Annotated in this window: 95 protein-coding genes, 1 tRNA gene and 2 pseudogenes (1 of these 98 cut by a window edge); 60 read left to right on the forward strand and 38 right to left on the reverse strand. The window is 61.8% G+C overall.

Features of this window, described 5'->3' with window-relative positions:
• The 3 genes and pseudogenes from HMPREF2807_RS07255 to HMPREF2807_RS07265 all read right to left on the reverse strand — a co-directional run.
• Positions 1-716, reverse strand: a pseudogene (locus HMPREF2807_RS07255) (transposase); the annotation flags it as partial.
• Positions 717-1,471: 755 nt separating this feature from the next.
• Positions 1,472-5,215 carry a multifunctional oxoglutarate decarboxylase/oxoglutarate dehydrogenase thiamine pyrophosphate-binding subunit/dihydrolipoyllysine-residue succinyltransferase subunit gene (locus HMPREF2807_RS07260; protein WP_070511486.1) on the reverse strand — a complete coding sequence of 1,248 codons (3,744 nt, stop codon included), beginning with the start codon at positions 5,213-5,215 and terminating at the stop codon, positions 1,472-1,474.
• A gap of 154 nt (positions 5,216-5,369) precedes the next feature.
• Positions 5,370-6,137: a hypothetical protein gene (locus HMPREF2807_RS07265; RefSeq protein WP_070511487.1), complete on the reverse strand. Its 768-nt coding sequence runs from the start codon at positions 6,135-6,137 to the stop codon at positions 5,370-5,372.
• A gap of 115 nt (positions 6,138-6,252) precedes the next feature.
• Between HMPREF2807_RS07265 and HMPREF2807_RS07270 the strand changes: the two genes are divergently transcribed.
• From HMPREF2807_RS07270 to HMPREF2807_RS07280, 3 genes are all read left to right on the forward strand, one after another.
• Entirely contained in the window at positions 6,253-7,992 is a 1,740-nt protein-coding gene (locus tag HMPREF2807_RS07270) for a carboxylesterase/lipase family protein (RefSeq protein ID WP_070511490.1), read from the forward strand.
• A 76-nt stretch (positions 7,993-8,068) separates the two neighbouring features.
• Complete coding sequence (locus tag HMPREF2807_RS07275; protein WP_070511492.1) at positions 8,069-8,926, forward strand: DNA primase; 858 nt, start codon at positions 8,069-8,071, stop codon at positions 8,924-8,926.
• Between the two features lie 88 nt (positions 8,927-9,014).
• Positions 9,015-9,866: an ECF transporter S component gene (locus tag HMPREF2807_RS07280; protein WP_070511494.1), complete on the forward strand. Its 852-nt coding sequence runs from the start codon at positions 9,015-9,017 to the stop codon at positions 9,864-9,866.
• 50 nt (positions 9,867-9,916) lie between these two features.
• Here HMPREF2807_RS07280 and HMPREF2807_RS14170 read toward each other — a convergent pair whose 3' ends face one another.
• Complete coding sequence (locus tag HMPREF2807_RS14170; protein ID WP_232751642.1) at positions 9,917-10,444, reverse strand: hypothetical protein; 528 nt, start codon at positions 10,442-10,444, stop codon at positions 9,917-9,919.
• A gap of 106 nt (positions 10,445-10,550) precedes the next feature.
• Between HMPREF2807_RS14170 and HMPREF2807_RS07290 the strand changes: the two genes are divergently transcribed.
• On the forward strand, positions 10,551-11,786 hold the full coding sequence (locus HMPREF2807_RS07290; RefSeq protein ID WP_070511498.1) for an MFS transporter: 1,236 nt from the start codon (positions 10,551-10,553) through the stop codon (positions 11,784-11,786).
• A gap of 296 nt (positions 11,787-12,082) precedes the next feature.
• On the opposite strand, the gene HMPREF2807_RS07295 is transcribed toward HMPREF2807_RS07290, so the two are convergent.
• From HMPREF2807_RS07295 to HMPREF2807_RS07310, 4 genes are read right to left on the reverse strand one after another with little or no spacing between them, the layout of a single operon-like run.
• Positions 12,083-15,199: a DUF3427 domain-containing protein gene (locus HMPREF2807_RS07295; protein ID WP_070511500.1), complete on the reverse strand. Its 3,117-nt coding sequence runs from the start codon at positions 15,197-15,199 to the stop codon at positions 12,083-12,085.
• Entirely contained in the window at positions 15,196-15,588 is a 393-nt protein-coding gene (locus HMPREF2807_RS07300) for a (deoxy)nucleoside triphosphate pyrophosphohydrolase (RefSeq protein ID WP_049155150.1), read from the reverse strand. Before HMPREF2807_RS07300 ends, HMPREF2807_RS07295 begins: the two co-directional genes overlap by 4 nt.
• Positions 15,589-15,621: 33 nt before the next feature.
• A complete protein-coding gene (gene hutG / locus HMPREF2807_RS07305; RefSeq protein WP_070511502.1) occupies positions 15,622-16,590 on the reverse strand; it encodes a formimidoylglutamase in 969 nt (322 codons plus the stop codon).
• A 2-nt stretch (positions 16,591-16,592) separates the two neighbouring features.
• Entirely contained in the window at positions 16,593-18,008 is a 1,416-nt protein-coding gene (locus HMPREF2807_RS07310; RefSeq protein ID WP_070511503.1) for an amino acid permease, read from the reverse strand.
• Between the two features lie 365 nt (positions 18,009-18,373).
• Here HMPREF2807_RS07310 and HMPREF2807_RS07315 point away from each other — a divergent pair, with 365 nt between their 5' ends.
• The 8 genes from HMPREF2807_RS07315 to HMPREF2807_RS07350 all read left to right on the forward strand — a co-directional run bounded on the left by HMPREF2807_RS07315 (position 18,374) and on the right by HMPREF2807_RS07350 (position 30,252).
• Positions 18,374-19,720, forward strand: coding sequence for a YjiH family protein (locus HMPREF2807_RS07315; protein WP_070511505.1), 1,347 nt, complete (start codon positions 18,374-18,376; stop codon positions 19,718-19,720).
• A 37-nt stretch (positions 19,721-19,757) separates the two neighbouring features.
• Positions 19,758-20,486, forward strand: coding sequence for an IclR family transcriptional regulator (locus HMPREF2807_RS07320; RefSeq protein WP_049155142.1), 729 nt, complete (start codon positions 19,758-19,760; stop codon positions 20,484-20,486).
• Positions 20,487-20,670: 184 nt separating this feature from the next.
• Positions 20,671-22,224 carry a histidine ammonia-lyase gene (gene hutH / locus HMPREF2807_RS07325; protein ID WP_070511507.1) on the forward strand — a complete coding sequence of 518 codons (1,554 nt, stop codon included), beginning with the start codon at positions 20,671-20,673 and terminating at the stop codon, positions 22,222-22,224.
• Between the two features lie 250 nt (positions 22,225-22,474).
• The gene (locus HMPREF2807_RS07330) at positions 22,475-23,374 is read left to right on the forward strand and encodes a DUF559 domain-containing protein (RefSeq protein WP_070511510.1); all 900 of its coding nucleotides are present in this window, start codon (positions 22,475-22,477) and stop codon (positions 23,372-23,374) included.
• Positions 23,375-23,692: 318 nt separating this feature from the next.
• Positions 23,693-25,369 carry a urocanate hydratase gene (locus HMPREF2807_RS07335; RefSeq protein WP_070511512.1) on the forward strand — a complete coding sequence of 559 codons (1,677 nt, stop codon included), beginning with the start codon at positions 23,693-23,695 and terminating at the stop codon, positions 25,367-25,369.
• 21 nt (positions 25,370-25,390) lie between these two features.
• The gene (gene hutI / locus HMPREF2807_RS07340) at positions 25,391-26,569 is read left to right on the forward strand and encodes an imidazolonepropionase (protein WP_046648897.1); all 1,179 of its coding nucleotides are present in this window, start codon (positions 25,391-25,393) and stop codon (positions 26,567-26,569) included.
• A 58-nt stretch (positions 26,570-26,627) separates the two neighbouring features.
• Positions 26,628-28,178: an ATP-binding protein gene (locus HMPREF2807_RS07345; protein WP_070511514.1), complete on the forward strand. Its 1,551-nt coding sequence runs from the start codon at positions 26,628-26,630 to the stop codon at positions 28,176-28,178.
• Positions 28,179-28,254: 76 nt separating this feature from the next.
• The gene (locus HMPREF2807_RS07350) at positions 28,255-30,252 is read left to right on the forward strand and encodes a DEAD/DEAH box helicase (protein ID WP_070511516.1); all 1,998 of its coding nucleotides are present in this window, start codon (positions 28,255-28,257) and stop codon (positions 30,250-30,252) included.
• 104 nt (positions 30,253-30,356) lie between these two features.
• On the opposite strand, the gene HMPREF2807_RS07355 is transcribed toward HMPREF2807_RS07350, so the two are convergent.
• Both HMPREF2807_RS07355 and HMPREF2807_RS07360 read right to left on the reverse strand, forming a co-directional pair.
• The gene (locus tag HMPREF2807_RS07355; RefSeq protein WP_070511518.1) at positions 30,357-30,800 is read right to left on the reverse strand and encodes a DUF2269 domain-containing protein; all 444 of its coding nucleotides are present in this window, start codon (positions 30,798-30,800) and stop codon (positions 30,357-30,359) included.
• A gap of 47 nt (positions 30,801-30,847) precedes the next feature.
• Positions 30,848-31,390 (reverse strand): HNH endonuclease family protein, encoded by a 543-nt coding sequence (locus HMPREF2807_RS07360; protein WP_070511520.1) that lies wholly within the window; start codon positions 31,388-31,390, stop codon positions 30,848-30,850.
• 194 nt (positions 31,391-31,584) lie between these two features.
• Between HMPREF2807_RS07360 and HMPREF2807_RS07365 the strand changes: the two genes are divergently transcribed.
• Entirely contained in the window at positions 31,585-32,925 is a 1,341-nt protein-coding gene (locus tag HMPREF2807_RS07365; protein ID WP_070511522.1) for a lipase family protein, read from the forward strand.
• Positions 32,926-33,035: 110 nt separating this feature from the next.
• On the opposite strand, the gene putP is transcribed toward HMPREF2807_RS07365, so the two are convergent.
• Complete coding sequence (putP, locus tag HMPREF2807_RS07370; RefSeq protein ID WP_070511524.1) at positions 33,036-34,598, reverse strand: sodium/proline symporter PutP; 1,563 nt, start codon at positions 34,596-34,598, stop codon at positions 33,036-33,038.
• Positions 34,599-34,841: 243 nt separating this feature from the next.
• On the opposite strand from putP, the gene HMPREF2807_RS07375 reads away from it, so the two are divergent.
• The 8 genes from HMPREF2807_RS07375 (at position 34,842) to HMPREF2807_RS07410 (ending at position 44,494) form a co-directional block, all read left to right on the forward strand.
• Positions 34,842-37,913 carry a DEAD/DEAH box helicase gene (locus HMPREF2807_RS07375; RefSeq protein WP_070511526.1) on the forward strand — a complete coding sequence of 1,024 codons (3,072 nt, stop codon included), beginning with the start codon at positions 34,842-34,844 and terminating at the stop codon, positions 37,911-37,913.
• Entirely contained in the window at positions 37,914-38,747 is an 834-nt protein-coding gene (locus HMPREF2807_RS07380) for an SWIM zinc finger family protein (RefSeq protein WP_049155122.1), read from the forward strand.
• A 64-nt stretch (positions 38,748-38,811) separates the two neighbouring features.
• Positions 38,812-39,936 carry a metallophosphoesterase family protein gene (locus tag HMPREF2807_RS07385; RefSeq protein ID WP_070511528.1) on the forward strand — a complete coding sequence of 375 codons (1,125 nt, stop codon included), beginning with the start codon at positions 38,812-38,814 and terminating at the stop codon, positions 39,934-39,936.
• Between the two features lie 3 nt (positions 39,937-39,939).
• Positions 39,940-42,525, forward strand: coding sequence for an AAA family ATPase (locus tag HMPREF2807_RS07390; RefSeq protein WP_070511530.1), 2,586 nt, complete (start codon positions 39,940-39,942; stop codon positions 42,523-42,525).
• A 24-nt stretch (positions 42,526-42,549) separates the two neighbouring features.
• Positions 42,550-43,059 (forward strand): MarR family winged helix-turn-helix transcriptional regulator, encoded by a 510-nt coding sequence (locus HMPREF2807_RS07395; protein WP_046648908.1) that lies wholly within the window; start codon positions 42,550-42,552, stop codon positions 43,057-43,059.
• A gap of 64 nt (positions 43,060-43,123) precedes the next feature.
• Positions 43,124-43,417 (forward strand): molecular chaperone GrpE, encoded by a 294-nt coding sequence (locus HMPREF2807_RS07400; protein ID WP_070511532.1) that lies wholly within the window; start codon positions 43,124-43,126, stop codon positions 43,415-43,417.
• A gap of 179 nt (positions 43,418-43,596) precedes the next feature.
• Positions 43,597-43,806 (forward strand): hypothetical protein, encoded by a 210-nt coding sequence (locus tag HMPREF2807_RS07405; protein ID WP_049155112.1) that lies wholly within the window; start codon positions 43,597-43,599, stop codon positions 43,804-43,806.
• A 247-nt stretch (positions 43,807-44,053) separates the two neighbouring features.
• Complete coding sequence (locus tag HMPREF2807_RS07410; RefSeq protein ID WP_070511533.1) at positions 44,054-44,494, forward strand: hypothetical protein; 441 nt, start codon at positions 44,054-44,056, stop codon at positions 44,492-44,494.
• Positions 44,495-44,701: 207 nt separating this feature from the next.
• Here HMPREF2807_RS07410 and HMPREF2807_RS07415 read toward each other — a convergent pair.
• The 6 genes from HMPREF2807_RS07415 to HMPREF2807_RS07440 form a co-directional block, all read right to left on the reverse strand.
• Positions 44,702-44,775, reverse strand: a tRNA-Arg gene (locus HMPREF2807_RS07415).
• Between the two features lie 138 nt (positions 44,776-44,913).
• On the reverse strand, positions 44,914-46,509 hold the full coding sequence (locus HMPREF2807_RS07420; protein ID WP_070511535.1) for an alpha/beta fold hydrolase: 1,596 nt from the start codon (positions 46,507-46,509) through the stop codon (positions 44,914-44,916).
• Between the two features lie 104 nt (positions 46,510-46,613).
• Complete coding sequence (locus HMPREF2807_RS07425) at positions 46,614-47,243, reverse strand: LutC/YkgG family protein (protein ID WP_070443739.1); 630 nt, start codon at positions 47,241-47,243, stop codon at positions 46,614-46,616.
• Positions 47,240-48,745, reverse strand: coding sequence for a LutB/LldF family L-lactate oxidation iron-sulfur protein (locus HMPREF2807_RS07430; RefSeq protein WP_070511539.1), 1,506 nt, complete (start codon positions 48,743-48,745; stop codon positions 47,240-47,242). Before HMPREF2807_RS07430 ends, HMPREF2807_RS07425 begins: the two co-directional genes overlap by 4 nt.
• Complete coding sequence (locus HMPREF2807_RS07435; RefSeq protein WP_010187137.1) at positions 48,745-49,530, reverse strand: (Fe-S)-binding protein; 786 nt, start codon at positions 49,528-49,530, stop codon at positions 48,745-48,747. The genes HMPREF2807_RS07430 and HMPREF2807_RS07435 overlap by 1 nt, the downstream gene beginning before the upstream one ends.
• 324 nt (positions 49,531-49,854) lie before the next feature.
• Positions 49,855-51,507: an L-lactate permease gene (locus tag HMPREF2807_RS07440; protein ID WP_049155101.1), complete on the reverse strand. Its 1,653-nt coding sequence runs from the start codon at positions 51,505-51,507 to the stop codon at positions 49,855-49,857.
• Between the two features lie 236 nt (positions 51,508-51,743).
• Between HMPREF2807_RS07440 and argS the strand changes: the two genes are divergently transcribed.
• The 4 genes from argS to thrB all read left to right on the forward strand — a co-directional run bounded on the left by argS (position 51,744) and on the right by thrB (position 57,173).
• A complete protein-coding gene (argS, locus tag HMPREF2807_RS07445) occupies positions 51,744-53,405 on the forward strand; it encodes an arginine--tRNA ligase (protein WP_070511541.1) in 1,662 nt (553 codons plus the stop codon).
• Positions 53,406-53,417: 12 nt separating this feature from the next.
• Complete coding sequence (gene lysA / locus HMPREF2807_RS07450; RefSeq protein ID WP_070511543.1) at positions 53,418-54,755, forward strand: diaminopimelate decarboxylase; 1,338 nt, start codon at positions 53,418-53,420, stop codon at positions 54,753-54,755.
• A gap of 151 nt (positions 54,756-54,906) precedes the next feature.
• The gene (locus tag HMPREF2807_RS07455) at positions 54,907-56,232 is read left to right on the forward strand and encodes a homoserine dehydrogenase (protein ID WP_070511546.1); all 1,326 of its coding nucleotides are present in this window, start codon (positions 54,907-54,909) and stop codon (positions 56,230-56,232) included.
• Between the two features lie 17 nt (positions 56,233-56,249).
• On the forward strand, positions 56,250-57,173 hold the full coding sequence (gene thrB / locus HMPREF2807_RS07460) for a homoserine kinase (RefSeq protein ID WP_070511549.1): 924 nt from the start codon (positions 56,250-56,252) through the stop codon (positions 57,171-57,173).
• 1 nt (position 57,174) lies between these two features.
• Here the strand turns inward: thrB and HMPREF2807_RS07465 are convergent, their stop codons facing one another.
• The 4 genes from HMPREF2807_RS07465 to HMPREF2807_RS07480 form a co-directional block, all read right to left on the reverse strand.
• On the reverse strand, positions 57,175-57,876 hold the full coding sequence (locus HMPREF2807_RS07465) for a helix-turn-helix transcriptional regulator (protein WP_070511551.1): 702 nt from the start codon (positions 57,874-57,876) through the stop codon (positions 57,175-57,177).
• 117 nt (positions 57,877-57,993) lie between these two features.
• Positions 57,994-59,739: an ATP-binding cassette domain-containing protein gene (locus tag HMPREF2807_RS07470; RefSeq protein WP_232751643.1), complete on the reverse strand. Its 1,746-nt coding sequence runs from the start codon at positions 59,737-59,739 to the stop codon at positions 57,994-57,996.
• A 9-nt stretch (positions 59,740-59,748) separates the two neighbouring features.
• On the reverse strand, positions 59,749-60,471 hold the full coding sequence (gene modA / locus HMPREF2807_RS07475; protein ID WP_070511553.1) for a molybdate ABC transporter substrate-binding protein: 723 nt from the start codon (positions 60,469-60,471) through the stop codon (positions 59,749-59,751).
• Positions 60,472-60,492: 21 nt separating this feature from the next.
• Positions 60,493-60,753 carry a DUF2249 domain-containing protein gene (locus HMPREF2807_RS07480; protein ID WP_070511556.1) on the reverse strand — a complete coding sequence of 87 codons (261 nt, stop codon included), beginning with the start codon at positions 60,751-60,753 and terminating at the stop codon, positions 60,493-60,495.
• A 93-nt stretch (positions 60,754-60,846) separates the two neighbouring features.
• Here HMPREF2807_RS07480 and HMPREF2807_RS07485 point away from each other — a divergent pair, with 93 nt between their 5' ends.
• Both HMPREF2807_RS07485 and HMPREF2807_RS07490 read left to right on the forward strand, forming a co-directional pair.
• A complete protein-coding gene (locus HMPREF2807_RS07485; RefSeq protein WP_070511559.1) occupies positions 60,847-62,046 on the forward strand; it encodes a beta-carotene 15,15'-monooxygenase in 1,200 nt (399 codons plus the stop codon).
• Positions 62,027-63,406, forward strand: coding sequence for a multicopper oxidase domain-containing protein (locus tag HMPREF2807_RS07490; protein WP_070511560.1), 1,380 nt, complete (start codon positions 62,027-62,029; stop codon positions 63,404-63,406). The genes HMPREF2807_RS07485 and HMPREF2807_RS07490 overlap by 20 nt, the downstream gene beginning before the upstream one ends.
• Here HMPREF2807_RS07490 and HMPREF2807_RS07495 read toward each other — a convergent pair.
• From HMPREF2807_RS07495 to HMPREF2807_RS07515, 5 genes are all read right to left on the reverse strand, one after another.
• Positions 63,393-63,959, reverse strand: a complete 567-nt coding sequence (locus HMPREF2807_RS07495; RefSeq protein ID WP_049155084.1) for a molybdenum cofactor guanylyltransferase — start codon at positions 63,957-63,959, stop codon at positions 63,393-63,395. The genes HMPREF2807_RS07490 and HMPREF2807_RS07495 overlap by 14 nt on opposite strands.
• A gap of 6 nt (positions 63,960-63,965) precedes the next feature.
• The gene (gene moaC / locus HMPREF2807_RS07500; RefSeq protein ID WP_049155083.1) at positions 63,966-64,451 is read right to left on the reverse strand and encodes a cyclic pyranopterin monophosphate synthase MoaC; all 486 of its coding nucleotides are present in this window, start codon (positions 64,449-64,451) and stop codon (positions 63,966-63,968) included.
• 126 nt (positions 64,452-64,577) lie between these two features.
• Entirely contained in the window at positions 64,578-65,795 is a 1,218-nt protein-coding gene (locus HMPREF2807_RS07505; RefSeq protein WP_070511563.1) for a molybdopterin molybdotransferase MoeA, read from the reverse strand.
• Positions 65,796-65,805: 10 nt separating this feature from the next.
• Positions 65,806-66,945: a GTP 3',8-cyclase MoaA gene (gene moaA, locus HMPREF2807_RS07510; protein WP_070511565.1), complete on the reverse strand. Its 1,140-nt coding sequence runs from the start codon at positions 66,943-66,945 to the stop codon at positions 65,806-65,808.
• 49 nt (positions 66,946-66,994) lie between these two features.
• Positions 66,995-68,749, reverse strand: coding sequence for a long-chain fatty-acid--CoA ligase (locus HMPREF2807_RS07515; RefSeq protein ID WP_070511567.1), 1,755 nt, complete (start codon positions 68,747-68,749; stop codon positions 66,995-66,997).
• 466 nt (positions 68,750-69,215) lie between these two features.
• Between HMPREF2807_RS07515 and rho the strand changes: the two genes are divergently transcribed.
• From rho to HMPREF2807_RS07615, 21 genes and pseudogenes are all read left to right on the forward strand, one after another.
• The gene (gene rho / locus HMPREF2807_RS07520; RefSeq protein WP_070511570.1) at positions 69,216-71,159 is read left to right on the forward strand and encodes a transcription termination factor Rho; all 1,944 of its coding nucleotides are present in this window, start codon (positions 69,216-69,218) and stop codon (positions 71,157-71,159) included.
• Positions 71,159-72,235: a peptide chain release factor 1 gene (prfA, locus tag HMPREF2807_RS07525; protein ID WP_049155076.1), complete on the forward strand. Its 1,077-nt coding sequence runs from the start codon at positions 71,159-71,161 to the stop codon at positions 72,233-72,235. The genes rho and prfA overlap by 1 nt, the downstream gene beginning before the upstream one ends.
• Before the next feature lie 22 nt (positions 72,236-72,257).
• Entirely contained in the window at positions 72,258-73,154 is an 897-nt protein-coding gene (gene prmC / locus HMPREF2807_RS07530) for a peptide chain release factor N(5)-glutamine methyltransferase (protein ID WP_070511573.1), read from the forward strand.
• 54 nt (positions 73,155-73,208) lie between these two features.
• A complete protein-coding gene (locus tag HMPREF2807_RS07535) occupies positions 73,209-73,886 on the forward strand; it encodes an L-threonylcarbamoyladenylate synthase (RefSeq protein ID WP_070511575.1) in 678 nt (225 codons plus the stop codon).
• 10 nt (positions 73,887-73,896) lie between these two features.
• Positions 73,897-75,072, forward strand: a complete 1,176-nt coding sequence (locus tag HMPREF2807_RS07540) for an MraY family glycosyltransferase (protein ID WP_049155071.1) — start codon at positions 73,897-73,899, stop codon at positions 75,070-75,072.
• Between the two features lie 16 nt (positions 75,073-75,088).
• Positions 75,089-75,523 carry a Cg1360 family ATP-synthase-associated protein gene (locus tag HMPREF2807_RS07545; RefSeq protein ID WP_049155069.1) on the forward strand — a complete coding sequence of 145 codons (435 nt, stop codon included), beginning with the start codon at positions 75,089-75,091 and terminating at the stop codon, positions 75,521-75,523.
• 446 nt (positions 75,524-75,969) lie between these two features.
• Positions 75,970-76,782, forward strand: coding sequence for a F0F1 ATP synthase subunit A (gene atpB, locus HMPREF2807_RS07550; RefSeq protein ID WP_049155068.1), 813 nt, complete (start codon positions 75,970-75,972; stop codon positions 76,780-76,782).
• Between the two features lie 98 nt (positions 76,783-76,880).
• A complete protein-coding gene (locus HMPREF2807_RS07555; protein WP_010187073.1) occupies positions 76,881-77,123 on the forward strand; it encodes an ATP synthase F0 subunit C in 243 nt (80 codons plus the stop codon).
• 45 nt (positions 77,124-77,168) lie between these two features.
• A complete protein-coding gene (locus HMPREF2807_RS07560; protein WP_010187072.1) occupies positions 77,169-77,741 on the forward strand; it encodes a F0F1 ATP synthase subunit B in 573 nt (190 codons plus the stop codon).
• A gap of 6 nt (positions 77,742-77,747) precedes the next feature.
• On the forward strand, positions 77,748-78,563 hold the full coding sequence (locus tag HMPREF2807_RS07565; protein ID WP_010187070.1) for a F0F1 ATP synthase subunit delta: 816 nt from the start codon (positions 77,748-77,750) through the stop codon (positions 78,561-78,563).
• Between the two features lie 60 nt (positions 78,564-78,623).
• Positions 78,624-80,264: a F0F1 ATP synthase subunit alpha gene (atpA, locus tag HMPREF2807_RS07570; RefSeq protein ID WP_010187069.1), complete on the forward strand. Its 1,641-nt coding sequence runs from the start codon at positions 78,624-78,626 to the stop codon at positions 80,262-80,264.
• A gap of 56 nt (positions 80,265-80,320) precedes the next feature.
• Entirely contained in the window at positions 80,321-81,304 is a 984-nt protein-coding gene (locus HMPREF2807_RS07575; RefSeq protein WP_070511577.1) for a F0F1 ATP synthase subunit gamma, read from the forward strand.
• Positions 81,305-81,307: 3 nt separating this feature from the next.
• Positions 81,308-82,756, forward strand: a complete 1,449-nt coding sequence (atpD, locus tag HMPREF2807_RS07580; protein ID WP_010187062.1) for a F0F1 ATP synthase subunit beta — start codon at positions 81,308-81,310, stop codon at positions 82,754-82,756.
• A gap of 10 nt (positions 82,757-82,766) precedes the next feature.
• Positions 82,767-83,135, forward strand: a complete 369-nt coding sequence (locus HMPREF2807_RS07585; RefSeq protein ID WP_049155064.1) for a F0F1 ATP synthase subunit epsilon — start codon at positions 82,767-82,769, stop codon at positions 83,133-83,135.
• A 174-nt stretch (positions 83,136-83,309) separates the two neighbouring features.
• Entirely contained in the window at positions 83,310-83,795 is a 486-nt protein-coding gene (locus tag HMPREF2807_RS07590) for a DUF2550 domain-containing protein (protein WP_070511579.1), read from the forward strand.
• 23 nt (positions 83,796-83,818) lie between these two features.
• Positions 83,819-84,511, forward strand: a complete 693-nt coding sequence (gene nucS, locus HMPREF2807_RS07595) for an endonuclease NucS (RefSeq protein ID WP_049155061.1) — start codon at positions 83,819-83,821, stop codon at positions 84,509-84,511.
• Complete coding sequence (locus HMPREF2807_RS14175) at positions 84,511-84,795, forward strand: hypothetical protein (RefSeq protein ID WP_083306701.1); 285 nt, start codon at positions 84,511-84,513, stop codon at positions 84,793-84,795. The genes nucS and HMPREF2807_RS14175 overlap by 1 nt, the downstream gene beginning before the upstream one ends.
• Before the next feature lie 10 nt (positions 84,796-84,805).
• Complete coding sequence (locus HMPREF2807_RS07600; protein WP_049155059.1) at positions 84,806-85,114, forward strand: thiamine-binding protein; 309 nt, start codon at positions 84,806-84,808, stop codon at positions 85,112-85,114.
• Positions 85,111-86,055, forward strand: coding sequence for a tetratricopeptide repeat protein (locus HMPREF2807_RS07605; RefSeq protein ID WP_070511581.1), 945 nt, complete (start codon positions 85,111-85,113; stop codon positions 86,053-86,055). The genes HMPREF2807_RS07600 and HMPREF2807_RS07605 overlap by 4 nt, the downstream gene beginning before the upstream one ends.
• A 203-nt stretch (positions 86,056-86,258) precedes the next feature.
• Positions 86,259-87,836, forward strand: a complete 1,578-nt coding sequence (locus tag HMPREF2807_RS07610) for a peptide ABC transporter substrate-binding protein (protein ID WP_070511583.1) — start codon at positions 86,259-86,261, stop codon at positions 87,834-87,836.
• 47 nt (positions 87,837-87,883) lie between these two features.
• A pseudogene (locus tag HMPREF2807_RS07615) lies at positions 87,884-88,283 on the forward strand (low molecular weight phosphatase family protein).
• Between the two features lie 91 nt (positions 88,284-88,374).
• Here the strand turns inward: HMPREF2807_RS07615 and glgB are convergent.
• Together glgB and HMPREF2807_RS07625 are read right to left on the reverse strand one after the other, a co-directional pair.
• Complete coding sequence (glgB, locus tag HMPREF2807_RS07620; protein ID WP_070511585.1) at positions 88,375-90,495, reverse strand: 1,4-alpha-glucan branching protein GlgB; 2,121 nt, start codon at positions 90,493-90,495, stop codon at positions 88,375-88,377.
• Between the two features lie 107 nt (positions 90,496-90,602).
• Positions 90,603-92,609 (reverse strand): maltotransferase domain-containing protein, encoded by a 2,007-nt coding sequence (locus tag HMPREF2807_RS07625; protein ID WP_070511933.1) that lies wholly within the window; start codon positions 92,607-92,609, stop codon positions 90,603-90,605.
• Positions 92,610-92,666: 57 nt separating this feature from the next.
• On the opposite strand from HMPREF2807_RS07625, the gene HMPREF2807_RS07630 reads away from it, so the two are divergent.
• From HMPREF2807_RS07630 to HMPREF2807_RS07660, 8 genes are all read left to right on the forward strand, one after another.
• A complete protein-coding gene (locus HMPREF2807_RS07630; protein ID WP_046648947.1) occupies positions 92,667-93,515 on the forward strand; it encodes an ABC transporter ATP-binding protein in 849 nt (282 codons plus the stop codon).
• A gap of 96 nt (positions 93,516-93,611) precedes the next feature.
• Entirely contained in the window at positions 93,612-94,439 is an 828-nt protein-coding gene (locus tag HMPREF2807_RS07635; protein ID WP_070511587.1) for an NUDIX hydrolase, read from the forward strand.
• Positions 94,440-94,480: 41 nt separating this feature from the next.
• Positions 94,481-95,632: a THUMP-like domain-containing protein gene (locus HMPREF2807_RS07640; protein WP_070511589.1), complete on the forward strand. Its 1,152-nt coding sequence runs from the start codon at positions 94,481-94,483 to the stop codon at positions 95,630-95,632.
• 34 nt (positions 95,633-95,666) lie between these two features.
• Positions 95,667-96,467 (forward strand): electron transfer flavoprotein subunit beta/FixA family protein, encoded by an 801-nt coding sequence (locus HMPREF2807_RS07645; protein ID WP_070511592.1) that lies wholly within the window; start codon positions 95,667-95,669, stop codon positions 96,465-96,467.
• 12 nt (positions 96,468-96,479) lie between these two features.
• Positions 96,480-97,439: an electron transfer flavoprotein subunit alpha/FixB family protein gene (locus HMPREF2807_RS07650; protein WP_070511595.1), complete on the forward strand. Its 960-nt coding sequence runs from the start codon at positions 96,480-96,482 to the stop codon at positions 97,437-97,439.
• Entirely contained in the window at positions 97,439-98,575 is a 1,137-nt protein-coding gene (locus HMPREF2807_RS07655) for a cysteine desulfurase family protein (protein WP_070511597.1), read from the forward strand. The genes HMPREF2807_RS07650 and HMPREF2807_RS07655 overlap by 1 nt, the downstream gene beginning before the upstream one ends.
• A 112-nt stretch (positions 98,576-98,687) precedes the next feature.
• A complete protein-coding gene (locus HMPREF2807_RS14365; RefSeq protein ID WP_369816143.1) occupies positions 98,688-100,403 on the forward strand; it encodes a restriction endonuclease in 1,716 nt (571 codons plus the stop codon).
• Positions 100,375-103,647, forward strand: coding sequence for a type ISP restriction/modification enzyme (locus HMPREF2807_RS07660; RefSeq protein ID WP_369816144.1), 3,273 nt, complete (start codon positions 100,375-100,377; stop codon positions 103,645-103,647). Before HMPREF2807_RS14365 ends, HMPREF2807_RS07660 begins: the two co-directional genes overlap by 29 nt.
• A 162-nt stretch (positions 103,648-103,809) precedes the next feature.
• Here the strand turns inward: HMPREF2807_RS07660 and HMPREF2807_RS07665 are convergent, their stop codons facing one another.
• Together HMPREF2807_RS07665 and HMPREF2807_RS07670 are read right to left on the reverse strand one after the other, a co-directional pair.
• Positions 103,810-104,235 (reverse strand): hypothetical protein, encoded by a 426-nt coding sequence (locus HMPREF2807_RS07665; protein ID WP_046649324.1) that lies wholly within the window; start codon positions 104,233-104,235, stop codon positions 103,810-103,812.
• An 81-nt stretch (positions 104,236-104,316) separates the two neighbouring features.
• A complete protein-coding gene (locus tag HMPREF2807_RS07670; protein WP_070511599.1) occupies positions 104,317-104,778 on the reverse strand; it encodes a hypothetical protein in 462 nt (153 codons plus the stop codon).
• A gap of 185 nt (positions 104,779-104,963) precedes the next feature.
• Here HMPREF2807_RS07670 and HMPREF2807_RS07675 point away from each other — a divergent pair, with 185 nt between their 5' ends.
• Positions 104,964-106,118 carry a glycoside hydrolase family 25 protein gene (locus HMPREF2807_RS07675; RefSeq protein WP_046649326.1) on the forward strand — a complete coding sequence of 385 codons (1,155 nt, stop codon included), beginning with the start codon at positions 104,964-104,966 and terminating at the stop codon, positions 106,116-106,118.
• On the opposite strand, the gene HMPREF2807_RS07680 is transcribed toward HMPREF2807_RS07675, so the two are convergent.
• Positions 106,115-106,957, reverse strand: coding sequence for a spermidine synthase (locus tag HMPREF2807_RS07680; RefSeq protein ID WP_070511601.1), 843 nt, complete (start codon positions 106,955-106,957; stop codon positions 106,115-106,117). The genes HMPREF2807_RS07675 and HMPREF2807_RS07680 overlap by 4 nt on opposite strands.
• Before the next feature lie 104 nt (positions 106,958-107,061).
• Between HMPREF2807_RS07680 and mnmA the strand changes: the two genes are divergently transcribed.
• Positions 107,062-108,147 carry a tRNA 2-thiouridine(34) synthase MnmA gene (mnmA, locus tag HMPREF2807_RS07685; protein WP_070511603.1) on the forward strand — a complete coding sequence of 362 codons (1,086 nt, stop codon included), beginning with the start codon at positions 107,062-107,064 and terminating at the stop codon, positions 108,145-108,147.
• Between the two features lie 2 nt (positions 108,148-108,149).
• Here mnmA and HMPREF2807_RS07690 read toward each other — a convergent pair whose 3' ends face one another.
• Positions 108,150-108,518, reverse strand: coding sequence for a PH domain-containing protein (locus HMPREF2807_RS07690; RefSeq protein ID WP_046649328.1), 369 nt, complete (start codon positions 108,516-108,518; stop codon positions 108,150-108,152).
• A 108-nt stretch (positions 108,519-108,626) separates the two neighbouring features.
• On the opposite strand from HMPREF2807_RS07690, the gene HMPREF2807_RS07695 reads away from it, so the two are divergent.
• Both HMPREF2807_RS07695 and HMPREF2807_RS07700 read left to right on the forward strand, forming a co-directional pair.
• Entirely contained in the window at positions 108,627-109,535 is a 909-nt protein-coding gene (locus HMPREF2807_RS07695) for a uroporphyrinogen decarboxylase/cobalamine-independent methonine synthase family protein (RefSeq protein WP_070511606.1), read from the forward strand.
• 129 nt (positions 109,536-109,664) lie between these two features.
• Positions 109,665-110,621, forward strand: a complete 957-nt coding sequence (locus HMPREF2807_RS07700; protein WP_046649330.1) for a DUF1963 domain-containing protein — start codon at positions 109,665-109,667, stop codon at positions 110,619-110,621.
• A 22-nt stretch (positions 110,622-110,643) separates the two neighbouring features.
• Here the strand turns inward: HMPREF2807_RS07700 and HMPREF2807_RS07705 are convergent, their stop codons facing one another.
• From HMPREF2807_RS07705 to HMPREF2807_RS07730, 6 genes are all read right to left on the reverse strand, one after another.
• Entirely contained in the window at positions 110,644-111,774 is a 1,131-nt protein-coding gene (locus HMPREF2807_RS07705) for an ATP-binding protein (protein WP_046649331.1), read from the reverse strand.
• Between the two features lie 82 nt (positions 111,775-111,856).
• Entirely contained in the window at positions 111,857-112,120 is a 264-nt protein-coding gene (locus HMPREF2807_RS07710) for a hypothetical protein (RefSeq protein WP_049157232.1), read from the reverse strand.
• Between the two features lie 21 nt (positions 112,121-112,141).
• Positions 112,142-112,405 carry a hypothetical protein gene (locus tag HMPREF2807_RS07715; protein WP_049157231.1) on the reverse strand — a complete coding sequence of 88 codons (264 nt, stop codon included), beginning with the start codon at positions 112,403-112,405 and terminating at the stop codon, positions 112,142-112,144.
• A gap of 9 nt (positions 112,406-112,414) precedes the next feature.
• Entirely contained in the window at positions 112,415-113,413 is a 999-nt protein-coding gene (locus HMPREF2807_RS07720; protein ID WP_070511609.1) for a serine hydrolase domain-containing protein, read from the reverse strand.
• Positions 113,413-113,925, reverse strand: coding sequence for an ArsR/SmtB family transcription factor (locus HMPREF2807_RS07725; protein WP_070511611.1), 513 nt, complete (start codon positions 113,923-113,925; stop codon positions 113,413-113,415). Before HMPREF2807_RS07725 ends, HMPREF2807_RS07720 begins: the two co-directional genes overlap by 1 nt.
• Positions 113,926-113,988: 63 nt before the next feature.
• Positions 113,989-114,499 carry the 3' portion of a 3'-5' exonuclease gene (locus HMPREF2807_RS07730; RefSeq protein WP_049157228.1) on the reverse strand. 161 nt of this gene lie beyond the right edge of the window, so 511 of the gene's 672 nt are visible here — the last part of the coding sequence; its start codon lies off the right edge, out of view — the gene reads right to left on this strand; the stop codon is at positions 113,989-113,991.

Consider the following 114,499-nt stretch of genomic DNA (forward strand, 5'->3'; position numbering starts at 1 on the left):
ATCGGCAGCATCGTGTGGGTTTCTGCCGAGTTTCCGGCAAACGCTCCAACATGTAGTGGAAAACCAGTGGCATCAGTAAGCAGCCCGACAAGGATTTGCGGCTCTATACGGCGCTCTTTGGAAAATCCGGGTTTGCGAAGCTCATCAGGAGTATCGGTTTCGAAGTACAAGGTGGTCACGTCGTACAAGATGAATGTGCCTGGACCGATACCTGCATGATGCGCCAGCACTTGGGTTAATCCTTCGCCGAAGGCATCTGTAGCAAAGCCAGGTAGTCGGCGTTTAATCGTGGCGTAGCTTGCGCTTGTCACCCCAACTTCAGCCAGGGTTTCAATCGAATCAAACTTCGAACCAGGATTAATCAACCGAGCGCGCACCAGATCCCGAAACACCTGATCATCACCAGTTGCTACAGCAAGACCTAACTCGTTGAAACACGCATCAATACAGTCCAACAAGTAACCAGCTCGCTGTGCTGTCACCGGCACCGGGTCATCAGCGGTTCCCCTGCTTGCTGAAGGCTCTACTCCAAGATCAAGGGTGAGTTGATCTGCATCAATAAGACGCCGGGCCTGGGCTTTAAGCTGCTCAACTTGATCAGGTGAGTGTCCTGATCCGACCTGTTGAAGCTTTTTCGACCCTCGATGCTCAGACCACACCACCTGAACTGCCGTCGCCCCGGAAGCGGTCTTGACAGTGCGAATGTATGGACTCACAAAATCAGACTCCCGGCTACCCCCGCCGATACCCGCTTAGTGCCGAAAAAATAACCGCCACAACACCAAACCTCCAGGCCACAATGTCAAGGGTGACCTTCATCACCTAACCGTGAGCCAAGTCAGGACACGGTTTACTAAGCCGTGAATGAAACGCCCGAGCATAAGCTCGGGCGTTTCTCTTTTGCCTAGTTCATTGCGGTGGTTCGATTTCGTTGTTGAGAGCCAATGCGGTGTATTAGGGCAGAGCCCAGACTGTGCGGCAGGGAAACGGCGGATACCGTCTTGATTGACCCGGTGACGTCGTTCGCTCACCTCAGAAACGGCTTAACTAGCGGCGCGCGTCGTTACGTGCGACAGTATTCGCGACCTTTGTTGCTTCACCTGTGGCATCCCGTCCCGGTATTCGTCGTCAAAGAAGCCACCAATGACGTCGCCTGTCATGCAAGCCTTCCTTCGCGCTCACTGGGGTGCGTCGGGAGGCTGATTGGGGTTCCACGGTGAGCGCGAAGGGGAGGAGCGTGGTCATGGTCGCGGGGGACTGGTTGGTCGATATGACACTGGAGAGTGCAACACTGCACTTACGCGCGAGGTCGTTGTGGAGCCCCTGCGGCGGTCCGGCTGGCTTGGAGCCGTAGGGCTCTCTTTCTAGCGAAATAAAAAGCCCCGGCCACCACGCTCGTAGTGAGTTCGTGGTGGCCGGGGCCTTGCTAGCGTCGCTGTGCTGTGTGCCAGCGCCTGGGGCTTAAGCGCCTTTAGACGTCGAAGGCTTCCTCCAGCAGGTTCTTCTGCTCAATCTGGTGAACCTTCGCGTTACCGGTAGCAGTCGAGGACTGCGAGCGGCGGGAGACGCGGACCATCTCCGGCATATCCGGGATGAGGTCGCGCAGGTGCTCGTTGTAGAACGGCCACGGGCCCTGGTTGGCCGGCTCGTCCTGCACGAAGCGAATCTGCGTTGCGTTCGGGTAGGCCTCGAAAGCCTCACGCAGGCGGTTGAACGGAATCGGGTGGAGCATCTCCACGCGCACGATGGCGATGTCGTCGCGGCCATCGGCTTCCTTCTTCTTGGCCAGCTCCCAGTAGAGCTTGCCGGAGACCAGCATGATGGTCTTGACCTTGTCGGTATCGCCGACCTTCTTGCCGTTGATGTCAACGTAGTTCGGATCGTTGATGACGGACTGGAACTTCTTGACCTCAGTGAAGTCCTCCACGGAGGAGGTCGCGGCCTTGTTACGCAGCATGGACTTCGGGGTGAAGACCACCAGCGGGCGCTTCATCTCACCGAGTGCCTGGCGGCGCAGCAGGTGGAAGTGGTTAGCCGGGGTAGACGGCTGGGCCACGGTCATGGAGCCCTCAGCACATAGCTGCAGGAAGCGCTCAATGCGGGCGGAGGAGTGGTCCGGGCCCTGGCCTTCGTAGCCGTGCGGCAGCAGCAGGATCAGGCTGGAGAGCTGGCCCCACTTGGCCTCACCGGAGGAGACGTACTCATCGATGATGGTCTGCGCACCGTTGGCGAAGTCACCGAACTGTGCCTCCCAAGCCACGACAGCATCCGGGTTACCCACGGTGTAGCCGTACTCGTAGCCCATGCCAGCGAACTCGGTCAGCGCGGAGTTGTAGACCATGAACTTGCCGCCATTGCCCTTGGACTCAGCCAGGCGGGCAACCGGGTTGTACTCGTTGCCCGTGCGCGGGTCGAAGGCCACAGCGTGGCGCTGGGTGAAGGTACCGCGGCGGGAATCCTCACCGGCCAGACGCACGACCTTGCCGGCGTTAGCCAGGGAACCGAAGGCGATGAGCTCGCCCCAGCCCCAGTCGATGCCGCCCTCGCGAGCAGACTTCTGGCGGTCCTTAGCCACCTTGGCCACACGCTTGTGGTACTCGAAGCCCTCCGGAGGGGTGCCGTAGGCGTCACCAATCTCGGCGATCTCCTCGGCAGTGATGGAGGTGTCCAGACCACGGGTCAGCTCCTGGGAGGAGGTGATACCGGTCTGTTCCTTCGGGCCAGCCTCTTCAGCCTTCTTGTGGTCGGCGAAGACGGACTCCATCTGATCGTGGAAGTCGCGCGCAGCTGCCTCTGCCTCTTCATCGGAGAGGTCACCACGGCCGATGAGCTCCTCGGTGTAGCGCTCACGAACGGACTTGTGGTCATCGATGATGTCGTACAGCAGCGGCTGGGTCATGGACGGGTCATCGGCCTCGTTGTGGCCGCGCAGGCGGTAGCACACGAGGTCAATGAAAACGTCCTTGCCAAAGCGACGGCGGTACTCGGTAGCGAGCTTGCCCACCCAGACAACAGCCTCCGGGTTGTCGCCGTTGACGTGGAAGACCGGGCAGTCGAAGCCCTTAGCCAGGTCGGTGGCGTAGTGCGTGGAGCGGCCGGAGTCCGGGGTGGTGGTGAAGCCCACCTGGTTGTTGACCACAACGTGGACGGTGCCGCCGGTGGTGTAGCCGCGCAGCTGTGAAAGGTTGATGGTCTCCTGGACCACGCCCAGGCCGGTGAAGGAAGCATCGCCGTGGAGCATGATCGGCACCACGGTGTGTGCACCGGCACCCTTGTCCAGGATGTCCTGCTTGGCGCGTGCGATACCTTCCATGACCGGGTCAACAGCCTCGAGGTGAGACGGGTTAGCGGCCAAGGTGACCTTGATTTCGCCGTCACCGAACATCTGCAGGTGCTCGCCCTCAGCGCCCAGGTGGTACTTCACGTCACCGGAGCCGCCCATCTGGCCGCCCTTGTAGTTGCCATCGAACTCGCCGAAGATATCCGCCAACGGCTTGCCCACGATGTTGAAGAGCACGTTGAGGCGGCCGCGGTGCGGCATGCCGATGACAACTTCGTCGAGGTCCTGGCCAGCGGCGGTGTCCACGATGGAATCCAGGAGGGCAATGAGGGACTCAGCACCCTCCAGGGAGAAGCGCTTCTGTCCCACGTACTTGGTCTGCAGGAAGTTCTCGAATGCCTCAGCGGCGTTGACCTTCTGCAGGATGTACTTCTGCTCGGAGTTGGTCGGCTTCGGCATACCGGCCTCAATCTGCTCCTGCAGCCAGCCGCGCTCATCGCGGTCCAGGATGTGGGCGTACTCGGAGCCAACCTTGAGGGTGTAGGCGGCGCGCAAGCGGCTGACCACCTCACGCAGCGTCATGGTCTCCTTGCCGCCGAAACCGCCGACGTTGAAGGTGCGGTCCAGGTCCCAGATGGTCAGGCCGTGGGTAGCCAGGTCCAAGTCGCGGTGATCCGGCCAGGGCAGGCCCGGTTGCTTCCAACCCAGCGGGTTGATGTCCGCGAGCAGGTGGCCACGGGAGCGGTAGGCCTCGATGTACTGCATGACGCGCGTGTTCTTGTCGACGCCCGTGTTGGGGACGTCGGCAGCCCAGCGGAAGGGCTGGTAGGGAACGCCCATCGATTCGAAGAGCTCATCCCAGAAGGCATCATCCAGAATCAGCTGGCCCACGGTGCGCAGGAACTCACCGGACTCCGCGCCCTGAATGACACGGTGGTCGTAGGTGGAGGTCAGGGTAACCAGGCGGCCGACGCCGAGGTCTGCCAAGCGGTCGGCGGAGGTACCGGCGAACTCGGCCGGGTAATCCATGGAACCCACACCGATGATGGAGCCGGAGCCCTTGGTCAGGCGGGCGATGGAGTGGCGGGTGCCGATGCCGCCCGGGTTGGTCAGGTTGATGGTGACTCCGGAGAAGTCGTCCATCGTCAGCTTGTTCTTGCGGGAGCGGTCAACGATGTCCTGGTAGGCATCGATGAACTCGGAGAAGGTCTTGTTCTCCGCTTCCTTGATGGCGGCCACGACGAGGGCGCGGGAGCCATCCTTCTGCGGAAGGTCGATGGCTAGGCCCAGGTTGACGTGCTCCGGCTGGACGACGGTGGGCTTGCCGTCCTGGTTTTCGTAGCGCACGTTCATGTCCGGGTGGATCTGCACGGCCTTGACCAGCGCGTAGCCTAGGATGTGGGTGAAGGAGATCTTGCCGCCGCGGGTGCGCTTGAGGTGATCGTTGATCATCGCGCGGTTTTCCCACATGAGCTTGACCGGGATGTCGCGCACGGTGGTAGCGGTGGGAATTTCCAAGGACTCATCCATGTTCTTGGCGATTGCCTTGAACATGCCCTTGAGCACGCGGGAGCCCGGCTCCGGTGCCTCCTTGATGCGGTCCAGCGGGGACTCGGACTTCTTCTCCGTCTTTTTCGCGTCCTTCTTGGATGCGGCGGAAGCCTTGGAATCGCTCGGTGCCTTAGCGCCTGGAACAGCGGAAGACTTCTCCTCAGCCTGGGTCTTCTTCGGCGCGGCCTGTGCCGCGTCCTTTTTCTTGGTGGGGGTGCTGGATTGAGCGTTCGCAGCCTTGGACTGTGCGGCCGACTTCGGTGCTCCGTTGGCCTCAAAATACTCGCGCCACTCCTTGTCTACGGAGTTCGGGTCCTTGGAGTACTGCTGAAACTGTTCGTCAATCAGCCACGCATTCGGGCCATAGATGCTCGAGTTGCTCACGGCAGATGCTCGCCTCTTTCTGTGCTTCTAAGTTTGTCTTTATTCGACTCTAGTAGGCCAATCCACGGGTGCGAAAGGCACCCCGAAAAGTGTCTCCCCTTATGATACGGACCTTGTAAGTTTGCTCACTAACCTGAGCGGGTTTCGCCCCTTTTTATTCCCCCTGCAGGGGGGAGAGTTGGGTGCCCGCATGGTTGATTACTTGGCGGCCCAATTTACGGTTGGCGGTTGTTCCCAGCACCGCGCCTACACCCATCGGCAGCAGTTTGGACACCCACGCCCACTTGAGCTTCTTGGTGGCCTGCTTCATAAACAGCTTGGTCAGGCGTCCGTTGAGGCCGCTGAGGGTGGGGCCGGAAAAGCGCGAGAGGGTAGCAGCGGAGGTGACGCCGGACAGCGAGGTTGCATCACCCACGAAGGTATCGACCAACGCGCTGCCTTGGGAACCGGTGAGCACCACCAAGACCAGCGCGCGGCGGCGCTCCTTATCCCGGATGTTGTCACCGCGCAGGTGCGCGGAGGCCAGGATGTACCAGGCAGCGGCCTCGAGGAACACCAAGGATTCCGCACCAATTGTGGCCGCGCCGGTGACCAGGCCGATGCCGGGGATAGCCGCGGATGCGCCGGCAGCGGCACCCGTGCCGGTGATGATGTTCATGAAGTGCTTGTCAATGAGCTCCTGGAGCTCCGCCGGTCTGGCGTCGGGGTTGCGCTTCTTTAGGCCCTCGACGTAGTTGATGATGACGGAGGACTGGACAGAAACGATTTTATCGATGGCCCCCAGGAATCCCTTCGTAATGCGGTTAGCCTCATCCACCTCCAAGGTTCCGACAGCCTTTGCGGAGCCGGCCTGATCGACCGATGCTTCCTGGCGACTAATGTCCTTGCCCTTTTTCTCCTTGCTAAAGACTTTGTCCAACATTGTCTCACCTAACTTTTTAACTAAATCTGATTGTGAATCTGAACTGTATGTTTACCACCGTATCGAAAACGTTTTATTCAGCGCGCCAGCAGGTTAGCGCATTAGGGTAAGAGGCATGAGCGAGTTTGAGCCTTCCCCCTCGCGTGAGGTCGGCGCAGCAGCGGCGCGCTTGCTTGCCGAATCCCTGCATGCCCGTGCCCGCGCCGCGCAGGAGGCGGCACGCACCGCGCTTGCCGACGACCTCACGGTACTCACCACAGGAGGTTGGGTGCGCGGTTGCATTGAGGAAGATTTGCGCCCGGACCGCCCGATTTCTGCGCCGGTGCGCTCGTGGCGTGGCATCCCTTTCGGCGCTGATACGTCTGGGGCCAACCGTTTCATGGAGCCGCGGCCTGCCCCGGCGTGGGAAGGGATCCGGGATTGTCGCGAGTTCGGGCACGTGGCCCCGCAACCGGTCTATTCCTGGACGGATCGCATCGAAGGCGCGGAAGATTGCTTGACCCTCGATATTGTCCGCCCACACCGCAGCGTCCCCTCGGACACTTTGGCGAGTTCTGGGGCTCCGGCGACTTCTATGGCAGGGGAGAAGCTGCCCGTCGTGGTGTATCTGCACGGCGGCAGTTTTATCGTCGGCTCCTCCCACATGCTGATGTTGCGCGGCTTCGAGTTCGCAGCCCAGATGGACGTGGTCTATGTTTCGGTGAATTTCCGCTTAGGCGCCTTGGGCTACCTTGATGTCCGCAGCTTGGGCGGAGAGGCCTGTGCCAACCCGGCTGTGGCGGATCAGGTCTTAGCGTTGGAGTGGGTGCGCGAGAATATCGCTGCCTTCGGTGGGGACCCAGACAACGTCACGCTCATGGGCGAATCCGCCGGCGGCGCAGCGGTCCTGACACTCATGGCGGTGCCGCGTGCAGAAGGGCTCTTCCACCGCGCGATTGCGCAGTCGCCGCCGATAGGCATGATTCATTCGCGTGCGCAGTCGGTGTTTTGGGCCCGCGAGCTGGTTCACAAGATGGCTTTGCCGCGCGATACCACAGCGGATGATCTCCGCCGCGAAGATTTCGCGGACTTGGTGCGCTCCGGACAGTCCATGATGTGGCGCGCGGGCGAGTTGCTGTACCTGAATTCCTGCTACGCGCCGACTGTCGACGGTGACCTCATCCCGCAACATCCCATCGAAGCCTTTGAGGACGGCAACCAACACCCAGTGCCGCTGCTGGTGGGAACCAACTCCGGTGAGGCCAGCTTTGGAAAGTTCCTCTTCCAACGCCAGAGTGCCCGGGAGCGCGCGGCCCTGCGGCTGCTAGCCTCTTTCGATCCGGAGAGCGCGCCGGATGTCATCGCGGCATACGGCGGTGCGGTCTCACGCCGCGACTTTGGGGACCTGCTGACCGACGCCCTCTTCTGGGCCCCCACCGTCCGCGTGGCCTCCGAACACGCACGGCGCTATCCGACGTGGATGTACCGTTTCGACTTCGCGCCGGCAGCACTGCGCTGGTTGGGGTTGGGGGCGATGCACTCGATGGAGCTCTCCAATATTTTTGGCGACCCAGGAGCGTCGCGCGTCTCCTTCCTGAACACCATCGCCAAGCCTTCGGAAATGGAGAACGTAACCGGGGCCATGCAGACGCAATGGGGCGAATTCATCCGGGGCGGGGCTCCGAGAGAGGACTGGCCGCAGTACACAGCCCCAGAGCGCTCGACCATGGTTTTCGATGTGGAGCCGCGCGTGGAGGAGGCGCCGATGGAGGGGCGTCGCCAAGCATGGGAGGCCTACGACATGTTGGAGTGGGGCACTGGGCGCCCGGAGATTCTGAAGGAACTGGGATTCCTGCTCAATGAGGAGAGCTATTGATGGGGATCGCAGGTAAGATGTGTGGGGCCTTGGCAGCAGCCCGGGTGAGACTCCCACATGGACGGATGTTAATCACATGAGCTTTTTTGAAGATATCGCCTCTGCGCTGGACGGGGAGGGCATTGAGTCCCGCGTCAACGACGATGTGATGTTCGTGCCCATCACCTCCGATTTGGAAATCCAGTTTGTGGAAATTGACCCCATCCTGCCGGCGGCCAACGTCTACATTGCCGCGGCCGATGTGGATGAAGATGATGAAGACTTCGAGGCCGTTTTAGTGTCCGTGGCGTTCTCCGTCGAGGATGCAGTTGAGGCCGTGTCGCGTCACATTGCCACCGACCAAGTGGTGACGGTGCTGCGTGACCTGCTGGAGGGCACCGATGAACGCATTGCTGAGCTGGAGTTTCTTCAGGATGAGTTCAATCCGAACCTCGTCGTGGCGGAGGTAGCCAACGACTCGGAGCTGCGCGTGCTGGTGGAGACCATCGACGGCGTCCCGAGCGCGGTCGTGCGTTTCCTCTCCTTCGACTTTGATGAGGAAGAGCTCGACGAGCTGGAAGACGAAGCGATCAGCAAGCTTTGGGAGGCCGAGGCCTCCGAGGACATGAGCGAGGAAGCGCGCGTCGCCCTGTTCGGCTCCGCGGAAGACGAAGACGGCGGGCTAGCCCCCATCATCGAGGTTCCCGCCGAGGCCCTCGAGCTGGGAACCTACACTGACTTCGACCGCCTCTTTGACGTCCTGAGCCTCGTCTCCGATCAAGCCCTGGATTGGGAAGCTCAACTGGTGAGCATCGATGACTCCGACTTCGACGAGCCGGAGGTCTATGACATCTTCGGCGCCGACGATGAGGATGAGGACGACGTTCTCTTCGACGACGATGATGACGAGGACGAGGACTACGACGACGAAGTCGAAGACGTCGAAGAAGAATAACGAGTCAGACTAATCAGACGATACCGAGCTTCTACGGTAGGGTAAGCGGGTATTATTTCTCGACTTCGAAGAGGAGCAGCCGCAGCCAATGCCGGATAACAAGGCATCGCACAGCCAGCGTCTGTGTGTTGGATCCGCTCTAGCATGCTTGTGCCTGGCTTGGGCTCTGACGCTGGCCCCGAGCTACGGCCACACAGGCTTTGTCTTCGATTCCGCCTTATCAACCGGTGCATGGTGCCTGAGTTTGCTGGGAGCACTGCTGTTCATCGCTGCGCAATGGCGATCCTTGGGAAACCACGCGCTTGTCAACCCGCTGCTGGCGGTGGCGGCGAACCTACTGTTGTCGTCGCTGATTTTCAACGTCAACATCCCCTTGTACCTCGACATGATGGGCACGGCGTTTATCGCAATCGTCTACGGCCCCGTCTTAGGAATCGGCACGTCAGTTTTAAGTGCGTGCCTGGCCAGCATCAACAACCCGCTGCTCTTGGTCTATCTGCCGACCGCGGTGGTGGTGGCTTACCTGTTTGGTTGGCTAGCGCGCCGCGGAGTGTTCAAGCGGATGGTGGCCATGATGCTCGCCGGAACCGGGGTAGGCGTGGTTGCCGGGCTACTATCCGCTATGTCGACCTTGCTCCTTCCAACTGAGTACGAGCAGCAAGGGCCCCTCCAACTTCTGGCATTGCTGGAGCTGATCCTGCGCGACGAGCGCCTGGCAGTCCTAGTGCAAACCTTGAGCTCCGACATCATTGATAAGACTTTTACGGTGCTCGTGGTTTGCTTTTCCATTCGCTTGGCGCCGCGGGCGATCCGCCGCCTCTATGATTTCCCGGAGACACGCCCGGCTCTCGGCCGCGTGCTAACAGAGGATCGGTTCTCGCTTTCGCTTGAAGAAGAGCCACCCCGCAACTTTTTCGAGCGCATGCAGCGCTACTTCTAGCAGGCGTACAACGCTCGAGACTGAGCCTCATGCACTGCGGAGGGAGCGCATTACGCAGCCTGGCTGAAGCCTTCGAAGAGCGAGAGTGGTGAATGCACCGGGGTATAAGCGCTATCCACCAGCCACACAAACGTGGCCGCGCTGCTGCTGGAAATCTCATGCACTGCGGAGACGAGCTCCTCTGGGACTAAGGCCCGCACCCATGCTTCCGCCAACGAAGGGGAAACCGGGCGGCCGGTGGGGTCGGTGATGCGCACCGTAATGAGATAAGACGGCACGCGCCTTTCGCCGTAGCCCAGTACGCGAGCCTTGGCGCGCTCACCCACGCGGTGGCGCGAGACAGTAAAGGTCAGCGGTAGTGATTCGCCGCCCTGTATGTCCACTGGTGGCAACACCTTGGATGGTGGCCGCCATTGCGGAGTGGGTCGCGCAAGCGAGCGTGGGTGACGGATGATGCTCTCGATGGAGCGAAGAGTTTCATGGTGGTGGTAGAGGATCTCAGTGGTGAGTTCGCTCGTACTCACGTCGGCCGGGAAAGGGGACTGAACGGACTGGTGAATGCTGCTGTAGTTCTTCATGGCCCACACACTAGGGGTAGGCACGGACATCACCGCACACAGATCCGAACAGTTGTTCGAGCAGGCGTTCGGTCATTTGACGTGATGAGCTACAGTGAGTGGCGATATGAAAAATACTGCAGCACCGCAGGTTAAAATCCCGCGGGAAATCTGGGTCATGGTCACCGCCGGGTTCATCATCGCCTTAGGCTATGGTCTCATCGCGCCGCTGCTGCCGCAGTTCATCGTCAGCTTTGACGTCTCGATGGCCGCGGCCGGTCTGGTTGTCTCCGTCTTTTCTGCCAGCCGTCTCATCTTCGCCCCGGCTGCGGGCTTTCTCATCGACCGCGTAGGTACGCGCAGGGTGTACGTGACGGGATTGCTTACCGTGGCAGTTACCACCGGCCTCGTGGGCGTGGCGCAGGAGTACTGGCAGATCCTCGCCTTGCGCACTATCGCCGGTATTGGTTCGACGATGTTCACCGTCGCGGCGATGGGGCTCATCGTGCGCCTCGCCCCACCCAGCATCCGCGGGCGCTGTTCGGCCACCTATGCCACGTCCTTCCTCCTCGGTAACGTCATCGGCCCTCTCGTTGGCGCGAGCCTCTCCTTCCTGGGCTTCCGCTGGCCCTTCTTTATCTACGGTGTTGGTGTGGCGATTGCGGCGCTCGTCGTGTGGAGCCTCATGCCGCCTGTGTCCAAGGCTGATGAGAGCCGACGCAGCCTCCCGCCAATGCGCTTGGAGGAGGCCTGGGCGGACACTGCTTATCGTGCAGTGCTGACGTCAAACTTCGCCCAAGGCTGGATCAACATGGGCGTGCGCGTAGCCGTCCTACCGCTGTTTGCCGCTGCGATTTTTGCCAACGGCGCATCCGCGTCGGGTATCGCATTGGCGGTCTTTGCTGCGGGCAACGCCATCGTCCTGCAATTCTCCGGCTCCTGGTCCGACCGCGTGGGGCGTCGTCCACTCATCGTGGCGGGCCTCGTGGGGTCTGCCTTGTTCGTTGGAACACTGGGCTTGGCGACGAACATCGTTTCCCTGCTCATCCTCTCCGCCCTGTCCGGCGCGGCTTCGGGCCTTATCGCCCCTTCGCAGCAGGCGGCTGTGGCAGACATCGTTGGTTCCCAGCGCTCGGGTGGCCAGGTGCTGTCGACATTCCAGATGGCAGGCGATTTCGGGCAAATCCTGGGCCCCATCGTCATCGGTCTCCTGGCGGATAGGTACGGGTTTGAGACAGCCTTTGGTTTCTGCGCGATTGTCGCCGTGGCAGGTGTTGTGGCGTGGATGTTTGGTCGCGACACCCTAGGGGAGAGGAAAGGTATCCTGCGGGGTCTGCGCCGCCGCTACCGCCCACGGCGTTAATAGGCGTGGCTCTATCTAGCGAGTACGGCGCACTTTCTTGCTGCACGCAGCCCAACGAGGCGTCGTGCCAGTCTTGAAGCTGCGCTCCCGAAAACGCGTAAAGCCATAGATGGAAGTTCCAGAACCGTTATCAGGGCGGCTCCACCCCTTCCGGCTACGCTCGCTCGCGGCTCCCATGACTGTCCTCCACACTTCTGCACAAAGGCATCAGAGACTAATCTTTTCTTAATCTGCTAAGCAAATATTAATTTATGGTGATAACGACGTCAACTTCACAGCTTGACTTTAAGTGAGGCTTAAGCCACAGTGCGTCCGGCTGCGTACAACTGCTTGGGCATGTCGCGACGAAGACTCCATTCAAACTGGATGGGTTTCTCGCCTCTGTGCGTGACGTAATCGACATTGCCCAAGAAGGTATATGCCGACGCAGTGTCTACCTTGTTCCGCTTAGTAAAACGCGTAGCGATGATGATGTTGCCGTTGAGTTCGTGGTGGTGGATGTAACGTCGGGCCATTGCGGACTTGAGGGATGTGGTGGATTGGGACTCCCAATGCAAACGATCTGGTGCTAGCGGATAGTCGCGGTAGTTCGTCGAGGCACTGACGTTTTCGTCCTTCTGGAATGTGACGAGGAAGAGATCAGTGTTGGAAGCATCGAAGCGGCGTACGCCCTCACGTGGCAAATTCGCGAGCTTACGCAACGGGCCATCGTCCAACGCCCCGACCAGTTCGGCAAGGCTGTAGTCCGCGTGAGTTTCTAAGACGCTATTCGTTGATTTCTCCGGGATGACGCGGGACCGGTCGAGTGTGAGCCGCATGACCTGAGTAACCTCAGCGACGAAGGAAGGACAGGCCCGGATGATACGCAGGGCCTCATCAAGCGATTCCGGCACCGTCGTATTTGAATTTGCCCACAGAGCCAATACGAGCATGGTGGCGTACCGAGTTTGCTCGGGAGTCATGTCTTTCTCGTTGGGCCCGTCCGGAGAAATGAGAAGTTTGTAGGCCGCTACGCGGTTCGGATCATTGATGTGCAGTAGCACGCGGATTCGGCTGAGAAGAAACTCTTCGTGTTCATTCGCGGGGGCGGAGGGCAGCAGCTTTTCATCACGCAGCAGCGTGGTCCACGTAATGCCCTTGCGGCGGTAGATATCTTCCACCGGAACCCCCGAGCTATTAATGAAACTAGCGAGATCGGTCGTGCCGTAGTCAGTAACGAGTGCTCGGATCTTTTTGATCGAGTTACGGGCCAAGCGCTTGATGTTCTTCAAGACGCGCTCGGTAGTCACGCGGTCCAAAGTGATGTTGGAGCCTGGTGGAGCAGTGGGGAAGCCCTGCTCCACCTCCTTGGCCAGGTTCTTTCCGCGCGCGGCGGTCAAGACCTTGAAGCGCTCTTCGAAATCGAATTCTTCGTGCTGGACACCTAAGAAATCAAAGACGGTGCAGGCGTTCTTTCCTTCGTTGAGGCGCAGACCTCGGCCAAGCTGTTGGACGAAAAGCACTGGGCTCTGCGTCGGGCGCAGAAGCAGCAGCGTGTTGACCTCGGGGATGTCCACGCCCTCGTTGAAAATATCGACCGCGAAGATGATGCTGATGGTGCCTTCGCGAAGCTGCTCAATGGCGCGTCGACGCTCATCGACACTGAGCTTGCTGCTTACCGCTTTGGCAGGGATGCCGAAAAGGTTGAATTGCTCGGCCATGTATTCGGCGTGAGCGATGGAGACGCAGAAGCCAAGGGCCTTCATGTCGGAGAGGTCGAAGATACGGCGGTTGAGCTCATTGATGATGAACCTGGTGCGCTTTTCACCGGCCTTGATATAGAACTCGCTGAGCTCCGCAGTCTGGTAGTCCTTCTTCCCACGGTTCCAAGTCAGACTCGTCAGGTCCGTGTCATCGTCCACCCCGTAGTAGTGCAAGGGGGCAAGGAGCTGTAGGCGCAACGCATCCCAGAGGCGAAGTTCATGTGCCACGCGGTAGTCGAAATACTTCTGCACGTTCTCGCCGTCACCGCGCTCCGGTGTGGCCGTTAGCCCCAAGAGCTCGCGCGGTTGCAGGTAGTCGAGCACTGCCCGGTAGGTCGAAGCCTCGGCGTGGTGGAACTCATCGATGACGACGACTTCAAAGTGATCCGGCGCAATCTGGGCTAGGCGCTTCCCATGCAGGGACTGGATGCTGGCGAAGACATGGTCCCACTCGGCTGGCTGCTCACCGCTGACGAGGAGCTCACCAAAACCAGAAGTGCGAAGAACCTCGCGGTAGGTTCGCTGGGCCTGGGTAAGAATCTCGCGCCGGTGAGCAATGAACAGTAACCGTGGCCTACGCCCCTGCTTCTCGCATAAGCGGCGGTAGTCCAGTGCTGCCACAACAGTCTTGCCTGTGCCGGTAGCGGCAATGAGGAGGTTGCGGTGGCGATCGTGAACTTCGCGCTCGGACTCTAGGGCTTCAAGCATCTCCTCCTGGTAGGGGTAGGGCTCAACGCGAAGGCCTGACAGCTCGAGCTTCTCGCCGGGCTTTGATTCGAGGAATTTGGCGCTGCCGAGCGCGTTTACGAGGCGGTCGTAGTCTTCCTCGGGGTCGAAGGCTTTGAAGTGAGTGTCGTACCAGTAGCTATCGAAGGTCTTGATGAACTTTTCGATGATCTCCGGAGTGGAGGAGCGTGAGCCGCGGACGTTCCATTCCCAGCCGTCGACAAGCGCCGAGCGCGAAAGATTTGAGCTACCGATGAACGCGGTATCGAAGCCAGACTGGCGGCGGAAGAGCCAGGCCTTGGCATGCAGGCGAGTGGTCTTGTGCTCATAGCAAATCCGGACCTCAGCGCCATAGTCCTCCACGAGACGACGCACGGCGGCGGCTTCGGTCGCTCCGCAATACGTCGAAGTGATGACGCGCAGCGGGATCTGATGATCCCTGAGGTACTCTAGTTGATCGCTGATGACCGCAATACCCGAACTCTTGATGAAAGCGCACAGCAAATCGACGGAGTCCGCAGTGCGGATCTCGCGGGCGATCTCGACCGACATATTGGTGTCGTCCACGCTGTTGGTGAACAAAGCACTGGCGTTGAGTGAGACCTCGGGAAGCTCTGGAGCCTCTGCGAGCTCTGAGCTGTAGATGGCATAGAGCAGCTGTTCCGCAGAAATATACTCATCTTCTCCGAGGGGTTGTGCGAGTCCATTAATGAGGGCCACGCGCTCCTCGGGCTTATTTAGCTCTGTGAGCTTTTGCTCGAGGACCTTGGCAAAATGCTGGGACACTGCCGCGGCGAACCGAGGGTTCACGTCTTTCATGGTTTCATGGGCGATGCCCGTTGCGGCCGTGGGACGAGCCTGCTTAGTTTCCTCGATCCGCTCCTGGATACGAGCGGTGACCGGGGTTTCATAGATGCCGAAAGGCAGGAGAGAATCGGAACTCATAGGCGCGAAGAAAGCAGCTTGACGGCGGGGATGTCTGCGGGAGCCCAGTCGAGTTCCTGCGCTTCGGAAGGGGACACCCAGCGAGAGGCATCGTGATCACTGAGAGCCAGGTCGCCGGACTCGATGGTGCACAGGAATGTAGTGAGCTCGATGGTGGCGAAGTCGTACTCATAGACGGTCGTGGTGACCTTGTCACCCACGGTTGCCGTCACGGATAGCTCTTCCTTAATTTCACGCGCGAGAGCCTGCTCGGGTGTTTCACCGAGTTCAATCTTGCCGCCCGGAAATTCCCACTGGCCGGCTAGGGATTTTCCCGGGGCTTTGCGGCAGGCCAGGAATCGATTGCCCTTAGCGAAGACGGCTCCGACAACGCGAATCGGTGAACTCATGGGGACCAGTATGCCGGCTGGCCCCGGTCTTATCTAGGAATTCGTGTCCGCGGCAGCAGAAAAGTGCGCCGTCACAATGTCATCAATCAACCGCGCAGCCAGCTTGGCGGTGTGGGCGTCGGTGTCGAAGGTGGGGTTGAGCTCGACGACGTCGACAAGCGCGAGGCGTCCCGTGGCGGCGATGGCGAGTGCTAGTTCGCGGATGATGTTCACAGGCACGCCGAGGCCGGCGGGGGCGGAGACGCCAGGGGCCTGGTCGGCAGGCAGGACATCCAGGTCGATGGAAAGGTGAATGGGCTTCGTGCCGGAGCAGATGCGCGCGACGGTGTCGCGCACCTGGGTGCGGTCCATGTTGAGCAGTTCCTCGTCGAGGACGACGGTGACGCCGAGGGCGGAGGCTTCGTCGAAAAGCACCGGCGTGTTGTTGGGGCGGGAGATTCCCAGGACGGAATAGTCGAAGTCCTCGCGGCCGACCAGCTCAGAAATCTGTTTGAACGGGGTGCCGGAGGTGGGCATGTTGGCGGTGCGGAGATCGAAGTGCGCGTCCAGGTTGATGATCTGCAGCGGGCCTAGGGCGCGGAAGGCGCCGCTGTGAGAGCCGAAGGCAGTCTCGTGGCCGCCGCCGAGGATGATGGGCAGATGCCCGGCGCGTGAGAGTGTCTCCACCGCATCGGAGAGACGCTCGTGGGCGGCCTCCAAGTCGGTGCCTTGGGTGGTGATCGTGCCGGCGTCGTACAGCGGGTGCGTATGGTGCAGCGCCAGGGAACCCAAGGCGTCGCGCAGGGCAGCTGGGCCCGCAGCCGCGCCGGGGCGGCCATGGTTGCGCTCAACGCCCTCGTCGGAGGCGAAGCCCAGGAGTGCAACGCCGGGTTCTGCCTGGGGCTTGGCGACGTCTAGCGGGCGAACCACGCTGTGCCACCGCGCGTGCTTAGGGCCCGGGCCGTCGGAGCGGCCGGACCACTCGGGGGCAGGGGAGTAGGCGGGGGCATCAACGGTGTTCATGGTTATCCTTTCGCGTCTGTTTCTTGTTCGGCTGTATTTTGCAGGGCTGCTTCCTGTGGGGTGCTCGCGGCGGCGCTGCGGCGGCCGGTGAGGTAGAAGATGGCGGTCATCAGGAGGATGAAGATAACGCCCGTGGCAAGTGCCGGGCGGTATTGCTCCTGCCACACCATGATGCCAAAAGTGAAGATGATGAAGGCGATGGAGAAGTATTGGCCCCAGGGCCAGTAGGGGACGGTGTATTCCAGGCTGGCGCGTTCTTCGGTGGGCATTTGGCGGCGGGAGGCCACGTGGGCGAGCAGAATCATCAGCCACACGTAGATGGTGGCAAAGGTGGCCAGGGAGGCGATGACCTCAAAGACGTTATCCGGGATGAGCGCGTTGAGTCCGGTGCCGATGATCATGACGATGAGCAGGATGATCATGGTCATGACCGGCACACCGCGGGTCTTTTTGGCCATGACCTTCGGAGCGAGGTTCTGGCGGGCCAGGCCGGTGAGAACGTTGCCGGCACCGAAGAGATCGGCGTTGATGGCAGAGACCGCCGCGGTGATGACGACGACGTTGAGGGCGGCCGCAGCCCAGGTGACGCCGAGGGTGGAGAAGATTTGGACGAAGGGGCTTTCCTCACCGGTGATGCTGCGCCAGGGGTTGATCATCAGGATGACCAGGATGGCCAGGACGTAGAACAGCAGGATGCGCACCGGGATGGTGTTGATGGCCTTCGGTACGGACTTGGCGGGATCTTCTGCCTCCGCACTGGCGACGCCGACGATCTCCGTGCCGCCGAAGGCGAAGAGAACGAGGATGAAGGAGGCGACCATTCCGGAAATACCGTTGGGGAAGAAACCGCCATCGTTGACCAGGTTGGCCGGGCCGGTGGTCTCCGCGGTGGAGAGGCCGAAGATGAGCACGGCCACGCCGCCGAGGATCATCGCGATGACCGCACCAACCTTGACGATGGTGAAGGCGAATTCCAGCTCGCCGAAGGCCTTGACGGTGGCGAGGTTGGCGCCGCCGACGAGAAGCAGTGTGGCGGCTACCCACACCCATTTGGGTGAGCCGGGGAACCAGAATTGCATGTAGACGCCGATGGCGGTGAGGTCGGCGAGAGCCACGATGACCATCTCGAAGGCGAACATCCAGCCGGTGATATAGCCGGCCCAGGGGCCTAGGAAGGTGCGGGCGTACTCGGCGAAGGAGCCGGTGACGGGGTGATGCACGGACATCTCACCGAGTGCGCGCAGGAGGAAGTAAACCACGGCGCCGCCGAGGAGGTAGACCAAGAGGACCGAGGGGCCGGCGGCTTGGATGGCGCCGGCGGAGCCGTAGAACAGGCCGGTGCCGATGGCCGAGCCCAAGGCGATGAAGTGCAGGTGACGGTGTTTCAAGCCGGGGCGCTTGGTGGTGGTTTCTGCCACGGGGATGCGTCCTCCTCTGTGCCCCTGTTGTGGCGCTAGCTAGTCCTAGCGCTGCGGATGAGGGGAGTGGTTGGTGCGAGTGATTCCGGGAGCTACTTTCCTCTAGTTAGTGTGTCCGGTCAATTCCGCTACGGGGCAGAGGTCGATCTGGCCTATGACCCTGCACTCATTCGCTACTCGGGGGTGACCTATGTGACATTTGTTCGGGGTGGCGTTAGTATATGGAAGACCTGCGTGTGGCTGTCGCGTGGGCATGGCTTAAAGCAATCGCCTTGTAGTGGCGTGTGTTTGCTTGGCACGTTCAAGAAGTGAGCGTGTTGTGGCCGTGCTAATGACGTGTCGTTTCCACCACCGTGAGGTAGAACATGAAATCTGAAGACGCAATCGTTGACGCCTTCTACGAGAGCGACGACGATGTCCCCTCCAAGAAGGGCATCTGGCGCCTCTTTGTCTACAGCGCTATTGGCGCTTTCGTATTCTTCTTTCCCATCAGCTACGACGGAAAGAAATCTATCCCGCTCGACCACATGGTCACCATCATCCGCACCTATGCCGATGTCCTAGTGCCTTGGTTCATCTTGGCGTTAGCGCTCTATGGCACAGTGCGCAGCATCGTGAATAAAAACTGGAAAGAAGGCCCGCTCCAGGCGGTCTTTACTGCGCTCAACGTGGTGGGCCTGGTGGTCTCCTTCCTGATGGTCATCGGAAAGCTTCCCGGAGTGCTGGGCAACGAGGACATCGTGCCCTTCCTGTGGAACTCGATTGCCACGCCAGTCGGGCTCATCGTGCCTATCGGTGGCGCGTTCCTGGCCTTGCTCATCAGCTACGGCCTTCTGGAATTCGTCGGCGTATTCATGCAGCCCATCATGCGTCCGCTGTGGCGCACGCCGGGGCGCTCCGCCATTGACGCGGTGGCCTCCTTCGTGGGCTCCTACTCTTTGGGAATCCTCATTACTGACCGCGTGTACCAGCGCGGCGGCTACACCGCGCGTGAGGCTTCCATCATCGCGACGGGCTTCTCGACGGTCTCCGCTGCCTTCATGGTGATCGTCGCCAAGCAGCTCGACCTGATGGATATGTGGGGCATCTACTTCGCGGTATCCCTCGTGGTGACCTTCCTGGTTACGGCGATTACCGTGTGGATTCCGCCGCTGAGCAGGATTCCCGACGACTACGTAGACGGCGTGCAACCGGACCCGGAAAAGCCAGTGAAGGGCAATTTCTTTAAGGCCGCGTGGCGTGAGGCGCTGCTGGCGCTGGACCGCGCGCCGTCTTTGGGCGCTGCCATTTGGGAGAACCTGCGCGATGGCGTGCGCATGGCGTCGGCGATTGTGCCCTCCATCATGTCTGTGGGCCTGATTGGCCTGCTGCTGGCTAACTTCACGCCGCTCTTCGATTGGCTGGGCTACCTGTTCTACCCGTTCGCGTGGATTGTCCAGCTGCCGGAGCCGGAGCTGGCGGGCAAGGCCGCGGCCATGGGCATTGCGGAGATGTTCCTGCCGGCGACTGCGGTGGCTGGTTCTGAAAGCATGGTGCTCAAGTTCGTCATCGGCGTGGTGGCGATTTCCGCCATCATCTTCTTCTCCGCGCTGGTGCCGTGCATTCTGGCTACTAAGATTCCGATCAAACTCTGGCAGATCGTGGTCATCTGGTTCGAGCGCGTGGTGCTGACCATCATTATTGCGACGCCGATTGCCTTCCTGGTGACTTAGCTGGGACTTGTACGAGGGCTCACTAGAATGTGGGCCCATGAGTACCTCCCGAGTCCCGGCGGCGCGCAATGCGCTGGAGATCCTCCGGCTGCTGTCCACTATCGACGTGCCGATTTCCGCCGCGCGCATCCGCAGTGAGCTGAACCTGCCGCGCTCCACGACTTACCACCTGCTCAAGGAGATGGTGGACGCGGGCTTCGTTGTGCACCTGCCGGAGAACCAAACCTATGGGTTGGGGCTCGTTGCCTATTCGATGGCTGCTGCCTACGCCACGCAGCAGCCCCTCGTGCGGGTAACCCAGGGGCACCTCGAGCGGATTGCCAGCAGTGTCGGGGGTTCGGGGCACCTGTCGCGTTTGGCGGGCTCGGAGATTCTCTACCTCAACGAGATTCGCGCGCCGGGGGCGCTGTCCTTGGTGACGGAGAGGGGAGTGCGGCTGCAGGCGCAGCGCACGGCCTCCGGGCGGGCGATGCTGGCCCTGCTCCCGGAAGCGGAGTGGCGTGCAGCATTCGTCCCCGGTTCTTTAGGTTTTGGGGAGTACAAGGAAATCTTGCGCCAGGTGCGCGAGCGCGGCTGGGCCGAAGAGGTTGAGGTGGTGGCGCGCGGGCAGGCGTCGGTAGGCGTGGCGGTGGTTGACCACGTGGGCAGGCCCGCGGCGGCGCTGGCGGTGACCTTCCCGGTGGGGACTGCCGACGCCGCCGACGTCGCCCAGCAACTGCACGCGGCAGCGCAGCAGGTGGCGGAGAGAATGTACGGGCGCCGCTAACTGGTCGTGCGCGGGGTATTGGCGCGCCGGGCAGCCTGTTGTACTATGAGCGCAACGCGTAAGGCTGTCGCGCGTATCACTATTTTTCTATTCTTGTGAAAGCAAGTACGTGTTTTCGCGTGCCTTCTTCCCTTCCACGCGGGTGGTGGGGCGGGGTACCGCAGCGACGTCAAAGGAGCCTTACATGTCTAATTCTTATCCCTCCACCGTGACCGTGGGTATCGGTGCGCTGAGCATCGAGGAGGTCGTGGCCGTTGCGCGCTATGGCGCGAAGGTGGAGATTTCTGAGGATGCCCTGGCGGAAATCGCCTCCACACGTGAGCGTGTCGAGGAGCTGGCCCAGGATCCGACTCCGGTTTATGGCATTTCCACCGGCTTCGGTGCCCTAGCGCGCCGCCACATTCCGGAGGAGATGCGCGCGCAGCTGCAGCTTTCGCTCGTGCGCTCGCATGCAGCAGGCACGGGCCCGGAGGTTGAGCAAGAGGTCATTCGCGCGCTCATGCTGCTGCGCCTGTCCACCCTGTGCACTGGGCGTACTGGCGTGCGTCCGGTGGTGGCGGAAACCTATGCTGCGGTCCTCAACGCCAACATCCACCCGGTGGTCCGCGAATACGGTTCCTTGGGTTGCTCCGGTGACCTTGCACCGCTTGCGCACTGCGCACTGGCACTGCTCGGTGAAGGCGAGGTGCGCGTTGATGGCGGCGAGGTCACCCCGGCCGCGGAAGCCCTATCCGCTGCGGGTATCGAGCCGCTCAAGCTGCGGGAAAAGGAAGGCCTAGCACTGATTAACGGCACCGATGGCATGCTGGGCCAGCTCTGCCTGGCCATTACAGACTTGCGTGAGCTGGCCAAGACCGCCGATATCGCCACCGCGATGACGGTGGAGGGCCTGCTGGGTACCTTGGTGGTCTTTGCCGATGACCTGCAGCAGCTGCGCCCGCACCCAGGCCAGGCAGATGCTGCGGCCAATATCCTGCAGGTCGCAGAGGGCTCGGAGATTCTCGCGGCCGCTCTCGAGGAATTTAAGAAGAAGCAGGTGCAGGACGCCTACTCGGTGCGCTGTGCGCCGCAGGTGGCTGGCGGTTTCCGCGATACCGTGGCGCACACAGCAACGGTTGCGGAGCGCGAGCTGGCCGCGGCCGTCGACAACCCGGTGGTGGCCAAGGACGGGCGCGTGGTCTCCAACGGCAACTTCCACGGCGCGCCGGTGGCCTATGCGCTGGACTTCCTGGCCATCGTCGTGGCTGACCTGGCCTCCATCTCTGAGCGCCGCACCGATCGCTTCCTCGATGTTGCTCGCAGCCGCGGCCTCAACGCCTTCCTGGCCGATGACCCGGGTGTGGACTCCGGCCACATGATCGCGCAGTATGCGCAGGCGGGCATCGTCTCTGAGCTCAAGCGCTTGGCCAACCCGTCTTCGGCGGATTCCATTCCGTCGTCGGCCATGCAGGAAGACCATGTGTCCATGGGCTGGTCGGGTGCTCGCAAGCTCCGCAAGGCTGTCGACGGTCTGCAGCGCGTCCTCGCCATCGAAATCCTTACCGCCGCCCGCGCCATCGATATGCGCGAGGGCCAGCCGGCCAAGGGTACCGGCGCGGTCATCGATGCCCTGCGCCAGACCGTCCAAGGCCCGGGCACCGACCGCTACCTCTCTCCGGAGATCGAGGAGACCGTGCGCCTGGTCAAGGAGGGTGCGCTGGTGGCTGCGGTAGAGGGGGCCGTCGGCACGCTGCGCTAAACACCTCCCGCCCCATGGCATGTGCCATGGGGCCTTCTCTTGCCGTCTTATTTCCAAAAATGCAGACCTGGAAGTGCAGACCTGCTGGTCGTCGCAAAGCACTGCCTTGCGCTGGACGACGCCCACCTGCATGAATGCACTTCCAGGTCTGCACTTTTAGGCTGGGCACCGGATTACAGGTAGTGCGGCGGAGGTGAAGAACGGAAGCCTATCTGTGGCGAGGCACACAAAGCTGGGTTATGAGTAGTGCATGAACAATGAACAACTCTTTAGCTTTTTAGACCAGCACCTTATCGACCTTCGGAAGCTGCCCAATGATGATCCCCGGTGGAAGAAGGTGCATGCCGGCAAGGTGGCCAAACTGGCGTGGTGCTTCGTGCTGCCGATGGTGCATTGGCACGAACTCAAGCCGTGGCAGAAGGAGACCGCGAAGGCGTACGTGCTCGGGTTGACCTTGCCCAAGGCGACATTAGTGGGAAAGTCCGCCGCCCTTATTCATGGAATTCCGCTGGTTGTGCCGCCGACCGAATGGGAGGCGACGTTGCCTTCGAACTCGGTACCTCCACGATCTAAAGCCACTGTCCGTTATCGCCGCATGGATTTGCGCGGTAAAGAGACGGTGGTTCACGGGATTCGCGTGTCAACCCTGGAGCGCACGGCCATTGATATTGCGCGGTTCTATGGATTTGAGGAGGGGCTCGTTGCCGTCGATGCCGTGCGGGCGCGCAATGTAGGTCAGTTCGGGATTAACGAAACGCTCGGCGCTATGGGGAGAGTTAAGGGTGTTGCCGCCGCGCGGCGGGCGGTTGCTGAAAGCGTCAATTGCGCGGAGTCACCGTGGGAATCCTATGCCCGTGCCTTGATTCTTGCGGCGGACTACCCGGAGCTGCGCTGGGTCAAGGCGCAGTATGTGATTGAGAACTATCGAGCGGATCTGGTCATTAATGGGTGGCTCGTGATTGAGATTGACGGAAACGTCAAGTACCGCTTCGAGGCCGAAGAGGTAATTCGCGCGGAGCATCGGCGCCAGCAAGCCATCCTCAACAAGGGCTACATCGTCTTGAGGTTTAGCCCAGAACAGTTGAGTTCGCGGCCTGACTATTTCCAGGAGACGGTGGGCAAACACCTGGCACGCGGCCCGCGCTTGTAAAAGTGCAGACCTGGAAGTGCAGACCTGCTGGTCGTCGCAAAGCACTGCCTTGGCGCTGGACGACGCCCACCTGCGTGAATGCACTTCCAGGTCTGCACTTTTGGGTTGGGCTCTGGATTGCAGGCAGCGCGGCGCTGAATTGCCTGTCAGACGACAGTCTCGCATCTGAGACAGGCAGGCCAAAAGAGCCCTAGAAGTTGGTGCTGCGTCACAGTAGCTTCTGATGTGTGACGCTGACCAAGCCCCACAAGGGACAGCCCCGGGAAACCGGCCTTGGGGGTTTGGAAGGGCGTCGAAAAGCACGAGCGAAAGGAAGTCATGTCTGAACCCCGCGAAGTACGCGCCCCGCGCGGAACCGAACTGAACGCCAAGTCTTGGCAGACCGAAGCCCCGCTGCGCATGCTCATGAACAACCTCGACCCCGAGGTTGCTGAGCGCCCCGAGGACCTCGTAGTCTACGGCGGCACCGGCCGTGCAGCCCGCAGCTGGGAGGCCTTCGACGCCATCGTGGAGTCGCTGAAGGACCTCGAATCCGACGAGACCCTGCTGGTGCAGTCCGGCAAGCCGGTCGGCGTTTGGAAGACCAACGAGTGGGCACCGCGCGTGCTCATTGCCAACTCCAACTTGGTCGGCGACTGGGCTAACTGGGAGCACTTCCGCAAGCTCGAGGACGAGGGCCTGATGATGTACGGCCAGATGACGGCCGGTTCCTGGATTTACATCGCTACCCAGGGCATCCTGCAGGGTACTTTTGAGACCTTCGCGGCCGTGGCCAAGAAGCGCTTCAACGGCACGCTCGCCGGCACCTTCACCCTGACCGGTGGCTGCGGCGGTATGGGCGGCGCGCAGCCGCTGTCCGTGACCTTGAACGGCGGCGCCTGCCTCATCGTCGATGTTGACGAGACCCGCCTGAAGCGCCGCCAGTCCAAGCGCTACCTCGATGAGGTCGTCACCGACCTGGATGAGGCACTCAAGCTGGTGCTCGACGCCAAGGAGAACAAGAAGCCGCTGTCCGTCGGCCTGGTGGGCAACGCCGCCGAGGTCTTCCCGGAGGTGCTGCGCCGCCAGCGCGCGGGCGAGTTCACCGTGGATATCGTTACGGACCAGACCTCCGCGCACGACCCGCTGAGCTACCTGCCCACCGAAATCACCGTCGAGGATTGGTACAACGAGGCCAAGGCAGATCCGACCACCTTCACCAAGAAGGCCCGCGAGGCCATGGCCGCCCAGGTCCAGGCCATGGTGGAATTCCAGGACGAGGGCGCCGAGGTCTTCGACTACGGCAACTCCATCCGCGACGAGGCCCGCAAGGCCGGCTACCAGCGCGCCTTCGAGTTCCCGGGCTTCGTTCCGGCCTACATCCGCCCGCTCTTCTGTGAGGGTCTCGGCCCCTTCCGCTGGGCAGCGCTCTCCGGCGATCCGGAGGACATCAAGGTCACCGACCAAGCACTTAAGGAGCTCTTCCCGGACAACGAGCACCTGCACAACTGGCTCGATGCCGCCGAGGAGTACGTGGAGTTCGAGGGCCTGCCGGCACGTATTTGCTGGCTGGGCTACAACGAGCGCCACAAGGCTGGCCTGCTCTTCAATGACCTGGTCAAGGAAGGCAAGATCAAGGCTCCGATCGTCATCGGCCGCGACCACCTCGATTCCGGTTCCGTGGCCTCCCCGTACCGCGAGACCGAGGCCATGCTCGACGGCACCGACGCCGTGGCTGACTGGCCGCTGCTCAACGCAATGACCGCTGTCTCCTCCGGTGCCACCTGGGTATCCATCCACCACGGCGGCGGCGTGGGCATGGGTCGCTCCATCCACGCGGGCCAGGTCACCGTCGCCGATGGCACCGAGCTGGCCGCCGCCAAGCTGCGCGCGGTGCTGACCAACGACCCGGGCATGGGTGTTATCCGCCACGTGGATTCCGGTTACACTCGCGCCAAGGAAGTCGCCGACGAGCGCGGTGTGCGTATCCCGATGGAATTCAAGGCCCGCGACTAGACAAGAGAGGAAAAGAAGATCATGTCCACCCTGTTTACTGGAATCTCAGAGCTGCGCACGGTGTCGGAGGCAGGCACGCTTGCCGACGCCGCACTCATCGCCAACACCGACGGCACCATCGCCTGGATCGGCCCAGCCTCCGAGGCCCCGGCCGCGGACGAGAAGGTCGACCTGGGCGGGCGCGCAGTTCTGCCGGGCTGGGTGGATTCCCATACCCACATGATCTTCGATGGCGACCGCTCCGCCGAGTTTGAGGCCCGCATGGCGGGCGAGTCCTACCAGGCCGGCGGCATCGCCGTGACGATGGACGCGACCCGCTCGGCGGGGGAGGAGCGCCTGGAAAAACTCCTGGTGGAACGCATCGCCGCTGCCCGCCGGGGTGGAACGACCACCTTGGAGACGAAGACCGGTTACGGTCTCAATACCGAATCCGAGGTGGAGGCCGCTCGCGTGGCGGCCCGCCACGTCGATGACGTGACCTTCCTCGGCGCGCACCTCGTGCCGCCGGGAGCAGAGGCCGAAACCTACCTCGACGAGGTTGTGGGCCCGATGCTCGACGGCGTGGCGGAGCACGTGCAGTGGATTGACGTCTTCTGCGAGCGTGGTGCCTTCGACGAGAAGCAATCGCGCCGCGTGCTCGAGGCTGGCAAGGCCCGCGGATTGGGTGTGCGCGTGCACGGCAACCAGCTTGGCGAGGGGCCCGGCGTAGCACTCGCGGTGGAGTTGGGCGCGGCCTCCGTGGACCACGTCAACTACCTCAGCGATGCGGACGTCGAAGCGCTGGCCTCCTCCGATACGGTGGCCACCCTGCTGCCGGCGTGCGACCTGTCCACGCGGGAACCGCTGGCACCGGGCCGCAAGCTTATTGATGCCGGCGCGACCGTCGCCATCGCCTCCAACCTCAACCCGGGAACCTCGTACACCTCCGCAATGAACTTCTGCATCACGACGGCCGTGCTCCAGCAGCACCTCACCCTCGATGAGGCCATTGCTGCTGGCACTCTGGGCGGTGCCACCGCGCTGCGCCGCCAGGATGTCGGTGAGGGCAAAGACGCGAAGGGCCGCCCGGCTAAGGGCTCGCTGGTGGTCGGTGCAGCCGCGGACCTGCATGTCCTCGATGCTCCGAGCGCTATCCACCTTGCTTACCGCCCGGGCATGCCGATGACGTTCAAGACCTTCGTCGGCGGCCGCGAGGTCTAGAAAGCAAAGTCTCGCACTCTAGAGTGTAAAACTTTGCAGTCTGAGGTATTCTGCAGGCATGATGTGGACAGTAGAGCAGCTCGAGGACTACCTCGAGCACTGTCGCCTCTTGCAGTCGGATACGACGACCGTGGAGGTGAAATCGGGACGCGGCGGAATGCCGCAGTCCCTGGGGGCTACTCTGTGTGCCTTCGCCAACATGCCGCGTGGCGGCACCGTCATCATTGGAGTGGCGGAGCCCGGCTTTGCGGTGCACGGCGTGGACGATCCTGGCGCTATCGAAAGCGCCCTGGCGGATCAGGCACGCACCCTCGTGGAACCCGCGCCTTACATTGAGACCCAGACCCTCCAAATCGAAGGGCGTGCTGTGGTGCTCGGCCACATCGAAGGCGTGCTGCCGCACCAGCGGCCGGCGCTCTATCGGGGGCGGCCCTACCTGCGCATGGCGGACGGTGACTATGTCATGAGCTCCAATGACCTCCGCATGATCGAGGTGGATAAACTACACGCGCGCGAGGCCATTGCCTATGACTCAGAACCCGTTCCTGGGTCAAGCCTAGAAGTTTGTGATGATTCGGCGCTCAAGGAAGCAGTGGCGGAGCTGCGCAACGCCACCCCTCGTTTGCGGGGTGCGAGCGATGCCGAGTTACTGGAGCTATTCCGCGTGGTCGATTCCCGAGGACAACTGAGTGTGGCCGGTTTGTACGCTCTGGGGCGCTTTCCGCAGGGATTCTTTCCCGACCTGCATATTTCTGCGGCCGTGCAATACCCGGCGGGGGAGGAAGGACCACGCACCCGGAACCTGGAAGAGTTTTATGGGCCCGTCCCGGATCTGGTGGATGCGGCCGTGGCGTGGGTGCGCCGGAATATCGATACCGACTTGGTCTATGGCACGGATGGACATCTGCGCGAGGTTCCCGAGCTTCCCCTCGAGGCGGTCCGCGAGGTCATAGCTAATGCCGTGGTCCACCGAGACCTCGGGCCGGAAAGCTTAGGTGCCGGGAAGTTCGTCACCATTCGGCTGACTCGCCAGGCACTGATCGTGACTAGCCCGGGTGGGCTACGCGGCATCTCCGTGGAAGAACTCAAGGGAAGGGTACTGTCACCCGTCGCTGTAAACCCGCGCCTGTATGCACTGAGCACGAAATTGCGTCTAGAGGATGGCGAGCGCGTCATCGAGGGCCAGGGCGGAGGCATGAAGGTCGTCTTTTCGTCCCTTCGCAAAGCCGGCTTGCGCCCGCCGACCCTCATCGACACTGGTGTTCGCTTCACCGTGATCCTCTGGAGAGCGGGGCGAGGCGATGACGAGCACGCCCCCGCGACTCGCAGCGCCTCTGCTTCCTTTCAGCCCGCGCTTGCCCCAGCACAGACAGCGAAGGAAGGCAGTGTGGTGGAAGACGGGCTCGTCGCCAAGCTCGGCGGAAACCCGGCACTTGTGCTTGCTGCACTACGCCGGAACGGCGAGCTCTCGCTCGTGGACATCGTGAACAGCACGCAGCTCACCCGCGGCCAGGTGCGTTACGCGTTGGGCAAGCTCATCGAGTCCGGGCACGTCACGATGCGCGGCAAACACGGTGACCGCGCCACGCGTTACGCTGCGAAGGAGTAGCCCGAGGCGGAAAAGGTCGGGTAATTCAGCGGTGAAATAGCTAATTGGGTGCCGGTGCCGTACTCTGGTCTGAGCAATGAGCATTACCGATAACGCCACCGGCGGCGTAAACGAGCCGGAAGAATTCAATAAGTCGGAATCTCAGGAAAACTCGCAAGGTGGCGAAGCTCTGGACGCTTCGCAGGTATCCAACCAGGACACCGGGGCTGCGAATAACCCTGAGGACACCGGCGCTGAAGAAACTTCAGCCAACGACAACTCCCAGGGTTTTGCACACCTCGGCCTTCCCGATGACGTTCAGGAAGCCGTGTCCAAGGTGGGCTTTACCAAGCCATCCCCAATTCAGGAAGAAACCATCCCGATCCTCATGGAGGGCCGCGACGTCGTCGGTCTGGCCCAGACGGGTACGGGTAAGACCGCGGCCTTCGCGCTGCCGGTTCTCTCCCAGATCGATACCGAGGCCCGCTACCCGCAGGCTCTGGTCCTCGCGCCCACGCGCGAGCTGGCCCTCCAGGTAGCGGACTCCTTCCAGTCCTTCGCCGACCACTTGGGTCGCATCGAAGTTCTGCCCATCTACGGCGGCCAGGCTTATGGCATCCAGCTCTCCGGGCTGCGCCGTGGCGCCCAGATCATTGTGGGCACCCCGGGCCGCGTCATCGACCACCTGGAGAAGGGCTCCCTGGATATCTCGCAGCTGCGCTTCCTCGTCCTCGATGAGGCGGACGAGATGCTCAACATGGGCTTCCAGGAAGACGTCGAGCGCATTCTTGAGGACACCCCGGAAGACAAGCAGGTCGCACTCTTCTCGGCCACCATGCCGAACTCGATTCGCCGCCTGTCTAAGCAGTACCTCAACGACCCTGCCGAGATCACGGTGAAGTCGGAGCGCCGTACGAATGACAACATCACGCAGCGCTTCCTGCTGACCCCGCACCGCCACAAGATGGATGCCTTCACCCGCATCCTCGAGGTCATTGACTACGACGCCATCATCGTCTTCTGCCGCACCAAGCACGCGACCGAAGACGTGGCCGATAGCCTCAAGGAGGCCGGCTACAACGCTGCCGCCATCAATGGCGATATTGCCCAGCAGCAGCGTGAGCGCACCGTCGATCAGCTTAAGGATGGCCGCCTCGACATTTTGGTGGCTACCGACGTGGCGGCCCGCGGTCTCGACGTGGACCGCATTACCCACGTGGTCAACTACGACATCCCGAATGACACCGAGTCCTACGTGCACCGCATTGGCCGTACCGGCCGTGCTGGCCGCACTGGTGAGGCCATCCTGTTTGTCACCCCGCGTGAGCGTCGCATGCTGCGCTCCATCGAGCGCGTGACCAACGCCCGCTTGGAGGAGATGGATCTTCCGACCGCGGATGAGGTCAACGCTAAGCGTAAGGAGAAGTTCTTCGCTTCCATCGGCGCTTCGCAGGAGGACAAGCAGTTCGAATTCTTCCGCGACATGGTGCGCGAGTACTCCGCAGCGGAGAATGTGGCGATGGATGATATCGCCGCGGCCTTGGCCGTGCAGCTGCAGGGCGGGACGGACTTCCTGCTCAAGGAGCGCCCGGTGACTAAGAAGGACCGTCGCGAGCGCGATCGCTTCGAGCGCGACGGCCGCGGGCGTGACCGTGATCGTGGTCGTGACCGCGGTGGCCGCGACCGTGACCGCGGCCCGCGCCGCCCGGATGGGGACTTTGAGACGTACCGGCTGGACGTCGGCAAGCGCCAGAACGTGCGCCCGGGTGCGATCGTGGGTGCGCTGGCCAACGAAGGTGGCCTGACTTCCAAGGACTTCGGACGTATCACCATCGCGGTGGGGCACACCTTGGTGGACCTGCCGAAGAACCTAGACCCGGCAGTGCTGGACCGTCTGAAGGACACCCGCATTTCCGGACAGCTCATCAAGATTCAGAAGGATACCGGCCGCCCGCCGCGCCGGAACTACGATGACGACCGTGGCCGCGGCGGCTACGGTGGACGCGGACGCGGTGAACGCGGCGGATACCGCGACCGTGACCGCGGTGGACGTGGCCGCGACCGTGGTGGGCGCCGCGGGGGCTGGCGCGACTAGGCTCCGCTAGGCGCCGCAGCGGCCCTAACGCTGCACGAGAAAACCTCCCAAACTCTCACTGAGAGCTTGGGAGGTTTTATCTGTTGAGGCCTAAACCGAAGAGTTTAGACGTACATCAGGATGGCGCAGACAACCCACAGCAGGTTGAAGATACCGGAGAACATCGCTAGCTGCTTCTTCAGCTTGGCCACATCGGCGCTGCCCGGGCTAGCAATCGCGGCCATGGCCTGGTTCTGCTTCGGGATAACCACGACGAGCAGAATGACCCAGGCGATGACGGAGAGCAGAAGGGCAATGTGGAACTGGACCTGAGATTTGTAGGCAGCCAGGTCAGTAAGGAAAACAGCCAGGCCGATGACCGGAACGATGGCGGAAATGTAGCCATAGGTCGAGGTGATCTTGTTGAGGATGCCGGCGGCACCAGCGGCCGAAGCATCACCGGAAGCGGCCTTTTCCACCTGGCCGGGGAAGGCGGAGGTGGAGATACACACGGTACCGACCAACAAGATGGCAGCGAAGGCGTGAAGGAAGATGAGCAAGCTTGTCATGGGGAGTGCGCTTTACCTTTCTATACGGGGCTTATCCCAGCGAAAGTCTAACGGTGCTGGGATATGAAATCGAATCGACACTGGTGGCGCATGACTGCATAGTCGCGGGCAGGCAGTGGGAGTTGGTATTTGCGCGCCACTGCGGCAAGGCGCAGCGAATAGTCGCAGCGGTCGGCGGGCGGGAGCCAGTCCGCCGGCAGGGAATCGGACTTGGCTTGGTTCAAGTTGCGGGCAGTGGCAACAAGGTTGAGCGGATCGTTGGCGAAGGCCATCTTCTTTTCCCGCGGCCACGTTGATGCGCCGAGATCCCAGGCTGCTGAGAGCGGAAAGACGTGGTCGACTTCGACGCGCTCCGGCGCGGGTGCGCGGGCATAAGGATCGTAGAGGGTGCCGTCGATGGTCTGCGCTGCTTTGACGTTATCGCGGGTGCCCGGCGCCCAGCCGCCGAAGTCATCGCGGTTGTAGCCAGGGGCCTCCACGCGCGCAGGCACGGTAGCCACACCCAGGTCCGGGCCGGGAAGGAGATGGTAGCCGCCGTAGGCCACCGTGGCTATGGAGAGGAAGCCGATATAGGCCGCGCGCAGGTTCATGCAGTTTTAGACTGTGCGCAGCGTGGAGGGGTTCCTGAAGGGCTCGGAGGGGAGCCGCCAAGCACGCAATGAGGTGGGGTGCGATGTCAACAAAACTTGACAAAATAAGAATAGTTTTAATAATTAGCTTGGTAATAGATTAAGAATGTCAAAATTACTGATCCCGCTATCACTGCTAAAGGAAAGGAAACGCAGTGAAATCTTCGCTCTCCATTCTTGCTGCGGCATGTCTCGTTGTTGCAGCAAGCCCTCTTGCCTTTGCGCAGGACGTCGCGCCGGAACTGCCGGAATCTGCACTCGCTGAGGAAGCCCTCAAAGACCCCATAGCAATGGAGAGCCCCGACGAATCCGGTGACATTAAGGATGCCGCCGAAGGGTTAAAGAATTACTCCACAGCACCAGCACCTGGTAGTAACAGCCCGGTCGGTGATGAATACTCGGCCTTCTACCACGATGCTGTAGATCTGGAGTCATCCACCCCCGGCCAGCTTTTCCGTTCCGCGCCTGTTCGCAACCCGGCGAATACCCTCGGAATTACAAATATCGGCCCCTACAAGGCCCAGCGCATCCTGTATTCCTCTACCAACCGCACGGGAGAGAAAACGGCAGTCAGCGGCATTGTTATTGAGCCCAAAGCAGCATGGACGAAGCCGGGACCACGCCCGGTTGTAGCATTCGCCCCTGGTACCCAAGGTGTGGCAGACCGCTGTGCGCCGTCGCGCAAGATTGCTGAAGGCGTGGGGGATTATGAGCAGTTCTTCTTCGAGCAATACTTGAAGAAGGGATATGCGGTGGTGGTGACAGACTATGAAGGTCTTGGTACCCCAGGAATGCACACTTACATGGACCGAATCTCCCAGGGGCATGCAGTCTTGGATAGTGCGCGTGCGGCACAGCAGCTGAACGGCTGGGATATTAGTGGTGACAACCCCGTGTTCATTAACGGCTATTCGCAGGGAGGTGGGGCAGCGGCATCAGCAGCGGAACTCTATGATGACTACGCGCCTGAGCTTAACGTCAAGCTAGCAACGATTGGTGCTGCACCCGCGGATCTGACGTTGCTGCCGCCGGCTCTCGACGGCACGCTGTATTTCCTTTTTGAGTCCTATGCGTTGTTGGGCTTGAGTAACTCCTATGGCGAAGACCTGTACGCTCATCTCAATGAGAAGGGGGCTGCAATTCTCAAGCGCGCCACCAACACCTGCACCCTGGGGCTGGCTGGCTTTTCAGGAACCACCATTGAACAGATCAGCAATGAGGGCAACAGCGTTGACGAATTCATTGCTACTGCGCCCTTTGACCGAATTCTGGCGGACCAGCACATTGGTTACGATGCGCCGTCGATTCCGGTGGTGGTTACGCACGGCCGCGGCGATGATGTGATTCCTTTCTCCACCGCTGAGCAGCTGGTTGAGCAGTGGACTTCGCGTGGTGCAAACGTGACCTTCATACCGAATGATGCCCGCTCCCACGTGGCTGGTACCGTCCCGCATATTAAGGAATCCGTCAAGGCTATTGAGGCAGCGCTGTCTTAAAAGGAAGGTGTCTCGGGCACCTCAGTTCACAAGACAAACCCCTCGCCGGAGCTTAGTGATGAACTAGCTCGACGAGGGGTTTAAAAGTAGGAGGGGGGAGGGGCCGAAGGCTACTTCTGAACCTTCTCCGCGGCCTCCTCGAAGTCCAAGTCATCGTTTTCTTCAACGAGCTTGGCCAAGCGGGTAGCCTCCTCGAATTCCTGGATGACCTTCTCATCCGGAGCCTTGGTTGCAAGGGAAACACCGACGGATACGAGCAGAGCGGAGATGAAGCCCGGAACCAGCTCGTAGAGGGTATCGCCTAGCGGGCTCATGCCCCAGCCAATGGCCACGATCGCACCGGTGAGCATGCCGGCGATGGCACCGGTGGAGTTGAGGCGCTTCCAGTACAGCGACAGCAGCACCAGCGGGCCGAAGGCGGAGCCAAAGCCGGCCCAGGCGAAGCCGACCAGACCCAGAATCGAATCCGACGGGTTGATTGCCAGCACAGCGGCGACGATGGCGATGGCCACGACGGCAGTACGGGACAGGTTGATCAGGACGTTCTGGCTTGGCTTCTTCTTAGCGAAGATGAGGTAGAGGTCCTCAATCAGGGAGGTGGAGACAACCAGCATCTGGGAGGACATCGTGGACATGATGGCTGCCAGAACGGCGGTCAGAACCAGACCAGCAAAGAGCGGGTGGAACATGACCTGAGCCATGTCTAGGAAGATGGTCTCGTAGTTCTCCTGGTCGGTGATGGAGTGGTTGGTCTCAGTGAAGAAGACCGTGCCGGAGAGCGCGACGAAGATGGCTCCGATCAGGGAGATGCCCATCCAGCTCACACCGTAGAAGCGGCCTGCGCGGGCGTCGGAAGGCTTGCGCAGCGCCATGAAGCGCACGATGATGTGCGGCTGGCCAAAGTAGCCCAGGCCCCAGGCCAGGTTGCCGATGATGACGGCAGCGGATACACCGGAGAACAGGGAGAAGTAATTGGGGTTCTCAATCACGCCACCGGTGGCGTAGGGGTTCTCAGCGGCGAAGCTGAAGATATCGCCCGGGTTGTCCAAGGAGAAGAGCACCATGATCGGCACGATGATGAGGGAGGCGAACATGAGCAGGCCCTGGACGGTATCGGTGTAGGACACCGCGAGGAAGCCGCCGACGAAGGTGTAGAAGACCGTCACGGCAGCCACGACGAGCATGCCGACCATGTAGTCGCCGCCGAAGCTGGACTCGAAGTAACGGCCGCCGGCCACCATGCCGGAGGAGACGTAGAAGGTGAAGAAGAAGATAATGATGGCCGCCGCGATAATGCGCAGCAGGCGCGACTTATCGTGCAGACGGTTTTCAAAGAAGGAGGGCACGGTAATGGAGTTGCCGGCAATTTCGGAGTAGGAGCGCAGACGCGGCGCGACCCACTTCCAGTTGGCCCAAGCACCGATGAGGAGGCCGATGGCCATCCACAGCTCGGACATACCGGTCAGGAACAAAGCGCCCGGCAGGCCCATGAGCAGCCAGCCGGACATATCGGAGGCGCCGGCGGATAGGGCGGCTACGAACGGGTGAAGGCCGCGGCCGGCGAGAACGTAGTCGTCGTACTCATCCGTCTGCTTGTAGCTCCAGAAGCCGATGGCGGCCATGGCAAGCAGGTAGATGATCATCGCAACGACATACCAAGTGGAGTCTTGCACTGATCTCTCCTTGAGATTGAGATTTATAAATAGGACCTACTCACGCTAACGAGGCGATTCCTCTGACCCAACTGAGAATTGGCTGCGTGACCAGTATTTGGTTACCTTGGTCACAGCTTATTGTACGGTCTTACTGGTGTTACGTCGTTATGTAACGAGACTATAACGATTGTCTATTTAGGCAGGATTCGGGAACTTTCTGCGACCCCGTCCCCCAAAAGGTGTGCTGCTAAACTGGCCCCTATGGCTTCTTACCTGCTGCATGGCCTCTGGCTGCCCGTCTCCGGCCTGAGTCTATGGATCGAACAGGTCGAAGGGCACAAGATCATCATGCCCTCAGCAGTGCCAGAGGGAACCTTCCCGGATGCGGTCGATAACATCCTGAGTAAGAAGACCTTCCGCAACCGAGCACGAGTGTCCCTGCGCACTCCAAAGGGCAAAGATGTCTCCCTCATGGTGCCCATGGCCATGTTCGCCCCGGATGAAGCGGTGGAGACCTTGGCCAAGCTGGAATACCTCGACACCGATAGCCAAGCGGCCACCCCGGAGCAGCGCGCGACCATCGCGCCAGATCTCCTGTGGCTCATCCGCGCCTACCGCGGCCTCTACCGTTTCGTCCGGGCCGGCCGCGTGACCATCCGCCTGTCCTACCAAGCCGGCGAGTGGTACCCGATGTGGCAACTGGCTTCGGGCTTGGGGGAGCGCAGCTGGCTGGCAGAGATGCTGGCCTCCGCGCCCGGCATCCTCTCCATTAATAACCGGGCTCTCTCTGATGATTTGGCGGATGAGCTCACACACTGGATTGCCTATACTCAGCTGCGCCCGCAGATCGATGCCCCACGCGCCGCGCCGTGGCATGACTTCGCCCAGGCGCTGTTGAGAACTTCGCCTGTGAAGAAGGGGCGCGCGCAGTTGCTGCGCGGTCTCAACGAGTGGAAAGACTCCATTACCTCTGTAGATCTTCAACTGGTCTTCCTCGTGGAGGAGCCGCCAAATGATAATGTCTCCGTCGAGGATGCAGCGTGGCCCATTCGCCTGCTGGTGCGCTCCGGCACGGATTCGCCGCTGCCGGTGCGGCAGGAGCAGTTGGATCGGGGGAGCGTCGAGAAGCTGCGCGAAGCCCGCCGCCATGCCTTCGACGTGGCACCGCGGCTGAAGTACAACTCCGCCCCGGCGAGCCGGAATGCGGGTGACTGGGACGTCTACCTGACCACGGAGCAGCTCGTGGATTTTGTCACCCACGACGCCGCCGCCCTGCGTAAAGCCGGCTTTACCGTGCTGCTGCCCAAGTCCTGGTCCCACATGGAGACCAAGGCCAAGCTGGAAACCACGGAGGTGCGCGATCCAGCCGATGCCGCCACCAAGGCACACATCGGCATGGAGAAGTTGTTCAGCTATGACTGGAAGCTCTCGGTGGGGGACACGCAGCTTACCGACGCCGAAATGCACGAGCTCATCTCCTCCAAGTCTGGTCTCATTCGCCTGCGCGGCGAGTGGGTCATGGCGGATACCCAGGCCTTGAACAAGATCTCGCAGTACATGCGCGAGTTGGCGGATACAGCCCGCAAGCGCGCCCTGAAGGAGCTGGAGCAACTCGCCGCGACTGCGGAGATGGCCCGTCAGCTGGAACAACCCGGCTGGGAAGAGCTCGTGGCCGAGGTGGAGCGCCGTCGCAAGGAATTCAATGAGGGCGAGCAGGAAGAAGCGGTCACGCTGGCGGATCTGCGCGAGATGGCCTTGAAGTCGATGGCGGAGGACCCCGTTGCCTTCACTGGCTCCGAGTGGCACACGTCGCTGCTCGGCGGGCTGGATAGTACCGCGCCCGACCGCGTGGAGATCCCCGATACGGTCCATGCCGAGCTGCGCGAGTACCAGCGCCGGGGTGTGGACTGGCTGTATTGGATGTCCCGCAACAACATCGGCGCGGTGCTGGCGGATGACATGGGTTTGGGCAAGACCCTGCAGCTGCTTTCCCTGCTGGCGGTAGAAAAGAACGCCCATGAGTCAGCTGAGGAAGCGGAGGCGTGGAAGCCCACCCTAGTGGTTGCCCCGACCTCCGTGGTGGGCAACTGGGCTAGGGAAGCCAAGCGCTTCGTGCCGGACTTTAAGGTCATGGTGCAACATGGCACCGGGCGCCTAAAGGGCGAGGAGCTGGTCACGGCGGCGCAGAACGCCGATATCGTCATCACCTCCTATGGCACGGTCAGCCGTGACTTCCTGACCTTGAGCAAGGTGGAGTGGGACCGCGTGGTCCTCGATGAGGCCCAAGCGATCAAGAACGCCTCCACGCGCTCCTCCAAGGCCGTGCGCGCCATCCCCTCGCGGCACCGCGTGGCGCTGACCGGCACGCCGATTGAGAACCGGCTGTCGGAAATGCGCTCCATCCTGGACTACTGCAACCCCGGGATCCTGGGCTCAGCTTCCTTCTTCCGCAACCACTTTGCCAAGGCCATCGAGCGCGAAGGAAGCGATGTCATGGCGGAGCGCCTGCGCCTGCTCACCGGCCCGTTCATCTTGCGCCGCCTCAAAACGGATCCGAATATCATCGATGACCTGCCGGAGAAGTCCGAGCAGATTATCACCGTGCGCATGACCGATGAGCAGGCAGCCCTCTATAAGGCTCTGGTCAATGACGTGGAGCAGGCCTTGGCAAAGAAGAAGGAGGGGATCTCGCGCCGCGGCCTCATCTTGGCATCGCTGACCCGCATCAAGCAGATTTGCAACCACCCAGCGCACTTCTTGGCCGATGGCAGCGCTGTCACCATTAAGGGCAAGCACCGCTCCGGCAAGGTGGAAGAACTCATGCGGATCATCGACCAGGCCATCGAATCCTCGGAGCGCGTGCTGGTCTTTACCCAGTACAAGGCCTTCGGTGACGTCCTCCAGCCCTACCTGTCTGAGCAGCTGGGCTGCGAGATTCCCTTCCTCCACGGCGGTGTGAGCAAGAACCGGCGCGACCAGATGGTTGAAGAATTCCAGGCCGATGATGGCGCACCCGTCATGCTGCTCTCGCTCAAGGCAGGCGGTACCGGGCTGAACCTCACGGCGGCGTCGATTGTCGTGCACATGGACCGCTGGTGGAATCCGGCGGTGGAGAATCAGGCCACGGACCGTGCCTTCCGCATTGGCCAGCAGCGCAACGTGCAGGTGTACAAGATGATTACCGCCGGTACCTTGGAGGAATCCATCCAAGACATCCTCGACGGCAAGACGCAGCTGGCCGGGGCCGTCGTGGGCGAAGGCGAGGGCTGGCTCACCGAACTGAGCCCCGAGCAGCTGGCGGATCTCATGAGCTACAGGGAACAGGAGAAGTAAATGGCACCGAAGAGTCCTGAGGACAACAACGTCATCTACGCCAACTTCGGCACCCGCAAGCGCGTGAGCACGCCGGAGGAGGTCAACCGCGTCGACCGCGTGCGCACCATGCAGCCGGCGGCCACGCGCCTGCTCAACTTTGTCAACCAGCAAACGGATTCCGGCCGCATTCGCCGCGGGCGCCAATACGCCACGGAGGGCCACGTCGTGGGCCTCGATGTGCGCAATGGCGCGGTGCACGGAAAGGTCGCGGGCTCCCAGAACGAGCCTTTCGCGGTGCTCATCCAGGTGCCCTACCGCAACAACGAGGACATCGGGCGGCTGTCGGAGATGTTCGCGCGCACGCCCAACTCCGTGGCGAAGGCCCGGGAAGGCATGCTTGCCGACGCCTCCCTCGACATCCTCATCGCCGAGTACCCCGACGACCTCCGCTTTTCCTGTACCTGCCCCGACCCAGAGTACGTGTGCAAGCACGTCGTGGCGGTGGCAGACCGCCTCGCGGCCCGGATGGATGCCGATCCTTCCGTGATTTTTGCCCTGCGCGGACTCGACTTCGCGCGGCTCGAGCAAGCGGTCATGGAGCAGGCCAAGGCGGCCTCGGAGGACTCGTTTTCCGCTTCTGCGGCCGCTGAAATCTCGGCCGAGGAACGCAATGCTTTGTTCTGGGAGGGGCGCGAGCTGCCGCCGTTGCCGGAGCCCAAGACCGCTCCTGCGGTGGATGATTCCGACCCGGAACTGTTGCGCAAGGCCATGCGCTCCGTCAGCCATACGAACATAGATTTGCTTCGGGCGGTCTCCGATGTCGAGGACCTTTACTATCATCTGACGCACTAGACATTGCCACCTTAAGGGGAGGGGCTCACACGCCCAGCCCTGGACCACGTTGTAGGGAGTTTGCATGGCCGCGGTCACGTTCATCCACACCTCCGATTTTCAGCTGGGCATGACCCGCTGGTTTTTAAGTCCCGCGGCGCAATCGCGTTTTGATGATGACCGCGAGGCGGCGGTGTTGCGCCTGGGGGAGCTGGCCACCAAGACGGGTGCCGAATTCATCGTTGTGGCCGGTGACGTGTTTGAACACAACTCCTTGAGCAAGTCCACGCTGCTGCGGGCGAAGGATATGTTCAAGCGCCTGCCGGTTCCGGTCTACCTGCTGCCCGGCAACCATGACCCTCTTGTGGCGGATTCCATCTTCTTCAACTCCTTTGCGGATAACGTGCACGTGATTGCTGATTCGGAGCCGATTGCGGTGCGCCCGGGCGTGGAGATCGTCGGTGCTCCTTACCTGTCCAAGCGGGCCAACTATGACCTCGTGCGCCGCGCGCTGGAGCCGCTGCCGCCTGCCGAGGAGGGTGCGGTTCGCATCGCGGTGGGCCACGGCCAGGTGGAATCCCGCGCGGGCGAAGGCGAGGACTCGGATGCGGATACGATCGACCTCGCCTTCGTGGAGGAGTGTCTGGATAAGGGGGTTATCGATTACTTGGCGCTGGGGGATACGCACTCCACTGAATCCTTGGGCCGTTCCGGCAAAGTGTGGTTCTCGGGCAGCCCAGAGACCACCGCTTTCGACGATAGGGAGCGCGATTCGGGCAACGCCTTGGTGGTGACCGTTGAGGGGGATCGGGTGGACGTCGTCAAGCACCGCGTTGGCCGTTGGGACTTCCGGGCGATTGATGCGGACATCGACTCCATGGAGGATGTCGAGGGCTTCCTGGAACAGCTGGACGCGGTGCCGGAGAAGATTCGCACCGCAGTCAAGTACAGCCTGCGCGGCACCGTGGGTTTGAGCGCGCAGGCCCGTCTGGAGCAAGGCCTGGCGGAGATGGAGGAGGTTTTTGCCTCCCTCAAGCCGCGCGAGAGAACCATGGACCTGCATCTGGCGCCCTCGGAAGAAGAGCTCAGCGAACTGAGCTTGAGTGGTTATGCCGCCAATGCGCTAGCGGAGCTGCTCAAGGACTTGGACAACCCCACCGCCCGCGACGCTGCCAACCTGCTGTTCCGCCTCAGCGCGAAGGGAGCCTAAACCATGATGCAGCTGCATTCTGTTGAACTGAACAACGTCCGGGGCGTGGAGCACCTGGAGGTCAAGGACCTGCCGGAGACCGGGGTGGTGGTCATCGGTGGGCCGAACGAGGCCGGAAAGTCCACGCTGGTGGAGGCCATCGATTTCGTACTCACGGAAAAGCACACGGCTAATTCCAAGCCGGTGAGGGCGCTGCAGCCTGCCGGCCGCGATGTGGGGCCTGAGGTCACGCTGGAGGCGACCGTGGGGCCTTACCGCTTCCGCATTCGCAAGCGGTGGGTGAAGAAACGCACGTCGGAGCTGCACGTTTTCTCCCCGCGCCCGGGCCAGTGGACCGGAGCCGAGGCGGATGGGGAGCTGGATCGAATCCTCAGTGAGCACGTGGACCGCGCGCTTCTCGACGCCCTCTTCGTCCGCCAGGACGACAACCACCAAGGCATCGCCGCGGTGGGCATTCCTTCCCTGACCGCGGCGCTGGAGGAGCAGACCGGAGCGAGTGCCGCGGCGGAAGACTCCGAGCTGCTCACGCGCATCGAGGCGGAGTACAAGGAGTACTTCACCGCGAAGACAGACAAGCCGGCAGGAGACTATAAGGCTGCCATTGCCGCGTTGGCAGATGCTGAGGAGAAGCACGCTGCCGCCGAGGCAGCGCTGCGCGAGCTCGACGGTGTGGTGGAGCGCTATGAGGCTGCCGAGCTGAAGAAGAAGGAGGCTGAAGCCGCTCTGCCGGCGGCCGCGGAAGAATGCGAGCGCCGTGACGGTGAGCTGGTCGCCGCACGGGCTGCCCAGGAGAAGGTCACCGCGCAGGAGGCTGCAGTGACTCGGGCGGCGGAGGCCGTGACGCGCGCGGAGGGGGAAGCGGAGCGCCGTAAAGCTGTGGTTGCTGAGCATGCCGCAGCCGTAGAGTTAGCAGAGCGCGCCGCTGCCGCGGTTGTGGAAGCCCGGGAGCGGGCCGAGGAAGAAGCCGCCGCCCGCACGAAACTAGAAGAAGAGCGCGCCGAGGTCCACAAGCGCTACGAGGCCGTGCGCGAGGAACGCCAGCGCGCCCGCCGCGCGCAGCAGCGTGCTGAACGTGAGGCCCTGGGCACCCGACTCGAAACACTGAACAAGCTGGAAGAGACTTTGGCGGCCCGCCGCCGTGAGCTGGCGGCGACTCCCGACGTACCGAACCTTCAGGCCTTGGAGGACGCGGCTCGCGAGGTTACTGTCCAAGAGCGCCTGCGGGCGGCCGCGGCGTCCAAGCTCTACTTTTCCGGCAAGGGCTCCTTTGTCGTCGATGGCGAGGAACGTGCGCTGGAGAACGGTCAAGAACTGGCAGTCGAACTGCGCGAGGGCACCACGCTGAAGGTCGGTGACATCACCGCCCGCTACGCAGCCGGTGCGGGCGATAGCGGTGAGGAAGGCGTGGAGAAGGCCCGCGTGGAGCTCGTACGCCTGCTGGAGGATGCCGGGTGCGAGGATGTCGAGGCTGCCCGTGCCACCCACGAAAAACAAGCGGAGCTGGCCTCCGCCGCGGATACTGCTGCCCGCGAGCTTCATGCTGTGCTGGGCGGGGAGGACCTCGGTGAGCTGCGTGCGCGCTTTGAGGCGGGCGCGGCCGATGCTGAGGACGCCGAGGAGGCCGGCGGGACTACTGAGGACGACGCAAAGCCGCGGGAGCTCGACGTAGTGGAGCGTGAGGAAGAAGAGCTGCGCAGGAAGCTGGATGAGCTCGACCGCGCCCTAGCGCCCTACCGCGAGAACAAGGCCGGCGCGGCACTGGAGGTGGCCATGGTCCGTGCTGAGGACGCCACCGCGCAGCGCGATGCCAAGGCCGCGGTAGTGGAGTCGGCGCGTGCCCAGCTTGCTGATGAAGGCGTGACCGCCGCTATCGAAGCAGCACGGACCGCGTACGCTACTGAGAAGAAAGCGCTGGAGGAGATGTCCGCCGTTGATGTCGACACCGCGGAGCAGTTGGCGCGGGGAGCGCACACGCACGTTGATTCCCTGAAGGCAGCGGTCAATGCGGCGGTGGGGGATATGCGTGAGTTCCGCGGGCTTATCGATATGCACTCGGGCGCGGCCGAAAACGAGGAGAAGGCCGCTGCCGAACTCGACGTTGCTCGTGAGCGCCACGCTGCCATCCAGCGCCGCGCGGAGGCCGCGCGCTACCTGCGTTCGCTCATGCTGCGCCATCGCGACGCCGCCCGTCAGCGGTATGCCGCGCCTTTCGTCACTGCGCTCAACGGCCTGGCCCGCACCGTGTTCGGAGGTGACGTGGACTTTGAGCTCTCCGAGGAGCTCAAGGTCCAGGCGCGCAGCCGCAACGGCGAAACCGTGACCTTCGACGCGCTCTCCGGCGGCGCGAAGGAGCAGTTGAGCATCCTGACGCGCTTTGCCATCGCCCAGCTGGTGTCCAGTGAACCGGTACCCGTCGTTATCGATGACGCGCTGGGCTCCACCGACTCGCAGCGTCTCCAGCTTATGGCGGCACTGTTTACTAAGGCAGGGAAGACAACACAGGTCATCGTGCTCACCTGTATGCCGCAGCGCTATTCCTGGGTACCCGGTCGCATAGACCTTGACATGGTGAGGCTTAGGAATGCTTAAGAGCCGGAGTGTAGGGTAAGTGCCATGACAGCGGATATTCGATGGCTCACCGGCAGCGAGCAAGAGCTGTGGCGCCAACTCCTGGCCAGCATTCGCAAGATTAATCGCGGCATGGAGGAAACTCTCTTGGCCTGCAGTGATATCTCGGCGGCCGAGTATTCGGTGCTTGTTTCGCTTTCGGAGGCACCCGAGCACACCCTGCGCCTGCGCGAGCTGTGCACAGAATTGGAGTGGGACCGCTCGCGCGCTTCCCACCAGATCACCCGCATGGAAAAGCGTGGGCTCGTACGCAAAGAAAAGTGCGCAGGCGATGCCCGCGGCGTGGAGGTCGTCATGACGCGGGCCGGCCGAGAGCGCCTTGAGGCGGCGGTGCCGGAGCATGTTGAGTCCGTGCGCCGCATGGTCTTTGACCATCTGGATCCCGCCGATGTTCCGGCGCTTCTGCGCTTTTGTGAAGGCGTGCTCTCGGAGAAAAACCTTCCGGGCTATGACGGCTTCGTGCCGGACGAGCGCCTGGGCACTCGTGACCACTAGCTGCGCCCACCGGGGTAGAGTAGGCCCCGTCCGTTTACGCACCAGGAGGTGACCTGTCCACATCATGATGGGACAAGAACTGTTCGAGCACCCAGAGCGCCAATACACCACGTACGGCATCACGCCGCTGAAGGAACTCAGCGTTCAGGTAGGCCCCGTCGAGGACTTGGAAGAGCTCAGCGAGGAGCAAACCGCCGCACTTGAGCACGCCCTCGAACAGCACCCGGACGGGGCTCTGACCTTCGATGATGCCTCCCAGTTGTGGATTATCGGCGCGGAGGATGACATCGAGCGCATGTTTCAGGATCGTGAGGACTTCGTCGAAGCGCTCAACAACAATGAGGACCCTGGGGTCTAGCCCACAGTCGGTGTCATACTAAAGGCGGATAGCGGCCGAAATATCTGCGTTTAACTACGGTCAGCTCTGCATAAACTGCTAAGATACTCTGTGTTAATGGGCGAGCATCCCACACGCCACCACGAGACGGTTTCCGCGAAAACTTCTCAGGCACAGGGAGCTAAGTGAAAGGACTAAACATGATCGTCGAGCGCGATTTGGCTCAGGAGCAGCGCGAAGCAGCTGCCCGTGACAAGGCTGATGGCTGGGTTTCCGTCTTCGTTGAGTGGATTCCCTCCATGCTTCTTTCCGTGGTGATGCTGGGAGCTTTGATGTTCGGCATGTACTACGTCGAGCACGGCACCCTGGACATCACCCAGCCGATCGTCAACCAGCACATCACCCAGTAGCCTGGTTCGCCCCCTCGCTGCCGCCCAGCGGGGAGTAGCTTGACTTGAAGCCCCAGCAGTATTTCCTGCTGGGGCTTCACTCTTTCCCCCTTAACCCTCCTTACCCGCGTCTCGACGCTTCAGCCCTTGTCCTTCGCGCTCACGCATTCCTTGCCCTCGCCCTTCGCGCTCACCGTCGATCTCAATCAGCCGCCGTCCGCGGCTTCGGTGAGCGCGAAGGGAGTATTTATCCGATAGCCTGAACTCCATGGACTCTCGCATCTACGTTCGCTATCTCAACGGACCGCTCTTGTGGTCCGGAATCGTCGTTGGCCTTGCCGTCGTGGCCGCAGTGGTACCCGCAATGATCGATTCCACGTGGGCAGCCATCCTTTTTGGCGCCTTGGTCATCGCTACAACCGTGGCCTGCATCATGATGCGGGTGAAGATCGTCGTGAATGACGATGACGTTGTGGTTTCCATCCTGGGTATCTTCACGAAGAGAATTGCACTCAGCGATATCACTGGTGCCCGCGTCGGGCCTGAGACTGGGCTCAAGGAAGGCGCGGGCCCGCGTGTTGTCGACGGCGCTCCGGCCTACATCGTCTCTGGGCCGACCGTGCGCATCGAGCAGGGCAGTAGCTCTCTTATCGCCTCTGCGAAGAATCCTGAGGAAGTGGTCGCGGATATTGAGGCGCGCTTGCGCTAGTTCCATATCCCCAGACCTCGATCCCGAAACCTCCAAGTGAGTGGCTTGGTGCCGCTGAGCGCTGGGCGACGCCCACCTGCAGGTTGTGGGTTTCAGGTCTGGGGGAATGCAGAATGGCAGAGTGCGAAAGGCTTTCCCGCACTCGTGGCATTATTGAAAATACGGGCCGGGGCGCAGCCTGAGTGGAGAGATTTAGGCATGAAAAAGTGCCCCTGACAGGGATCGAACCTGCGACCTTCGGTACCGGAAACCGATGCTCTAATCCGCTGAGCTACAAGGGCATTGCTGGCGAAATGCCAACGATGCGATTCTAGCCTATAAAGACTGAAGCGCAGTAATTGGCCTCACGCCGATGGGGGTGTGGTGGGAGGAGCGAGCGGTTAGGATCGCCGCTCGCTCGTCTCCCGCAGCCTGTGCGACTAAGCGGGCTGCTCCTGTGCCTGGGGCTGGTCAAAGAAGCCCGGCGCATCCGCGGTGTGGACCTCACCGGTGCGCAGGTAATCAACCACGATCTGGTCGACGGCCTTGTTGCCCATCGCGAAGTGGCCGTGACCCGGGCCGTGGACGGTCACCACGCGGGACTGCATCGGATCCGAGAGACCGCGGTAGAAAGCGTACGGGGTCTGCGGGTCACCGGTGGCCTGCAGCTGCAGCGGCTTGGTCTGCAGGTTCTGGCCGGAGACGGCAATCGGGGTGTTGACCGGTGCGCGGCCACCGCAACCCGCGCCGGAGGCGTACATCGAGTTGAACAGAGTGAAGGGGTCAATCGTGACGAAGTTCGACCAGAGGAACGCCGGAATGAGGGTGGGATCCGTCGGCGCGGTGTTCTCATTGCACATGATGATGTTCTGCATGCTCACGGCATTGAGAACGTCCTGCTGAGCCTGCTGCGGATCCTGCTGAGGCTGCTGTGCTGCCTGCTCCTCAAAGTTAATTGGCTCGATGCCGCCGATGTGCTTGGCCAGCGTGTCCCAGGCCTCCGGGCGGGGGAGCAGCTCACGGGTTGCGGACAGCGTCGGCGAGGAGGCTTGGACAGCTTGCGGGTTGCGTACCTTGCCGGCGAGGTGCTCCGCCTGCACGCGCAGCTCACCGGTAGCAGTCATGATATTGGCACCTGGCTGGCCGGCGAACTCCAGCCCCGGCGGGAGGTCACCAATCTGGGCGTTTGGTGGAAGCACAGTCGGGCGCACGCCTGCCTCGGCGGCAACAATCTGGGACCAGCGCTCGTAGGCCTTCAGCGGGGTCTTTCCGGCGTGGTAGGTGGCGTCATTCTTGGCCACGTACGCAAAGAAGTCATGTAGCGCATTCTCGTAGCCTGCCTGCTGGGAAGCGAAGATCTGGTTCCATGCCATGTTCGGGTTCATGCCAGAGTCGAGCACGACCTTGTCGGTGTGCTGTGGGTAGAGCGTGGCGTAGGTGGAGCCCAGGAAGGTGCCGTAGGAGAGACCGGCGATGTTGATTTTCTCCTCGCCGAGTGCCTGGCGGACAACCTCCCAGTCCTTGGCGGTGTTTTCCGTCGTCAGGGAGTCGGTGTAGCCAGGGGTGTTCTTCTCGCAGTCATTGCGGGTAATCGCGCCGATCTGCGTCATCTCCGCAAGGGGATTGGCGCCCAGCTCACTGGCCGTGCAGTTCACCTCTCCCGACTCGCGCAGGCCACGCGGCTGCACACCGATGATGTCGTAGCTCTGTTTGACTTCCTCCGGCCACGCGGCGAAGCTCACCCAGCTATACGCGTCACCGCCCGGGCCACCCGGGTTGGTAAACAGGGTGCCCTGTCGGTTTCCGGTGGCCTTGAGGCGGATGAGGCCGACGTCGATGGTGCCTTTCTCCGGGGCATCGTGATAGGTCGGAACGGTCACGTGCCCGCATTCAGCGCGCTCTTCGGTGACCCCTTCCGGGCACGGGCCCCAGTTGATGGTGGGTTGATCGGCGTGAGCAACAGCGGGCGCGGCAACCAGGCCGGCAGCAACAGCTACGGGCCCCAGCACCGAGCCTAAAACGCGAGAAAGACGCATAGAATAAGGCTCCTCAAATCGTTAATAAGTACGTGCCTTATCCTATGCGCCGGGGGTGATGTGAGCCGAGTGTTCGGAAGGGGCGGGTGCCCCCGAACGTCACACTACTTAACAATCACCACAATAAGATCGCGCGGGCCGTGGACACCCTCCACGCGGGAGAGCTCGATATCCGAGGTAGCGGAAGGGCCAGAGATCCACGTTGCCGGGCGCTCCGGGTTCATACGGGAAACCATCTCCGGGACACCGTAGACGATCTGGTCCTTGCGCACGATACACACGTGACGGTCCGGCACCAGGGTCAGCGCGCGACGGCCACAGGTCTCATTGGACTCAAGCACAATGGTGCCGGTCTGCGCGGAGGTGACGTGGGATTCGGTCACCACGGCATCGACAGCGTCGAGCTCGCGCGGGTCCTTGGCGTTGTCGTCTGGGGTGGTGGTGCCTTCGAAGCCGTCGAGAAGCCCAGCGTCCATGCCGGGTGCGTAGACGACGTTCGAGCAACCGCGCTCTTTAAGGATGTCCACGAGGGTGGAGTTCAACCCAGACTCATCGGTGACGTGCACATCAGCCTTGTAGTCTTCGAGGCGGTCCACCAGCATCTCACGCAGCTCATCCTCGTTGAGCGTGCCTTCCTTCTGGTACTCGCGCGGAATGTCTACGTGGTCCGGCAGGCCGGCCTGCTTCTGGGCGGCGGAAATGCGGTTGAGGATTTCCTCTTTGGCGGTGGTCACTTGATGCCCTCCTTCTTGGCTTGGGCGAGGAGTTCTTGAGCTTCGTCAGTGTCGAACCATTGGCGGAAGGACTTCTTCGGCGGAACGGCGGTGTCGCGTACGTCGGACCACCCAGACATGAACAGCGGCAGCTTGTCGATGACTCCGTTGAAACCGCCGAGGACACGGCCGAGCGCCACCATGTGGGTGATCTGGTTCCAGATCTTCGGGTTCTTCCACACCAGCTCAACTACCTGGAAGAGTTTCTCTTCGACCGGCGGGGTGGCGTGGGTGACCTTCTGGTAGCGGTTTTCCAGAATGACCTGGGAGAGCGGGATGCGCACCGGGCATACCTCGTCGCAACGGCCGCACAGGGAGCAGGCATAGGGCAAGCTTGCCGACGGATCGTTGTGGTCCTTCATGCCAGTCAGCTGCGGCGTCAGGGAGATACCAATCGGGCCCGGGTAAACGGAGCCATAAGCGTGGCCGCCGGCGCGCTCGTAGACCGGGCAGACGTTCAGGCAGGCAGAACAGCGGATGCACTTGAGTGCCTCGTGGCCCTTGGGGGAGGACAGAGCAGCGGTGCGGCCGTTATCCAGCAGCACGATGTGGAAGTTCTGCGGGCCGTCACCTTCGGTCACACCAGACCACATGGAGGTGTACGGGTTCATGCGCTCTGCAGTGGAGGAGCGCGGCAGCAGCTGCAGGAAGACCTCGAGGTCCTGGAAGGTCGGGACAAGCTTCTCAATACCCATCACGGTAATGAGGGTCTCCGGCAGGGTCAGGCACATGCGGCCATTGCCCTCGGACTCCACGATGTTGATGGTGCCGGTTTCTGCCACACCGAAGTTAGCGCCGGAGATGGCGACCTTGGCCTTCATGAACTGCTCGCGCAGGAACTGGCGGGATGCCTCAGCCAGTTCCGCCGGCTCGGCCTTGAGGGAGTCATCGGTATTCGGCATCTTGTTGACAAAGATGTCGCGAATCTCCGCGCGGTTGCGGTGGATAGCCGGGACCAGAATGTGGGAAGGCTTGTCCTCACCCAGCTGGACGATGAGCTCCGCCAGGTCAGTTTCCTGGGCGTGGATGCCGGCCTCTTCCAGGTGCTCGTTGAGCGCGATTTCCTGGGTGGCCATGGACTTGATCTTGACCACCTCGGTCTCACCGGTCTCGCGGATAAGACCCTCGATGATCTCGTTGGCTTCCTTGGCGTCGCGTGCCCAGTGGACGATGCCTCCGCGCTTGGTCACCTGCTCTTCGAATTGGAGCAGCAGTTCGCCCATGCGCACGGCGACGTCATCCTTGAGTGCCGAGCCGGCGTCGCGAAGCTGCTCCCAGTCCGGTGTTTCATCCACGGCGTGCTGGCGCTTGTCACGAATCGTGGTGGTGGCGTGGTGCAGGTTGCGGCGCTGGGTGGCGTTGTTGAGGCCCACGTGAGCCAGCGGCACGAAGGCCTTCGAGCCGCGCAGGTTGCCGTAGCCTTCAGGAGCGCGCGGAGGAGTGGTGTCGAGGAAGGAAGTCATTAGAGCATCTTCTCCTTGGAGTAGGCCGCAGAGGTAGGAGTCCACGGGTGTTCCTTGGTGGAGGCGAGGATTTCCGCCAAGTGGATAGCGCGAACACCGGAGCGCTGGCGGGCCAGGGCACCACCGATGTTCATCAGGCAGGAGGAGTCACCGCCGGTGACGTATTCGGCCTCGGTTTCGCGGATGTGGCGGGTTTTGTCACCCACCATCGCGGCAGAAACCTCGGCGTTCTTGAGCGCGAAGGTGCCGCCGAAGCCACAGCACTCTTCAGCATTAGGCAGCGGGGCGAGGTCGATTCCTTCGACCTCCTTAAGAAGCTGGTAGGGGCGGTCACCCAGTTTGAGGAAACGTAGGCCGTGGCAGGAGGGGTGGTAGGTCACGCGGTGAGGGAAGAAGGCGCCGACGTTGGTGACACCGGCGACGTCGACAAGAAACTCCGGCAAGTCCAGGGTCTTGCCGGCTGCCTTCTTGGCGCCGTCCACATCAGCGGAGGTGCCGAAGCGGTCCGCGATCATCTCGTGCTGCTCGCGCACGGCGCCCACGCAGGAGCCGGAGGCAGAAACCACGTAATCAATGGAGGGATCCGCGAAGGCGTCCGCATAGGTGCGGATCATGCCCAAGGTCTGCTCCTGGTAGCCGGTGTTGATGTGCATCTGGCCGCAACAAGTCTGTTCCTCGGGGAAGACGACGTCGTAGCCCAGGCGGGAGAGGATCAGGGCCGTGGCCTTGTGGGCATCGGGGAAAAGTGAGTCACCGATGCAGGTGGAAAACAATGCTATTCGCATTTGTGAGCGCTCCTTAATCTGCCTCCATGTGGCTTGTCCCGTGCTGTGCACAGCGGAGTTGTGCTCGGATGCGCGCTACCAGGACAGCCGCACTGGGCATTTTTCGAGTGTGTACCTTTGAGCCTACCGCCCAAAACTCACATTATCGACACGGGATTACCCCTCCTACCTGGCTTTTTATCGCAACACTAATGTTGTGAAATTCCTAACGTGCGGTGATGGTCGCAGCGGTCGCGGCCGATATGAGGCAACCCCCAGACTGGGCGATGAAGACGCCCGAATCTGGGGGTAGTTAGTGGTGTAGAACTTTATGGCTAAACCCTTTTAGGGGACCAAGAAGCCCAGCACGTTGGTCATGAGGAAGACGATGACGCACACGACGGCGAGGAAGGCGACGGAGTAGCCCACGACCGCCTTGAAGATGCGGGATTCCTCGCCCTCCATCTGCACGGCGGTGGCGGCGATGGCCAGTGACTGCGGGGAGATCATCTTGCCCACAACGCCACCGGAGGTATTGGCGGCCAGCATGAGGTCCGGATTGACGCCGATGCGCTCGGCGGCGGTGACCTGCAGGTTGGCAAAGAGTGCGTTGGCGGAGGTATCCGAGCCGGTGACGGCGGTGCCGATCCAGCCCAGGACGGGGGAGAAGAGCGCGAAGATGCCGCCGACAGAAGCCACGAACTGGCCGATGGAGATGGTTTGGCCGGAGTAGTTCATGGTGTAGGCCAGTGCGAGGACCAGGATGATGGTCAGCGCGGAGAACTTCATGCGGGAGACAACCTCGCCGAACTTGGTCAGCGGCGCGGAGGCGTCCAGCTTGTAGCGGCCGTTCTCGTTGAAGGTCATGTAGATAAGGGCCACGATGATGCCGGAAATCAGCAGTAGGGTTCCCGGGTTGCCCAGCACGTTGAACGTGAAGGCGGTGTCCATGGCGTGGCCTTCGGCGTCGAAGACGGTGCCGTCGAGAAGCGGCCAGGCAACGTTGACCTGGAGGAAGCCGAAGATGGCCGGCCATGCGGTGGCGATGGCGAAGACAGCGGTGACCACGGCATAGGGCAGCAGGGCCATCCAAATGCGGCTGCCGTTGAGATCCGTGACCTCCTCCTGGGCGGGCAGCTCCATGCGCTCGCGCAGGCTGTCGACACCCTTGGGCTTCCACACACGCAGGAAGATGAAGCCCGCGCCGAGGGAGACAATGCAGGCCACGACGTTGGTGAGCTGGTAGGCGAAGAAGGTAGCCGCGGCCCACTGGGCAATGGCGAAGGAGATGCCGATGACGGCCGCGGCGGGGCCGGCCTCCTTAACACCGCGCATGCCGTCAAGGATAAAGAGGATGAAGAAAGGCACGACGGCGGCAATGAGCAGGACCTGGAGGGAAATCAACGCGGCGATGTCAGCGGTCTGCTCGGCGGTGCGCCCGCCGACCGAGCCCGCGGTGGTGACTGGGATGCCCACCGCGCCGAAGGCCACGGGCGCGGTGTTGGCAATGAGCACCGTGGTGGCCGCCTTGAGCGGCTTAACACCCAAGGCCAGGATCATGGTGGCCGTAATTGCTACCGGAGCGCCGAAGCCGGCGAGCGCCTCCAAGAGGCCACCGAAGCAGAAAGCGATGAGGATGGCCTGGATGCGAATATCGCCATCGCCCAAGAGATCAAAGGTCTTGCGCAGGTCATTGAAGCGGCCAGAGGCCACGGTGACCTCGTAGAACCAGATGGCGGTGATGATCACCCAGACGATGGGGAAGAGGCCGAAGAGTCCACCGCGCACCGCGGAGGACAAAGCCATGCCGGTTGGCATGCCCATGCCAAAAATGGCGATGAGAACCGCCACTACGAGCGCGACCGCACCCGAGGTGTGAGCGCGGGCCTTGAGCCCTAGGAGCATGATAAAGAACGCGATGAGCGGCAGCGTCGACACCAGCGCGGTGAGCCCGACGTTGCCAGCAATGGCGTCGGTGGTGATATTGAAGGTTGACATAAAGCTCAATTCCAGTTGGCTCCCGTCGGCGTCCCCGTGGAGGTCCCCAAGATGCGGCACCGCATGTTTCGGCCGAGCGAGAGGGCGAAAGGTTGGATCGATTCAGATAACGCCTTTTAGGGTAGAACTTGGTGCTTCGCTGTGCCGCATTGTTCACCTGATGGGGGTGGGTGACCTTGCTAACCTCTGCGACCTGATAGCGCCTCCCAGCGGCGGAGACGATAGACTTTGGCCCTATGAATCCTGAAGATCTTTCCGTCCTGATCAAGAACACTGCCGCTGCCGTGCTCACCGAGCATGAACTGGACGCCTCCGTCCTGCCGGAGACCGTCACCGTGGAGCGCCCGCGCAACCCGGAGCACGGCGATTACGCCACCAACCTGGCACTCCAGGTAGCCAAGAAGGCTGGTGCCCAGCCCCGCGAGCTGGCGCAGTGGTTGGCGGATGCCCTCGCCGGCAACGACGCCATTGATGAGGCCTCCATCGCAGGCCCGGGATTCCTTAACATTCGCCTCGCTGCCGCAGCGCAGGGCGCCATCGTGGCCCAGGTGCTCAATGCCGGCGCAGACTTCGGCAGCAACACCACCTACCAGGGCAAGAAGATTAACCTGGAGTTCGTCTCCGCGAACCCGACTGGCCCGATCCACCTGGGCGGAACCCGCTGGGCTGCCGTGGGCGATTCGCTGGGCCGCGTGCTCGAAGCCTCCGGCGCGGAGGTGACCCGCGAGTACTACTTCAACGATCACGGCGGACAGATCGACCGCTTCGCTCGCTCCCTCGTGGCTGCCGCCAAGGGCGAGCCGACCCCGGAGGACGGTTACGGCGGCGATTACATCAAGGAGATCGCTCAGGGTGTGCTGGAGCAGAACCCGGGCGCCCTCGACGGCAGTGATGCCGAGGTCCAGGAAGCCTTCCGCTCCGCGGGCGTGGAGATGATGTTCGCCCAGATTAAGGAGTCCCTCCACGAGTTCGGCGTGGACTACGATGTCTACTTCCACGAGAACTCCCTCTTCGAGTCCGGTGCCGTGGAGAAGTCCATCCAAAAGCTCAAGGACAACGGCAAGCTCTACGAAGCTGAGGGCGCATGGTGGCTGAAGTCCACCGAGTACGGCGATGACAAGGACCGCGTGGTCATCAAGTCCGACGGCAACGCCGCCTACATCGCCGGCGATATCGCCTACGTGGCTGATAAGTTTGACCGCGGCCACGACCTGGCCATCTACATGCTGGGCGCAGACCATCACGGCTACATCGCTCGCTTGCGCGCTTCCGCCCAGGCTTTGGGCTATGACCCGGAGGCCGTCGAGGTCCTCATCGGCCAGATGGTCAACCTGGTCCGCGATGGCCAGGCGGTCAAGATGTCCAAGCGTGCCGGCACCGTCATCACTCTTGATGACCTCGTCGAGGCCATCGGCGTCGACGGCGCGCGCTACTCCCTGGTGCGCTCCTCCGTGGATTCCAGCCTGGACATTGACCTGGGCCTGTGGGCTTCCCAGTCGGCGGATAACCCGGTCTACTACGTGCAATACGGCCACGCCCGCATCTGCTCCATCCTGCGCAAGGCAGAAGAGCTGGGCTTCGATACTGCCGCGCTTGCCGACGCCCCCCTCGACCTCCTCACCCACGATAAGGAAGGCGACCTCATTCGCACCCTGGGCGAGTTCCCGGAGGTTGTGGCCACCGCCGCCACGCTGCGCGAACCGCACCGCATCGCGCGCTATGCCGAGGAGCTTGCCGCCGTGTTCCACCGCTTCTATGACCAGTGCCAGGTGTTGCCGAAGGCTGGTGAAGAGACCGAGTCGATTCACTCCGCACGCCTCGCCCTGGCCAGCGCCACCCGCCAGGTCATGGCCAATGCCTTGACCATGGTCGGGGTCAGCGCACCGGAGAAGATGTAAGACAAGGTATCGATGACTGATTTCAATTCTCTTCCGGCCCACGTGTGGCCGCGCAACGCTGCTCGTGATTCCGATGGTGTGGTCTCTATCGGCGGCGTTTCCCTGACCGACCTTGCCGAAGAATACGGCACCCCGCTCTATGTCTTTGATGAGCAGGATTTCCGCTCGCGCTGCCGGGACATGGCCCAGGCCTTCGGCGGTCCTGACCACGTGCACTATGCCTCCAAGGCTTTCATCACCAAGCGCATCGTGCGCTGGGTAGATGAGGAGGGCCTGTGCCTTGACGTGGCCTCCCTCAACGAGGCCAAGCTGGCGCTCGCTGCGGACTTCCCACCGGAGCGCATGACCGCGCATGGCAATAACAAGGAAGACGAGTACCTCGAGCTGTGCGTTAACGAGCGGATTGGCCATGTGGTGCTGGATAACGCGGAGGAGCTCTCGCGCCTCAACAGCATTGCTGCGGCCGCCGGCCGCGTGCAGCCGGTGATGATTCGCGTGAAGCCTGGCGTGGATGCCCACACGCACGAATTCATCGCCACGGCTCACGAGGACCAAAAGTTCGGCATCTCCCTGTCCACCGGCGCTGCCTTCGAGGTGGCTCGCACGGTGCTGGAATCCGCGAACCTTAAGCTCGTGGGATTGCACTGCCACGTGGGCTCCTCGGTGTTTAATGCCGATGGTTTCAAGCTGGCAGCCGAGCGCGTGCTGAGCCTGTACAAGCGCATTCACTCCGAGCTCGGCGTTGCCCTCGAGGAGTTGGACTTGGGCGGCGGCTTCGGCATTCCCTACATGGAATACGAGGAAGCCCTCGACGTCGCCACGCTGGCCAAGGACCTGCTCGACGCCGTGGAGCGCACCGCTACTGAGCTCGGCATCAAGCCGCCTTTCGTGTTGGTGGAGCCCGGCCGCTCGCTGGTGGGGGCCTCCGCGGTCACCGTCTACCGCGTGGGCACGGTCAAGGATGTGGAGACCGGCAAGGCGGATCTGCCGATGCGCCGCTACCTCTCCGTGGACGGTGGCATGTCCGATAACATCCGGCCGGCGCTCTATGGCTCGGAGTACGACGTGCGCGTGGTCAACCGCCGCACCCAGGGCGAGCCCGTAGATTCGCGCATCGTGGGCTTCCACTGCGAGTCCGGTGACATTCTGGTCAACGAGCGCCGTTTCCCCTCGGATATCACTACCGGTGATCTCCTCGCTTTCGCCACCACCGGCGCCTACCAGTACATGATGGCCTCGCGCTATAACGGCGCTTTGCGCCCGGCGGTAGTTTCCGTGCGTGACGGCAAAGCCTCGCTCATGCTGCGCCGGGAAACGGTGGAGGACTTGTTGGCGTTGGACGTCGACTAGCGCGGCGTTGCCACAGCTCACCGCATTTTATTCACAAAGATATGGCCGGTCGCGCGTTGTGCCGGCCACTTCGCGTAGAAATAGACAGCTCGTTCTGTATAGTGATGGGCTAGCACGTAACAATCATTCGCAATTTCAACAAGGGGACACCATGACGATGACGAACCGTAGCAAGAAACCCGAAGGCGAACCCGTAGGAATCGCGCTGCTTGGATTTGGCACCGTGGGCGCCGAGGTTTTCCGCCTCGTGCAGGAAAACGCTAACGCTTTTGCGCACCGCATTGGCGGCCCCGTGGAGATCCGCGGCGTCGCCGTGCACAACAAGAACAAGCTGCGCCCGGGCGTGCCGGCGGAGCTACTGACCGACGACGCCAAGGCACTTGTCCTGCGCGATGATATCGACCTCGTCGTCGAGGTCATCGGCGGCATTGATTTCCCACGCGAGCTCGTTCTCGCAGCCCTCAATGCCGGCAAGTCCGTGGTCACCGCCAACAAGGCACTTGTTGCCGCACACGCGGATGAGCTCGCTGAGGCCGCCGACCGCGCCGACGTTGACCTGTACTTCGAGGCCGCCGTGGCCGCTGCCATCCCGGTGGTGGGCATGCTGCGCCGCTCCCTGGCCGGTGACAAGATCCAGCGCATCTCCGGAATCGTCAACGGCACCACCAACTTCATCCTGGACGCGATGGAGTCCACCGGTGCCTCCTATGAGGATGCGCTGGCTGAGGCTACCCGCCTGGGCTATGCCGAGGCCGATCCCACCGCTGACGTGGAGGGCCACGACGCTGCCTCCAAGGCTGCCATCCTGGCGTCCTTGGGCTTCTATACCCGCCTGACCTTCGACGATGTCTACTGCGAGGGTATTTCCAAGATCACCGCCGATGACATCACGGCTGCCAACCAGGCTGGCTACTCCATCAAGCTGCTGGCCATCTGTGAGCGCCTCGTCGATGAGGAGACCGGTGCTGAATCCGTCAACGCCCGCGTGCACCCGACCTTGGTTCCGAAGGAGCACCCGCTGGCTTCGGTCAGCCAGTCCTACAACGCCATCTTCGTTGAGGCAGAGGCCGCTGGCTCTCTGATGTTCTACGGCAACGGCGCCGGCGGTAACCCGACGGCATCTGCTGTGTTGGGTGATGTCATCGGTGCGGCACGCAACATTGTCCACGGCGGCCGTGCGCCAGGGGAGAACACCTACGCCAACCTACCTATTGCGGAGTTCGGAGAAGTGGAAACTCGTTATCACGTCGACATGGAAGTTGAAGACCGCACCGGCGTGCTTTCCGCCATCTCCGGTGTCTTTGCCCGCCACGGGGTCTCCCTGCGCACGGTGCGCCAGGAAGACGGCGATGCCACTGCTCGCCTCATCGTGGTCACCCACGCTGCGAAGGAAGCGGTGCTCGAGGATATCGTCGCGGCCCTCGGCGAGCTCGATGAGGTCAAGGCCGTCCACTCCGTCATCCGCCTGGGCGTCTAAGGGGCTTAAGTACAACAATGAGTATCGATATCGAAGTAGGCACCAAGGTCACCGTCCAGGTTCCGGCCTCCTCGGCCAACCTGGGCCCGGGCTATGACACCCTCGGCATCGCGCTGAGCCTCTACGACACCGTGGAGGTAGAGGTCACCCGCTCCGGCTTGGAGGTAGAGATCTTCGGCGAGGGCGCCGATGAGCTGCCTCGCGACGGCTCCCACTTGGTGGTCAAGGCCATCCGTTCCGCGCTCAAGGCTGCTGACGTCGAAGTCTCCGGCCTGCGCGTGGTGTGCACGAATAACATTCCGCAGTCCCGCGGTTTGGGTTCCTCGGCCTCGGCCGCGGTAGCCGGTGTGGCCGCGGGCAATGGCCTGGCTGGCTTCCCGCTCTCCGAGGAGCAGGTCGTTCAGCTGTCTTCAGCCTTCGAAGGCCACCCGGATAACGCCGCGGCCTCCGTGTTAGGAAACGCCGTGGTCTCGTGGACCACCGTGCCTGTCGACGGCCGCTCGCTTCCGGAGTACCGCGCCGCCACTTTGGACGTGCACCCGACTATCAAGGCCACGGCCTTGGTCCCGGACTTCCATGCATCAACCCAGGCGGTGCGCCGCGTGCTGCCTTCCCACGTGACGCACGCCGATGCCGCCTTCAACGTCTCCCGCACTGCGGTGAACGTGGCGGCGCTGACCGCTTACCCGGACCTGCTGTGGGAGGGCACCCGCGACCGCCTGCACCAGCCCTATCGCGCTGATGTCCTGCCGGTCACCGCGGAGTGGGTGAACCGCTTGCGCAACCGCGGCTACGCCGCCTACCTGTCGGGCGCGGGCCCCACCGTCATGGTCCTGCACACCGAGCCCATCGAAGAAGCGATCCTCGACGATGCCCGCGAGCAGAACCTGCGCGTACTGGAGCTGGAGGTCGCCGGGCCGGTCTCCGTCGAGCGCGGTTAGGCTAGCTAGCTTCATTTTCCACGTTGATTCGGCACACGCCGTTTCCGGACTTTGGGATCAGTTTCAGGCTTAACCTCCCACCGGAATCGGCGGCCGCCTGCTCCAAGTAGCCATCGTGGATGGCACAGACAAAGGGGGAGGGCTCCACACCGGCGCTGACAAATGGGCAGGCGTGCAGCTCCACATCGGTGCGGCCCTCCTGGTCGAATTGCTCGGCTGAGGTTACTGGGTCAAAGCCCATTTCGCGCATCATCCGATGAAGCGAACCGAGCGCCTCAGCACCATGGCTGCTGGCAGCGGTCTTCGCCCACTCGCGGCCAAGCTCCCGCGCCTGCTCTGAGGCATAATCATTGAGCTGCTCCTTAGCCGCCAGGGCTTTAATCAACACACTGATCAGCGTGACGTACTCCTCCGCGACCGAACGGTTGTCCGGCACCCGCACTTGGAAGATCAGGGAGGGGCGCCCGCGCCCCTGCGCTGGGGCGGTGACTACTCGCACCGCGCCAGCGTTGACGAGTTCATCCAGATGCCCGCGCGCGGTGTTAACGTGCATGCCCATTTTCTTAGCAACTTCTGCGGCCCGTGCTCCTTGCGGGAACTTCTGCAAAACCGAGAGGACTTCGCGCTGCTTGGGGGAGAGCTTCATCGTGTCGGGAAAGAGCTCGGTCGATGAGCGAGGACTTTGTGTAGAAAATGTGGACATGGACTGTAGCTCCTTGATTAACGCTACGAGGATCCTACATCCAGACCGCTGTTTTTCTACTATTGCGGTCAGTACATATACCGAGATCTCCCTCACGACATGGGTAAATACACTGGATTAAGTACGGGTGTAGACCGTGAGGGCGCTGGCGTCGAGGGCCACGGGCACCACCTGGCCGGGAGCGTTTCTACGCGCTGGCTGGCCCACCGTGACCCGTTGGCCGTCAATATCAACGAGGGTAGTGCTTCCCAAATCAGCCACAATGGTGGCACTCAAACTGGTGGCGCCCTGCGCGCCAATGGGGTCGAAGCACAGCGCGGTTTGAGGGAAGGCCGCCCAGTGTTCGCCGTTGCGGTCTGGAGCAAACGTGTCTCCTCTGAAGGAACCGCGCAGTACATTAACGCCCGCTAGTTCTGCCATGAAGCGGGTGGTAGGTTGCTCCAGTAGTCGGTCTGCAGGGCCCTGGGAGACAATGTCGCCAGCTTCCATTACAGCGATATCGTCTGCCAGAGTTTCGAGGTCCACACGGCTGTGGGTGACAATGACCGTGGTGCGATCAGCGGCTGAGATACGCAGAAGGTGGCGCCACCGGGCGGCGGATTCGACGTCCATAGCGGCAAAGGGCTCGTCCACAATCAATACCTCTGGACGAGCGGCAAGCGCGCGCAGGAGGGCGACCTGCGCGGCTTGCCCGCCGGAAAGCTCGGAGACATGCCCGAGCTTCTGCAATCCGGCTGCGCTCAGAAGCTCCTGGGTGCGTCGTGCGTCCTTGGTCACCATGGTCAACGCTTGAGCCACGGTGGCAGTGGGTGGTAGCCCGGGGTCTTGGGAGAGCATGACCACGCGCTCGGCGTTAGTCTGGGCTCCTTGCAAGCGCCCGCTAATAAAGCGCATCAGCGTGGTCTTGCCGGCGCCGTTGGGGCCAACCACCGCGGTTACGCGCCCGCCACGGAAAGTTGTGGTGGTGTTGTCGACCGTTACGGAAAGCTCGTGGGGTGGCGCCAGCGGGGCAGTCGCCGCGCGGAGTGCATCTGGGTCCATCGGTTTCAAAGCGCGTACAGCCTGCTCGCGGCGGCGCCGCAGTAGCAGAGGCATTCCGGCTGCGGTGAGGGTGAGGATGGCTATCCCGATTAACACGGCCGACAGAGCATAGGCATTGTCCGCGCTGACCTCACGCTCAAGATAGATACCGCTCGGCATGGTTCGGGTAGAACCGGGCAGGGAACCGGCGAAGGTGATCGTCGTTCCGAATTCGCCCAGTGAGCGTGCGAAAGCGAGCGCTCCGCCCGTGAACACGGCAGGAAGGATAGTCGGGAGGATGATGCGCCAAAGGATGGTCCCTGCGCTCAGGCCGATGCCCCGCGCGCTAGCCACGACCTCAGGATCGAGCTGCCGCAGTGCGGAGTCCACCGCCACAACTACGAAGGGGAGGGTGACAAATAGATGAGCGGCCACGACGCCGGGGAAGGCAAAAGATATGTGCAGCCCTGCTTGCTCCAATGCTGGGCCAAGCAGACCGCGGCGCCCGAGCAGCGCGGTAAGGGCCAAGCCGCCAACCACGGGAGGCATGGCCAAAGGGAGGTAGACCACCAGCCGCACAAGGTGAGACACGCGGCGTAGCTGCTGGAGCCACAGAGCCAGACAGGTGCCCAGCAACGTGGACAACAAGGTAGACAACGCCGCCGCGGAAAGGCTGACGCGGAGAAGGTCATGGGTCGCCGGAGCGCTCAGCGTGTCGGCGAGCTTCGGCCAGGGCACTCGTACCCCGAGGGCGAGCACCGGGGCAAGGATGTAGACCGCAGCGAGCACGCCGGCGGCGATGACCGGCCGCGTTGTCCGCGGGCGCTGTTCGCGCAATATCACTCGTGACACTTAGTCCACCGGGGTAAATCCGAATTTTTCCCAGGTGCTATCAAAATCCGACTCGAGGAGGTTGAGGACTTCTTGGGCTTCTTCGTGGCGGGGTGAATCAGACACCACCGCGCCCATGATCTCGTTACGGAAGTCTTCCGCGTGGTCGAGCGGGATGGCTTCGACATCTTCGCTAGCGGCGGCGTCGGTGGAATAGACCCATCCGGCGTCCGCCTCGCCGGAGGCGACCTTACCTAGGACGTCAGCTACCTGTCCCTCCAGGGAGGAGGCGTGCAGGTCCCAGTTGTTGGCCTCCATGATGCGCGTGGAAATGGCACCGCACGGCACGTTTGGGTCGCAGAGGACCAAGCGAGCGGAGGAATCCAGGTCTGCCGCGGAGCGCAGACCTAAAGGATTGCCCTTCGGCACGACCATGACCATGACGTTGCTCGCGAGGGCCACGGGGGTGTCCACGTTTCCCTGAGCGGTTGCATCATCCATGGTCTCGCGAGAGGCAGTAAGCAGCAGATCTGCGGGAGCGCCTTCATTGATCTGCTGGACTAGGGCGGAAGAACCACCGTTGTTGAACGCCAGCGGGGTTTCGGACGCACTGGAGAGGTCGTCATTGAGCACTCGCGTGGATGACGCGGCGAAGACCTGCAGCGGTTTATCGGAGCTGGAGGTGCAGCCAGCGACAGCCAGTGCGGCAGCGAGGACGGGGACGGCAATTTTGACAAGGCGCATGCTAGGTACCTTACGGGAGTGCTAGGCGGTGCGCGTGAATTTAATATGGACTTCCTTTGGTTCCTTCTTGAGGTATTCACGGTCGAAGGATTCTTCGCGCTGGTCCACCTCTGTGAGCAACGGAAGCGGGTCGTGCGGAGCAATGAGAATCATGGATTCGCCCACGTTGAGGGTGCCCAGCGCTCCATGGATGGCGCCGTGGCGCACCGCGTGGGGAATTTCGGAGGCGTTGAGGGTGGGAATGTCGTGGCCCTTGGAGGCATCAACAAGCGGCAAGTTCATTGATGGATTCCTTTCGAGTTCTAGCAGAGTGGGCGTTGCTGCCCGGGCCATCAATTTACTACGATTATATCCGTGCAAATAAAAGTGTCAGATATGTCTCTGCGTGATGTCTCGCTGGCTTCGCGCCGGCGCTGGCACACCATTGCTTTCAGCCTCGTCGCGTTCTGGATTGTGGCAGGCGTGGGGATCACCGTGGCGAATATCTGGGGCGCGCCCGTCGTATGGTGGGACCTCATTCATCCTTTCACCCTCGGGGCGCTGACCACCGCCATCCTCGTATTCAGCACCCACTTCACGGAGGCGCTGACCCGCACTCCGGCCGCCGGTTTCCGCGGGGTGGGCGCGCGGGTAGGGCTGGTCCAGGTGGGGCTGGTTCTTCTACTCGTTGATCGCGCAGGCTACGACTGGGGCGTGCTCTCGGATAGTGGCTCCGCTCTCGTCATCGCTGCCGTTGCGTGGCACCTGTGGGCGCTGTGGGGCAAGCTCCGGGGGTCATTGTCTGGTTCCTTCGCCGTCACCGTGCCCTTTTATCTGGCTGCGGCCTGCTTCATGATCTTCTCAGTAGTCCTGGTGATTCTGGCTGCGCACGGGGTAGGGAATTACTCGCTGCTGGTGGCCGCGCACTCACGCGGGATGGTGTGGGGCTTCGGCCTGCTTACCATCCTGGGCACGGTCATCACGCTTGTGCCGACGTTTACCCGGACCCCCATTTCCTCGGTGGCCCGGGCGCGGTGCAGCCGGGCTTTGGCAGTGCATTGCGTGGGCCTAGCGGCGGCCATGCTTGCCGACGCCTCCGGGCTCACCCGCGCCGCCGGTATGGCGCAGCTGCTCACCGTGCTTGCTGCCGTGCTCATCATCCAGCCCGTGCTTGCCAGCGCTCTTGGCGGCGAAAAGACGACGGCAAGCGTGTCCGCGATGGCAGGCCTGGTGTGGATGGTGGCGCTCTGCGCCGGTGATGCCGCCGCTACCGTCGCAGGGGCCTACCCGCGTGCGGTTACCTTGCTGCTCATGCCGGCATTTCTCGGTGCCGGCCTACTGCAGCTCGTGACCGGGGTGCTCCACCACATGCTGCCCATCCTGGCCGGGGCGGCACGTCCCGCACGTGGGCACCTCGCAGGGTTCCTGCGCGTGGCACTCATCAATCTCGGCGGCGTGCTCAGCCTTCTTGGCATTGCTGGCGTGTCCTTCGCCGGGCTTATCATGATGGGGCTAGGCCTCATCGCCAATATTGTGGCCCTGGTGTGGGCCGTCTCGTCACCTCAAGGAGAAGTTCATGTCAAGCGTGCCCGTTAAACAGGAGCATTCTGAGAAGCAATGGGCATCCTGGCTCATTATCATCGTGGCGCTTCTCGCCGTCATTGGGCTGGCGGTGTTCAACTCGGCCACAGGCAAGCAGGACCCAGCTACGGTGGCATCCGCCGACGCCGTGACTGTTGATGTCTCCGTGGACGGCATGGCCTTTGTCCCGTCCTCCATTGACGTGGCCGCGGGCAGTCACCTCGTAGTGAACTTCACCAACACCGGCGACCAGGTACATGACCTGAAGATCGGACGCGAGGAGACCGGACGGGTAGAACCGGGCGAGACCGTGCAGCTGGATGCCGGGGTCATCGAGGAGTCCATCGAAGGATATTGCACGATCGCCGGCCACAAGATGCAGGGCATGACGTTCATGGTCAACGTCGATGACTCCGCTTCGAGTGGGCATGATCATGCGGGGGCGTCGGAAAGCACGGGCTCTGCCGCCGCACCCGCGACGGTGCCCTCGGTTGCCGAGCGCATGGCAGCCCGCGAAGGATTTGAGGCTTTTGATGCTTCCCTTGCCCCTGCTAAAGGTGACCTTCATGAGGAAACGTGGGTGATGACTGAGGAGGAGATGGAAGTCGCCCCAGGAGTCCGCCAAACCCGGTGGCTCTTCAACGGGCAGGCACCCGGCCCAACCCTTCGCGGCAAGGTAGGGGATACGTTCCGCATCACCATCAAGAATGAAGGCTCGATGGGACACTCGGTGGATTTTCACGCCGGTGAGGTCAACCCGGATGAGAACATGAAGACCATCCAGCCGGGCGAATCGCTGACCTATGAATTCGAGGCCCACAGGGCGGGTATCTGGATGTATCATTGCTCGACCATGCCGATGAGTCTGCACATTGCCAACGGCATGGCGGGAGCGGTCGTCATCGATCCGCACGGGAAGGATGCATTGACAGACGTCGATGCGGAGTACGTTATGACGGCGAGCGAGGTCTTTTTGGCCTCCGCAGGCAAGGAAGCTGAGGGCGCAAACGCGCAGCGAGTCAGCGACGGCGACTATGACCTTACGGCCTTCAATTACTATCCCAACCAATACGACGAGGGCCTAGCCCCGCTGCGCGCCAAAGTGGGCGATACCGTGCGCATTTGGCTGGTCAACCTCGGCCCGGATCTGCCATTGAGCTTCCACGTCGTGGGCGAGCAATTCGACACCGTGTACAAGGAAGGCGCCTACCTGATCAAGGGCGCGAAGGATTCCGGCTCCCAGGCGCTGGACCTCTTGCCGGCCCAGGGTGGATTTGTGGAGATGACCTTCAACGAGCCGGGGACCTATTCCTTTGTTAATCACCTGATGACGAATGCGGAGAAGGGCCAGCACGGCCAATTCATCGTTGAGTAGCAAGTCGCTCGCGCCGCGCTCGTAGCTCGTCCAAGGTGTCGATATCGCGCACTGCGGGCGTTGCCTCGACCTCGGCGATGGTGCCCGCGAGCCTCAGTAAGTGCATGGCCGGCTTGTTGCGTGGATCTCTGAGCTCCTCCAGCGCGCGGGTGAGGGCCTCGGTGCGCCACAGCGCGCACAGCGGCTGCGGGAGCCCATCGAGTGTGGCCACTGCGACATCAGCACCGGAGCTTTCTAATGCCTGTTCGAGGGCAGGCAGCATCTGTGGGGAATCTGGGGCATCGACGGCCAAGATGGCGGTCGTGGACTTTGCGGCACCAGCCAGCGCGGCGTGGCCCGCGGCGATTCCCGCGGCTGGCCCGCCGAAAAGGGGCTTTTCACATACTTGGGGCATGCCCAAGTGGTAGGGCGAGACAACCGCCACCGGCGCATCATAGGGCAATTGGCGCAGGAGGCGGTCGATGAGGCGCTCACCGGCGAGGATGATACTTGCCTTGTCCACACCACCCATGCGTGTGCCGCGCCCACCCGCCAAAATAATGACACCTGACATTGTTCACTATCCTTCCTCACCCGGCAGGTCGCGGGACCAATCACCCGAGCGGCCGCCGGACTTCGCTGTGATGCCGCAGCGCCGGATATAAGCGGAGCGGTCCACGCCTTTCACCATGTCGATGAGAGCTAGCGCCGCAACGTTCACCGCGGTCAGCGCCTCCATTTCCACGCCGGTGCGGTCGGCGGTGTGAACGGTGGCTTCGATGAAGACGTGGTCTTCGCGCAGCTCGATGTCGACCGCGCACCCGTGCACGCCGATGGTGTGGGCAAGCGGTAGGAGATCCGGGACCTTCTTGGCGGCCGCAATACCGGCCACTCGAGCAACCGCAAGCACGTCGCCCTTCGGCACGGTTCCTTCCTGCAGCGCGGTGAGGACCTCCGGCGAGCAGGCCACCTCGCCTTGGGCGGTGGCGGAACGCACGGTGGGCTTCTTATCGGTGACGTCCACCATGTAGGCGGAGCCGGCCTCATTAAGGTGAGTGAACTTCATGGCTACAGCGGGTCCTTTCCTTGGGTGGACCTAGCCTATCTGACGAAGAGTGGGCCGATCCGGCGTTTAGAGGCGCGATCTTTGGCAACAACGGAGGGGTGGGGGATGTGGTGAAGCACCGTGAAGCTAGTAGGGGTAGACGGTAAGTTGCTCCCCTGTGGTGACGGGGCTCGTCAGCAGCGCGAAACCTTGCGTGCCGGGCAGTGCTGCAACGTGGTGGCTGCGCATGCGTGGTCCAGGCGGCGGGAAGGCGGTGATGCTTCCGTCCAGAGCAATCGAGCACGGCTGAATAAGCGGGCGGTGCGGATGCGGGAAGTCAGCCCCAGCGACGGCCGTCAGGTGCGGCCGGTCTAAAACTCCGGTGGGGCGGGGCAGCCCACGCAAGGAACGCATCAGCGGGGTGAGGTAGAGATGCGCGGAGACGAACGCCGCCACCGGGTTGCCCGGCAAACACACCACGGGAACACCGTCCCACAGCGCGTGGCCTTGCGGCGCGCCGGGGCGCTGGTTGACGTGTCCGAACCAATATGAGCCGCGCTCCACGGCATCCTCAACGACCGCGCGAACCACGTCAAAGGCTCCTGCGGATACCCCGCCGGTGGTGACGATGAGATCGGAGTCAGCGGCAGCCGCGTCGAAGCGGCGGCGCAGCTCAACGGGTGAATCGCCACATACCGTGCGGGCGATGTCAACGGGGCCGGTAGTGCTAAGGAGTGCGTCGAGCATCGGACCATTGGAATCCGGGAGCTGGCCGTTGAGCAGCTCCTCACCCGTGGCAATGACGGTCACCCGCGGGGTGCGGTGGAGCACGGCGGTGTCGACGCCGGCGGAGAGGGCGGCGGCGATAAGGGAGGCGTCCACCAGCGTGGCGGCACCGGCTAGTTGGTGCCCGGCCTCGATGTGGGAGCCGCGCCGCCGGATGTGGTTGCGCTCGGGAAGGCGGTGCACCGTGACGGTCTCAGGCAGTGGCCCGGGGCCTGGTGGAATATCGGTGTCTTCCACGGGGATGACCAGACCATCAAAGCCCGCGGGTACTGGACCACCGGTCATGATGCGCAGCGCAGTGCCGGGCGGCAGGGTTTGGGCCGGCGCGCCGGCAGGCACATCACCCACGACAGGCAAAGTGAAGGGAACGGTGAGACTGTCTGGTGAGGAAGGCTGAGGAATGAGGAAGCCATCCATGGCCGAATTATCCTGCGGCGGGAGGGGAAGGCGGGCGACGAGGGGCTCAGCCAGGACGCGACCCTGCGATAAGGCAGCGCGTTCCGAAGGCAAGGCGCGGACCAGCGCGTGGAGGCGGTCGAAGTATTCCTCGATGCTTAAGTCAGTCCCGGTACTCGTCATTGCACCCAATCTAGCCACCGATGGCGGACATCGGGCGATCCGGCTGGAGGAAACCTTCATCATCCACCCCGTGGCCCGGTAATTTCCTCCACATTTCACCCGCCCACGCGGTGGCGAGCTCTTCATCGCTGGCGCCAGCGCGCATGAGGTCGCGCAGGGAGGTTTCCGAGTTGCCGAAGAGGCAATTGCGCACCGCGCCGTCTGCGGTCAGGCGCGTGCGGTCGCAATTCCCGCAGAAGGGCCGAGTCACGGAGGCGATGACTCCGATGTGGCCTGTGGGGAGGGAGCCATCGCGCGAGACCGCGGACCACAGTGCAGCCGGCGCGGAGCCGCGGGGTTTCTTAGCCGGGGCGAGCTCGAAGTCTTCGGCCAAGCGCCCCAAGATATCCTCCGCGGTGACCATCTGGGAACGCGTCCACTCCTCCCGTGGGCCCAGCGGCATCTGCTCAATGAATCGCAGTTGCGCGCCGCGTTCGAGGCAAAAGCGAGCCAGGGGAAGGATCGCAGACTCGTTGACACCCGGCATGATGACGGCGTTGATCTTGACTGGGTCCATGTCGGCGGCCAGCGCGGCATCGATGGATGTGAGCACATCTGCCAGGCGGTCGCGCCGGGTGAGCCGGGCATAGAGCTCCGGATCGAGGGTGTCTAAGGAGATGTTGACGCGGTCGAGCCCGGCGCGCTGCAGCCCCGGCAGGCGCTTATCTAGGCCCAGCCCGTTGGTGGTGAGAGCAGTAGTGGGTGCCGTACCTTCGTCGGTCCGCAGAGCTTTGGTCGCGGCGATGATTTTCTCTAAGGAGCCGCGCAGGAGCGGCTCCCCGCCGGTGAAGCGCACCTGCTGGATGCCGAGCTTGTCTACCGCGAGGCGGATAAGACGGATGGTTTCTTCATCGCTGAGCGTGTGTTCGGTGGGCAGCCACTCATAACCTTCGGCGGGCATGCAGTAGGTGCAGCGCAGGTTGCAGCGATCCGTCAGGGAGACACGCAGGTCGCGGGCTTGGCGGCCGTAGCGATCCACGAGCGCGCGGCGGCCGTCGGGCCCTGGCGCCGGCAGGTCCGTGGGCGGAGTCCCCGCGCCCCGTACGCGCGGCAATGGCAGCGTCAGCGGGGCGGAGGTGTGTGGCGAAGGTTGGGATCGTTGGGCGGACATTGCTGGCAAGTCTAGATCGAAGCCTGCCGAATGAGTAGGCGGGGTGGGGCTAGTCCTCCCCGTCATCCTCTCCGGCGTCGAGGCGCTGCGCCTCGCCCGGGCCCTTCAGCCGGATGATGTTGTACTCGCCTTCCGCCAAGTGGGCGCGCAGGTCCTTCTTGTCGAACTTGCCCACCGAAGTCTTATCGATGGATTTTACGAACGTCCAATACTCCGGCAGCATCCAGGAGGGAAGCTCAGAGCGCATCCCGTTGCGCAGGCGCTCGGCGGTCTCAATCGTGGGGCTGATGTCCGCGGCGAGCACGGTGACAGCCAGCGGGCGCTCGACCCATTGCTTGTCGGGGTAGCCAATGACGGCGCATTCCAGCACCACCGGGTTGGCCATGATGAGGTTCTCCAATTGCACGGAGTAGATCCATTCACCGCCGGAACGGATGACATCGCGGGCGCGATCCTCCACGGTGAGGAAGCCATCCTCGGTGACGAAGCCGACGTCGCCGGTGCGCAGCCAGCCGTCGGCCGTGAACTTGGAGTCCGCGTCCTCGACATCTTTGCCACGGAACTCGTGGGCAGCACCGCCGTCCTCCGAAGCGGGCGAGTGGTAGTAAGAACCGGTGACCAAGTTGCCGCGTACCTGAATCTCACCAGCATTGCGGTCCGTGGTGTTGACCACGTGGCCGTCATTGACCACGCGGTATTCCAAGGAGGCCGGGAAGCGCCCCTGGGAAATGCGGTAGGCCCAGCGAGCCTCGCCCGAGGCGCCTGAGGGTGGGCGGGCCACCGTGCCCACCGTGGTGGTTTCCGCCATGCCCCACACGTGGACTACGTCTACGCCGTAGCGCTCTTCCCAGCTCTTGATGAGCTGCGGTGGAACAGGCGAGCCGCCAGCGAAGATCTCCGTCAGTGTCATGCGCTCAGGCGGGTTCTTGAGGTAGTGCACGAAGAGCTGAATCCAAATGGTGGGCACGCCATGGGCCACGCGCGGGGAGGTGGCGGCGATGATTTTGGCCAGGGTGGCGGGGGAGACGTCGGCGTCGGGAAGCACCAGCGGCGTGCCCGTCATCCACGCCGCAAAGGGAACACCCCAGCTCAGCACGTGATAGATGGGGATGCAGCACAGGAATGTCTCGCCGTGGGTCACACACAGGGAATCGGAGGAGCGCAGCTGCATTCCTTCCAAGTACAGAGCGCGGTGGGAGTAGAGCACGCCCTTTGGTGCACCAGTGGTGCCGGTGGAGTAACACAGTGCGGCGGCGGTGTGCTCATCCAAAACCGGCCAGTCATACACGGTGGAGCGCCCATCCAGCAGTTGCTCGTAGCTGTAGATTTCAACGTTGCCCGGCAGAGCGGTGCTGGGCTTGCCGATGCCCGTAAACACCACCGCACGCACACAGTCCACACCTTCCAGAACCTGGGCTAGCTGCTCGGCGAGGCGACAATCCGCGACGATGACGCGGACCTCAGCGTGGTTGATGATGTGCCGGATCTGGTCATTCATCAGCTGCTTGTTGAGCGGCGTGAACACCGCGCCCTTGCAGGCGGTGCCAAAAAGCACTTCGAGGTGCTCGGCGCAATTCCACATCAGTGAGCCCACGCGCTCGTCACCGGTGATGCCGAGCGTGTCATGCAGGGCGTGGGCGAAGGCCGCGGCGCGGGCCCCGACATCGGCGAAAGTGGTTTCCTCACGTTCGTTGCCGGGATTGGCGCTGTGCCAGGTGATGACCTGGGTTTGGCCGTGGACGGAGGAACCGTACTCCAGGATGCGGGTGAGGGACAGCGGGATATCCTGCATTGTGGAGAGCATGCGCACTACTTTAGCCGTGTCAGTGTGAGCGCGGGGGAAGGATGCGGTATAGTTATCCGCGACTGGCGGGGAAGGCTTTCCCCGCACCTCCGAGCTCCCTCCACGGTGCACACACCTGCGGTGACACTCTCATGGCAGTCCAACGGTGCGCGCGACGGTGAGAGGGGAGAGATACGCTCGCAGTCGCCTTCTTAAAATATCTCCCCGCGCTTGACCCGCGGCCGATTCCTTAAGTGCTTTCAGGAGTTCAACAAGGAGTCCTTCACGTTCCGTACCGCCGGGCCGGAGAGGGGGGAGAGCCAAGACAACCACCGCCCACGGGGATCGCGGTTGCGTGAACTCGCTGGTGGCGGAGGACCATCCCAATTACACACTGGCTTCCAACGCCCGCTTGGAACAGCACCACGCACAGTGCAGGTGCGGCAGACAAGACGGCGCGCGTTGGTGAAGCGACGAAAGGATATCCGTGAGCGATACGGACAAGACCGCAGCACAGGATCTCGCCTCCCTGAAGCTGCCGGAATTGCGCAAGCTAGCTGCGGAGCGCGGACTTCGCGGCGTCTCCGGACTGCGCAAGGGGGATCTCATTACTGCCCTGACCACCGGCCAGGTGCCGGCGCGCGGCGCGAAGGCCGCTGCCCAGGGCGAGGCTAAGGACGCACCCGCCGCAGAGGACTCCGCACAGAAGGAGTCGAAGAAGGACGCGCAGCCGCGCCGCGCGACCCGCAAGGCTTCCCGCCCTGCCGGCGCTGCTGACCAGGCCTCCGAGAAGCAGGAGCCTGAGAACACCCACAAGGGCGAGGACGGCGCTCAGGAGTCCGAGCAGAAGGACGGCCACGACGAGCAACGCTACGAGTCCCGCTCCCAGGCCCGCCGCGCCCGCCGTAACCGCGCGCGCCGCCAGGAGCGCGAGGCCCGCGAAGAAGCCAAGGGCAATAACAACGGCAACGGAAATGGCAACGGCGCCGAGGACAAGCAGTCCAAGTCGGAGGGTAACCAGTCCCGTGGCGGCAACAACTCCGACAACTCCGATAACGGGGACCACGGCAACGGTGGCAACAACGGCGGTGGCAATAACGGGGGCGGCAACAACAACCGCCGCGATAACCACCGCAACGATGATGACAACAACGGCGGCGGTGGCCGCCGCAATCGCCGTAACCGTCGCAACCGCCGCGGGCGTGACCGCGATGGCGGCGGCAACGGTGGCAATGACCTGCAGATCCGCGAGGGCGATGAAGTGCAGGTAGTCGGCGGCATCCTCGAGGTCGTCGACAACAACGTGGCCTTCCTGCGCACTACCGGCTACCGCGCGGCCAGCTCCGATGTCTTTGTCAACAACAACCTCGTGCGCCGCCTGGGCCTGCGCTCTGGCGACGCCCTGACCGGCAAGGTCAAGGTCTCGGGCCCGACCCACACCCACGGCAACGGCCGCAACCGCCGCAAGTACAACCAGCTCGTGGAGGTCGACACCGTCAACGGCCTGGATCCGTCCACCGCGAAGGAGCGCCCGGACTTCGCCAAGCTCACCCCGCTGTACCCGAACCAGCGCCTGCGCTTGGAGACGGATCCGAAGATCCTCACCACCCGCGTCATCGACCTCATCATGCCGATTGGTAAGGGCCAGCGCGCGCTCATCGTCTCCCCGCCGAAGGCCGGTAAGACGACGATCCTGCAAAATATCGCCAACGCCATCGCCACGAACAACCCGGAGTGCTACCTCATGGTCGTCCTCGTGGACGAGCGCCCCGAAGAGGTCACCGACATGCAGCGCAGCGTCAACGGTGAGGTCATCGCCTCCACCTTCGACCGCCCGCCGTCAGAGCACACCTCGGTGGCGGAGCTGGCCATCGAGCGCGCCAAGCGCCTGGTGGAGCAGGGCAAGGACGTCGTCGTCTTGCTTGACTCCATCACCCGCCTCGGCCGCGCTTACAACAACTCCTCCCCGGCATCCGGCCGCATCCTGTCCGGTGGTGTGGACTCCAACGCCCTGTACCCGCCGAAGCGCTTCCTGGGTGCTGCCCGCAACATCGAGAACGGCGGCTCGCTGACCATCATCGCCACCGCCATGGTGGAGACCGGCTCCACCGGTGACACCGTCATCTTCGAGGAGTTCAAGGGCACCGGCAACGCCGAGCTCAAGCTGGACCGCGCCATCTCCGAGCGCCGCATTTTCCCGGCCGTGGATGTCAACCCGTCCGGCACCCGCAAGGACGAGCTCCTGCTGGTTCCGGAGGAAGCACGCATCATGACCAAGCTGCGCCGCATCCTCTCCGGCCTGGACTCCTTCGCCGCTATTGACCTGCTGATTAAGCAGCTCAAGAAAACCCGCTCCAACGGCGAGTTCCTCATGCAGGTGGCCTCGTCCGCGCCCATGGCGGCTGACACGGATGAGGAGGACTACAAGTAATGTCTAACCAGGTTTCCCTCGTCGATGACATTGTCTCCGAGTTCCAAGGCATCGAAATGCAGATGGCTGACCCGGAGGTAGCCGGTGATCAGTCCCAATTCCGCAAGCTGTCCAAGCGCTACGCCGAACTGCGACCCATCGTCGCTGTGAACGACGAGTTGGTCCAGGCTCGCCAAGACCTGGCCGATGCCAAAGAGATGGCCTACGAGGACCACGAGTTCCAGCCCGAGGTCGACCGCCTTGAGCCACTCGTCGTCCAGCTGGAGGAAAAGCTCGCGGACCTGCTGGCCCCGCGCGATGAGCATGACTCCGAGGACATCATCATGGAGATCAAGGCCGGTGCCGGCGGCGAAGAGGCAGCACTCTTTGCCGGCGACCTGGCCCGCATGTACGAGCGCTACGCCGATAAGGTCGGCTTCCAGTGGGAGGTCCTAGGCCTCAACGAGTCCGACCTCGGCGGTGTGAAGGACATGTCCATCTCCTTCAAGTCCAAGACCCCCTCGCGCGATGGCGCGTGGAGCGTGTTCAAGTTTGAGGGCGGCGTCCACCGCGTGCAGCGCGTGCCGGTGACCGAGTCCCAGGGCCGAATCCAGACCTCCGCAGCTGGTGTGCTGGTCTACCCGGAACCGGAAGAAGTCGAAGCCGTCAACATCGATGATAAGGACATCCGCGTCGACGTTTACCGTTCCTCCGGTAAGGGCGGCCAGGGCGTGAATACCACCGACTCCGCGGTGCGTATTACCCACCTGCCGACCGGCCTGGTGGTGACCTGTCAGAAGGAACGCTCCCAGATCCAGAACAAGGCGCGCGCCCTGCAGGTGCTGCAGGCACGCCTGGACCAGATGGAGCGCGAGGCCCGCGAGGCCGAGGCCGGCGAGCAGCGTGCTTCCCAGGTGCGCACCATGGACCGCTCCGAGCGCATCCGCACCTATAACTGGCCGGAGAACCGCATCACCGACCACCGCATCGGATACAAGGCCAATAACTTGGATTCCGTGCTCAACGGTGACATGCAGGACCTCATTGATGCCCTGCAGGCCCAGGAGCGCGCGGAGCGCCTTGAGGCTGAGGACTAAGGCTAAGGCACGGTTTAGTTCGGTGACTTTTCACACCTATCGGGAGGCGCTTCGTGATGCCACGGAGCGCCTTCGCGCTGCCGGGGTACCTTCACCCGAGTGGGACGCGCGCCTGCTGGCTGCCCACCTCATCCACTGCGGCCACATGGACATCCCGCTTAACGAGGCTCCGATGCCCGGCTTTGACGTGGCATATGGGGCGTTGGTGGGGCGTCGTGAAGCGCGCGAGCCCCTCCAGCACATCCTGGGCGTGGCGTGGTTCGGCGCCCTCGAACTCGAGGTGGGCCCCGGCGTGTTCATCCCGCGCCCGGAGACGGAGGTGCTCGCCGACTGGGGAGTTAAATCTCTTCAGAGATTTAACTCGGGAAAGATGACGAAACTTGACCCGCAATCTCCCCGCGTCGTGGATCTGTGCGCCGGATCCGGGGCGCTGGCGCTGTACGTCGCCCACTATGTGCCGCAGGCCCAGGTGTGGGCAGTGGAGCTTGCCGACGCCGCCCTGGCCTACACCCGGCGCAATGCCGCAACCGCTGCGCGCGGCCGGGCGGGTTCTGTGAACGTGGTGCAGGGCGACGTCACCGACGCCCAGCTCTTGTCGGAGCTGCACGACACCGTTGACCTCGTGCTCACCAACCCACCCTACGTTCCGGAGACCCCGGACCTGGACCCAGAGGTCTACCAGGATCCGCACGATGCGGTGTTTGGGGGAGCAGACGGCATGGAGACCATCACCGCGATGATCCCGACCATCGCCGCGCTGCTGCGCCCCGGCGGGCGGGTGGGCATTGAGCACGACGACGAGACCTCCCAACAAGTGCAGGAAGCCCTGCGCGCGCACGGCGGCTTCAGCGATATCGAGGTGCTCAAGGACCTCACTGGCACCGCACGATTTGTCACAGCGAAGCGGGGAGTACAGTAGATTGGTCGAAGATTGGTCGACAAGCCGATAGGAACGGGATTAAAGGAGAGACCAATGCAGGGACAGATTTATAACTGTGCGGACGCTGCTGAGCGCGAGGAAGGCATGGCACTTGCCGTCAAAGCAGCCAAGTCAGGCCGACTCGTCGTGATGCCCACCGACACGCTCTACGGGCTGGGCTGCGATGCTTTCGATAACGATGCCGTGGCCAGCCTTTTGGCCACCAAGCACCGCGGCCCGGACATGCCGGTGCCGGTGCTCGTCGGCTCCTGGGACACCGTCAAGGGGCTTGTCGCTTCGTTGGATGACACCGCGCAGACCCTCATCGAGGCCTTCTGGCCGGGTGGGCTGTCCATCGTGGTGCCGCAAGCGCCTTCGCTGCCTTGGAACTTGGGAGATACCCGCGGCACGGTGATGCTGCGCATGCCGTTGCACCCCATTGCCATTGAACTCCTCCGCGAGGTCGGCCCCATGGCGGTCTCCTCCGCGAACATTTCCGGACAAACCCCGCCGACCACCGCGATTGCCGCCAAGCAGCAGCTGGGCAAGGCCGTCACGGTCTACCTGGATGGGGGAGAAGCCCAGGTGGGCAAGCCCTCCACCATTATCGATCTATCCGGTCCGCGCCCCTACCTCTTGCGCGAAGGCGCGCTGAGCGCCGAGCAGATTGGCGAGGTCATCGGAGTGTCTGCAGAGTCCTTGCGCACCCGGCCGGGTAGCCAATCCTCTTAAGGAGACATCAGTGGCTGGAACCGGAGTGCCGCTGCGCGAACTGGCGTTGATCATTTTCGTCGCGGCGGCGTTTACCTACATCACCACCGGACTGGTGCGCAGCGTCTTGGTGCGCAGCGGCCAGGTGGCGGAGATTCGTCTGCGTGATAGTCACTCGCAACCCACCCCGCAGTTGGGTGGCGTTGCCATGTTCACGGGGTTTGCGGCTGCTGTCTATCTCGCGGGCCAGCTTCCAGCCTTGACTCGCGGGTTTATGCCGGTCACGCCGGAGATGAACGCTGTGCTGTGGTCAGCCGCGGCCATTGTCATCGTCGGCGTGGTGGATGACCTGCTGGAACTGAGTGCTCTGGTCAAGCTGATCGGGCAATTGGTGGCGGCGGCCATCATGAGCGGTCTCGGTCTGACGTGGACTCTTCTCTTCTTGCCCTTTGGTGATGGAACCACGGTCATCCTCGACCAGGTCCAGGGAACACTCTTGACTACGTTCTTTACGGTCCTGCTCATCAACGCCATCAACTTCGTGGACGGGCTCGATGGGCTGGCTGCCGGGCTGGGCATGATTGCAGGTGGTGCCATCCTGGTTTTCTCGCTGACCGTGCTGCACGACCAGGGTGGGGCGGTCTCCGCCTATCCGCCGGCGATTATCGCGGCGGCGCTGGTGGGCGTGTGCGCCGGGTTCCTCCCGCATAATTTTGAACCCTCCCGCATCTTCATGGGGGACAGCGGGGCGATGCTCATTGGCTTGCTGCTGGCGGCTGCATCCACCTCCGCGTCGGGCAAGATCAACATGTCGCTCTATGGAACCGTGGACATCGTGGCGCTGATGTCGCCCGTCATCGTCGTGGTAGCCGCCGTCTTTATTCCAGTCCTGGACCTTGTCTGGGCCGTGATCCGGCGCGTATCCCAGGGGCGCTCGCCCTTCGCCGCGGACAAGGCCCACATCCACCACCGGCTGCTCTCGCTGGGACATACACACCGCCGCACCGTGTTGGTGCTGTACCTATGGGTCTCTGCGGTGGCCTTCGGGGCGGTCTCTTTTTCCATCGTCCCCGCGCCCGTGGCCGTCGTACTAGCGCTTGTCGCGCTCGTCGTTGCCTTTGGCGTGACCCTAATTCCGCTGCGCCAGGGCAAGCTTGGGCGCCAGCCGCGTCCCACCAGCGTGGTGCTGGAAACGGATCCCTCCTGAGGTAGGGTATGGGGCTGTGACTGATTCAACGACCTCCGAAGAGCTTTCGCCGTACGACGATCATCGGCGCCCCCTCAAGCGTGCGCTCCGCCTCGGAGCCATCGGCCTTGTCGTCGTGACCATCGCGTCCCTGGCTATCTGGGGCGGTGTCCGCGGGTTGCCTGGGATCTGGGGCGTACTCGTCGGCGCGGCCATTGGCGGTGGCTTCGTGCTCTTTACCGCGGCCTCAGTTCTTCTTACCGCGCGCACCACGCCGTCGACAACGATGGCGGTGGTGCTCGGCGGCTGGCTGCTCAAGGTGGTCATCCTGATTATGGTGCTGTTGCTGATTAAGGATCTTGAGTTCTACGACACGATGGCGCTTTTCGTCACCGTGCTGCTGGCGCTGGCGGTAACACTCGGCACTGAGGTCTGGGGTGTGATTACATCCAACGTGACCTACGTGTCTTAGCCAGTCTCGACCTTTTAGAGTGAGCCACTGCTTCCGGTGACCCCGGGAGGGTGGCTTTTGTGTAGTTAAGTGGCCACGGCGACAGCCCCCGTTACCCCCGTCAAGGTGGGAAAACGCGGGTGTGTGACCAAATACACTTGGCGGGGTTTCGGCAGAATGTGGGCGTTTTATAGGGCCCACTGGCACTAGGCTGTGCCTTTAGGGCCGCAACGGGTCCCCCACGTGCGAAAACTTGAGGGCGAACTGATAGCATTCTCTTCGGGTTACCGCGGGTTAGCGTCATGCTATCCCGAAAAAGTACGGTTTATCCTTGCCCTGTTTACGCTGATGTGCGACGGAGTCCGTAGACAGGGCAAAGAGCTTGAGACGTCCATCGCACCACATAGCCTTCGACAAGCTGTGTGGCCCGAACACGGGAGAGAACGCTGAGCGTTACGACATTGGCCATGAAGGGTGAGTTTCACGCACCCGAACTGGATCCAGAATTTTTCCCGGGGCACGTAACCGATGATGGTGAAGTCGTCGATCTTCTTTTCGCCGATTTCGCCAACGGTTGGTTCGCTTTGGATCGCATCATGCTGGTTCGTCTGTTCATGGCGGCCATCCTGGTGCTCCTTTTTGTTGTCGCCTTCAGGAACCCGAAGCTGGTTCCTAAAGGATTGCAAAACGTAGCGGAGCATGCGATTGACTTCGTACGAATTCACATCGCAGAAGACATCTTGGGCCGCAAGGAAGGACGTCGATTCCTTCCGATCTTGGCCACGATCTTCTTCGGTGTTTTGTTCTGGAACGTAGCAACTATTGTTCCAGCTCTAAACATCTCTCCGAACGCTCGTATTGGTATGCCAATCGTGCTGGCTGTCGTCGCGTACATCGCCATGATTTACGCCGGCGCCAAGCGCTTTGGCTTCGGCAAGTTCATCAAGTCCTCGGTGGTTATTCCTAACCTGCCGCCGTTGCTGCACGTGCTTGTCGTGCCGATTGAGGCTTTCTCTACGTTTGTCATGCGCCCAGTCACGCTGGCTCTTCGTCTGATGGCGAACTTCCTGGCTGGCCACCTCATTTTGGTCCTGTTGTACTCGGCAACGAACTTCTTCTTCTTCCAGTTCAACGGTTGGACCGCACTGAGTGGCCTCACTCTGGTCGCAGCGGTTCTGTTCACGCTGTACGAAATTATCGTCATCTTCCTGCAGGCATACATTTTCGCCCTGCTGACGGCGGTATACATCGAACTGTCGCTGCATGCAGATTCGCACTAACAACAACGCGAACCTCGCGGTTAACTAAATACCCCAAAACCACCACATCCCCCGCGGAAGAATCCGTGGGAAAACTTTGAAAGGGAACGACTTTCATCATGAACGAAATCATTCTTGCTCAGGCTGCTGACGAGTCCACCCTCAAGGGCCTCGGCGCCATCGGCTACGGCATCGCAACCATCGGCCCGGGTCTGGGCATCGGTATCCTCGTCGGCAAGACCGTCGAGGGCATGGCACGTCAGCCGGAGATGGCTGGCCAGCTGCGTACCACCATGTTCCTGGGTATCGCCTTCGTTGAGGCCCTCGCCCTGATTGGCCTCGTTGCAGGCTTCCTGTTCTAAAGAGCGCTTTACACAAAGTAAATCGAACTTTAAGAACGGAGCCCCATGAACAACGTCATTTACTACCTTGCAGCAGAAGGAAGTGAAACCCTGCCCCTCGAGTCGGGCAACTCTATCCTTCTGCCCAAGATGTACGACTTGGTCTGGTCGATCATTCCGTTCACCATCATCCTGATTGTGTTCTGGAAGCTCGTTCTTCCGGCATACAACAAGATGCTGCAGGAGCGTGAAGACCGGATCGAAGGTGGCCTTAAGCGTGCGGAGGCTCAGCAGGCCGAAGCAAAGGCCGCTCTGGAAAAGTACAATGCTCAGCTCGCTGACGCGCGAGCAGAGGCTGCGGAGATTCGTGAGCAGGCGCGCGAGCGCGGCAAGCTGATCGAGGCAGAGGCTAAGGAAGCTGCAGAAGAAGAGTCTCGTCGCATTCTGACCGCTGGCGAGAAGCAGCTTGAAGCTTCCCGCGCACAGGTCGTGTCTGAGCTGCGTTCCGACATCGGACAGAACTCCATCAACCTGGCAGAGAAGCTGCTCGGCGGCGAACTTTCGGACGCCACCAAGCAGTCCTCCACCATTGATAACTTCCTGTCCGAGCTCGACACTGTGGCACCGGCCGGAAAGTAGGCAACGATGAAGGCAGCTAGCCGCGAAGCACTCGCTACCGTTGAGTCCAAGCTGGATGAGTTCCTCTCCGGTGACCGCTCGGTGGCGACTGCTACCCAGGCAGGCCAGGACCTCTTTGAGGTGGTCCGCGTTCTCGACGGCGACCGCGAGCTGCGCGTCGCGCTGACCGACGACGCCTCCACCTCTGAGGAGCGCAAGTCCCTGGTCCAGACCCTTTTCGGCGGCAAGGTTTCCCCGGTAGCACTGCAGGTGCTCCAGGAGGCAGCCGCCGCACAGTGGTCGACCCCGCGTGATATCGCCCGCGGCCTTATCATCCTTGGCCGTCGCGCACTGCTGCGCGGCGCTGAGTTTGAGGGCAAGCTGGGCCAGGTGGAAGACGAACTCTTCTCCCTGTCGCGCGTGCTTGACCGCGAAGGCGAACTGACCCAGCTGCTTTCAGACCGTACTGCGACGTCCGACCGCAAGGTTGGGCTGCTGGCAAGCGTGCTCTACGGCAAGGTCACGATGGTTACTGAAGCGCTTGCGCTGCAGGCCATTGGCCGCCCGGAGCAGAACCCGATTGATGATCTCGCCGGATTGGCGGACACTGCAGCCAAGCTGCAGGGCCGTACCATCGCGCGCGTGACCTCGGCGGGTGAGCTGAACGATAGCCAGCGGGCAGCACTCGCTGAAAAGCTGGGCAAAATTTATGGTCGTGCGATGTCCATCCACTCTGAGGTTGACACCAGCCTCCTCGGTGGTATGACCATCCGCGTCGGCGACGAAGTCATCGATGGTTCGACGGCAGGCAAGATTGCTCGCCTTCGCGCGCAGATGGCATAAGCCGAAACGACAGAAACGATTAAGTAATTGCTGGAAGATACTACCGAGAGCAGGAAGAACATGGCGGAGCTGACGATCTCCTCCGACGAGATCCGTAGCGCGATTGCGAACTACACCTCGAGCTACTCCGCGGAGGCCTCCCGTGAGGAGGTCGGCGTGGTCATTTCGGCAGCTGACGGTATTGCGCAGGTTTCGGGCCTGCCGTCCGTCATGGCGAATGAGCTGCTCGAGTTCCCCGGCGGCGTAATTGGCGTCGCACAGAACCTTGACACCAACTCCATCGGTGTCGTGGTCTTGGGCAACTTCGAGTCGCTTAAAGAAGGCGACGAGGTCAAGAGGACCGGCGAGGTTCTCTCCATCCCTGTGGGCGAGGAATTCCTCGGCCGCGTTATCAACCCCCTGGGCCAGCCGATTGACGGCATGGGCCCGATCACCGCTGAAGAGGACCGCGTCCTCGAGCTGCAGGCACCGTCCGTGCTGCAGCGTCAGCCGGTGGAAGAGCCGATGCAGACCGGCATCAAGGCTATTGACGCGATGACCCCGATTGGTCGCGGTCAGCGTCAGTTGATCATTGGTGACCGTAAGACGGGTAAGACCGCCGTTTGTATCGACACCATCCTGAACCAGAAGGCTAACTGGGAGTCTGGCGACAAGAACAAGCAGGTCCGCTGCATCTACGTCGCCATCGGCCAGAAGGGCTCCACCATTGCTGGTGTGCGCCACACCCTGGAGCAGCACGGCGCTCTGGAGTACACCACCATCGTGGCTGCTCCGGCATCCGACGCCGCCGGCTTCAAGTGGCTGGCACCGTTCTCCGGTGCAGCTCTGGGTCAGCACTGGATGTACCAGGGCAACCACGTCCTGATCATTTACGATGATCTGACCAAGCAGGCTGAGGCCTACCGTGCGATTTCCCTTCTGCTGCGCCGTCCGCCGGGCCGCGAGGCTTACCCGGGCGACGTCTTCTACCTCCACTCCCGTCTGCTGGAGCGTGCTGCAAAGCTCTCTGACGACATGGGTGCAGGTTCCATGACCGCACTGCCGATCATTGAGACCAAGGCGAACGACGTCTCCGCCTTCATTCCGACCAACGTTATTTCTATTACCGACGGCCAGGTCTTCCTGGAGTCCGACCTGTTCAACCAGGGCGTCCGTCCGGCAATTAACGTCGGTGTGTCCGTCTCCCGTGTTGGTGGTGCCGCACAGACCAAGGGTATGAAGAAGGTTGCCGGTAACCTCCGTCTCGAGCTGGCTGCCTACCGTGACCTGCAGGCCTTCGCGGCCTTCGCATCCGACCTGGATCCGGCTTCCAAGGCTCAGCTGGAGCGCGGTGAGCGCCTCGTCGAGCTGCTCAAGCAGTCCGAGTCCTCCCCGCAGCCTGTCGAGTACCAGATGGTGTCCATCTTCCTCGCAGACCAGGGCATCTTCGACGTCGTTCCCGTCGAGGACGTACGCCGCTTCGAGAAGGAGCTGCACGACCACCTCAACTCTGCAACCCCGCAGGTGTTCGAGCAGATCCAGGGCGGTACCGCTCTGACCGACGAGTCCAAGGATGCACTTGTTGCAGCAGCAAAGGACTTCACTCCGTCCTTCCGCACGACCGAGGGCAACAACCTTGGTACCGAGGCGCCGGTTGACCCGCTCGCCGCGGATGATGTGAATAAGACCGAGCTCAACGTCTCCCGCAAGACGGCCAAATAGAGTTTCGCACGCTCTAAGAATTAACCGTCTAGAAAAAGAAGGGAGGAGCGAACACCATGGCTAATCTTCGTGAACTGCGTGACCGTATCCGGTCCGTCAATTCCACCAAGAAGATCACCAAGGCACAGGAGCTCATTGCTACCTCGCGCATTACCAAGGCTCAGGCCAGGGTAGAAGCGGCGCAGCCTTATGCACGTGAACTGTCCAACGTGCTTAACAAGCTGGCGGCGCACACGTCCTTGGATCACCCGATGCTCCGGGAACGCGAAGATGCGAAGGTTGCCGCTATTCTCGTGGTCTCTTCGGACCGCGGTATGTGCGGTGGCTACAACAACAACATCTTCAAGAAGGCGGCCGAGCTGGAAGCCCTGCTCAAGAGCGAGGGTTTCGAGACCGTCCGCTACGTGACCGGCAACAAGGGCGTTGGCTTCTACAAGTTCCGTGAGGACGAGGTCGCAGGCAGCTGGACTGGATTCTCGCAGGATCCGACCTGGGAAAAGACGCACGATGTGCGCCGCCACATTATCGACGGCTTCGTCGCCGGTTCGAACGGCCAGGCCAAGACCCGCGAGGGCATTAACGTGGAGGGCGAGACCGTTCGCGGTTTCGACCAGGTACACGTCGTGTACACCGAGTTCGAGTCCATGCTGACCCAGACCGCGCGTGTGCAGCAGCTGCTGCCGGTGGTACCGGTTATCGAGGAAGAGGACTACAACCTGGGTGAGTCCGCGCTTTCCGACGCCGAGCCGAACAATCAGATCACCCCTGATTACGACTTCGAGCCGGATGCGGACACCCTGATGGAAGCGCTGCTTCCGCAGTACGTGTCTCGCCTCCTATTTGCGATGTTCTTGGAGTCCTCGGCCTCCGAGTCCGCCGCACGCCGTACCGCAATGAAGTCTGCAACCGACAACGCTACCGAGCTGGTCAAGGACCTCTCGCGCGTGGCCAACCAGGCCCGTCAGGCGCAGATTACCCAAGAAATCACAGAGATCGTCGGTGGCGCTGGGGCGCTCGCCGAAAGCGCAGAAAGTGACTAGATTATGACTACAGCTCTGCAAGAGCAGAACACACAGTCGTCGGCTACCGCCGGCCGTGTGGTGCGTGTCATCGGTCCGGTCGTCGACGTGGAGTTTCCGCGTGGCGGGCTGCCGGCACTGTACAACGCACTGACCGTCGAGGTGACCCTCGAGGCTGTTGCAAAGACCGTCACCCTTGAGGTCGCTCAGCACCTCGGTGACAACCTCGTCCGTGCCGTGTCCATGGCTCCGACCGACGGCCTCGTCCGCGGTGCCGCCGTGACCGACACCGGCAAGCCGATTTCCGTCCCGGTGGGCGATGTGGTCAAGGGCCACGTCTTCAACGCCCTCGGTGACTGCCTTGACCAGCCGGGTCTGGGCCGCGATGGCGAGCAGTGGGGCATCCACCGCGAGCCGCCGGCTTTCGACCAGCTCGAGGGTAAGACCGAGATTCTGGAGACCGGTATTAAGGTCATCGACCTGCTGACCCCGTACGTGAAGGGCGGCAAGATCGGCCTGTTCGGTGGTGCAGGTGTGGGTAAGACCGTTCTTATCCAGGAGATGATTACTCGTATCGCACGCGAGTTCTCCGGTACCTCCGTCTTCGCCGGCGTCGGCGAGCGCACCCGTGAGGGCACCGACCTCTTCCTCGAGATGGAAGAGATGGGCGTTCTCCAGGACACCGCACTTGTCTTCGGCCAGATGGATGAGCCGCCAGGAGTCCGTATGCGCGTGGCTCTGTCCGGCCTGACCATGGCGGAGTACTTCCGCGATGTGCAGAACCAGGACGTGCTGCTGTTCATCGACAACATCTTCCGTTTCACCCAGGCCGGTTCTGAGGTGTCGACCCTGCTGGGCCGCATGCCTTCCGCCGTGGGTTACCAGCCGACTCTGGCTGATGAGATGGGTGTGCTGCAGGAGCGTATTACCTCCACCAAGGGTAAGTCCATTACCTCCCTGCAGGCCGTCTACGTGCCGGCCGATGACTACACCGACCCGGCTCCGGCGACCACCTTCGCCCACCTCGATGCCACCACCGAGTTGGACCGTGGTATTGCTTCGAAGGGTATTTACCCGGCAGTGAACCCGCTGACCTCTACCTCTCGTATTCTGGAGCCGTCCATCGTGGGCGAGCGCCACTACGAGGTTGCACAGCGCGTCATCGGTATCCTGCAGAAGAACAAGGAGCTTCAGGACATCATCGCCATCCTTGGTATGGACGAGCTGTCTGAGGAAGACAAGATTACCGTTCAGCGTGCTCGCCGTATCGAGCGCTTCCTGGGCCAGAACTTCTTCGTCGCAGAGAAGTTCACCGGCCTGCCGGGCTCCTACGTGCCGCTGGCCGATACCATCGATGCTTTCGAGCGCATCTGCAACGGCGAATTCGACCACTACCCGGAGCAGGCCTTCAACGGCCTGGGTGGCTTGGACGACGTCGAGGCTGCGTACAAGAAGCTGACTGAGAAGAAGTAGGGAGAGGCACATGGCTGACATCACCGCCGAATTGGTTTCCGTCGAGCGCCTGCTGTGGACCGGAAAGGCCACCATGGTGACGGCTGAGACCACCGAGGGTGAGATCGGCGTGCTTCCTGGTCATGAGCCCATGGTCGGTCAGTTGATCGACAATGGTGTTGTGACCATCCACCCAGTCGACGGCGACCGTCGCGTCGCTGCAGTCCAGGGTGGCTTCCTCTCCGTGTCCGAGAACAAGATCACCGTCCTCGCCGATTGGGCCATCTGGGCCCGCGAGGTCGATGAAGCCCAGGCACAGGAAGACCTGAAGTCTGAGCGTGAGTTGACAAGGTCTCGCGGCGAAGCTGCACTGCGCGCCGTACGCCGCTTCAACAGCTAACGGATGAGCGGAGAGGGAACCGACGGGCAGCAATGACCGCCCTTCCCACTTTCACTTAGGAACCCCACAACCTCGCTAAGAGGGGGTGGGGTTCCTTCGTCTTCTCCGCCCCCAAGACGAGTAACTCTGAGCAATGACTAGCGTTGTCTACTCCAACGGCGGTACAATCAACCCATGAATTCTCAGGTGCTTCAGGGGCTAACAATTCTTTTAGGTCTGTGTGCACTGGTCCTTCTGGTTTTCCTCATCCTGGCGGCGGTGCGCTTTTTCACCGTGCGCTCCCGCGGCACGAGCATCCTTTTGCGCCAACTACCGTCGAAGGACTCTCATTCTTGGCGTCATGGTCTCGTGCGCTATGACGGCGAGTATATGAATTACTTTAAGCTTCGCTCCGTCATGCCGCGCGCCAATAAGCGTTTTAATCGCCTCGACATCGAATTGGGTAAGACTCGCCCGATGGACGATGACGAGGCTTCTTTTATGCCCTCGGATCACCAAATTATCCAGATTCGCATCGATGGGCGGGACTACGAGATTGCCTCCGATGCGCAGGGCATTATGGCCCTGAACGCGTGGGTGGAGTCGGCTCCGTCGAAGCGCCAAGAAAAGCTGGACTATCACCAGATGCGCCAACGGGCTACCCGTTTACCTAAGAAGTAGCGCTCAACGATAGGGTAGAGGACATGCGTCTTGTCATCGCCCAATGCTCCGTAGACTACGTCGGCCGCCTCGACGCCCACCTTCCGATGGCGGATCGGCTCATCCTCATTAAGGCCGATGGTTCGGTGTCCATCCACGCGGATGATCGCGCCTACAAGCCCTTGAACTGGATGACGCCGCCGTGCACCTTTGAGGAGTCAGCGATTGAGGATATCGATGGCGAAGACACCGGGGAAAAGCTGTGGTTGGTGGAGAACCCCAAGGGTGAGCAGCTGCGCATCACCATTGCTGCGATCCACCAGGATATCGACATGGAGCTAGGTGAAGATCCGGGCTTGGTCAAGGACGGTGTGGAGGCCCACCTGCAAGAGCTGCTGGCCGAGCACATCGAAACGTTGGGGGAGAAGTACTCTCTGGTGCGCCGCGAGTACCCCACGGCTATTGGCCCGGTGGACATTATGGCGAAGAACGCTGAGAACGAGTTCGTCGCCGTGGAGGTCAAACGCCGCGGGGGCATCGATGGCGTCGAGCAGCTCACGCGCTACCTCGAACTGCTTAACCGCGATGATTTGCTAGCACCCGTGCATGGTGTCTTCGCCGCGCAGGAAATCAAGCCCCAAGCCAGGACACTGGCGGAGGACCGCGGCATCCGCTGCGTGGTCCTGGATTACCAGGAGCTGCGCGGCATCGAATCCAACGAGCTGCGGTTGTTCTAGTGCCACGCCGCAACCGCAGAATCTGCGAGGAGCCGCGCTCGCTGCCGCGCGATGGCAGCGCCTTCCTGGGCTCGCAGACGGTGGCAGGGCCGAGCTGGACCAATGGCGAGCCCTTCATCATGCGGCACGTCGGCAGCGCTGCCGCCCAGAAGTATTACGTCTGTCCAGGATGCAACCAAAACATCCCTCCCGGGGTGGCGCACATCGTGGCCTGGCCACGGGATACCGGTGGGCGCGGTGAGGACCGTCGACACTGGCACCGGCACTGCTGGGACCGGCGGTAGGATGGCGGGCATGATTGTTGCCTTTTCCGTAGCGCCCACTGTCGTGGGCGATGAAAGCGCTGAAATGTCCGAGGCCGTGGCCGAAGCAGTGCGTGTTGTCCGTGCTTCGGGCTTGCCCAATGAGACCAATTCCATGTTCACCATCATCGAGGGTGAATGGGACGAGGTCTTCGCGGTCATTAAGGAGGCCACCGATGCCGTACGCGCCGTGTCGCCGCGCACGAGCCTGGTGATTAAGGCCGATATCCGCGAAGGCGTGACCGGGCAGATCACCCAAAAAGTAGATTCCGTTAACCGTTACCTGGAGGAGAATAAGTGACCGGACCGTACGTAGGAGGAGCCCTCGACCTGGGTGCGATCAAGCAGCAGGCGGAGGCACGGGCGCAAGCCCAGACACAGGCTGCAAGCGCCGGAGCCGCTAGCTCCGGCGGCTCCAGCGAAGGGATCGCGCCCTTCTTCGAGGTCACCGAGCAGAACTTTGAGAATGACTTGGTACGCCGCTCCGCGGAGGTGCCGGTTATTGCCTTGATCGGCTCGCCGCGCTCGCCTGCCTCCGAGCAGCTCAAGAAGGACTTCGAGGAGATGGCGGCCGCCGGTGGGCTGAAGTTCATCGTCGGATATATCAACGCTGATGTGGTGCCCCAGGTGGCGCAGGTCTTCGGCGTGCAGAATCTGCCGACCACCGTTGCCATTGCAGCCGGCCAGCCAGTCACCAACTTCGAGGGCGGACAGCCGCGTGAGAACCTGGAGCAGTGGATCGCGGCGATCGTTGAGAAGCTCGGCCCCCAGCTCAAGGGCTTGTCTGAACAGGGCGAGGCGGGGGAGAGCCCCGCAGAGGAAGCAGCGGATCCGCGCCTGAGCCTTGCGGAAGACGCACTCAACCGCGGCGATTTCGATGCGGCCATTGCGACCTACGATGAGATCTTGGCCGCCGAGCCAGACAACGTGGAGATTAAGCAAGCGCGCGACACCACACTGCTGCTCAAGCGTTTGGACCCAGCTAATCGCAGCGAGGATCCCATCGCCGCGGCGGATGCCGCCCCGGAGGATGTGGCCAAGCAGCTCGATGCCGCCGACGCGGAGGTTGTCGCCGGTGCCCCTGACCGCGCCTTCGAGCGCCTCATCGACGCCATGAAGCGCACCGCCGGGGATGACAAGGAGCAGCTCAAGACTCGCCTCTTGGAGCTCTTTGGGCTCTTCGACTCCGGCGACCCTCGCGTGCTTGCTGCGCGCACGAAGCTGGCAAGCGCGCTGTACTAAAGACGGCGTAGTAATAGTGCCCGGCTTGTGCTGGGGCCGAGAGTGACCTTCCAGGACTGTCGCGGGTTGAACCCTCAGGATGACTCAACTGAGTCCTCTCTGAGGGTCTTTTGCGTTAAATCTATTATGTGAGTTGAAGCATGCTACATTCCTTCTAGTGTTATCACGCACACTGGTTGTTTAACTCTTTCAGGAGGACTCTCATGCGCAAGCTCCTCGGCGTCGTCGGCGCCGCCTCTCTTGCTTTTACCCTTGCCGCCTGCGGAAGCGACGGCTCCGATAGTGCCGGCGGTGCCAACTATGTTCGCGTTCTGGGCACCGAGCCGCAGCAGGGGCTTATCCCCGCGATGACGAATGAGAACGGTGGCGGACGCATCGTCGACATGCTGTTTTCCGGATTGGTGTACTACGACGCTGACGGCAACGTGCACAACGAGATGGCCGAGTCCATTGACAAGGAAGGGGACAAGACTTACAAGGTCACGCTCAAGCCGGACCTGAAGTTCTCCGATGGCTCCGCCGTAACCGCGGCTACTTTCGTCGATACGTGGAACTACGCTGTAGCCAACGAACAGCTCAATGAGAGCTTCTTCTCCTCCATTAAGGGCTACGGTGAAGGCGTCAAAGAAATGGAGGGCCTCAAGGTCATCGATGAGCGCACCTTCACCATCGAGCTCACCCAACCGGAAAGCGACTTTCCGAGCCGCTTAGGTTACAACGCGTACTTCCCGGTGCCTGCGGCCGCACTGGAGGACCCACAGGCTTTCGGCGAGACCCCGGTGTCCAACGGTCCGTACAAGATCAAGGAATGGAACCACAACCAGAACCTGATCATCGAGCCGAACCCGGAGTATAAGGGCGACCGCGCAGCGCAGAACGACGGCATCGAATTCGCCTTCTACGCCGACTCTAGTGCTGCGTACATGGACCTGCTGGCGAATAACCTCGATGTGCTCGAAGCCATTCCTTCATCCGCTTTCGGCAGCTATGAGCAGGACCTGGCCGGCCGCGAGGAGACCAAGCCGGCTGCCACCTACCTGGAGATGTCCATCCACGTAGAAACGCCTCATTTCAGTGGGGAAGAGGGCACGCTGCGACGCAAGGCAATCTCGATGGCCATCAACCGTGAGGAGATCGCGGAGACCATCTTCCATGGCACCCGCACCCCGGCCCGGGAGTTCACCTCACCGGTGCTGAACGGGTACAACGACAGCCTGCCGGGTTCGGAGAACCTGGACTATAACCCGGAGGAAGCCAAGAAGCTGTGGGCGGAGGCCGACAAGAAGTACGGTGCTTTTGAAGGCACGTTCCCGATCAACTATAACACCGATGGTGACAACAAGGACTGGGCTGATGCGGTGGCTAACAGCATCAGCAACGCGCTGGGAATCCAGGCCGTGGGCAACCCTTACCCGGACTTCAAGTCCTTCCGCGATGCCTACCGCACCGAGCGTATGGACGGCGCCTACCGCACGGCGTGGTTCGCCGACTATCCCTCGATGGGTAACTTCCTTGGGCCAAACTTCACCACGGGCGTAGCTTCGAATGACTCGAAGTACTCCAACCCGGAATTCGATGAACTGATTGTGAAGGCCAACGGCGCCGCGAACGAGGAGGAAGCCGCGAAGCTCTACAACCAGGCACAGGAGCTGCTGCTGCGTGACCTTCCCTCCATCCCGCTGTTCTACCCGAACGTGGTCGGCGGGTGGTCGGAGAACGTCCAGGACGTGACATTCAACTGGAAGTCCCTGCCGGTGTACTACGCGGTGAAGAAGAACTAGGGATCTGGTCCTACAGACACACCGCAATATGACTAAAGTGCGGAGGCATGACCTCCGTACTTTTTCTTTGCAATACCAACCGGGGCAAGTCTCAGATGGCGGCTGCCTTAGCTAGGAAGCATGCGCCCGATTGGGAAGTTCACTCTGCAGGCGTAAAGACCACTGAACAGCACCGTGAGCAGGGGGGTGAACGCTGAGGCGCAGGCTTCCCTTGCAAAGGTCGGAGCGGACATGGAAGGTACGCCGACGCTGCTTGATGCCGGCCTCGCGTCTTCGGTGGATCACGTCGTCATCGTCGGTGATGCCGACTATGACGGAGTGGCTGAGCGTTGGGAGATTGAGGACCCGTCCGTGCGTGGCCTAGAGGGAGAAGCGCGTATGGATGCGCTGCGCGATGACATTGATGCTCGCGTAAGAGCTTTCCTTGATGGTCACGCGCAGGACTGAAAACTGAAACTGCCTGAGTTGCCAAAACTAGGGGCTGGAATTCGATCCCAGCGGTGATCTTTGGCAACTCGGGCAGTTGTATTTTGAGAAACTAGCCACGGAAGGCATACCACTGCACCGAGTTGGCCGGCAGGTGCAGCTGTACGTGGTTGCCTTCGGAGCGCACGCGGTGGGCAAGGTCGTTGCCAGCGCCTTGATAGACGGCGTCGTCTGTGTTGATGACCAGCTCCCATTCGCCATCGCGCGGCACCCAGAGGTCATAGTTCGGCACGGAACTGCCGGAGAAGTTGCACACCGCCAACAGGGCAGAGCCGTCCTTGCCGTAGCGGACGTAGCCGAGCATGTTGTTATTCGAGTCATCAGCCTTGACCCACTGGAAGCCATCTTGTGTAAAGTCCTGGGTCCACAGGGCTGGCTGTTGCTTGTACACCGCGTTGAGGTCGCGCACTAAGCGCTTGATGCCGTGGTGCCACTCGTTGCCCCAGCCCTCCAAGTTGGACCAGTCCACAGAGTGGCCCTCTGCCCATTCGGTGGTCTGGCCAAACTCTTGGCCCATGAACATCAGCTGCTTGCCCGGGTGGGAGAACATGTAGCCATACAGTGCGCGCAGGCCCGCGGCCTTATTCCAGTCATCGCCCGGCATGCGCTCCCACAAGGAGCCCTTGCCGTGGACCACTTCGTCGTGGCTAAACGGCAGTACGTAGCGCTCCGAATAGGCGTAGACCATGGAGAAGGTGAGCTCGCCGTGGTGGTAGCGGCGGTGAATCGGCTCGTGCTTGAAGTACTCCAGGGTGTCGTTCATCCAGCCCATGTTCCACTTCAGGCTAAAGCCCAGTCCGCCCTCATGCGTCGGGGCGGTTACGCCTGGCCAGGAGGTGGATTCCTCGGCGATGGTCAGGACGCCCGGGTGGTTACGGTTCAGCGTGGCGTTGGTCTCCTGGAGGAATTGGACTGCCTCAAGGTTTTCGCGCCCGCCGTAGATATTGGGCAGCCATTCTTCGCGGGAGTAGTCCAGGTAGAGCATGGATGCAACGGCGTCGACTCGCAGGCCATCCACGTGGAACTCCTCGGCCCAGTACAGGGCGTTAGCCACGAGGAAGTTGCGCACCTCGTTGCGACCGAAGTCGAAGACGTAGGTGCCCCAATCGGCCTGCTCACCGCGGCGCGGATCGGGGTGCTCGTAGAGTGCCTGCCCATCGAAGCGGCCCAGCGCCCATTCGTCCTTGGGGAAGTGCGCGGGAACCCAGTCAACGAAGACGCCGATGCCTGCCTTGTGCAGGTCGTTGATGAGCGCGCGTAGCTCGTCCGGGGTGCCCCAGCGCGCGGAGGGAGCGTAGTAGCCGGAGACCTGGTAGCCCCAGGATCCACCGAAGGGGTGCTCGGCTACAGGTAGCAGTTCCACGTGGGTAAAGCCATGCTCCAACAGGTAGGGGATGAGCTCTTCGCGCAAGGTGTTGTAGTTAGCACCCACCTTCCAGGAACCGACGTGAAGTTCGTAGACGCTCATCGGGACGTCGAGGTCCCCGGTGCGCTTGCTCATCCACTCCTCATCGCTCCACTTGAAACTGGAGCGGGCCACCACGGAGGCGGTCTCCGGCGGGGCGATGGTGCGCTTGGCCAGGGGATCAGCCTTATCGATGCGCGGAGAGTTCTTGCCGTGGACCGCAAACTTATAGCGCTCGCCTTCGCCCACACCGGGGATGAAGACCTCCCAAATGCCCGTGGAGCCAAGGCAACGCATGGGGTACTGGGTAGGGTTCCAGCCGCAGAAGTCACCGACGACGGCCACGCCCTCCGCGTTGGGCGCCCACACGGCAAACGCGGTGCCTTCGACTACGCCCATGTCGGTGGTGTAGCTCTTGAGGTTGGCACCGAGCACTTCCCACAAGCGCTCGTGGCGGCCCTCGCCGATGAGGTGCTGATCCAAGGTGCCCAGGGTAGGCAGGAAGTGGTAGCCATCCGCTACCTCGATGGCGGGCTGGCCCGGATAGGTGATGCGCAGGCGGTAGTCTGCTTCCTCTGCGAGCGGGGCCTCCCAGATATCATCCCCAACCGCGCGCATGGCGACGGTTTCAGTGGCGGTGACGAGCTCGACGGCTTCAGCACCGGGGCGGCGAGTGCGGACGGTTCCATCGTGCCAACCATAGAAATCATGGGGCGCGTGGTGGCGGCAGTGGTTGAGGCGTTCGAGGTCTGAGGCCGGGATGTTCATACAGACCAAATTACCCAAGAACACGTGCTCGCGGGGCCGAAAAGAAACCCCGCGCTACCCAGAAAGGGGGACGGAATCAGCGCGGGGCTATCTACTGGCCTGAGAGCTTAAGCGCGGTAGTCGTTCACCCGGCGCCACGCAATGCGTTCCTGCAGGTCATGGTGGGCCGGCGGGAGGATGAAGACGTGGGCGACGTCGCGCAGCGGCTCTAGGCGCACGAAGTTACGGTCGGACCACTCATAGGCGGCACCACTGATGGTGTCCTGCACCGTGAAGTGTTCACCCGGGTGGCGGCCCACGGCGGCCAAGTCCAAGAAGACCGTGGCCTCCTGTGCATTGCGCGGATCGAGGTTGACCACCACGAGCACCACATTGCCGGTAGCGGGATCGGCCTTGGAGTAGGCAATGATGGCCTCGTTATCGGTGTTGTGGAAGCGTAGCGTGCGCAGCTGCTGGAGGGCCGGGTTTTCGCGGCGGATGACGTTGAGTAGGCGAATATAGGATTCCAGGGAATCCCCGGACTTCAGCGCTGCCTGGAAGTCACGCGGGCGCAGCTCGTACTTCTCAGAATCGAGGTACTCCTCGCTGCCGGGCTTGACGGCCTGGTGCTCGTAGAGCTCGAAGCCGGAGTACACGCCCCACAGCGGGGAGAGCGTGGCCGCCAGGGTGGCGCGGATGGCGAACATGGCGCGCCCGCCGGTCTGCAGGGACTCGTGGAGGATATCCGGGGTATTGACAAAGAGGTTGGGCCGGCAGATATCGGCCTGCTCCACGTGCATCTGTGCGAACTCGGTGAGCTCGTGCTTGGAGGTCTGCCACGTGAAGTAGGTATAAGACTGCGTAAATCCAGCCTTGGCCAATCCGAAAAGGCGCGGGGCGCGGGTGAAGGCCTCGGAGAGGAAGATGACCTCTGGGTGGGTCACGTGCACCTTGGAAATCAGCCAGTTCCAGAAGTTGGCGGGTTTGGTGTGCGGGTTGTCCACGCGGAAGGTGGTGACACCGGCCTCCACCCAGATCATGACGATGCGGTAGATCTCCGCGTAGATGGCATCTGGGTCGTTATCGAAATTGAGCGGGTAGATGTCCTGGTACTTCTTCGGCGGGTTCTCGGCGTACGCAATGGTGCCATCGGCCAACACGGTGAAAAACTCCGGGTTGGTCTTGGCCCACGGGTGGTCCGGGGAGGCCTGCAGCGCCAAGTCCAGCGCTACCTCCAGGCCCAAGTCGGTGGCCTTCTTGACCAGCTCCTTGAAGTCCTCCATGGTGCCCAGTTCCGGGTGCGTGGTGGAGTGGTCCTGGATGGCCCAGGGTGAACCCACATCACCGGGTTCAGCCACCACGGTGTTGTTGCGGCCCTTGCGGTGGACCTTGCCAATGGGGTGAATGGGCGGGAAGTAGACGGTATCGAAACCCATGGCAGCGACGCGCTCCAGTGCCTGCGCCGTGGTCTTAAACGTGCCGTGTACGGGGTTGCCCTCGTCATCCCAGCCGCCGGTCGAGCGCGGGAAGAGCTCGTACCAGGAGTTGTAGAGGGCATCGCGGCGCTCTACCAGGACCTCGTGGATGTCACCTTCGACCAGCAGATGGCGCAGCGGGTGGTGGTGGAGGATCTCGGCGACCTCCTCGGAGAGCGCGGTACGCACGCGCTTGTCGACGTCCACCGTGTCATCCTTGAGCTCCTTCGACGCGTTAAAGAGCAGCTCCGCCTTATCGCTCGGGCACTGGATGGCCGCCTCCTCGAAGAGCTCGGCGCCGTGCAACAGATCGTTGCTGAGCTCCTGTGCGGATTGCCCCGCCTCCATCTTCTTGATCACCGCGTTGCGCCACGTGGACATCGGATCCGACCAGGCATCGATGCGGAAGAACCAACGCCCGGGAGTCGCCGGAGTAAACACCCCGTGGACTCGGTCCTGGTCTTCCGGGTCCACGGTCATGGTCACGGCGGAGGTGGACGGGGATTCGGTGTTCCACACCGACAGCGTCGCGGCGACGGCATCGTGGCCCTCGCGCCACACCAGCGCGGTGACAGGAACAACCTCTCCGACTACGGCCTTCGAGGCGGCATTACCGGAGAGGGAGGGGCGGACATCGTCGATACCAAGGCGTTGAGTCATGCCCATAGAATAATGCAGCTGTGTCAGTTTCACCGGGGAAGGAGGATATCGGCCACAATGGTGCGTGTGAACACTCCAGAGCAATTGAGCCAGCAAGACCCTGAACTGATGGAAACCGACGAGGATTGGTTGATTGACTTCCGCGGCGTCGAGCTACGACGCGGCGGGCGCACGCTGGTCGGGCCCGTCGACTGGCAGGTGGAGCTCGATGAGCGTTGGGTCATCATCGGCCCCAATGGCGCGGGCAAGACCTCCCTGGTGCGCATGGCCGCCGCCGAAGAATTCCCGTCCGCTGGCGTGGCTTTCCTCATGGGTGAGCGCCTGGGCAAAACGGATATGCGCGATCTGCGCGCCGCCATTGGCATCTCTTCCGCTGCCGTCCAGCACCGCATCCCGGACAACGAGCGCGTGGATGATCTCGTTGTGTCTGCTGGCTATGCGGTCCTCGGCCGCTGGCGTGAGGACTACCAAGACATGGACTTCTCCCGTGCCGACGAGATCTTGGAACAAGTCGGCGCCGCGCACCTCGCAGAGCGGACCTGGGGCACGCTCTCCGAAGGTGAGAAGAAGCGCGTCATCCTCGCCCGTGCCCTCATGGCCAACCCGGAGCTGCTCATCCTGGATGAGCCCTCCGCGGGCATGGACTTGGGCGGCCGTGAGGACCTCGTGGGCTACTTGGGGGACCTAGCACTCGATGCGGATGCCCCGGCGATTGTCATGATTACCCACCACGTGGAGGAAATCCCTTACGGATTTACCCATGCGATGCTCCTGGATGAGGGTAAGGTCGTGGCCAAAGGACTCATTAACTCTGTCCTGACGTCGGAAAACCTTTCCAAGGCCTTCCACCAACCTATCCAGGTGGATCGCATCGGGGAGAGGTACTTCGCCCGACGAGTCCGCTAACCCCTAGTACATATCTCTCAGTACAAAACCTCAGTACACACCCTCGACGTATACCTCTCGAATTCTGCCCCCCAGCCTGCAGACACGGAAAGTTGCATGAGTCAGTCCATCCACGACAGCCTTGACGCCATCGACCCTGGCGAAACAACGGGCTTTAACGGGGCACGTCTGGCCGCTACTGTCCTCCTGTTGCGCGATACGACTGAGGGGCTGCGCGTGTGGATTCAAGAACGCGTGCGCACCATGCGCAACTACCCCGGCCACGTCGTCTTTCCCGGCGGCGGGGTAGACCCGCGTGACTTCCCGCCCCGAACCTGGGACTCTGGCGAACTGTGGGCAGGCCGCTCAGTGGTGTCCATGGCACGCCGCATGGGCGTAACCAAGTACAAGGCACACGCCCTCGTCTTCGCCGCCGCCCGGGAGCTTTTCGAGGAGGCCGGCACGCTGTTAGCCATCCGTGAGGACGGCTTGGTCTCCGACGCCTCGCGCTACCACCGCGAGCGCGAGCTGCTAGAAACCCACGAGATTTCCTTCACCGAGTTTCTTGAGCACAACGGCATGCGTGTCGACGCCGACATGCTATTGCCCTGGTCCCGCTGGGCCGGTGAAGATAACAACCACTGGTTCGATACCTTCTTCTTCATCGGTGTACTGCCCGAGGGCCAAGAACCCGATGGGGATACGGGCGAAGCCGACGACGCCGGCTGGTTCGACCCGCAACTGGTCCTTGATGGCTGGCGCGCCGGGTTGGTGCGCCTAGCCATCCCGACGTGGGCGCAGCTCAAGCGTTTGACCTCCTATGCCACGGTCAAAGAGGTCTTAGATGATGCCTCCTTCTCCGACCTGCGTCCGATTATCGGCGACCCGCGCGATGATGAGCGCTACCGCGAATACTTCACCACTTTCCCCGTCGACCGCATTTAAGTCGGCCTCGGCCGGCATCAACCGATACAGAAGAATCCTGCATGAGCTACACCCTGGACGAAGTTGCCTTCCTACGCGAGAATGCCGCTGCGATCGACGCCGCCGCAGCAGGCCTTGAGGGCACTAAGAAGGCGCACCTGCGGGACGTCGCCAAGCTGCAGGCCCAATTCGGTAATTATGGCCGCGCCGTAGCCGAGCTGATCCAAGCCCGCAGCTCCGGAAAGCTGCCGGGGCAGTGGCTCATGGACCACGACTCCGCCCAGCAGGCCACCCCACCTGCGGTCGCCGCCTATCGCGCGCACTTCCTTCAGGAACGCAACGTGGACTTCGTCCACGACCTCACCTGCTCCATCGGCACCGAGGGACAGTCCTATCGCCCGGGCACGTATGTGGGCAGTGACCTAGACGCCTCACGCGTGGCCATGGCGCACCACAACATTGAGCACCCAGTGTTCCGTGCCGATGCACTAACCACCACAACCACAGCCCAGGTCTGCATCGCCGATCCTGCCCGACGTCGCGGTGGCAACCGTATTACGCGCTTGGACCAGCTCCTGCCCCCGCCAGCAGATCTACTGGCCACCCACGGCGAGATGGCCATCAAGTGCGCCCCCGGCATCGACCACTCCGAATGGGAAGGCCTAGCCTGCGCGGTGAGCCTTGACGGAGGGGTGAAGGAAACCTGCCTGTATACCCCGGGCCTGGGAATGGGGAAGAGGGCAGTGGTCCTCAATACCACGCCCGAAGGAATACACACGGACGTCATCGACGACGACCTCGACGACGACGAGCTACCTGAGGCCGGCCCCATCGGGCGCTTCCTTATCGACCCCGACGGCGCCATCGTGCGCGCCGGACTGGTGCGCCACTACGCCGCGCGGGAAGGCTTGCACCAGCTGGACCCGCGCATTGCCTATCTCACTGGTGACCGCCTGCCTCAAGGCACGTCCGGATTTGAATTCATCGAGATGGTCCCCATGAAGAAGCTCAAGGCGGCTATGGCGGCTCACGATGTCGGCTCGCTGGAAATCCTGGTACGCGGGCAAGACGTGAACCCGGACCAGCTGCGCAAGAAGCTCAAGTTGAAGGGGTCGAACGCCAAGACTCTCGTGGTCACGCGCATTGGAACGAAGGGAGTCGCGGTGTTGTGCGGACCGCGAGTAGTATCGACCGAAGGTAATTACGCACCCTAATAGTTTCAAAATTTACGGAAGGGGAAGTGCCCACATGCCAGTCATTGTGGCTCTGGTCAAGCACGTACCGGATACGTGGTCAACCAAGACCCTCGAGGCGGACCACACCTTGGACCGCACCTCGGTGGATAACGTCATCGATGAGGTCAACGAGTACTCCGTCGAGCAGGCACTGCGCCTGCGCGACGATAACGCCGACGCCGGCTACGAGGTCGTCGCACTCACCATGGGCCCGGCCGCTGCCGATGAGGCCCTGCGCAAGGCCCTGGCCATGGGCGCGGATCACGCCGTGCACGTGACGGATGACGCCCTCGCTGGCGCCGACGCCCTGGCCACCGCTTGGGTTCTTAACGCCGCCATCAACAAGGTGGCCGAGAAGTTCGGCGAGGTCCAGGTCATCACCCTGGGCAACAACTCCTCGGATGCCTCCACCGGGCTTATCGCCGGCCTGCTGGCCGAGTACCGCCAGCTGCCCGCGCTCACTGAGCTCAAGGCAGCCTCCCTGGCCGGTGCCACTGCCACCGGTACCCGTGAGGATGTCCACGGCCACTGGGAACTCAGCGCCAACCTGCCGGCCATCCTGTCCTTTACCGACAAGGCCGACAAGCCGCGCTTCCCCAACTTCAAGGGCCTGATGGCCGCCAAGAAGGCCGAGGTCACCACGCTCGCCGTGGCGGATCTGGGCATCGACGGCGTGCCGTCCACCACCACGGTTACCGCCTCCGCGCAGCGCCCGGCCCGTACCGCCGGTGAGGTCATCACGGATACTGATCCGGCCGTGGCTGCCGCCAAGGTCGCGGACTTCCTGGCCGCCAAGAATCTCATCGAGGGTTAAAGGAGAAAAATTATGTCTCACGTTTATGTCCTAGTTGAGCACGAAGCAGAGCAGCTGAGCCCCGTCACTGGTGAGCTCATCACCGCCGCCCGCGCACTTGGTACCGTCTCCGCCGTCGTCGTGGCGAAGGATGCCGCTACCGCCGCCTCCTTCGATGCCGAGTTGGGTAATTTCGGTGCAGCCCAGGTAGTGCAGGCGACCGCCGCGGACTATGAGCAGCGCATCGTCACCCCGGAGGTCGACGCCCTCCACGCCCTGGCCGCCAATAACCCGGCGCCCATCGTGCTGGCTGCGACTCCGACTAACAACGAGATCGCCGGCCGCCTCGCCGCCCGCCTGGGCTCGGGCGCCCTGGTCAACGTCGACGGCATCAATGCTGATGGCTCCGCGCACCACACCATCTTCGGCGGCTCCTACGAGACCTCCTCCACGGCCACTGGTTCCGTGGTTTACACTCTGCGCCCTGGCTCCGTGGCTGCCGAACCCCAGCCGGTCACCGCGGCACCCGCTCCCTTCGAGCTGCCCGCCGCCACCGTGAAGGACGTCACCGTCACCTCCTTCACTCCGGCAGAGAAGACCGCCCGTCCGGAGCTGACCTCCGCGAAGGTCGTCGTCGCCGGTGGCCGCGGCGTGGGCGATAAGTTCGCCGACGTGGTGGAGCCGCTTGCCGACGTCCTCGGTGGCGCCGTCGGCGCCACCCGCGACGCCGTGGACGAAGGTTTCTACGACCCGGCCCACCAGGTGGGCCAGACCGGCGTGACCGTCTCCCCGAAGCTCTACATCGGCCTCGGCATCTCCGGCGCCATCCAGCACACCTCAGGCATGCAGACCTCGGAGACTATCGTCGTGGTTAACCAGGATCAGGACGAGCCTTTCTTCCAGATCGCCGACCTCGGTGTGGTGGGCGACCTCCACGAGATCGCCCCGGCGCTGGTCTCCGAGCTTGAGTCCCGCAAGGGGGCCGGCAACTAATGCCTCGCTACCTCGATTACGCAGCTACCCAACCCATGCGCCAGTGCGCCATCGACGCATGGGTCGACGCCGCCGGGTCCCTCAACCCCGGCTCGGCCTATGGCTCCGGGCGTAAGGCACGCTCCGTGCTGGACGACGCCCGCGAGACCGTCGCCGAGCTGCTGGGCTGCGAACCCATCGAGGTAGTCTTCACCTCCTCCGGCACGGAGGCGGATAACATTGCCATCCAGGGTCTTTTCCGTGCTGCGCAAAGCGCAGCACCGGAGGCGGAGAAGCGCATCATCTCGACCCCCATCGAGCACCCCGCCGTCCTTGAGACCGTGGAGAAGCTCCGCGCTGAGCATGGCGCCACCGTGGATCTGCTGCCGGTCGATTCCACCGGCCACATCAGCGACTTAAGCGCCCTGGATACCCCGGCCGCGGTTGCCACCTGCATGTGGGCTAACAACGAGACCGGCGCTATACAGCCGGTCGCGGACATCACTCAGCGCGCCGCCGCGCAGAACACCCCAGTGCACATCGATGCCGTGCAGGTCGCCGGCAAGCTACCCATCAACTTCCATGAGCTGGGTGCCACCACACTCGCTGCCAGCGCCCACAAGTTCGGCGGGCCCCGCGGCATTGGCTTGCTGCTCGCACGCCGTACCCCGGCGCCTCAACCCATCGCCTTCGGCGGCGGCCAGGAGCGCGGCATCCGTCCCGGCACCGTCGACGTCGCGAGTGCGAGCGCGCTCGCCGCGGCCCTGCGCGAGTCCGTCGCGGAAATGGAGCAGGAAGACACCCGCCTGACGGCACTCCGCGACAAGCTCAAGGCCGGCATTGAGGACAGCATCGACAACGTCATCATCAACTCCACCGAGCCCACCTTGGCCTCCCACCTGCACGTGTCCTTCCCGGGTACGGATGGTGACAGCCTCATCATGCTTCTCGACGCCGCCGGTATCGAAGCCTCCGCCGGCTCCGCCTGCCACGCCGGTGTCAACCGCATGTCCCACGTGCTGGAAGCCATGGGCATTGACGAGGAACACGGGCGCGGCAGCCTGCGCTTTAGCCTGGGACGAATGACCACCGAAGAGGACATCAACGTGGTTATCAACGAACTTCCAGAGATTATTCGCCGCGCGCGGTCGGTGTAAACACAACAGCTCCCGGCCAGTACCGACGCCCAAAGACAAAGGCGAGCAAACGCGTTTCGCAATCTTCGGTGTTGTGCCACGGAGCCGATAGCCCATCAGGCACAATGTTGTCATGTCGAAGTTCTCTGAGGTCCTAGAACAGCTGCGTGAAAACCAACCAAAGGCTAAATATGGCATTGCCTTTGAGAAGCTGATGGTCAACTATTTCAAGACCGACCCGACCTTGAAGAACCAATTCGATGAGGTCTGCCGCTGGACGGATTGGCGCTACAACGGCGGCAAGGCTGACACCGGCATTGACCTAGTGGCCCGCCGCGTCGATGATGGCACGTGGACCGCCATCCAGTGCAAGTTCTATGACTCCAAGGCGCGCATCCAGAAGTCCCACCTGGATTCCTTCTTCGAGGCCTCCGGTCACTCCTTCGAAACAGAAGACGGCCGCCAGCACTTCGGCAGCCGCCTGATTATCTCCACCACGGACCACTGGTCCTCCCATGCGGAGGACGCCCTGGCCAACCAAATCATTCCCACCAGCCGCATGGGCATTTCCGCCATCGCGGAATCACCCATCAACTGGGACGTGGCCTTCCCGGGTTCAGAGGTGCGCGACAAGACCATCCAGATCAACCTCTCCCAGCGTGAGACCTTCGAGCCCCGCCCACACCAGCAGGCGGCCATCGACAAAGCCATCAAAGGATTCAAGACCCATGACCGCGGCAAGCTCATCATGGCTTGCGGCACCGGCAAGACCTTCACCGCCCTGCGCCTAGCGGAGCGCGTTGCTGAGGACAACGGCGGCAAGGCCCGCATCCTCTTCCTCGTGCCGTCCATCTCCTTGCTCTCCCAAACTCTGAAGGAGTGGACCGCCCAGGGCCGCCTCGACATGCGCGCCTTCGCGGTGTGCTCCGATAGCAAGGTTTCCAAGAAGGCCGAAGACATCGCCGTCTACGACCTTGAAGTCCCAGTTTCTACCGAAGGCAAGGACATCACCACGCGCTTTGAATCCGGCAAGCGCGCCAAGGGCCTCAACATCGTCTTCTCCACTTACCAGTCCATCCAGGCGGTGCACGATGCCCAGCAGGTAGGCCTCGATGATTTCGACCTCGTCATCTGCGATGAAGCCCACCGCACCACCGGCATCACCTTGGCCGGGGAGGATGCCAGCAACTTCGTCCGCGTCCACGATGCCGACTACATCAAGGCAGCCAAGCGCCTCTACATGACAGCCACCCCACGCCTTTATGACGAAGCCGTCAAGGGCAAGGCCGAAGAGCACTCCGCGGAGCTGGCCTCCATGGATGATGAAGCCATCTACGGCCCGGAGTTCTACCGCCTTGGCTTCGGCGAGGCCGTGGACAAGGGACTGCTCACTGACTACAAGGTGCTCGTCATGACCGTGGATGAATCCGTGGCCGCCCAAGCTATGGCCCACAGTGAGAACAACCAGGTCAACCTTTCTCTAGCGTCTGCCATGATTGGCGCCTGGAACGGCCTGGCCAAGCGCTCCGGCGATTTGCAGGGCAAGAAGGGCGGCTTTGAGGAAGACGCCCAGCCCATGCAGCGCGCCGTGGCCTTCGCCAAGGACATCAAGACCTCCCAACTCATTGCGGAGACTTACCCCTCACTCATCGGTACACACCAAGAGTTGCTCAAAGAAAAGGCAGTGCTTAACGACGTCTCCCTCACCAACGTCGACCTAAACGTCGCCGCCCAGCACGTTGATGGCAGCATGAACGCCATGGAGCGCGGCACCAAGCTTTCCTGGCTGGAGGCTCCTTCAGGGGGGGCAACAGTCGCGCATGCTCACCAATGCGCGCTGTCTTTCTGAGGGCGTAGACGTTCCGGCGCTGGACGCCGTCATCTTCTTCAACCCCCGCAACTCCATGGTGGACGTGGTCCAGTCCGTCGGCCGTGTCATGCGCAAGTCCGAAGGCAAGGATTACGGCTACATCATCCTGCCCGTGGCCGTTGCCAGCAACGTCTCCCCAGCAGAAGCACTCAACGACAATCAGCGCTTCAAGGTGGTCTGGCAGATCCTCAACGCGCTACGCGCCCACGATGACCGCTTCAACGCGAAGATTAACTCCATTGCGCTCAACGGCACAGCGGGACAAGAAGACCTGCCCATCGACGTCGTCCACGTGCCAAGGGATGACGAGAAGAGCGACGCTGAGAAGCTCAAGGAAGCGGATGAAACCAAGTCCCCGGAGCCGCTAGCCGATAGTTCGACCGTGACCCAGCAGATTGCCTTGTTCTCCCTGGAACAGTGGCAAGAAGCTATCTACACCAAGCTGGTGGACAAGGTCGGCACCCGCACTTACTGGGAAGACTGGGCCGACGACGTCGCTACCATCGCGGAGAACCAAATCACCCGCATTAGGGCGCTTCTCGACGGCGCCGATGGCTCCCTCCGCACCGAATTCGACAGCTTCGTCGAAGGCCTGCGCAATAACCTCAATGATGGCATCAGCGAAGAAGATGCCATCTCGATGCTCTCGCAGCACCTCATTACGGCACCAGTCTTCAACGCGCTGTTTGAGAACCATGACTTCATCACCCACAACCCCGTGGCCCAAGTCATGGAGAAGATGGTCAAGGCCTTGTCCAAGGCAAACCTCGATACCGAGACCGAGTCCCTGGAGAAGTTCTACGAGTCTGTCCGCGTCCGCGCTTCTGAGGTGAACTCTGCTTCCGGCAAGCAGCAGGTCATCAAGGAGCTTTACGAGCGCTTCTTCCGCAAGGCCTTTAAGAAGCAATCCGAAGCTCTTGGCATCGTCTACACCCCAGTCGAAATCGTCGACTTCATCCTGCGCGCCGCCGACGACGTATCCAAGAAACACTTTGGCAAGGGATTGACCGATGAGGGAGTGTGCATCCTCGACCCCTTCGCGGGAACCTCTACTTTCACTGTTCGCCTCCTGCAATCCGGTCTTATCAAACCGGAAGACCTCGCCCGCAAGTACGCCAACGAGCTCTTCGCCACGGAAATCATGCTGCTGGCCTACTACGTCTCCGCGGTGAACATTGAGACCACCTACAACGCTCTGCGCGAAGAGGCAGCCCTGCGCAACGGCGAACCTGCACCCGAGTACGTGCCTTTCACCAACATCGCGCTGGCCGATACCTTCCAAATCCACGAAGAAGGTGACATCCCAGACCTCAACATCTTCCGCGAGAACAACGAGACCATCGAGCGACAGAAGAAGGCACCCATCAACGTGGTGATTGGTAATCCGCCGTACTCGGCAGGGCAGAAGTCTGCGAACGACCTTAACGCGAACCTGAAGTACCCGAGCCTAGATAAGCGGATTGCTGAGACTTACGCTGCGAAGTCCACCGCGACCAACAAGAACTCGCTCTACGATTCCTACCTTCGTGCCTTCCGCTGGGCTACCGACCGCATTGGCGACCAGGGCGTTGTTGCATTCGTTTCCAACGGTGGATGGATCGACGGAAACACCGGCGACGGAGTGCGCCTGTCAATGGCCGAAGATTTTACTGACCTCTATGTGTTCAATCTTCGCGGCAATATGCGTAACTCCAATTGGCGAGCAGAGGGAGGCCAGATTTTTGGGGCGGGATCGCAGACCACGATCGCTGTATTTATCGGAGTAAAGGACCCGAGCAAGACGGTCTTTGATCTGCACTATGTACAGACCCCTGATCGTGCTACCCGTGATGAGAAGCTTGAGATTGTTGATAACTCGACTGTGGAACACATGGAATGGCAAAAAATCAAGCCGAACAAGGAGGGTGACTGGCTGAATCAACGGTCCGAAGAGTTCGGGGCTTGGCCGGTTATCGGTCAAAAGAAGGGAGCTAGTAGGAAAGTATTCAATGTGTTTTCTGCGGGACTCCAAACTAACCGTGATTCCTGGGTCTATTCTTCTTCGGCCTCAGCTCTTGATAAACAAGTTGCTACCTTGAGGGACACGTATTCTAAGGCGCTCGAAGCAATTAAGCCAGATCAGAAGGCGAAGGACTTCCTCAAACATGAGCCGTGGTTTGTCGATTCTACACGTAGTAAATGGTCCTCAAGCTTGGAGAATCAGTTGGATAGACGGTTAGCGCTTGAGCAAACAGGATTTACCGTTACAAGTCTCTATCGCCCTTTTCACCGGCAGAATGTCTATTTTGACAGTCAATTGAATCATCGGCGTTATCAACTCCAAACGATTTTCCCGACCCCAGTGCACCGAAATATCGGGTTCTATCAAGTTGGAAATGGTTCAGCTATTCCTTTCTCTGTGATCGCAACGAACTTGCTGCCTGATCTACATGTGACTGGTGCAGGATCGGGTGGCCAATACTTCCCCCGCTTCACCTGGGCCGCCGTCGAAGCCGACGACGGTGGGCTGTTCGGTGAGGGGACCGCGGTAAAGCAAGGCGAAGCCAGCGTCTACGGTTCGATTGGTGAGGTCGTTGACGGCTACGTGCGCGTGGATAACATCACTGATGAGATTAAGGCTCTCTACCGCGATGCGCTGGGTTCAGACATCACGGGTGATGACATCTTCCACTTTGTTTACGGCAAGCTGCATGACCCCGTCTACCGCACGAAGTACGCGGCGGATTTGAAGAAGATGCTGCCGCATATTGAGACGCCGAGTTCACGTGCGGAGTTTGATAAATTCGCTGCTGCTGGCCAAAAGCTGATGGACCTTCACGTCAACTACGAGACCGTGGAGCCGTGGCCGTTAGACATTCAGGTCAAGGGCGATGAAGCAGACCGTGAGACGTGGCGCGTGCTCAAGATGAAGTGGGCCAAGCGCAAGGACCCGGAGACAGGCAAGAACGTCAATGACGTGACGAAGCTGATCTACAACAAGCGCGTGACCATCGCCGGTATCCCGGAAGAAGCCGACGAGTACATGCTGGGCTCACGCTCGGCAGTCGCGTGGCTGATTGACCGCTACCAGGTCAAGAAGGATAAGGCTTCTGGCATCGTCAACGACCCTAACGATTGGGCCGATGAGGTTGGAAACCCGCGCTACATCGTGGACCTGATTGGGAAAGTCGTGCGCGTGGCGATGGAGACAGTGCGAATCGTGGATGGGCTGGGTTCCGAATAGCGATGCAATAAGCTGCGCCCGGTTACTCGTGGCTGCGGCTCATCCCGCTCAGGACTCCTGGATGATCAGGGTCCGCAAGCTTGGGTGGGGGCGTCGCCAAGCACTGCATAAGTATCAAGGTTTTGGACTTGGCACCTGGAGCCCAGCACCTAGGGTCGAGACCTAGAACAAATAGTTCGGCGCGAAGTGCGCGACGATGGGAATCACCGACGCGATCGAAAGCACGAGTGCGATGATGGCGTTGCGCTTGCGTTCGGGAACGTCAGAGTCAAGCGATGCGATGGCGATGAAGGCAAAGAGGGGCGCGAGAAAAGGCGTTGCAAACCACAGCCCGATGAACGCGAAAAGGCCGAAGAATCCGAACATGTAGGACGCGGCCCCATCAGGGCCTGATGCAGCGCTGTCTGCTAAGAGCAAGGAAAGGAATCCCAGCGCCCAGCTCCCCAGAAGGATAGCGGAGCCCCATAGGGCGAGTTTCTCGTTGAAGATTCCTGCTAAGCCGCGGCGTGGAGGAAGCTCAGATTCCTTGGGCTCTGCGGGCCGCTGTGGCTCATTGGGGAAGTGAGGATCGATGGAGGGCTGGTCCATGGGGCTATCCTTCGTCGGCATTAGTCTTTGGCGCTGTCATTGGCTGAGGTTGTCAAGGCCTAGACATCACAGAGACGGCACCTAAAACATGTATTTTGGCCCGAAGTAGACAACGATGGGCACTATGCTCAGTATCGCCAGCACGAGTGCGATTCTGGCGTTGCGTTTGCGTTCTGGCACGTCAGAGTCGAGTGATGCGAGGGCGAGGAAGGCAAAAAGCGTCGCGAGAAAAGGCGTTGCGATACACAGCCCGATGAACGCGAAAATGCCGAAGAATCCGAAGAAGAAGGACACGGCATCATCAGTGCCCGAAGTAGAGCTGTCAGCGATGAGCAAGGAGAGCAACCCCAGCGCCCAGCCGGACAGAAGGATTGCGGAGCCCCACAGTGCGAGTTTCTCGTTGAAGACTCCTTCCCAGCCGCGGCGTGGTGGTAGCTCCGATGCTTTGAGCTCTTGGGGCGCGTTGAGCGCTTGGGGTGCGTTGGGCGTCTGTGGTTGTTGTGGCTCGTTGGGAAGGTGTGGGTCGATGGTGGGTTGGTCCATGGCGCTGTCCTTCGTCGGCGTCGTGATCACCTGATGGGGTGGTAGCGATGTGAAGCGCAGTCTAGCAGCGGTTGCTGCTGTTGGGAGCGGTTGTTGGGGAGTTGCGTCAGTGGTGTGGCAAAAGAGTTCAATGTTTCGTGTGTTGCTTCAGTGATTAGTGTTAAAGCGGAGGTAGTGTGGCGCGCATGAGCCATGCACGTCGCCTTGTTACCGCCGCCGTTACCGCAGTAGCGGCCGTGGCACTGTCCGTATCCACCGCCGTTGCCATTCCGTCCTACGCACCATCCGGTGTGGATGTCTCCGGAAATAACCACGCGTCCCTTCGCGGAATCGATTGGGATGCCGTGAAGTCCGATGGCCAGTCCTATGCCTTCGTGAAGGCCACCGAGGGCGTCGGCTTTGTCAACAACCACTTCGTGCGCGATGCCAATGCCGCAGCAGCCGCTGGACTGAAGGTCGGCGCCTACCACTACGCGCGCCCGGCCGGCGACGCCAAGCAGCAGGCGGCTAGCTTCGCCTCCCAAATCGCGCTGGTGCCGACGCAGACCCTGCCGCCGGTGCTCGATATCGAGGTGGATGAGGGACTGAATGCCGACCAGCTTGCTGACTGGATTGATACCTTCATGACGGAGGTCAAGTCCCTGACCGGCCGTACGCCGATGCTGTACACCTACAAGTACTTCTGGATGGGCCAGATGGGTAACACCACGCGCTTCTCCGAGTATCCGTTGTGGCTGGCGGCCTACCAGGACACCGCACCGGACCCGGTCGGTGGCTGGGACAAGCTTGCCTTCTGGCAGCGCTCCGGTAGCGGACGCGTGGCCGGCATTGAGACTGACGTTGACCTGAACCTCTTCAACGGTACTGAGGCGCAGCTGCACTCTTTCTCTGCTGGCAATTACATCGACTTCGGTGGAATCTTGGATGACCTGGTCATTCCGGGCGTGGACCTGGGTGATGATGCCGGCGTGCTGATTGCTGGAATCCTGGCGCTGGCAGCAGGTGCGGCGGCCGTTCCTGCCGTGGCCGATGCCGCGAAGGATGCGGGTCTAGACGTGGATCCGACCGGGCTTGTGAAGCAGGCAGAGAAGCTGCTCAACACCGGCGCTATTAGCGTTGATGACCTCAAGAGCCTGGCAAATAACGACGCCACCGTCGGCGACCTAGCCATCTTCCTGGATAACGCGCAGCACCTGCAGGACTTTGATGCCAACAACGTCAGCGAGCAGGACGTGGAGAATGCCAGCCGTGCTGCACGCAGTGCTGGTCACGCCGCGGGTGTGGAGATCCCGGCATTTGATTCCAAGCAGGTGGCGGACCTGCTCAAGAGCCTGCGCTAATCGTCGGCGGTTGCCGGGGCGTCGTGGCGGGGGCTCGCGCCGGTAAAGAAGCGGCGGGTCCAGGATTCGTCGCGGAAGTGTGCGGGCACCGCACCGGAGAGGAGCGGCTTGGCCAGGGCGGCGGCTTCGGGGGAGCCGTCGTGGGGCAACTCGGTATCGGAGCCGATGAGGATGATGTTGCCGTAGCGCCGACCCTTAAGCATGGGAGGGTCGGCGATAACGGCGACGTGTGCAAAGACCTCCGCCATTCCAGCTAGTTCCGCCTTCGCGCCCTGGAGATCGGAGTGGTCGCCGCAGTTGGCAACGTAAAGACCGCCGGGGGATAGGGTGGCGTGGGCGTGCTGGAAGAACTCTTCGGTGGTGAGAGGCTCCGGTGTGATGGCGCCGGCGAAGACATCCCGAATGATGACGTCGAAGCGGTTCGGCGGGAAACCTTCGGTGACCGCGCGTGCCTCGCCGGCGCGGATTTTCACGCGGGGAGCAGAGGGGATATCGGCCAGCTCACGGATGAGCTCGGCCAGTTTGGCGTCGAGTTCGACGACCGTGTTGTGGGAATCCGGCCAGAGATTCGCGAAGTAGCGGGGGAGAGAACAGCCACCGCCGCCCAGGTGGAGCAGGCGCTTGCCAGGGGCGAGGTTCTCCACCGCGGCGGCAATCCAACGCATGTACTCGAACTCGAGGGTGCGCGGCTCATCGGGGATGAGGTGTGAGGATGGCACGCCATTGACGTTGAGGATGAAGGCACCGTCGCGGAAAGGATCCGGCTCGACGACGAGTTCGCCGGTGGAAATCTCGTAGGTGCCCGCGATGGAGCTGGTGGTGTTGCGCTTTCTGCCCATAGTGCCTCTTAGCTTAGGGAATAGGCTGCGTGGTTCGTGTGTTGGGGTATGAGGTGCACCGCGACTAGCCTTGGTGGGCGATAACGAAACGAGAAGGGGAGAGCATGCGAGTATTGGTAGCCATGTCCGGCGGCGTCGATTCCTCGGTCGCAGCCGCGCGTGCGGTGGAGGCGGGCCACGACGTCATTGGTGTGCACCTGGCCCTGCACAAGGATGCGCAGCAGACACGTGAGAAGGCACGCGGCTGCTGCTCCTTGGAGGATTCCGCCGATGCCCGTCGCATCTGCGACAAGCTCGGCATTCCTTTCTACGTGTGGGACTTCTCTGAGGAGTTCAAGGAAGCCGTCATCGGCGATTTCGTGGACTCCTATGCCCGCGGTGAGACCCCGAATCCCTGCCTGCGCTGCAATGAGAAGATCAAGTTCGCGGCGCTACTGCGCAAGGGGATGGCGCTGGGCTTCGATGCGGTGGCCACGGGCCATTACGCCACAATCGACGATGATGGCTACATGCGCCGCTCCTTGGACGAGAACAAGGACCAGTCCTATGTGCTGGGTGTTATCACCAAGGAAGAGCTGGATCACTGCTTCTTCCCGATTGGCGATACCCCGAAGCCGCAGATCCGCGAGGAAGCCAAACGCCATGGCTTCTCCACGGCGGCCAAGCCGGATTCCTATGACATCTGCTTCATTCCGGACGGCAATACCCAGGCCTTCCTGGGCCGTTCCATCGGCCTGCGCCCGGGCATGATCGTGGACACTGAGGGCAATGAGCTCAAGGAACACGACGGCGCGTGGAACTACACCATCGGCCAGCGCAAGGGCCTCGACATCAAGACGCCGACTGCCGACGGCTCCCCGCGCTACGTCACCGACATCGACGCGGCCACCGGTACCGTCACCGTGGGATCGCGTGCTGACTTGGCCGTAACCCGCATCGAGGCTGACCGCCTGAAGTACCTGCACCCGGCTATGGAAGGTGACTTCGACTGCGAGGTGCAGGTGCGCGCCCACGGCTCTGTCGTTCCCTGCCGCGCTCACGTGGACCGCGAGGCCGACCGCATGACGCTGGAACTGAAGGAGCCTCTTTCCGGTGTGGCTCGTGGCCAGGCGGCTGTGCTCTATCTGCCGAGCCCGGATGAGCTGGGTGATATTGTCCTGGGCTCCGGCACCATCTGCGGGACCGAGTAGCTTTAGCGAAGCACGCAGTCAGCGATGAGTCGGTCGAGTGCCCGAATATCGACTTTGGGCCCGATGTTGATTTTGAAGTGGCCAGCCCGTGTCCACAGCTCCAGTTCAGCATTTACGTCTAGGAGCTTTCCGGCATTCTCCGTCGACCACATGTTAATGGAGGAGTAAGGGAGAGAATAGATTTCGACTTTCTTTCCAGTGAGACCTTGAGAATCTCGGATAATCAATCGGTGGCTAGTGAAGACCGCTGCGTCTCGGACAGTTTTAAATGCGCAGATTGGCTTTTCGTTGGCTGCGAGAATTGACGGAATGTCGCTCGGAATCTCGCAAGGAGAATAGAAGGTCCAGCCAGAAAACTGTTCAAGTGCCACGGGAGTATCCTTTACTATCTGCGACTTAGTGGTTTGTGAATTGCATTATAGATGTCGCAGTAGTCTTTGATTCGGTATTAAAAGAAAAACATTCGGGAAGGAGAACAGATGACGGGATTCGCCCTTGGCCCCATGCCCGGTACCTCCATGGCGGAAGCAGCGGACATCATCATGGGGGAGACCGAGCTTCCCGCCATCCCGCAGCTGCCCGCGCGTGGGCTGGGCTCCGATGCGGTGGGCCGCACGGCCAGCATGCTAGAAGCGATCTCCATCGACCGCGGCCCGCGCTCGTGGCGCATGACGGCGCGCCCGCAGCTGCTGACCCGGCGTACGTGGGACCGCTTGGAGCGCGATATCGACGAGGTCCAGGAAGTCTGGGGCGAAACCGTGCCCCGTATTAAGGTGCAAGCGCTCGGTCCCTGGTCGCTTGCGGCGAGCATTGAGCTTTCCGACGGCCACCGTGTCCTCACCGACCGCGGCGCCTTTAGCGAACTCGCGGAGTCACTTCTCTATGGCCTCCGCGCTCACGCCGCGGATGTTGCGCGCCGTTTCCACGGGGAGGTCGTCGTCCAACTCGACGAACCACTCCTCGCAGACGTTATCGCCGGCCGAATCCCCGGCACCACCGACTTCGATACCATTCCGCCGGTCCCAGACGAGGTAGCTCTTGAGCAGCTTCTCGTCTTCGAGGCCGACTACCTGTACACCCCGCCGCTGTGGTCAGTGGCGCCTGCAGCCACGACCTTCCTCACGGATTTCCGTGGTCTGGAGACCCCGCGCCACCTGGACGGCTTGGGCGAGCACCTCAACGCGGGCCACCGCATTGGTCTGGGCCTTGAAGGTTCCGATGCCCGCGCGGAGGCCATTGCGCTGGCCCGGCATCTCGACCGCATCGGCATGCCGCGCGAGCTCCTCGTCGACCGTTTCGACGTCTATCCCGTCAAGGCTTCCGCTCGTTCTCTGCGCTCGGTTAACGAGACCGCCGGCATTCTCACCCGCGATGCTGGGGATCTCTAATTGAGCTTTCACCTGACCTAGGCCTCGAATATGAACCAGAACAGGCTAGATATCTATTGCAGCATGCTTTCTTTTGAAGGATAATCCCTGATTAAATCCCTCGTTGTCCTAGAGAAAGAACCACCTGCCATGCCAGAGTTCACAGCACAGGTTAAAGCGTTACGTTCGATGATCGAGTCCGGAGAGCTCGTCTCCGAAGATGCCGATGACCTAATCCAACTTGCCAAGCCAGGCGTCGTCCTTCCCTACTCCAACGGCACTCCCACCGAACATGGCTCGTACTTCGGAGGTAGACCGTATCTTCCGGAAGGTTCGACATGGCCCATTTCAAAGAACGGTCAGCCATTACTCCATATCATTCAGCTAAATTTTGCCGATATTGTCTGTCATGTGCGTGCGGAGGGGGCGTCGGAAAGCGAAGCAACTCTCGACGGATTGATTCCGGAGTCAGGAATTTTTCAACTCTTCGTCGGTGCTGATCCGTTCTTCGGCGGTTTCGATTCGGATTCGCCTGGCGATGGCATGGAAATTCGCTATATCCCTGAGCCTGCGGAAGGCTTTGGCAACCACAGCTTTCCTGGACCTCATACCGCGGAGCCTGCTGCCTTCGATGAAAAGCACGAGGATTTTTGTTCCCCGTTTAGCAAGGATCTTGGGGAGGTTATGAACTCTCCGATCTCCTTGTCTAGTGCAGTGGCAATGGTCCCTCCCACCGACTATGCAGTGTACGAGGCTTTGAAGTCTAGAAAAGGCGATGACTTTCTTGAAGAGTTTGATTACTTTGACGAGCTGGTTGAGTTGCGAGCCGCAGCCAGAAACCAAAGCGACATTATGCTTGGCGGTTTCCCAGCCTTCGCACAAGACCCTACGCAGCCTGAAGGGTACGTTCACTTCCTAGAAATCGATTCCACATATCTGGAAGAAGAAGAGCTTCCTTTCGAGGCCATGTGGGGTGACCTCGGTGTGGCCCACGTATTTCTGCACCCGGACGCATTGAAGAAAATGCAGGCTGGCGAGGCTGTCGTGTACCGCTCCGAAAACACTGGCAGGGCCGATGGTGCTGTCTTTTACTGGGATTGCGGCTAGTTTTGCTTCCCCAATTTCCCTTTTAATCAATCCTCCCCAGGCTGTCCGTCGCGGTGAAGTAGGCCTCCATATAAGGGATGACGAACTGGAGTTGGCCGTGTGCGGTGGGCTCGATCAGGTCGGCGTCGATAAGCCTTTGGCGCGTGGCCGACAGTGAGCGCACCGTCCGGTCCTGGTGAGCGGCGATGTTCTTGATTTCCGCCGTGCCGTTCTCCATAACCGCGCTCATCGCTTCGAGGAAGAGGCGCTGCGCTGGCGGAAGCGCCAGGGTAGCGGGCTGGTGGACCTGGGCGCCGAGAACCGAGATCGCCTCGGCTGACACTGCCGCGACGTCACCCTCCTCGATGCGGCTTCCACCCTCGCGCTGCGCCTTTCCCCAGGCCAATGAGCCCACCAGCTGCACCATGTAGGGGTAGCCTCGGGACAGCCGCACCGCAGCCGCAACCGCATCCTCGGTGAATTCGAGTCCGGACTGCGCCGCGGTTTCTGTGAAGGCCACCTTGGCGTTCGCGGGGGAGAGCGGCCCCAGAACGAACTTCTGCGCGCGGCGCAGGAAGGTCACACCCGGCAGGTCCAGCAGGCGGTTGACTCCCTGCGGAAGGCCCGCGGCGACAATAGCGACATCGAGCTCATCGCGCACCAAGTCTTGGTAGGTCACGGCCAGGGAGGTGAGGTCCTCGGCGTCTGCGTCCTGCACTTCATCGATGGTGAGCAGTACGCCAGTGCCTTTGAGCAGGCCTAAAAGCTCGCGCAGGCGGGTGTTCAACGTCGGTTTATAGGCTTCCTCGGTGTTGTGCTGGATGCCGATGGTTGCCAGGCCGCCAATACCGACGCGGTTGACCTTGCTCTTATCCGCCGGGGCAAGCTTGTCTATGATGCGCGGGATGGTGGTGTCCACGAGTTCCTCCACCAAGGAGCTGCGTCCCGAGGCCCGCAGGGTAATCCACCCGCGGCTAGAAGCGATATCTTCGAGCTCATTGAGCAAAACCGTCTTACCGATACCGCGGGCACCGCTGATGATGAGCGAGCGGCCCGGGCTGCCCGGCTGGGAGTCGAGTGCAGCCCGGAAGGTGTCGAGCACTGCCGTGCGCCCAACCCAAAAGAGTGGTGGAACGCCGAAGGTGGGGCGGAATGGGTTCTCATGTGGGGACATAGTCTCAATCCTAGGGCATTGGGAGATTTGGGAGACTTTTCTAAAAGCGGAGATTTGGGAGACTTTCGTCCCCCAGGTGGAATTAGGCGTCCCGCCCCGCCCGAATGGCGCCGACGATGTCAAAATCGCCGTTTATAGCTATAGGGTCACGCTGGGTGAGCTCCGCGAGCTTTTCCTGGACGCTGGGACGCGGCGAAAATTCAGGGCGTGAAGCTGTGGTCGTCAGGAGATCGCGCAGGTAGTTTTCCAAGGAAACTTCAGCGGCGTCAGCGCGCTTCTGAAGGGTGGCAATTACGGAGGGATTGACGTCGTGGATATGGACCGTGCGGTAAGCGGGAGCAGTCATAACGTCAGTCTACGGGAGGACTTAGATTGTGCTTGCGGGCTTCGAATCCATAGCCCGCCAGGCCACCGCACCGGCGTACACAGCACATGCGGCGACGAGGCCATACCACCAGAAGAAGTGGAGGTCCGCATTCCAGGGCAAGGTATATCCGATGAGCACGATGACGAAGGCAGTGATTGCTACGGAAACAACGCGCGGGACTGTCTTCCCTGGGGTGGTGAATGCCTTCCATGCGGACCATAGAAGGGAGGCGATGATAACGATCATGCTGATGGTGAGTAACACGGTGTCTCCTTAGGATCCGAGCTCGTCGAATAGAGCTTGGGCGAGGTCTTCGGTACCGGCGAGGGAATCGTTGTTGGCGAAGGCAGCGCGTTTGGTCTCTGGTTCGATGATGAGCATCGTCGAGTAACCGTATGTACCGCCGTTGTGCCAGTACCCAGCATTGTTTTCGCTGGGAGGCTGCCAGCCGTAGTCGGTATCGCCGTTGTCCATGAACCACTCGGCGAACTTGGCCATGTCACTTGCCGTGGAGCGGATGGCTCCCGCGGGTGCGGAGCCTTCCATCTCCCACGGCTCAGCGTGGCGGCCGGTGGGGGTTAGGCCGCGTGGAGCGTCGTCAGGTACTGAGCCCGGCGTCATGAGATAGGTCTCTGTCATGCCAACTGGCTCGAAGATGCGTTCTTTGAGCATCTGTTCATAAGGTTGCCCGTCAACGGTCTCGAGCATGTGGCCCAGGAGCCCATAGCCAAGGTTTGAATAGGATTCTTTACCGCGGTCTTTTAGTTCGGCCTCCGTGGCGGCAGCCACGATGTCCTCTACGGTCTCGCCTTCATAGGGGTTCGAGCCGGTGACACCCGAGGCGAGATTGCTGAGGAGGCTCGCGCTCGCCAGTCGCGGTAGGCCAGAGGTGTGGTCGAGCAATTCTTGGAGGGTGACGTCAGCGACGGGCGCATCGCCAACATTGAGGACCTCGCCCACAGTGGTGTCAGTTCTCAGTTTTTCCTCTTCGACGAGCTGGTGGGCCAGTTCGCCAGTGAACATCTTGGTCACGGAGCCGATTTCGACCTCCGTGTGCTCGTCGCTGCCCAGTCCCGCAAAGGTGACCTTGCCGTCTTGGAGGGTAAAGGCAGTGAGGTTGTGGAAGCCGGACTCTGAGTGCTCTTCCAACTGGGCAGCTAAGGCTTCGTCGCCAGTTTTGTCTTGTGCCAGAGCAATTCTTTGCGGCCCTGTGATGAGCAGGATGGCTGCAACGGCAATGGCAGCGATGACGGCTAGGGATATTCTACGCATTAGTGGTCCTCGCTCGCGGTGATGATGGTGAGAAGGGGGATAACTCGGGCGGGGCGGATGGAATACTCGCCGCCAGACTTCGTGGTCCAGCCTGCATGGGTCAGCGCGCTCAAGTGGTGGTAGGCGGTGCCGGTAGAGGAGACGATGTCTTCTTCGACAAGCTCTGCGGCTGTCGCGGGTGCGGCGAGCAGGCGGCGCAGGATTTCGCCGCGGACTGGATGGGCAAGGGCGGATAGGCGCTCGAGGTTTTCTGCCCAATCCTCGTCGGTGACGAAGTTCGTGGGGCGCTGCCATTGATAGGCATAAGTGCGCTTGCCGACGTTTATGTTGCCGCCAAAGATGATGGAGCCGTCGGGAAGCTGCTCGTTGGGTGCGAGGGCGTCGACCAGCCAGTAGGCCGAGCTTTCTCCAGTGGTGGATGCGGGGCCGGCGTCGGCAGTGTTGGTGCGCCCCTCAAGCACGGCTACGCGCGCTTCGAGTTCGGCGAGGCGTGCTTCGACTGTCGTTTCCATGATTTCTAGAATTCCAGAAATCTAGAAACCTGGCAAGAGGTAGTTGAGGATTGGGTGCTGGGGTTAAGAAATCATCGGCCACGCGGTGGACACATCCGAGGCGTCCCGCCCGCGGCCTTCCAGGTACTTCTTGAAGGATTCGCGGTCCTTGTACCACTCGACGGCCTGGTACTCCATGAGCTCGTTGGTATCCATCTGTGCTAGCTCGGGGAAGTGCTGGCGCACCTGTTTCCAGGCCACGCGGGCGGCAGCGAGGGCGTCGGCAGTCGCCTCATGCGCGTTGCTCAACTCCACGCCGTAGTGGGCGGAGACCTCCTCCAAGGTGCGCTTGCCCTTGCGCCACTTGTCCTTAACGCGGTCGATGACGAAAGGATCGAACACCGGACCGTTGACCGTGAAGTCCCCGGTCAGCGCGCGCAAGACGGAGAGATCGTAGGCGGCGTTGTAGACGATGAGCGTGAGCCCCTCGTCCCAGGCCTGATAGATGGAATCGACCGTCTCCTTGAGCACCTCCTCGTGGGGGCGACCTTCCGCGCGGGCTTTCTCAGTAGTGATGCCGTGAATCTTGGCGGCT

The organism is Corynebacterium sp. HMSC074A09 (genome assembly GCF_001811545.1).
In the GTDB taxonomy this organism is placed as follows: Bacteria; Actinomycetota; Actinomycetes; order Mycobacteriales; family Mycobacteriaceae; genus Corynebacterium; species Corynebacterium hiratae.

What these genes read in the sequence shown, in the direction of transcription:
- HMPREF2807_RS07695 (WP_070511606.1), top strand. Translation starts at nt 108,627, where the DNA reads ATGACGGGATTCGCCCTTGGCCCCATGCCCGGTACCTCCATGGCGGAA.
- mnmA (WP_070511603.1), top strand. Translation starts at nt 107,062, where the DNA reads ATGCGAGTATTGGTAGCCATGTCCGGCGGCGTCGATTCCTCGGTCGCA.
- HMPREF2807_RS07435 (WP_010187137.1), bottom strand. Translation starts at nt 49,530, where the DNA reads ATGCGAATAGCATTGTTTTCCACCTGCATCGGTGACTCACTTTTCCCC.
- HMPREF2807_RS07655 (WP_070511597.1), top strand. Translation starts at nt 97,439, where the DNA reads ATGCCTCGCTACCTCGATTACGCAGCTACCCAACCCATGCGCCAGTGC.
- HMPREF2807_RS07375 (WP_070511526.1), top strand. Translation starts at nt 34,842, where the DNA reads ATGGCTTCTTACCTGCTGCATGGCCTCTGGCTGCCCGTCTCCGGCCTG.
- HMPREF2807_RS14365 (WP_369816143.1), top strand. Translation starts at nt 98,688, where the DNA reads ATGTCGAAGTTCTCTGAGGTCCTAGAACAGCTGCGTGAAAACCAACCA.
- prfA (WP_049155076.1), top strand. Translation starts at nt 71,159, where the DNA reads ATGTCTAACCAGGTTTCCCTCGTCGATGACATTGTCTCCGAGTTCCAA.
- HMPREF2807_RS07610 (WP_070511583.1), top strand. Translation starts at nt 86,259, where the DNA reads ATGCGCAAGCTCCTCGGCGTCGTCGGCGCCGCCTCTCTTGCTTTTACC.
- HMPREF2807_RS07555 (WP_010187073.1), top strand. Translation starts at nt 76,881, where the DNA reads ATGAACGAAATCATTCTTGCTCAGGCTGCTGACGAGTCCACCCTCAAG.
- HMPREF2807_RS07660 (WP_369816144.1), top strand. Translation starts at nt 100,375, where the DNA reads ATGCTCACCAATGCGCGCTGTCTTTCTGAGGGCGTAGACGTTCCGGCG.
- HMPREF2807_RS07725 (WP_070511611.1), bottom strand. Translation starts at nt 113,925, where the DNA reads ATGGAAACGACAGTCGAAGCACGCCTCGCCGAACTCGAAGCGCGCGTA.
- HMPREF2807_RS07270 (WP_070511490.1), top strand. Translation starts at nt 6,253, where the DNA reads ATGAGCGAGTTTGAGCCTTCCCCCTCGCGTGAGGTCGGCGCAGCAGCG.
- HMPREF2807_RS07355 (WP_070511518.1), bottom strand. Translation starts at nt 30,800, where the DNA reads ATGACAAGCTTGCTCATCTTCCTTCACGCCTTCGCTGCCATCTTGTTG.
- HMPREF2807_RS07400 (WP_070511532.1), top strand. Translation starts at nt 43,124, where the DNA reads ATGATGGGACAAGAACTGTTCGAGCACCCAGAGCGCCAATACACCACG.
- HMPREF2807_RS07345 (WP_070511514.1), top strand. Translation starts at nt 26,628, where the DNA reads ATGATGTGGACAGTAGAGCAGCTCGAGGACTACCTCGAGCACTGTCGC.
- HMPREF2807_RS07705 (WP_046649331.1), bottom strand. Translation starts at nt 111,774, where the DNA reads ATGTCCCCACATGAGAACCCATTCCGCCCCACCTTCGGCGTTCCACCA.
- HMPREF2807_RS07675 (WP_046649326.1), top strand. Translation starts at nt 104,964, where the DNA reads ATGAGCCATGCACGTCGCCTTGTTACCGCCGCCGTTACCGCAGTAGCG.
- HMPREF2807_RS07380 (WP_049155122.1), top strand. Translation starts at nt 37,914, where the DNA reads ATGGCACCGAAGAGTCCTGAGGACAACAACGTCATCTACGCCAACTTC.
- HMPREF2807_RS07590 (WP_070511579.1), top strand. Translation starts at nt 83,310, where the DNA reads ATGAATTCTCAGGTGCTTCAGGGGCTAACAATTCTTTTAGGTCTGTGT.
- HMPREF2807_RS07395 (WP_046648908.1), top strand. Translation starts at nt 42,550, where the DNA reads ATGACAGCGGATATTCGATGGCTCACCGGCAGCGAGCAAGAGCTGTGG.
- HMPREF2807_RS07495 (WP_049155084.1), bottom strand. Translation starts at nt 63,959, where the DNA reads ATGTCAGGTGTCATTATTTTGGCGGGTGGGCGCGGCACACGCATGGGT.
- HMPREF2807_RS07625 (WP_070511933.1), bottom strand. Translation starts at nt 92,609, where the DNA reads ATGACTCAACGCCTTGGTATCGACGATGTCCGCCCCTCCCTCTCCGGT.
- HMPREF2807_RS07710 (WP_049157232.1), bottom strand. Translation starts at nt 112,120, where the DNA reads ATGACTGCTCCCGCTTACCGCACGGTCCATATCCACGACGTCAATCCC.
- argS (WP_070511541.1), top strand. Translation starts at nt 51,744, where the DNA reads ATGAATCCTGAAGATCTTTCCGTCCTGATCAAGAACACTGCCGCTGCC.
- HMPREF2807_RS07350 (WP_070511516.1), top strand. Translation starts at nt 28,255, where the DNA reads ATGAGCATTACCGATAACGCCACCGGCGGCGTAAACGAGCCGGAAGAA.
- HMPREF2807_RS07635 (WP_070511587.1), top strand. Translation starts at nt 93,612, where the DNA reads ATGAGTCAGTCCATCCACGACAGCCTTGACGCCATCGACCCTGGCGAA.
- hutI (WP_046648897.1), top strand. Translation starts at nt 25,391, where the DNA reads ATGTCCACCCTGTTTACTGGAATCTCAGAGCTGCGCACGGTGTCGGAG.
- HMPREF2807_RS07390 (WP_070511530.1), top strand. Translation starts at nt 39,940, where the DNA reads ATGATGCAGCTGCATTCTGTTGAACTGAACAACGTCCGGGGCGTGGAG.
- HMPREF2807_RS07405 (WP_049155112.1), top strand. Translation starts at nt 43,597, where the DNA reads ATGATCGTCGAGCGCGATTTGGCTCAGGAGCAGCGCGAAGCAGCTGCC.
- HMPREF2807_RS07490 (WP_070511560.1), top strand. Translation starts at nt 62,027, where the DNA reads ATGTCAAGCGTGCCCGTTAAACAGGAGCATTCTGAGAAGCAATGGGCA.
- HMPREF2807_RS07665 (WP_046649324.1), bottom strand. Translation starts at nt 104,235, where the DNA reads ATGGACCAGCCCTCCATCGATCCTCACTTCCCCAATGAGCCACAGCGG.
- HMPREF2807_RS07560 (WP_010187072.1), top strand. Translation starts at nt 77,169, where the DNA reads ATGAACAACGTCATTTACTACCTTGCAGCAGAAGGAAGTGAAACCCTG.
- HMPREF2807_RS07430 (WP_070511539.1), bottom strand. Translation starts at nt 48,745, where the DNA reads ATGACTTCCTTCCTCGACACCACTCCTCCGCGCGCTCCTGAAGGCTAC.
- atpD (WP_010187062.1), top strand. Translation starts at nt 81,308, where the DNA reads ATGACTACAGCTCTGCAAGAGCAGAACACACAGTCGTCGGCTACCGCC.
- HMPREF2807_RS07335 (WP_070511512.1), top strand. Translation starts at nt 23,693, where the DNA reads ATGTCTGAACCCCGCGAAGTACGCGCCCCGCGCGGAACCGAACTGAAC.
- HMPREF2807_RS07700 (WP_046649330.1), top strand. Translation starts at nt 109,665, where the DNA reads ATGCCAGAGTTCACAGCACAGGTTAAAGCGTTACGTTCGATGATCGAG.
- HMPREF2807_RS07420 (WP_070511535.1), bottom strand. Translation starts at nt 46,509, where the DNA reads ATGCGTCTTTCTCGCGTTTTAGGCTCGGTGCTGGGGCCCGTAGCTGTT.
- HMPREF2807_RS07300 (WP_049155150.1), bottom strand. Translation starts at nt 15,588, where the DNA reads ATGAGTTCACCGATTCGCGTTGTCGGAGCCGTCTTCGCTAAGGGCAAT.
- HMPREF2807_RS07265 (WP_070511487.1), bottom strand. Translation starts at nt 6,137, where the DNA reads ATGTTGGACAAAGTCTTTAGCAAGGAGAAAAAGGGCAAGGACATTAGT.
- HMPREF2807_RS07585 (WP_049155064.1), top strand. Translation starts at nt 82,767, where the DNA reads ATGGCTGACATCACCGCCGAATTGGTTTCCGTCGAGCGCCTGCTGTGG.
- HMPREF2807_RS07650 (WP_070511595.1), top strand. Translation starts at nt 96,480, where the DNA reads ATGTCTCACGTTTATGTCCTAGTTGAGCACGAAGCAGAGCAGCTGAGC.
- HMPREF2807_RS07295 (WP_070511500.1), bottom strand. Translation starts at nt 15,199, where the DNA reads ATGAGTTCCGATTCTCTCCTGCCTTTCGGCATCTATGAAACCCCGGTC.
- HMPREF2807_RS07485 (WP_070511559.1), top strand. Translation starts at nt 60,847, where the DNA reads ATGTCTCTGCGTGATGTCTCGCTGGCTTCGCGCCGGCGCTGGCACACC.
- HMPREF2807_RS07515 (WP_070511567.1), bottom strand. Translation starts at nt 68,749, where the DNA reads ATGCTCTCCACAATGCAGGATATCCCGCTGTCCCTCACCCGCATCCTG.
- HMPREF2807_RS07360 (WP_070511520.1), bottom strand. Translation starts at nt 31,390, where the DNA reads ATGAACCTGCGCGCGGCCTATATCGGCTTCCTCTCCATAGCCACGGTG.
- HMPREF2807_RS07720 (WP_070511609.1), bottom strand. Translation starts at nt 113,413, where the DNA reads ATGCGTAGAATATCCCTAGCCGTCATCGCTGCCATTGCCGTTGCAGCC.
- modA (WP_070511553.1), bottom strand. Translation starts at nt 60,471, where the DNA reads ATGCGCCTTGTCAAAATTGCCGTCCCCGTCCTCGCTGCCGCACTGGCT.
- HMPREF2807_RS07440 (WP_049155101.1), bottom strand. Translation starts at nt 51,507, where the DNA reads ATGTCAACCTTCAATATCACCACCGACGCCATTGCTGGCAACGTCGGG.
- HMPREF2807_RS07290 (WP_070511498.1), top strand. Translation starts at nt 10,551, where the DNA reads ATGAAAAATACTGCAGCACCGCAGGTTAAAATCCCGCGGGAAATCTGG.
- HMPREF2807_RS07330 (WP_070511510.1), top strand. Translation starts at nt 22,475, where the DNA reads ATGAACAATGAACAACTCTTTAGCTTTTTAGACCAGCACCTTATCGAC.
- glgB (WP_070511585.1), bottom strand. Translation starts at nt 90,495, where the DNA reads ATGAACATCCCGGCCTCAGACCTCGAACGCCTCAACCACTGCCGCCAC.
- HMPREF2807_RS07645 (WP_070511592.1), top strand. Translation starts at nt 95,667, where the DNA reads ATGCCAGTCATTGTGGCTCTGGTCAAGCACGTACCGGATACGTGGTCA.
- HMPREF2807_RS07575 (WP_070511577.1), top strand. Translation starts at nt 80,321, where the DNA reads ATGGCTAATCTTCGTGAACTGCGTGACCGTATCCGGTCCGTCAATTCC.
- nucS (WP_049155061.1), top strand. Translation starts at nt 83,819, where the DNA reads ATGCGTCTTGTCATCGCCCAATGCTCCGTAGACTACGTCGGCCGCCTC.
- HMPREF2807_RS07465 (WP_070511551.1), bottom strand. Translation starts at nt 57,876, where the DNA reads ATGTCCACATTTTCTACACAAAGTCCTCGCTCATCGACCGAGCTCTTT.
- HMPREF2807_RS07535 (WP_070511575.1), top strand. Translation starts at nt 73,209, where the DNA reads ATGCAGGGACAGATTTATAACTGTGCGGACGCTGCTGAGCGCGAGGAA.
- HMPREF2807_RS07320 (WP_049155142.1), top strand. Translation starts at nt 19,758, where the DNA reads ATGAGTACCTCCCGAGTCCCGGCGGCGCGCAATGCGCTGGAGATCCTC.
- HMPREF2807_RS07505 (WP_070511563.1), bottom strand. Translation starts at nt 65,795, where the DNA reads ATGACGAGTACCGGGACTGACTTAAGCATCGAGGAATACTTCGACCGC.
- HMPREF2807_RS07280 (WP_070511494.1), top strand. Translation starts at nt 9,015, where the DNA reads ATGCCGGATAACAAGGCATCGCACAGCCAGCGTCTGTGTGTTGGATCC.
- HMPREF2807_RS07455 (WP_070511546.1), top strand. Translation starts at nt 54,907, where the DNA reads ATGACGATGACGAACCGTAGCAAGAAACCCGAAGGCGAACCCGTAGGA.
- HMPREF2807_RS07670 (WP_070511599.1), bottom strand. Translation starts at nt 104,778, where the DNA reads ATGGACCAACCCACCATCGACCCACACCTTCCCAACGAGCCACAACAA.
- HMPREF2807_RS07480 (WP_070511556.1), bottom strand. Translation starts at nt 60,753, where the DNA reads ATGAACTTGCCGCTTGTTGATGCCTCCAAGGGCCACGACATTCCCACC.
- HMPREF2807_RS07565 (WP_010187070.1), top strand. Translation starts at nt 77,748, where the DNA reads ATGAAGGCAGCTAGCCGCGAAGCACTCGCTACCGTTGAGTCCAAGCTG.
- HMPREF2807_RS07680 (WP_070511601.1), bottom strand. Translation starts at nt 106,957, where the DNA reads ATGGGCAGAAAGCGCAACACCACCAGCTCCATCGCGGGCACCTACGAG.
- lysA (WP_070511543.1), top strand. Translation starts at nt 53,418, where the DNA reads ATGACTGATTTCAATTCTCTTCCGGCCCACGTGTGGCCGCGCAACGCT.
- HMPREF2807_RS07275 (WP_070511492.1), top strand. Translation starts at nt 8,069, where the DNA reads ATGAGCTTTTTTGAAGATATCGCCTCTGCGCTGGACGGGGAGGGCATT.
- thrB (WP_070511549.1), top strand. Translation starts at nt 56,250, where the DNA reads ATGAGTATCGATATCGAAGTAGGCACCAAGGTCACCGTCCAGGTTCCG.
- hutG (WP_070511502.1), bottom strand. Translation starts at nt 16,590, where the DNA reads ATGAACACCGTTGATGCCCCCGCCTACTCCCCTGCCCCCGAGTGGTCC.
- atpB (WP_049155068.1), top strand. Translation starts at nt 75,970, where the DNA reads ATGAAGGGTGAGTTTCACGCACCCGAACTGGATCCAGAATTTTTCCCG.
- HMPREF2807_RS07640 (WP_070511589.1), top strand. Translation starts at nt 94,481, where the DNA reads ATGAGCTACACCCTGGACGAAGTTGCCTTCCTACGCGAGAATGCCGCT.
- HMPREF2807_RS07410 (WP_070511533.1), top strand. Translation starts at nt 44,054, where the DNA reads ATGGACTCTCGCATCTACGTTCGCTATCTCAACGGACCGCTCTTGTGG.
- HMPREF2807_RS07385 (WP_070511528.1), top strand. Translation starts at nt 38,812, where the DNA reads ATGGCCGCGGTCACGTTCATCCACACCTCCGATTTTCAGCTGGGCATG.
- HMPREF2807_RS07630 (WP_046648947.1), top strand. Translation starts at nt 92,667, where the DNA reads ATGGTGCGTGTGAACACTCCAGAGCAATTGAGCCAGCAAGACCCTGAA.
- atpA (WP_010187069.1), top strand. Translation starts at nt 78,624, where the DNA reads ATGGCGGAGCTGACGATCTCCTCCGACGAGATCCGTAGCGCGATTGCG.
- moaC (WP_049155083.1), bottom strand. Translation starts at nt 64,451, where the DNA reads ATGAAGTTCACTCACCTTAATGAGGCCGGCTCCGCCTACATGGTGGAC.
- HMPREF2807_RS07600 (WP_049155059.1), top strand. Translation starts at nt 84,806, where the DNA reads ATGATTGTTGCCTTTTCCGTAGCGCCCACTGTCGTGGGCGATGAAAGC.
- moaA (WP_070511565.1), bottom strand. Translation starts at nt 66,945, where the DNA reads ATGTCCGCCCAACGATCCCAACCTTCGCCACACACCTCCGCCCCGCTG.
- hutH (WP_070511507.1), top strand. Translation starts at nt 20,671, where the DNA reads ATGTCTAATTCTTATCCCTCCACCGTGACCGTGGGTATCGGTGCGCTG.
- HMPREF2807_RS14170 (WP_232751642.1), bottom strand. Translation starts at nt 10,444, where the DNA reads ATGAAGAACTACAGCAGCATTCACCAGTCCGTTCAGTCCCCTTTCCCG.
- HMPREF2807_RS07315 (WP_070511505.1), top strand. Translation starts at nt 18,374, where the DNA reads ATGAAATCTGAAGACGCAATCGTTGACGCCTTCTACGAGAGCGACGAC.